Below are 115343 nucleotides of genomic sequence, written 5' to 3'. Positions count from 1 at the left end.
TATCGCCGTACTGGGCAGCAGCGGAGGAAACCTCTATAGCCACGGCGGCAGCGATCCGGCAAAGCTGATTGCAGACGTGGCCAGGCAGCTCGATGCCGCCGGATTCAGTTTCTCCTCCGTCCAGCTGGTCGCTGCAGAAACCTCGATGGACGGAGTCAGAGAAACCTCCTCCGCGCAGCTGTGGACCCTGCTCGGCAACGACCCGCAGATATCTCTTGAGGGAACACTGGCAGAGGTGAACGCCGAAGCCCGCCGGGTTGACGCGGAACTGGCCGAGAGGATTGATACCGGTGAGATCGACGGGCTCATTCTCATGAGCGCTGATCCGGAAGATGTCAACGCCAAAGCGCTGGAAGCGGCGGCACGGACTCAGATCCCAGTGGTCGGCACCGGAGGCACCTCCATCGCCAGTGCCCAGCAGATGGGTGTCAACGTGATTTCCGCCTCCGGGACTACCGGAACCAGCAGTGTCACCCGTGCAGTGGCCTATGCTGCGGGGCTGGCCAAACACTGGAAGGTTAAATACCGGCCAGCGCTGGGTTCAAGCAGCTCTTCGACATCTGAAGGCCCAGCCTGGAAGCGGATCAGTATTCGCGGAATCATGGTCGGGAGCATCCCGGCGTTCATCGCGCTGGCACTGGTGCTCGCGGTCAGCCAGATTCCCGCTCTCGAACAGTTGGGAGATGTGTTCGATCTTCTGATCGCATCGCTGCCTGTGGTGGTCGCAGCTGTGGCAGCGCGCAGGATCTCTGGTCTGGACGAGGTAGGCCTGGTAGCAGGAGCCGTGGCGGGCATACTCTCCGCAGAAGGCGGGATCTTCGGTGGTCTTACCGCTGGGATCCTCTCTGGGCTAATGGCTTCGTGGCTGATCAAATGGACATTGGGACACCGGTTCCCGGCGACAACGGCAAATATTGTCACCGGCGCCTTTGCTGGTCTCATACCCGGCCTGCTCGTCTATTATTTGCTGGCCCCAGTTACCAGCATGATTGGGGACGGACTTCGCGAAGGCATCGAGGCCGCCGTCGAGTTCAACCCGATCCTTGCTGGTGCTCTCGCGGGCCTCGTGATGTGGCCGGCCATTATCGCCGGTGTTTATCACTCGGTGATTCTGCCACTTGTGCTGGTGGAGATGAGCCAGAAAGGACACAGCTTCTTCGGTGCCATCGACATGGTATCCCTGGTGATGGTCAGCCTCGGTATCACTCTTGCGAACCTCATCAAACCGCGGACCAGCGGTGAGCGCGCTCTTGCCGGCACCGGGGCAACAATCAATTTTGGTTTCGGCACTTTCGTAGAAGCTTCATATCCGTTCATGTTCAGCGACAAGAAGGTCTTCGGCGTGGCGCTGATCAGCTCGGCCGTCGGTGGGGCGATGGTGGGATTGCTGGGGCTGGAGGCCACGGCCTACCTGCCCGCTGTTGTGGCGCCCTTCGTCTCCACCAACGCTGTAGGCATGGTGATTGCGATGTCAGCCACAGTGGCGATTGCCTGCACCCTGACTCTCCTAGCGAACCTCATCACCATGCGAAAGGCACCGTCCGAAGCAGCGTAAAGCCTTCGGGCTCAGCCTTCGCCCACGCGCTCAGAAGTCCCAGTCCTCGTCTTCGGTCTCGACGGCTTTGCCGATGACGTAAGAGGAGCCGGAGCCGGAGAAGAAGTCGTGGTTCTCATCGGCGTTGGGGCTCAGCGCGGAGAGGATCGCCGGGTTCACGTCGGTGACGTCTGAGGGGAACATCGCCTCATAGCCCAGGTTCATCAGCGCCTTATTGGCGTTGTAGTGCAGGAACTTCTTGACGTCCTCGGCCAGTCCGACCCCGTCGTAGAGGTCATGGGTGTACTGGACCTCGTTGTCGTAGAGCTCGAAGAGCAGCTCGTAGGTGTAGTCCTTCAGCTCCTGACGGCGCTCCTCCGTCTCCTGCTCCAACGCCCGCTGATACTTGTACCCGATGTAGTAGCCGTGCACCGCCTCATCCCGGATGATCAGCCGGATGATGTCAGCGGTGTTGGTCAGCTTCGCCCGCGAGGACCAGTGCATCGGCAGATAGAAGCCGGAGTAGAAGAGGAAAGACTCCAGGATCGTGGAGGCCACGCGCTTCTTCTGGCCATCCGCACCGTGGTAGTAGTCCATGACGATCTGGGCCTTGCGCTGCAGGTTCTGGTTCTCCCTGGACCAGCGGAAAGCGTCGTCGATCTCCTTGGTGGAACACAAGGTGGAGAAAATCTGCGAATAGGACTTCGCATGCACCGACTCCATGAAGGCGATATTGGTCAGCACCGCCTCCTCATGCTGGGTGAGCGAATGCGGGATCAGCGCCACCGCACCGACAGTGCCCTGAATGGTGTCCAACAGGGTCAGCCCGGTGAAGACCCGCATGGTCAGGGTCTTCTCCTCCTCGGTAAGCGTGGCCCATGACTGGACGTCATTGGAGACCGGCACCTTCTCCGGCAGCCAGAAGTTGTTGACCAGGCGATTCCAGACCTCACCGTCCTTCTCATCGGGCAGGCGGTTCCAGTTGATCGCCTCAACATGGCTGAGCAGCGTGGACTGCGTCTCGGTTGTCACTGATGTCGTCACGTGCGATCCGGTCTTTCTCTGTGTGGGAATCAGGTGTCTGCTGAATCGGGAGGGGTGCTGCTGCACACATGGTGCCGCGTCATCGTACTAGCGCTCTAAAGCATGCAGGAGACGCAGCCCTCGACCTCGGTGCCCTCCAGGGCCAGCTGGCGCAGCCGAATGTAGTAGAGGGTCTTGATGCCCTTCCGCCAGGCGTAGATCTGTGCCTTGTTGATATCACGGGTGGTGGCGGTGTCCTTGAAGAACAGCGTGAGGCTCAGCCCCTGGTCCACGTGCTGGGTGGCCGCAGCGTAAGTGTCGATGATCTTCTCGTAGCCGATCTCGTAAGCATCCTGGTAGTACTCGAGGTTGTCATTGGTCAGGTAGGGCGCCGGGTAGTACACCCTGCCGATCTTGCCCTCTTTGCGGATCTCGATCTTTGAGGCCACCGGGTGGATCGAGCTGGTGGAGTTGTTGATGTAGCTAATCGACCCGGTGGGCGGCACTGCCTGCAGGTTCTGGTTGTAGATGCCGTGGGCCTGCACCGCGGCCTTCAGCGCCCGCCAGTCCTCCTGGGTGGGGATATGCACATGGCTGAACAGCTCACGGACCTTGGCGGTCTCCGGCTCCCACACCTGCTCGGTGTACTTGTCGAAGAACTCACCAGTTGCATAGGTGGAGTTCTCGAAGCCGTCGAAGGTCTCGCCGGTCTCCTTGGCGAGGATGTTGGAGGCGCGCAGGCAGTGGTAGAGCACCGTGTAGAAGTAGATATTGGTGAAGTCCAGGCCCTCTTCGGAGCCGTAGTGCACCCGTTCCCGGGCCAGATAGCCGTGCAGGTTCATCTGGCCCAGCCCAATGGCGTGGCTGCGCTTATTGCCCTCAGCGATCGAGGGCACCGACTCGATGTAGGACATGTCCGAGACCGCGGTCAGAGAGCGGATGGCGGTCTCGATGGTCTGCCCGAAGTCCGGAGAGTCCATGGTCTTGGCAATGTTCAGCGACCCGAGGTTGCAGGAGATGTCCTTGCCGATCTGGGCATAGCCGAGGTCGGCGGAGTATTCGCTGGGCTCGGAGACCTGCAGGATCTCTGAGCAGAGATTGGACATGGTGATCCGCCCGTCGATCGGGTTGGCCCGGTTCACCGTGTCTTCGAACATGATGTAGGGGTATCCGGATTCGAACTGGATCTCCGCCAAGGTCTGGAAGAACTCACGGGCGTTGATCTTCGACTTGCGAATGCGGGCGTCGTCGACCATCTCGTAGTACTTCTCCGTCACCGAAATCTCGGTGAATTGCTTGCCGTAGACCCGTTCGACGTCATACGGGCTGAACAGGTACATGTCCTCGTTCTTCTTGGCCAGCTCGAAGGTGATGTCCGGGATCACCACACCCAGCGAAAGGGTCTTGATGCGAATCTTCTCATCTGCGTTCTCCCGCTTGGTGTCCAGGAACCGGTGGATGTCCGGGTGGTGGGCGTTGAGGTAGACCGCGCCGGCCCCCTGGCGGGCACCGAGCTGGTTGGCGTAGCTGAAGGAGTCCTCCAGCAGCTTCATCACCGGGATCACCCCGGAGGACTGGTTCTCGATCTGCTTGATCGGCGCCCCGTGCTCACGGATATTGGTCAGGGACAGCGCGACGCCGCCGCCGCGCTTGGACAGCTGCAAGGCGGAGTTGATGCCGCGGGCGATGGACTCCATATTGTCCTCGACCCGCAGCAGGAAGCAGGAGACGAGCTCGCCGCGCTGCTTCTTGCCGGCGTTGAGGAAGGTGGGGGTGGCCGGCTGGAAGCGGCCGGAGATGATCTCCTCCATCAACGCCAGTGCATGCTCCTCATTGCCCCGTGCCAGGTACAGGGCCACCATGCAGACCCGGTCCTCGAGCCGCTCCAGATAGCGCTGGCCGTCGAAGGTCTTCAGCGCATAGGAGGTGTAGAACTTGAAGGCCCCCAGGAAGGTGGGGAACCGGAACTTACGCGCATAGGCGGTGTCCCAGAGCCGGTGGATGAACTCGCGGGAGTACTTCTCCAGGGTCTGCTGCTCGTAGTAGTCGTTCTCCACCAGATACTTCAGCTTCTCGTCCAGGTCGTGGAAGAAGACCGTATTGACGTTGACGTTGTCCAGGAAGTACTTCCGGGCAGCCAACTGGTCGGCCTCGAACTGGATCTCACCGCTGGGCCCATAGAGGTTGAGCATGGCGTTGAGGTCCTGGTAGCTGAGCTCGGACCACTCCGGAGGGAGGTCCTTGGCCAGAGCTGGTTCCTTGCCCGCGGGCTCTGCTACGCGGCTGAGAGGCTTGACTGCTGTTTCCAAAACTCTTCCAATCCCTTGTGGACTTTGGACACATCCTCTTGAGTGCCCATCAGCTCGAACCTGTAGAGGTGCGGAACCTTGCATTTGGCGGCGACGATATCGCCGGCGATGCAGTAGCTTTCGTGAAAATTGGTGTTGCCGGCGCCGATCACTCCCCGCAGCAGCCTCCGGTTGGACTCCACATTGAGGAATTTGATGACTTGTTTGGGCACCGATCCCCTGCCGCCGTCAGCACCGTAGGTGGGCAGAACCAGCACGAACGGTTCGGTGGCTTCCAGGGTCTCGCTGCGGGTGTGCAGCGGCAGCCGGGCGGTCTCTCCCTCAGGCAGCCGCAGCTTCTCCACGAACCGGTGGGTGTTGTTCGACACTGAGGAGAAGTAGATCAGTGTGGCCGAGGTGAGCATCGTCTCTGCCTCCTGAGTGCTGAGACTGTCTAGGCCACTGCTGCCTGCGGGGCACTGGCCTGGGAGCTCAGCCCGGAGATCTTATCCGGGCGGAAGCCGGACCAGTGGTCAGACTCGGTGATCACGACCGGGGCCTGCATGTAGCCCAGTGCGCGCACCCGCTCCAGAGCCTCAGCGTCCTGGGAGATGTCAACGGTCTTGTAGGTGACCCCGTTCTTGTCCAGGGCGCGGTAGGTGGCGTTGCACTGGACGCAGGCGGGCTTGGTGTAGACGGTGACGCTCATGGGGAAGGTCCCTTCAGACGTAGTTCAGATGTGGTTCCGCTTCTCGAAAAAAGACTGTGCCGCCTGAGCTTGCTCTAGCTCCCGGCCGCTCTTCAATACTACATCTTGTGTTGGCCGAAGTCACTGGCCACTAGATGATGTACTCACACCAGTGTAGTTATCCACTGCCTGTGCACAAGGGCTGTGGAGGGCGTGTCCTGCACCAAGTCAGGGAAGCACGACGACGGCCGCTCACCTCTCCACAGGAATCCACACCTGAATCCCCAGAAAAATGAATCTGACACCCGGCGTGTCGGAGCACGCTTCGCGTACTCCGAACCCTCAAACGCCTCGGAAAACACCGAGCGAGCTCGGGTCTTCGCTCGGCTCAATCCGGCACCGCCACTATGAACACTTCAGGCGTGAAAGCTGGCGTCAGCCAGCCGAGAGCGTGGCCGGGTCTCCCCGCCCGCGGGACTAAACTGCCCAGTCGAAGGTGCGGGTGACAGCTTTCTTCCATTCGGCCAGCCGCTGGGCGCGGGTGCCGCCGTCCATCCTGGGACTCCAGCGCGTGCCCTCGGTCCAGTTCTCCACCAGCTGCTGTGTGGAGTTCCAGTAGCCGGTGGCCAGGCCCGCGGCATAGGCGGCACCCAGCGCGGTGGTCTCAATGACCTCTGGACGGACCACATCGACTCCGAGGATGTCGGCCTGGAACTGCATCAGCAGGTCGTTGACCACCATGCCGCCGTCCACCTTCAGCTCAGTGAGGTCCTCAGGGGCGGAGGCGTTCATAGCTTCGACGACTTCCGCGGATTGGAAGGCCACTGACTCCAGCGCCGCGCGGCAGAGGTGGTCGGCGTTGACATAGCTGGTCAGCCCGACCACCGCACCGCGGGCCTCCGGACGCCAGTACGGGGCGAACAGCCCGGAGAAGGCCGGCACAATGTAGGCCCCACCGTGATCCTGGACCCGCTGGGCACGGGTTTCGGACTCGGAGGCCTCGCTGATGATCCCCAGATTGTCGCGCAGCCACTGGATCAGCGATCCGGTGACCGCGATCGAGCCCTCCAGCGCGTAGACCGGTTTCTGGTCGCCGAACTGATAGGCCAGGGTGGTCAGCAGTCCCTGATCATTGCGCACCAGCTCATGTCCGGTGTTGATGAGCATGAAGTTGCCGGTGCCGTAGGTGTTCTTCCCCTGCCCGGGTTCAAAGCAGGCCTGGCCCACGGTGGCGGCGTGCTGGTCGCCCAGGATTCCGGCGATCGGCACCCCGGGGATTCCGCTGGCCGCAGCGCATTCGGCGTAGACCTCCGAGGAGCTGACGATCCTAGGCAGCATCTGCTCCGGCACCCCGAGGGCGCCGCAGATCTCCGGGTTCCAGTCCAGGGTGTCGATGTTCATCAGCAGCGTTCGGGAGGCATTGGTGACATCGGTGATGTGCACCCCGCCCTCTGTTCCGCCGGTGAGGTTCCACACCACCCAGGAGTCGATCGTCCCGAACAGCAGGTCCCCAGCCTCTGCGCGTTCGCGCGCACCGTGGACATTGTCCAGGATCCAGCGGATCTTCGGGCCGGAGAAGTAGGTGGCCAGCGGCAGTCCGGTGCGCTCTGCGAAACGATCCGAGCCGGCGGCGTCGTGGGCTGCCAGCTCTTCGCAGATGCTCTGGGTGCGGGTGTCCTGCCAGACGATGGCCCGGTGCACAGGCTCACCGGTGGACCGGTCCCAGACCACGGTGGTCTCCCGCTGGTTGGTGATCCCCAGCGCAGTGACCTGGGTCCGCTCCAGGCCACCGTCCTCCAGGGCTGCGGCAATGACCTCCACGGTGTTCCGCCAGATCTCTTCGGGTTCGTGCTCCACCCATCCGGCCTGCGGAAAATGCTGGGCGTGCTCCTTCTGTGCGGAGGCCAGGATCTGGCCCGCCTGGTTGAACGCCACCGCCCGGGTGGAGGTGGTGCCCTGGTCGATGGAGAGCACGCAGGTCTCTGCGGCGGGCTGGCTCATAGCGGACGTGCCCGGAGGTCCTGACCCGGAACAGGGTAGTTCGCGGCGATGCGTTCGGCCGCTGCGGCGTCGTCGTTCATGGTCTCTGCCTCCAGAACAGCCTCAATATGTGCGGTGTAGGCGGCCCGTTCGGCCTCCATGCGTTCGCCGTCCCAGCCCAACCGTGGTGCGGCGATGCCCAGGATCTCCTCCACCGCGCCGAGCCCCCGGTCGGCGGTCTCATGGATCAGCCGGGTGCGCCGGGCCATGAGGTCATCCAGGTGGAGAGCGCCCTCTGCTGTGACCGCATAGGCGATCTCGGCCCGCAGGTACGACGGCGCCCGCTCCAGGGGTGCGCCCAGGCCGGGGTCCTCGTCGATGAGTTCGACCACCTCACGCAGCAGGGAGCCGTACCGGTTGAGCAGACGGTCTACGCGGTCGTGGTCCCAGTCATAGCGCAGCACCAGGTCTTCGGCCTGGTCCACCCATTCTCCGTAGCCCTGGGCTCCCAGCAGCGGCAGCGCCGCGGTGATGGAGGCCCGGTCCTTGAAGGTGCCTTCGGCGGCGAAGTCCACCACATCTTCGGCCATCACCCGGTAGGTGGTCAGCTTTCCCCCGGCGATGCCGGTCAGCCCGGGCGCCAGCTGCAGCACGGTGTGCTCCCGGGAGACCTTCGCCGAGGCCTGCTCATCGGTCGTCACCGGCTGGACCAGCGGGCGCAGCCCGGCCCAGGTGGCCAGCACATCGTCACGGGTGAGGTCCTCGCCGAGCACGGCATTGGCGTGGGCGAGCACATACTCGATGTCTGCGGCGGTGGCCGCTGGTGAGTCCACGTCCTGGTGCCAGGCGGTATCGGTGGTGCCGATCGCCCAGACATCGCGCAGCGGAATCAGGAACAGCACCGACTTCTCGGTCTGGGTGATGATCCCCACCGTGCCTTCGGCGGAGATCCGGTCCCGGGCAACGGTGATGTGGATGCCTTTGGAGGCCAGGACCCGCAGTCCTGATCCGGGTGTCTGGGACTGCTGGTCCAGCGCCCGTTCCTGGGACTCTCCGGTCCAGACTCCGGCGGCCAGAATGATCTCCTTGGCGCGGACCTCGAACCGGTCCCCGGTGAGATGGTCTCTCAGCCGCACTCCGGTGACCCGGTCGGGTTCGGCGCGGTCATCCCTGAGATAGTCCACCACTTCAGTCCGGGAGGCCACCGCCGCGCCCAGGCTGCGGGCCGAACGGGCCAGGGTCAGCACCAGCCGGGCGTCGTCGACCTGCGCATCGTAGTACTCCAGTGCCCCGTGGTACTTCTCGGTGTCCAGGGAGGGGAAGCGCTCGCTCAGCCTGGCGCGCCCCAGGTGCCGGTGAAAGGGCACCGCCCGTCCCCGTACTCCGCGCAGCAGGGAGGAGCCGGCGGCCAGCGTGTCGTAGAGGGTGACTCCGGAGCCGATGAACGCCCGGTCCACCACATGCTTGTCGAACGGGAAGATGAACGGCAGCGGCCGCACCAGGTGGGGTGCCAGCCGGCGCAGCAGCAGATCGCGTTCGCGCAGCGCCTCGGCCACGAGTTTGAAGTCCAGCATCTGCAGGTAGCGCAGACCGCCGTGGACCAGTTTGGAGGAGCGCGAGGAGGTCCCCTCGCCGAAGTCCCGGGCCTCCACCAACCCGGTGCTGAGTCCCCGGCCTGCAGCGTCGAAGGCGGCGGCGGTACCCACCACGCCCCCGCCGATGACCAGGACGTCCACCGGCTCACCCCCCGGCGCCGAGGTGGCGCGCAGACGGTCCAGTGCGTCGTTGCGGGATGCTGTGCTCAGCGGCTGTGGCTTCACCCCTCCAGCCTACAAGGCGGAGCCGTTGGCCGAACCGTGACCTCCAAGCCTCTTCACAGATACCTTGTTTAGGGTCGAGACTTGAGACTGCACCGTTGTCCCCTGTTGAGGAGTGTCACATGCCCTCTGGCCTGAACCCGACTGAGGAGATCCCGACTGATGAGCTGGTCAAGAAGACCGACGGGGACCTCTACCGGCAGCTGCTGGACCAGCTGAACACCAAAGCCAATGAGAATGGGACCCCGGGGACGGTCGACCGGATGATCGACATTCGCCGGCGGCTCACAGAGTTCCAGCTGCACTACAAGTTCGGCATGGACGAGGTGCTCACCAAGATCAACGTGCTGCGCGAGGAGTTCGAGCACACCCGGGACTACTCCCCCATCGAGCACGTCAACTACCGGCTGAAGTCCCTGGAGCGAATCCTGGACAAGGTCCAGCGCTACGGCACCGAGCCCACCTTGGAGGGGATCCGGCACGCCATCCGGGACATCGCCGGGATCCGGATCACCACCAGCTTCGTCTCAGACGCCTTCTGGGTCGCGGAGATGCTCTGCAGCCAGCCTGATCTGCGGGTGGTGGAGGTCAAGGACTATATCCGCAAGCCCAAACCCAACGGCTACCAGAGCCTGCACGTGATCCTGCAGGTGCCCGTCTACCTGTCCAACCGCACCGAGTTCGTCTACGTGGAGGTCCAGATCAGGACGGTGGCCATGGACTTCTGGGCATCGCTGGAGCATAAGATCTACTACACCTACGACGGTGAGGTGCCCTCCAACATCCTTGACGAGCTGCGCGACGCCGCCGTCCAGGCCGCCGCCCTGGACAAACAGATGGCCGAGATCCGGGAGAAGGTCACCGCCCTGCGCGAGCAGGCCCCGGCATCCGGCCAGGGTGCCACCGGGCCGACCCCGGCCGACCGGCCCGACCCCGCCCACTGGTTCCGCGGCAGCGACAACCCCGGCGACGACGGCACCCCGCCCTGGAACTGGCAGGAGATGGAGCGGCGCACCGAGAATTAGGGGGCGAAGTGGTGGATCGGTCCGTTGCCCTGGCCGACCTGCAGCTGATCAGCTGCGCTGATCGCCTTCTGCATCCACTCCTTGACGCTGACAAGCGCGGCCTCCCAACTGTGCCCGCGAGCCCGCAGGGTGGCGAAGGCTGCCGAGACCGAGCATCCGGTGCCGTGGGTGTTGCGGGTCTGCACCCGTGGTGAGCTCACGCTGTAGGCCTGCGGACGTACGCCCTGGGATGAGGGGAAGACCAGGGTGTCCACGACCTCATCACCACCGAGATGCCCGCCCTTGGCCAGCACGACCACGTGGTGGGCGTCGGCGACCTGCTCGGCCTGGGCAGCCAGCTCCAAGGACGACGACGCCGGGCCCGCACCCGCCAGAATCGCCAGCTCGGGAACGTTGGGAGTGATCAGGTCGGCCCGGTGGAGGAAGCCGATCAGCGAGGCTTCGGCATCGGCATCGAGCAGCCGGTCCCCGCTGGTGGCCACCATGACCGGATCGACCACCAGGGCCGGACGGGCCGGGGCCGCAAACGTCTCATCCCACCAGTCGGCCACCGTCTGGATGATCTCAGCGGTGCCCAGCATGCCGGTCTTGGCCGCGTGGATGGTGACATCGTCGCTGACCGAGTCCAGCTGGGCGCGCAGGAACTCCACCGGCGGTGCGTGGATTTCGCGCACGCCCTGGGTGTTCTGCGCCACCAGCGCGGTCACCACACACATTCCGTATCCGCCATGGGCGGCGAAGGACTTCAGATCGGCCTGGATTCCTGCACCTCCGGTGGGGTCAGTGCCGGCGATGGAGAGGATGTTGGGGATCGGCATGAGCAGGCATTCCCTTCGCGCGCATTAACGTCACAGGTTCAACGGGTGTGATCTCAGCGCGGCCGCGGCGGCCGCACACCCCGTGCTGGGCACTTACCGTACCAGGAAGCGGTGCATCTTCCTCCCGTCGGGACCGGGGCTGTCAGTCGATGACGCGGTGGGCGCCGTCGCGCCGGGGATCATCGGCACCGGTGATGGTTTCGGAGTCATAGTCGATGACCAGCGCCTGGACTGAGCCGAAGCTGGAGTCCGGCCATTCCTCGATCTGCCAGCCGAGCTCCGCCAGCCCGGTGTGCAGCTCCGGGGGCTGGCCCGCCTCCAGGTAGAGCAGGCTGTCCTCAGAGCGGAAGCGGGCCGCGTCCACCGCTTCCTGGAGGTCAGCGCCCTGCAGCACCCACTGGGAGATCACCGTGGCCAGCGCCGGGAGGATCTGCTTGCCTCCGGGAGTGCCGATGGCCATCACCGGGCGGCCCTGGTCATCGAGCACCATACTGGGGTTGGACCAGGTCACACTGCGCCGGCCCGGGCTGGGCTGGTTGGCAGCTGAGTCGATATCTGCGAACCGGTCCAGGGCGTTGTTCATGAAATAGCCGTCCACGGCCTGCCCGGAACCCCAGAAATCGGTGACGGTGTTGGTCATCGACACCGTCAGGCCGGTCTCGTCCACCACCGAGATGTGGGTGGTGTTGGCGTGTGCGGAGTCTTCCGGATCCTCGGCTGAGGCCTGGGGCTCCTGATCCGCCCCAGTGGCCTCCAACTGCGCATTGGCCTCTGGGTCGGTGATCTCCTCAACCGGCACATCGACGAAGTTCGGATCCCCCAGGTCGGTGTCGATGGTCTCCTCTGCCACCTTCCAGGCCCGGGAGAGGGCATCGATGTACTCGGCGGACTCCGGGTCCATATCGGCCACCCCTTCGGCCTCAGCGATCTGCAGCATCTGGATCAGCGCGGCACCGGGCAACGACGGTGAAGCCGAGACGATCTGGTAGTCGCCGAGGTCACCGGTGACCGGCTCGGAGCTGATGACCTCGTAGCCGGCCAGCGACTCGGCATCGACTCCTTCGACCTGCTCAGTCAGTGACTCGGCCAGCTGGCCGGTGTAGTAGTCTTCCCAACCTGCCTCTGAGAGACGTTGCAGCGTCTCCTCCAGCTCCGGTTGGACCAAGGTGTCACCGGCAGCCAGCGGCTGTCCCTGCTGGGTGAAGGCCTCCGCATCGGCCAGCAGCTCTGCTCCAGCGCCGCCGCCGATGCGTTCGGCCAGATAGTCGGAGACCTCGAAGCCCTCCCCGGCCAGCTCCACAGCCGGGGCGGTGACCTGCTCCCACTCCAGGTCGCCGTAGTCCTGGTGGAGCTGGCCCATGCCGGCCACGAACCCTGGGACTCCGGTGCCGCTGTCCGGGATCTCCCCGCTGCTGTTGACCACTTCCCGGTAGTCGTAGAACACCGGATGACCCTCTGGCCCGGCGAGGATCGCCGAGCCCCCGCCGCCGATCCCGGAGGCCACCGGCTCCACCACAGCGATGGCGAAGGAGCCGGCCACCGCGGCGTCGACGGCGTTGCCGCCCTGGTCGAAGGCCGCCTCGGCGGCGTCCACTGCTTCCTCATGGCCTGCGCTGATGCCCTGCTCACCTACGAGCGGACCTGGGTCTTCAGTGGCCTCTGGGGTGGCGGTGGGGGCGTCGTCGCTCTGCTGCTGGCCGGGATCCTGAGCAGTCTCCTGCGGTGGTGGGGGCTCCTGCTCGGCGATCCCACAGGAGCCCGCCGTCAGGCAGACCGCCGCGAGAGGGACGATGACGCGTGCTGGGTTCCGGTGCAGAACAATCACCTCTTCGGTGGGGACGGGAGCCGGAGCAGGGATTCGAGCGGTCCGCGGGCGAATGCGGCCCGCCAGGCGGTGCAGAGCCCGATGAGCCCGATGACGATGGTCAGGCTCAGCAGCAGGCCTCGGTAGGGGCTGTCGGCATCGGGGCCAGCAACCACGGCGATGGCCACCAGATGCGCGCAGTAGGCCGTCAGGGCCAGCTGGCCGGTGGCCGCCAGTGGGCTGAGGGCGCGGCCCAGGCGCGGGGTGATGATGAGCATCAGGCCGAGCACTGCCGCCGAGCTGCCGACCGAGGAGAGCAGCCACAGCGGCATCTGTGAGTGTCCGGAGGCCAGCAGCAGGTGATCTACGCCAATCCGATCTGCCTCCGGTTCGCCCAGGATCAGGATCAGCAGGCGGGAGATCAGGTAGGCCCCACCTGCTGCTGCCACCCCGAAACCGGTCAGCCGCCACTGCACCCGGGGGGCACGAAGATCCAGCCGGCCCCACCAGATGCCGACCAGGAACGGGGCGATCCAGACGATGAGCGGATAGGGGCCGGTCAGCAGGATCGAGGCGGCTGCCTCCAGCGGGCCGGAGCCGAAGGCCGCAGCGCTGGTGGAGAGCCCCGTACTGGTGCGCAGCAGGATGTAGACGGCGGGGCCGGCCAGGGCTGAGACCGCCGCAGTCACCACTACCCATGGGGTGGGCATCCGCACGGCGAACACAGCGAGGAGGAACAGGGCGGCATAGAGGGTCAGGATCACGTTGACTCCGGCGGGCAGCAGCTGCAGTGCCAGGCCAAGCACCAGCAAGACTGCGGCGCGCCAGAGAATCACCGGCCACAGCCGGCGGTTCTTCGCTGCCGTGCTGCGGGCCAGGAAAGTGACCCCGAGGCCGGCTAAGACGATGAAGAGGATGGCCGCACGTCCGTGCGGCACGGAGACCACCAGCTCCTGAGCCCCGTTGGTCTCGACCGCTCCGACATTGACGATGACCATGCCGATGATCGCCAGGGCGCGGGTGATGTCCAGCGCCTGAAGGCGTGCAGTGGGCTCTACGTCAGCGGGACGGACATCGGGTGCGACCATCGGTCCACAACCTATGTCACCGGCCTGCGGACCCGCTGAGCAGCAGCTGAGCGGAGGCGGAAATGAAACTCAGGGAGGATAGGCCACTCCCGTGCCCGTGACCTGCAGACCCACCGTTTCGCCCACTTCCAGCGGTGCGGCGTTCAGCAGCCGGACCCGGACCTCTTCCTCACCGCCGTGGATGCGCACCAGCGCGGTGGTGTCGTGCCCGTAGTAGTCGGCATCCAGCACCAGTCCGAGCACCCCGGTGCCGGCTGCGGTGACCTGGATCTGCTCGGGACGCAGCAGCAGATGGGCGAACCCGTTGTCGGCGCGGTGGCGAAGCGGGACCGTGCCCAGCGTGCATTCGGCTCTGCCGTCGGCGATATGGGCTTCCAGGACCACTGCCTCACCCAGAAACTGGGCAGTGCCCAGATCTGCGGGCACGCTGTAGACCTCCTCAGGAGCGCCTGCCTGGCGCAGCTGGCCCTCCTGCAGCACGGCCACCGCATCGGCGAAGGACAGCGCCTCGTCCTGGTCATGTGTCACCAGCAGGGCGGTGGTTCCGGTGGAGCGCAGCACGCGCTGGACAGCTTTCCGCGTCCGGTCCCGCAGACCGGCATCCAGTGCGGAGAAGGGCTCGTCGAGCAGAATGATCGCTGGGTCGCGCCCCAGCGCGCGGGCCAGGGCCACCCGCTGCCGCTGGCCCCCGGAGAGCTGATCGGGCCGCCGCTGGGCATAGTCCTGGGGCAGGCTGACCAGGTCCAGCAGCTCGGCCACCCGCTGAGCGGTGTTCTTCGACTTCGGCACGCCGAAGGCAATGTTCTTGCCCACCGACATATGCGGGAACAGCGCGCCGTCCTGCGACACCAGGCCGATGGGCCGGCGGTGTGCGGGCTTCGGGGTGAGGTCCGCGTTGTCCAGGCGCACCCGCCCGGAGTCCGGGCGCAGGAAACCGGCGATGATCCGCAGCAGTGTGGACTTGCCTGAGCCGGAGGGGCCCACGATGGCAGTGGTGGTCCCCTCCGGGCAGGTCAGCGACACCTCGTGTAGCACCCGGTGGCTGCCGTAGCTGTGGCCGACGTTCTCGGCCTGCAGTGTTCCGCTGGTGCGCTGGGAAGTCACGGAGCCTCCTTGAGCATTCGGGACATCATGAGCCAGGCGGGGACGGCCGCCAGCAGCACCAGCAGCACCGCGAACGGAGCGGCGGCAGCGAAGGACTCATTGCCGGTGTAGGTCCACAGTCTGGTGGCCAGGGTGTCAAAGCCGGTGGGCCGCAGCATCAGAGTGGCCGGGAGCTCCTTGATGACCGTCAGCATGACCAGCAGGAACCCTGAACCGATCCCCGGTGCCATCAGCGGCAGAGTAATGCGGATGTAGGCCACCACTGAGGATTTGCCCAGTGCCCGGGTGGCCTCTTCCAGTTCCGGCGGTGCGCTCAGGGCGGCGGCGACGGCCGGCCCCAGCGCCAGCGGCAGCATCAGGGTGCAGTAGGCCAGCACCAGCAGCCAGGTGGTCTGGTAGAGACCCGGAAGCACGGAGATGCCCAGCATGACCACTGAGAGGCCGATCACCACACCGGGCAGTGAATGCGCCAGGTAGGCCAGACGCTCCAGTCCCCGGGAGAGGATCGAGGGCCGGCGCGCGATGTAGACCGCCAGCGGCACTGCCAGCAAGGTGGTGGCGGCTGCGGCAAGGGCGGCGACCCACAGTGAGTTGCCGAATGCTGTGGCAACCTCGGCCAGCGACCCCGGAACGGAGACTCCCCGGTAGGACCAATAGGCCAGAGCGGTGCCCGGCACCGCCAGACTGGTCACCACCACAGCCCAGGCCAGCAGCAGCGCAGGCGCTGTCCAACCGCCCAGGCTCAGCCGCAGCGGCGGGGAGGAGGCGCTGTGCCCAAGAGTGGCGTACCTGGTGGAGGTCCGGCGCAGCCTTCCTTCCACCAGCAGCACCAGAGCGGTCATCACCAGCAGCACTGAGGACAGCGCGATGCCGCCGAGCCGGTCAAAGCCCATGGAGAAGCTGGTGAACACCGCCCGGGTGAAGGTGTCCACCCGCAGAATGGAGACTGCGCCGAAATCAGCGATGACATAGATGGCGCACAGCAGGCCTCCGGAGGTGAACGCCGGTGCCGCTTGCCGGACGGTGACCGAGAAGAACGTGCGCACCGGTCCCCGGCCCAGGGACCGGGAGGCTTCCTCCTGGGCGGGGTTGACCCGCAGCAGGGCTGCCACTGCAGGAAGGTACACATAGGGGTAGGTCACCGAGGTGATCACCACGGTGGCCGCGGTGAAGCCTTCGAACGTGGTGCCAGGGCTGATGATGCCGTTCATCGACTGCCAGCCGAAGGCGGCCACATAACTGGGAACGGCCAGCGGAAGAGCTGCCAGGACTGCCAGGGTCCGGCGCAGCGGAATAGTGGTGCGGGTCACCAGCGTCGCCAGCCCCACTCCGATGATCAGGCACAGTGCGGTGACAGCGCCGGTCAGTGCCAACGAGGTGCTGGCCAGGCGGGCGCTGCGTGGGCTGAACACAGCCTGGTAGAAGTCCTCAGCCGGGTAGTCAGTGGTGCGCAGCACCAGGTAGAACAGCGGAAGAAGCGCCAGCCCGGTGGTCAGGCATGCCAGCACAGGCAGCCACCCGGGCACTGCTGTATCCCTGGCGCTGCGGTTCCTGCGCACACCTCGGGGGGCCGCGGCTGCGCCGGCGGCCCCCCGAGGATCGGTGACAGTCTGAGTGATCGGCTAGCCCGCCATCCCTGCCTGGGTGATCATCTCGATGGTCGTCTCCAGGTCATCGAGCTGGTTGAGGTCGATATCGGGCACGTCGAGGTCCTCGAGCGCGGGCAGTCCGCCGGGGGCGTCGAAGCCCTCGACCATCGCGTACTCTGCCGTCTCCTCCACGAAGTACTCCTGACCCTGATCCGAGAGGAAGTACTCCACCAGGTCTAGCGCTGCAGTGTTCTCGGCGTCGAAGACACCGGCACCGGTGACATTCATCAGCGCACCCAGATCGCCCTCACCGAAGAGATGGTTGGCAGCCGGCAGCTCCTCCGGCTCCACACCGCGCTCGGCAGCCTGCGCGTAGAGGTAGTAGTGGTTGACCAGGCCCATCTCCAGGGACCCGTCGAGCACATCGGAGACCATCGGACCGTTGCGCTCGCGGTACTGCGGATCGTTGTCCACCATGTCCTGCAGCCACTGCTCGGCGGCGTCCTCCCCCTCTGCGACGCGGAAGGCGGTGACAAAGGCCTGGAAGGAGGCATTGGTCGGGGCAACGCCCACCCGGCCTTCATACTCCGGCTCCGTGAGCTCTTCGACGGAGTCCGGCAGCTCGGACTCCTCGACCAGCTCGGTGTTGTAGATCAGCGTGCGCAGGCGTCCGGAGAGTCCGACCCATCCGTCACCGTTGTCCCGGTAGATCTCCGGCACCCGGTCCAGGATCCCCTGGTCGAGGTCTGCGAAGAGCCCGCCCTGGGCGATCGCCCCGAGCGCCCCTGCGTCTTGAGCGAGGAAGACGTCAGCGGGGGTGTTCTCCCCCTCTTCGAGGATCTGGGCGGCAAGTTCGGCGGTGTCGCCGTAGCGGACCTCCACCTCAAGGCCGCTCTCCTCCTCGAACTGGTCGATCAACGGTTGGATGAGCTCTTCGTTGCGGCCTGAGTAGAGGACGATGCTCTCAGCACCGGCGTCATCGACCCCGTCGTCACCGCCGTTGGTGGTGCCGTTGTCATCATTGCCGCAGGCGGTGATCAGCAGCGCCGCTGCGGCAGTCGCGGCCAACGCCGCTCGGGAGGTACGGGACATCTCAGAGTTCCTTTCCAAGGGACGGTGTTATGACCCTGGGTGCGCGATTCGGGTCTCGGACGAGACCCAGCTGAACACTATACATCATGCACTTGTGCGCTAATTGTGCAGCATGCTTGAGGCAACCCTCAATGACCGGCTCCAGAGGAGCTATTGGCGGTTCGATTTATGTGGTGCGCACCGCGATATCGCCCTCAGGCAGCTCTTTGGTGGTGTAGATGACAGTGATCCAGTGGTTGGGATCGTCCTGGCCCAGCTCACGTTGGATGCCGGCGCGGATCGCGTCCCACTGCTGCAGCGGCTTCGGCGGCATGGAGGCGGGAACCTGAAAGATGATCTCGATCTGTTTGGCCCGTCCGAGCTGGGCGGCGTAGATCCGGAAGTCGGTGAAGCCCTGGCTCTCCCCGACCCGTGCGGCGACCTCTTCGGCTTCACGCAGCAGCGGCTCCGGGGTGACCAGCGCCAGTTCGGCGACAGCTTTGCGCAGGATGGACAGCGGCACCGGTATCAGCGCCAGGGCCACCACGGCCAGGACCGCCGGGTCCACATAGGGCCTGAGCCACTCCAGGGGTGTGCCGTCGAGGAAGAATCCGATGACGAATGCGATCAGCAGCGCGGAGGTCACACCTGCGGCCATGATCCAGCCTTTGATGTCCATGTCCACCAGTGCTGACCTGATCCGCTTATTGGCACGGTACTCCCAGGCGGTGACCGTGAGGGTCAGCACCAGGATGATGACCGCGTAGATGATGGCCGGGCCGAACTCGATCTCCCGTCCCCCGCTGAGCAGGGCAAGCACCGACTGCACCAGGGCATAGGCCCCCACCGACATCATCAGCAAGGCGTTGACCGCCAGGATAATGGGTTCGAAGTGCCAGAACCCCATGGTGAAACGGCGCTGCAGGCGCCTGGAGATGCCGTTGCTGGTGGAACGGACGATGAGGCTGGAGACCACAATCGATACCACCGACATCACGGCATCGACCAAGGAGAACACACCGTCGAAGATGATCGCGGAGGACCCGGAGACCAGGCCGAAGCTGATCCCGAGGACGGCGAAGATCAGGATGGCCACTAAGGATATCTTCAGCGCCTGCTGTTCAGTACGCATGCCTACCTCCGGTTTCTCGATCGTGGCAGTGGGCCAACAGCCCACTTCCGCCCATGGGATCAGAGCAGGAACTCTGCCACCAGCGGGAGGGTCACCAGGGACACTGCTGTGCTGGCCACCAGGATGGCGGCCGCCAGCCGGCCGTCCCGGTCGTACTCCGAGCTGAAGAGGAACACCGTGGTCGAAGAGGGCGTCGCCGCCAGAATGACGAGTGTACCCGCCCAGACCGGTCCGAGCTGATCGTAGAACGGCAGCACCGCCGCCCAGGTCAGCACCGGAAGCAGCAGCAGCTTCGTGACCGTTCCCAGCACGATGGGGGTCAGCCCCACTCCTCCGCTGCGCACCCCCTCCAGCGCGGGATGGAGGGCGAGCCCTACGCAGAACAGGGCCAACGGCACTGCGGTGGCACCCATCAGCGAGACCGGCTCCACCACCACCTCGGGCAGCGGAACCTCCCAGATGACCACGATCAGGGCCGCGCCGATCGCAGTGAACATGGGGTTCATCAGCACTCCTCGGCGCAGCATGGGCCAGACCTGCTGGCTCCACAGCTGGCCGGCACCCTGCGTACCTCCCCCGGCGGCGCGGATCTGCACGATGGTCCGCACCAGCGGGTAGCCGTTCATGAAGGCGATGTTGTGCACCATGTGCACCAGTCCGGCGGTCAGTCCCGCCTCGGGACCGATCACACCGATCGAGATGGGGATGCCGAAATAGCCCACATTTCCGAATGTCCCGGCCAGTGAGGTGGGGGCGGCCCCTTCCCGCACACTACCGCCGAGCACCCGGCACAGGTAGTAGAGGGCCACCGAGAGCGTCAGTGTCACCACCAGGACGATCACCGGCATCGACCACGGCAGGGACTGCACCGGCGGTGCGGACGTCATCGCGGAGAACAGGAACGCCGGCAGCGCGAAGTAGAACACGAAGCCGTTGAGGTGGCCGGTGCCCTTGCGGAAACGATCAGCGAAGCCGGCGGCGAAGCCCAGCACCACGATGACGAACAGCGGCGCCACCACCACGAGCATTTCAAGCATCGGCGGCCCTCCTCCCGGCTGTCGGCAAACCGGAGAGCGTCAGGGCGTCGTCGTGCTCGGCCACCGGGCCGGCCAGCGGGTCCTGCGCCGGGCTCTCCGGGTGCAGGATGTCTTTGACCACCAGAGCGAGAATCCAGATCAGGGTGCCCATATGGGCGGCGATGCCCAGCCCGTAGAGCATCTCAAAGAGGTAGTGTCCGGCCCCGATGGTGCCCTCGGAGGTGATCTTGGCGCTGATCAGCCACACACTGGCCCAGTGGAAGACCTCCGCGGCCTGCCAGATGAAGAATACACGCACCCTGGGTACCGCCAGCACCACCAGCGGAATGAGCCAGATGACGAACTGCGGGGAGTAGACCTTGCCCAGCAGCACGAAGCATCCCACGATCAGCAGGCACAGCTGCGCGGTGGTGGGCCGCCGGGGTGCGGCCAGGCCCAGCCAGGCGATGCCCAGGCAGCAGAGCAGGAAGATCCCGTTGGAGAGCAGGGAGAAGGTCTCCCCTGACCAGCCGGTGGGCGCCAAGGCCAGCCACATAGAGGAGAACCCAGGTTCCCGGGCGGAGGAGAACTCGTAGAAGGTCAGCCACTGCTGCGGCTGGGTGAGCATGAACGGCAGGTTCACCGCCACCCAACCCGCCACCGCAGAGCCGATCACGGTGATCAGGGGCCGCCACTGGGCAGTGCGCAGGCAGAGCACGATGATCGCGCCGAGAAACAGCAGCGGGTAAAGCTTCATGGCCGTGCCCAGCCCGATCAGCACCCCGGCGCACACCGGCATCCTGCGCCCCCAGGCCAGCAGGGCGGCGGCCCCCAGCAGCACCGCCCACATATCCCAGTTGATGGAGACGGTCAGGATGATGCCCGGGGCCAGGGCCACCAGCAGAGCGTGGCGGCGGCGTTCCGGGCTCAGCGAGAAGGCGGTCACCATGACCAGCCCGATCCAGCAGAGGATCACCGCGATGTGGTTGAGGTCGTAGAAGGCGAGGGTCCGCTCCGGGGTCACGCCTTGTCCCGGGATGAGGGCGGCGATCGCCCCGGCCACCAGACCGATCAGCACCGGATACTCCATGATCTGGTCCTGGGGCACATCGTCGACGAACGGGAAGGCCCCGTCTGCCAGTCCGCGCTCGGCGAAGAGCAGGGAGAAGTCGGAGTAGCACATCGCCAGATGCTGGTCCGGGTCCGCCCACCCGTTGACCCGGCACCACTGCACCGCCAGCACCGAGAGCAGCGCTCCCAGCACGGTGGCCGCCAGCAGCACGCTGATCAGCCTGGCGGAAGGCCTCCGGGGCACCGCTGCCGGTGTCTGGGGACTGCTCATCGGCTCCTCCGGTAGATGTCGGCGGAGGCCCAGGAGGCCTCCGGAGCGGAGAGCTGGCGCAGCCCTTTCCACCCCTCGGCGGCGTTCCACCGGTGGGAGGGTTCGCGCAGCCGGAACAGACTGGTGGTGTTGGGGTCGATGAAGATGATGTAGAGCAGGTAGCCTGCCGCCACGGTCAGCGCGACTCCCTGGACCACGAAGGTGTCCAGCCACTGGGCCACCGAGAGCTGTCCCACCATGGCCAACAGCGTCATCACGGTGATCAGCAGGGTCACCAGCATCAGCACCCTGCCCCGGTAGACGTGGACCACCGCATACAGCGGCAGCAGCCACAGCACATACCAGGGTTGGATCACCGAGGAGGCCAGGACCACCGCAGTGAGCCCATAGGCGGCCCACAGCACCGGATTGCCCAGCCGCGGATGCAGCAGCAGCACGGTGAGCACCGCAGCCGAGAGCAGCCTGGCTGCGGCGTAGACCCATCCAGCCACCTGTTGATGGTCCGCCCCGCCCAGAAGCTCCGAGGCCCAGCCGATGCCCAGTCCCAGCAGCCCTACCGGTGCCCCCTGAAGCACAGCGGCACCGGCGCCCAGGGCGGTGGTGAACCAGCCGATCCCGATACCCAGCAGCCAGCCGCCACCGAAGAGCAGCACCACCGCCAGCGCCCCGGCGAAAACCCATTCGCGGATCCTGTGCAGGTAGCTGCCGGTGTGCTCCAGAGTCAGCAGCACTGCGAAGGGCAGCACGACCATGGCGATGGGCTTGATCGCCACTGCGGTGATCAGCAGCAGCACCGCGAGCAGCCGGCGGCGGCGCAGCGCATACCAGATGCCGGCCAGCATCAGGCCCATCATGAGGGCGTCGTTATGGGCTGCGGGCAGGAACACGATCAGGCTCACCGGGTTGAGCAGGCACAGCCAGAGCGCCCAGGCCGGCTGGGAGCCGAAGGCTCTGGCCAGCATCGGAATGACCAGCAGCATAAGCACCACGCCGAAGACCGCCAACAGCCGGAACAGCAGCACGGAGAACTCCGGCACCCCTCCGGTGAGCTGCCAGATGCCCTGGGCCATCAGCAGGAACAGCGGCCCGTAGGGCGAGGGGGATTCGGCCCAGAGATCATCAGCGCCGACGGTGAACCATCCGGGCAGCTCCGAGACCCCGGCCTCATATGGGTTCTGACCCGCGGCGAGCAAACCACCCTGGGCCAGATAGGAGAACACGTCCCTGGAGAAGATCGGGAAGCAGGCCAGCAGCGGTGCGCCCCAGAGCAGCACGGCCTTGCGCATGGTGGGCAGGGCGGCCGGGGCGTCCCAGGAGGTGATGCGCTGAGAGAGCCTCAGCCAAGACCGCAGCATCAGCAGCGCCCCGACCACCAGCAGCACCGCACAGGTGATGACCCCGGCAGCGGTGGTGCGCAGCGGCAGCAGCGCGTTGTGCAGCGGCATCCACGAGCCGGGCACCATGACCATCCAGCCCACACCCCAGGAGCCGACCATGATCAGCAGCGAGGCCAGCAGTCCCTGGCGGAGGGTGTGGGAGACCTCACCCTCAGAGCCGCCGATCAGCCAGGAGGTGCCGCCGAACCTGCCCAGAGTTTCGCGGGCGGTGTCGGCGGCGCGCGAAACGGGGTTAGTCGGCAGCTGGCTCACCTCTCAACACTACCGAGCGGGCACCGGGATCGAGGAACCAGATCGCCGCAGCGCAGGCCGCCGAGACCGCTGCCGAGAGCACGGTCATCTGCACCTGGATGTCGAGGAACTGGTGGACGAACAGCTGGTCTGCCGCCCCCTGGGCCAGCAGGAAGCCGGTGATCGCGGCAGTCAGCGCCAGCGGCCAGCGGCGGGCTGTGCCGGTGATGGCCCCTGCGGCGGCGAACAGCGGCAGGATCCACAGCAGGTACCAGGGCTGGATCAGCGGAGAGAGCACGACGACGGCGGCGAAGGCCCACATCATTCGTTGGAAGACACGGTGCTCACCACCTCGGAACATCAGGTACAGCACCACCGCGATCGCCGCCAGACGGCCGATGAGACTCACCACGTCGAAGACCGGATCCGGCGAGTGCCCGAAGGCCAGCAGCGCACCGGCGATCGGGGCGGCAAGGATGGTCAGCGGCGCCCAGAAGGTGGCGCCGGTTCCCGCGCCGGCCAGCACGGTGACCCAGTCGAACCCGTAGCCGCCGAGAGCTCCGATGCCCAACAGGGCAGCCCCGGAGAGCCCGGCGGTGAGGAACCAGTAGCCGAACGTCCGCGGCCAACTGGAGCCGGCCCCTGCCCAGAGCAGGGCGATGAAGGGCAGCATCACCAGGGTGATCAGCTTGGTGCCGATGGAGGCCACCATCAGGGCCACAGCTGCTGCTCCCAGCAGCCAGTGGGCGCTGCCGGCTGTCTGACCGGCGCGGATGGCGCACCAGGTGCCGGCCAGGGCGAAGCCGACCATGAGCGCGTCGTTGTGGGCGCTGGAGACGAAGCTGATGATCAGCAGCGGGTTGGCAGTGGTCACCCACTGGGCAGCGGCCGGGTCGGCGCCAAGTACGCGGGCCAGCACCGGCACCATGATCAGGATCAGCATCATGCCCAGCACGCAGACCACCCGGAAGAGCAGGATCGCCAGTTCGGCGGAGTCTCCGGAGATCCGCATGACTGCTGCGGCGATCCAGAGGAACAGCGGCCCGTAGGGGGTGGCGTCCTCGGCCCAGATGATATCGGTGCCGAGCTGAAACCAGTTCTCCAGCGTGGAGACCCCCGTGGTGTAGGGGTTCTCCCCTGCCAGCACCAGCCGGCCCTGATTGAGGTAGGCGAAGACGTCACGGGAGAAGATCGGCACCACCAACAGCTGGGGTGCCGCCCACACCAGTGCCGCACTGGTGGCGGTGCGCAAGGATGCGGGGGCACCGTCGTGCTCCATGACAGTCCGCAGGCGCAGCCAGGCGTGGAAGAGGACCCAGCAGCCGGCACTCAGGGCGATCACGGAGACGACGACGCCGGCAGGCTCGGTTCTGAGCCAGATGGTGGGGGCCCAGCGGGCCACCGGGGAGTCGGCGACCAGCCAGCCCACGCCGAAGGATCCGGTGAGGATCAGCAGTGATCCGACCAGACCATAGCCGATCACTGCGCGCGTCTGTCTGGTCACCGCAAAGAGTCTACTCAGTGTTGGTCCCGGCCCGGGGTGGGTAGAGTGTCTGTCCGTGACTGAATCAAAGACGCAGAACTCCCCGGCGGTCGGAGGCGATTGGTCCGGCCGGATGGTGTGGATCGACTGTGAGATGACCGGGCTGAACCCGGAGCAGGACGTGCTGATCGAAGTGGCCGCTGTGGTCACCGACGCTGATCTCAACGTGCTCGATGACGGGGTGGACGCGGTCATCCGGCCCGATCTGGAGGCTTTGGCCGGGATGGAGAAGGTGGTGCGCGAGATGCACACCGCCTCCGGCCTGCTGGCTGAGCTGGAGGACGGGATCGCCCTGGAGTCCGCGGAGAAGAAGGTCCTGGAGTATGTGAAGGCCTGGGTTCCGGAGGCCGGGGTGGCCCCGCTGGCGGGGAACTCGGTGCATGCGGACAAGGCGTTCCTGCGCCTGGGGATGCCTGCGCTGACCGAGCACCTGCACTACCGCATCATCGATGTCTCGACGCTTAAAGAACTGGCACGGCGCTGGTCCCCTGAGGTGCTGGCCGCAGCACCGAAGAAGACCGGGAACCACCGGGCGATGGGTGACATCCTGGACTCGATCGCGGAGCTGAAGCACTACCGGAAGCAGATGCTGCGCTGATGTGCCCCTGGGGCGCTTCGGGTGTATGATGTATTGGTTGCTTTCTGAGGCCTCATGCGCCGGTCAGCACATGGTGGGCGTAGCTCAGCTGGTAGAGCATCGCGTTGTGGTCGCGAGGGTCGCGGGTTCAAGCCCCGTCGCTCACCCAGGCAACATTGCCCCCGACTTTCAGGGTCGGGGGCAATGTTCTTTGCAAACCCCCTGGTTACCCCCTGTTTCGACATTGGTGCACAATAGTGATCGACCTTCACAGCTCTCCACAAGAAACGGTTCCTGAGTGGTGCGCAATGGTGATCCTCTCCCCTATTCCGAACTTCGCTTGAGTGCCCGCAGCAAAGTCGTGTGCGCAACACCAAGACGACAAGCAACCGCGCGAATGCTCGCACCTTCAGAGATGACAGCACGAGCCACCTTCACCTCGCTCTCACTGAGGGCCGTGACGCGTACCCGGGTGTTGACTCCAGCTTCCCGAAGCCGCTTTCGCAAAGTCTGAGCATGGATACCGTGCTTCCGTGCAATCTCTGCTTGAGTCAAACCATTGGCATAGTCAACCACGAGCGGAAGAAGAACCGATGCTCTGACCTTCTCTATCCCGGGTGACACCGTGCGACGACTTTGCTTCGTCGATTCTCGTCGTGAAGTGGAGCCAGCGACGGAATTCGTTTCACCTATAGATCGTCCTTGACGGTCGCGGCTGCGCGACGACGTCCGCGAGTAGCCAGCGGCGCGGCTTTCCGCCAGCTCGGGGTTTTGATGCATGTGTTCGATCAGCCGTGTCAGAGCAGGTGTTGGACGCGAGAAAATGTCGACCAGCGACCTGCCCGCCTCAGTTTCACTTGCTACAGCGCGCGGGTCAGTTTTTGTGGACTTCATGTCTCCATTCTCGACTGCTGCTACTAAGGCGTGTGGAAAACTCAACGTTCGTCATGAGGTTTCACTTACCATTAGCACCATGCGGGTCGGGATCTATATAGACGGCTATAACCTCTACTACGGTGGTCGAGGATTATGCGGCCGTTCGACGCCTGGGTGGCGTTGGCTCGATCTGCGATCGTTGGCACACACCCTTGTCACCACGCACTCTCACTGGGATAACCCGACGCTCGAAACGATCACCTACTGCACCGCGAGAGTGAGTGGAGCCAGCAACCCCGTCGGTCAGCGCGAACAGGACGTCTACCTACGTGCGCTGCAACGCTCAGACTCCGTCACTCAGATCAGCTACGGCAACTACGTCGCTCGAGTCGCCACGGCTCCGCTCGCGACCGCCGGCCGGAACGGCAAACCTGTCATCAGCAAGCCTCAATGGCCGTTAATGGTGCAGGACGGAGCCGAGCAAGACGTCCCTGACGCCCGATTCATGGCATCGGTCGCTCGCCGCGAAGAGAAAGGCTCTGATGTTAACGTCGCCTCTCATTTGCTCATCGACATACTCACCGGCACGATTGACGCAGCCGTGGTGATCTCCAACGACAGCGACCTAGCCTACCCCGTCACCTTCGCGCGAGATCGCGTGCCAATCGGGCTCGTCAACCCCACGAAGGGCTATCGCGCCGGTAAGCTCGCAGGCGAGCACACCGATGGCGTGGGCGACCACTGGTGGTATCAGATGCAGCCGTCAGATTGGTACGACCACCAGTTCCCGCCGACCATCGCTCCGCGCATCACGAAGCCACCAGAGTGGTAGCCGAGCCTGTCACACTGCTATACTTCTTCCATACCACCCGGCCCCTCTGGGGCCGGGTTTTCTCGTCTCAAACGCTTCTCGGCGACGTTCGGCACACGTGAGTCACCAGCGGCAGAGTGACACACAGCCACGCTGTCCCAAGCCACCATGTCCTCCTACCGCGCGCGGCACCAGGAAACCAAACAGCCTGAACGCCGCCAGCTGCTGCTCCTCCTTGACAGAAGGAAGATAGCGTGCCGAGCCGTATGGGCTCATGTGAGAACTACTCGCCATACCCAGAACCGTAGCTGGCGCCACTGACATTGTTGCCCGATCCGAGACACAGGTGCTCCGGGCACAGCCCGTGCTGCAAACCCACCGTGTCATCAAGACGCGCCGCGCAACGAATGCAGGCCGCTCCCCGGAAGATGATGCTCGGCTGGTCAGGATCGGCCGGAACTGGAGTCGCGCCATAGGCCTTGGAGTGGCGCGCGGCCAAGCGGGGATGTCGGCGGCCGAGCATCCGGTGGATCTCGGGTGCGGTGCGCGCCGGGATTCCTCTGCACGGCTGCGAGCAGATCGCTGCCTTCCTGGTAGGCCTGTTCGGTGAACCGTGACGCCATGAAGTAGTCAGGGTTCACCGCGCTCATCCCATATGCCGCGAGATCGTCGAAGGCGAAGTCGTCGACGTCGGTCGTGATGAGGTAGCGAGCTCCCGCGCGGATCGCGTCAGCCACCACCTGCCGATCCTCAAGGGTGCTGGTCAGCAGCCCTTCTGTGTTCGACGCAGTGGGTGACAGCTCGGTGCCGAGAATCTCCGTACGCACGAGGGAGGTTCTCGATGCCTGACCGCGTGCGTGTCGGTCGGCTTCGGCCTCGACGTGCTTCGACCATGTCCACCGCAGACTGTCTGCCCGCGCTCCGGCGATCAGCAGTGTGCGAGTGACGGGCGAGGCGAGCGCGTTGGCGTCCAGGAAGAGCAGCGCTGCTTCACTCACCGAACAGCTCGGCCTCGATGTCAGCCGCGGATGCCTCGGCCATGCGACGCATAAGCTCACGGCTGTACCGCTCGTACTCGCTCAGCGGGATGCGGTGGTGGGTGCCGACCCTGGTGGCCTGGATGTCGCCCTCGGCGATCCGGCGCAGCACCGTAGACCGCGACATCCCGAGCCGCCGGGCGACCTCCGCCGGGGTCAGCAGCTCCACACGGGTGGAGAAGTCGACGACCTCGCCGCGCTTCTTCGCCGAGTCCAGGAACGCGCGCACGCGCGCCCAGTCGTCGCTCGACAGGTGTGCCGGGTTCACGGTCATGCTCTCCATGCCTCCAGCGTACTCGACCGTGACCACTTACGCACGATCAAGTGTCCACGATGGCTGATCAGGTCCCCTCGCAGTAGCAGCTCGTTCGGGCTCCCAGTTCGCGCTGGCTTCGACCAGAACCCTCCGTACGGCCTTGCGGCTGACCCCCAGGCGTCGAGCGATCGCGCGCATCGAGACCCCGGCCCGGAACAAGCGAACCAGTCTCCGCCTTCTCGTCCACATCCAGCCCCGGGACCCGGCGCGGGGTGTTCCGACGACGCAGATGGGCGAACACCGTCGCCCGATGAATCCCATACTTCTGCGCGAACTCCTGAACGGTCGCGCCCGCGAGGTAGTCCCCGACAAGACTGTCGATCTCGGAGGCCGTCAGAAATGTTTGAGCCGTCTCGATCCTCCGCACCAGCGGCCCCCGAGCATCGCTCACCGACGCCTTCGACCCACGGTGATGGCCCCGATAAACCCCACGATTCCCGCGGTTGACCAGGGTCTTCGTCCTTTGGGGAATGTTGCCAAAGGTGCTACGCAGGGACCCCCATCGAACGAGGTTCGAACTTTCGACCAAGGAACCACCCTTGGACGGGATTCGGGCCTCGTTCTCGTTGCGAGCGTTCTGCGCCCAGGTCAACGCGTCGGCCCGCACCTTTCGGCTGTTCCGCTCGTCGAACGGACGGGCGTACTCGAACCGAACGTCTCCTTCTTACCTGGGTGACGGGACCGCGATGGCGTGCGGCGTCGCCATGGTCGAAAGTGGTGATCTAGACGATCTCCGGACAGGTCGGCACCGGTAATCGTCTCTGTCATACTGGGCCGTGAGTTGTTACTGGCGCCTACGTTGATGCGGGCCTGTCTCGCTGCCGACTTGGCCTCCCGGCTTTCATGAGCCGTGCGGCGGGCCGGCGTTGGAGCCTGATGGGGAGGATGGCATGGAATCTGAGGCCCGTATAGACGCGCCGTGCGGGGTGGTGCTCTCGCAAGTACATGGAGGGGTACTTCGCGCTCGCGGCATCGCCTACGCATCTGCGCGGCGTTTTGCGCCCCCAGAGCCGCTCCCGCGCTGGACAGAGCCGCTCCCCGCCCTGGAGGAGTCTCCGGCGTGCCCCCAACCTGACAGCCCCCTGCTGGAGAAGATGTTTGGTGTCGGCTGGGTTGCGACGCAGCAGGATGAGGACTGTCAGCGCCTGACGGTGACAGCGCCCAACGATATCCATGACGGCCAGCTGCCGGTGATGGTCTGGATCCACGGGGGCTCCTACACCAGCGGTTCAGGGGACGCTCGACTCATGGACCCTGCACCACTGGTGGAAGAGCAGCAGGTGATCGTGGTGACCGTGACGTATCGGCTCGGGATTCTCGGCTACCTCGGGGACGGTGCCACCAGGCCGGCGAATCTCGGCCTGCTCGACCAGATCGCGGCGCTGCACTGGGTTCAGGAGAACATCGGGGCATTCGGGGGCGATCCGGACAACGTGACCATCTTCGGACAGTCGGCCGGAGCCGATGCGGTCGCACATCTGATGACTCTGCCCGAGGCACCTCGACTGTTCCGGCGCGCGATCATCCAGAGCGCCCCGTCACGCTCCCCGCAGCGTGAGAAGATCGCAGAGGCGATGGTGGCCGCAACCACCGGACTGTGCGCTGACGCCCCGCTGTCCGAGGTGTTCGCAGCACAGCGGGAGGCGGAGCAGGCGGCATCCGCATTCGGCCTAGCCGCGTCGATGCCCTTCGGCGTCCAGTACGGCCATGAGCCGCTGCCGTCCTGGGCCGAATGCGAACACGCCTGGGCGCGCAACGCACCCGCGATCGACCTGCTCATCGGCTACACCGCAGACGAGGCACGGTTCTTCCTACCCGCGCTGCCGGGGCTCGACCGGGCGGCACGGCTTCCTCTGATCGGGCGGGCTCTGCGTTGGACCGCCTCCTGGTCCCTGACACAGGTCATCTACACGCGTTCGGCTCGTCGATTCGCCCGAGCCCACGCTGCAGCAGGAGGCCGCGGGTGGTCCTACCGCATCGACTGGCCAGGGAATGCCGGCCCGTATGGCGCGGCCCACACCATCGACCTGCCGCTTCTGTTCGGCAGGGCGGAAGACTGGCACGGCACTGGCCTTCTACAGGGCCTGAGCGCCACGCAGATTCGCGATGCCGCGACTCAGCTTCGACAGCTCTGGGCCGACTTCGCTCGCGATGGACGTTTCCCCGACCGGCGGCTCGCGCACCTGATCACCATCAGAAAGTTGCACTCCCGGGCGACAAAGTGACTCCTGCACCAATCCGAAGCGACCATGCTTCGTGCTGCAGGGGCGCAGCGGAGTCGGCATTGCTCTGAACAGCGGAAGCTATGGCCATAACGCAGTCTGATGCCGCTCAGCGCTCTCTGCCCTCCCGGGTGTATTCAGAGATGATCACACCGGATATGAAGCTTTTGGAGTCGATGAGCTCGAACCTCGTCGGCGCGTACCCAGTGGGCTCGAACAAGGGGATGCCGCTGCCGAACACAAGAGGGTTGCGTTTGATGATGATCCGGTCGATCTCAGCAATGAGCTGACCGGCCATGGAACCCCCACCGCAAAGCCAGATGTCTGCCCCGGGTGCGTGCTTCAATTCTCGGACGAGGGTTGCCGGGCCGGTATCGACGGTTCTAAGGTTTTCGGCCACGGCGTGGCGCCTGCGGGAGAACACGATCTGCTCCAGATGCCGATACGGGCTTTCTACTCCTGCCTCTACCGCATGGGCATAGGTATGCCATCCCATCAGCACGGTGGCGAATCTGTCACAGGGCTGATCAATGCCCAGATGTTCGGCAGCATCAGTAGGCAGGGCATCAGCGAAGCGGGTGGTCACCTCACTAAGGTGATCCCCTTCGAGGAGGAAGGCGTCGAATCTGCCGTCAGGTGCGGCAATGTAGCCGTCCATACTTGCAGCGACATAGTAGACAAGTTCACGCATCGCGCTCCAATCACTTCACCTGTAGTGATTAAAGTGTACGACATGTGTAGTGCTTGGGCTAGGATAAGTTCTGTGGCACGTAATGACGATCGTCGACAGCTGCTGGCCGACGCTGGGCTGAATCTGTTGGCCGGTGAAGGCGCAAGGGGGCTGACCCATAGAGGCGTGGACCGCGTAGCCGGGGTTCCGCTGGGAACCACCTCGAACTACTTCCGGACCCGGGAGGCGCTGATCTCGGCTTTGGTCGTTCGCATCGGCGAGAGGCTGACCCCCAGCACCGAGGACTTGGCAGCCCGCTCTGGAAGACCGGCAGACCGTGAACTGTTCGCCGACTATCTGCGGGACATCGTCCGGCGCCTGATGCAGAACCCAGAGGTGGCCCTTGCCCTGATAGAACTGCGCCTGGAGAGCAGCAGGCGCCCCGAGATCGCCGCGCTGCTTGCCGACTGGCGGCGTAGGGCCTTCGCCGCTGATGTCGATTTCAACACTAATGCCGGCCTGCCCGGCGGCCCCGAAGAGATCGCCCTGTTCCACTACGCCATCGACGGGCTGATCCTCGACCATCTCACTACACCACTGCTGCCCGAGTCCTCCACCGATGAGGCCATCGATGCACTCGTTACCGGCCTTCTACCACCATCGAGAGAGCTTTGTCTCGAGGAGGGGAACGAATGAAGTCCCGGCTCAACGCTGCCGGCAGTGCGGGTCACCCTGTGCCGCGGAGAGCTGCCATCGCCTTCTGGACGGCCGCGATCCTGGGCACCCTTCACGCAGCCTCAAGCATCTACTGGGCCTTCGGGGGTCAATGGCTGTTGGAGACTGTGGGCCAATGGGCGGTCGAGGCGACGCAGAACGGGTCGTTCTGGACTTTTGCCGGCCTGTTCGTGATCGGGGTCCTCAAGCTTGGTGCGGCTTGGATTCCACTGCTGGCCCAGAACGGCCGAATCCCGGGCCGACGCTTCTGGCGGCTCATCAGCTGGGTCGGCGGCCCGGGCCTTATTCTCTATGGCGGGGCCAACTCAGCAGCAGGGATAGGCGTTCTTGCTGGATGGATTGGCTCAGATGTCCCAGACCGTGATGCCCTGTTCGGCCACGCCTTCATCTGGGGCCCGCACTTCGCGCTATGGGGTCTTGCTCTGACCACGGCTTTAGCGATTTCGCGGCCCCACCACAGGCGGTGAAACGAACTCCACGAGGCTGCATTGGTTCAGGTCAGTCACACCACGCATCGCCTCTCACCCCGGTGCCATATGGTCGACATGACAGGCGTCAATCGGTGCCCAAGTGGTCGAGCAGGTCGACTGCGGCATTCATGTAGTCGCTGATCCAACGGTCATGTATGCGCTTGATCGGCAGCGGGGCAAGCGAGAGGTGGCGCTCCCGGCCCACTTTGCGTCCAGTGACCAGTTCCGCCCGCTCAAGCACTCGCAGGTGCTGCAACACCGTGGTGCGGTCCAGCTCGGGCAGCAGCGCACACAGCGATCCGGTCGTGTGCGTGGACCTCTTCAGCTCATCGAGCATCCGACGGCGCACTGGCGAGGCCAACGCCTTGAAGACCCGATCATCAAAGCCCTTGTCGGTGAACTCATTCATGTTGTAAATTTACAACATGAATAGCGGTGCCGCCCTCACCGAGCTCTCCTTCACCGTCTCAGGACGTGTGGCACGCCCCTGCGCGGAGGTATACGAGGCTGTGGCAGACCCTGTTCAGCTCTCGCGGTATTTCACCACCGGTGGGGCCCGAGGGCGGCTGGAGTCTGGCGTCCGCGTCGTGTGGGATTTCGCTGATTTCCCCGGGGCCTTTCCGGTCACGGTGGTCGATGCCGACCCACCTCATCGACTCGTCATCGAGTGGGGCAACGAGGCAACGACCAGTGAGAGTGGAACCACCAGAGTGGTCTTCGAGTTCGAGCCCATAGATGGTGACTCCCGAACGCTGGTCACAATCACCGAGACCTCCTGGCGGCCGACTCCGCATGGCGCTGAAGCCGCATTCAGCAACTGCGAAGGATGGACCGGCATGCTCGCCGCCCTCAAAGTCTGGCTCGAATACGGCATCAATCTGCGCGAAGGGTTCTACCAGTGAGTATCGAACACGGCTGGCCCCTGGTCGTCGACCGGGCCACCTGGAACGACGCCAGAGGCGTTCTGCTGCAGCAGGAGAAAGCTCTGACACGCATGAAGGACGCGATCAGCGCGGCACGCCGGCGACTGCCCATGGTCGAAGTGCGCTCAGACTATGTCTTCGACGGACCCGACGGCTCCGTCACGTTGCTCGACCTCTTCGAGGGGCGCCCTCAGCTGATAGTTCAGCACTTCATGTTCGCACCCGACTGGGAGGAAGGATGTGATGGGTGTTCGATGATGGCCGAGCATATCGGCCCCTTGTCCCACCTGCATGCTCGGCGAACCTCGTTAGTGCTTACCTCCCGTGCACCGGTGGGACGGCTGCATGCCTTTCGCGACCGCATGGGATGGGCTCTGCCCTGGTACTCGACCGTCGGTGACCAGTTCAACGTCGACTTCGGGGCGACCGTCAATGGCGAGGAACGTCAAGCAGTAAGCGTCTTCCTGCGCCGAGGTCACCGCGTCTTTCACACTTGGTCGACCCACGCCCGCGGCGAAGAGCCTTTCATGCTGGTCTTCGACCTCCTCGATCTCACCCCTTTCGGACGGCAGGAAGAGTGGGAGAGCTCGCCTGCCGGAACGCCCCAGGAACCGACGTATTCGTGGATGCGGCTCAGCGACTCCTACGACGACGCCGAATACCCACGCGCATGCCACGAACGCTCCCCACAACCTCCTGGTTAAGGATGTGACTACGCCTGAAGCGGCTTACCTTCCTCCGCGTAGTAGCAGGCCAGGTGTGTCGACAGCGAGCGGTCGTCACCGGCGGCAGACACACTGCGCAGCAGATACTTACTTATAGCCGTCACTGGCACTCACCACCCGCATAGAGACCGTCATGTAGGTCAGGTGCAACGCCGGCGCAGAGCGAACAACGTTAGGCGGCGGCCTGGCGGTGCTTTCGAACAAGCCGGCGGTACCGGATCGGGGTGACGCCGACCGCCTGGCGGAACATGTGAGCGGCATGGCCTCGACTGCGCCAGCCGACCTCGCGAAATCACAGTCTCGATCGGCAGATCGGTCTCCCGCGACAGTCGGGCGAGATGCTCGGCTCGGATGGCGGCCAGGTAGGTGAAGTGAGGCTTGCCGTAGGCCTCCACGAACAGCCGCTGAGCTGCGAGGGCGATAGATGCACTGCATCGACGAGGTGATGAGGATCATGGGGTCTCCTTCGGTGAGTCGATCTCCGGCCGTCCGGCGAGGAGGAAGACGCCGAGAGCGGCGATGGTGAGGATCACCGCGCCGGTCAGGGCGGCGGCCTGGTAGCCTGCGAGGGTCGCGGCGTGCAGGTCCAACGGTGTAGTTCCGGTCAAAGAGGCGGCGGTGGTGGTCGCGGCGATCGTGCCCAATAGGGCCAGGCCGAGGGAGGAGCCGACTTGCTGGGAAGTGCTGGCGACGGCGCCGGCGACCCCGGAGACACGACCGGCGCGGTGGGTGGCGGCGCTGTTGGCCGCGGGTTGTACGCATCCGGTGCCCAAGCCGAGCAGGACGAAGATGGGCAGAACGTGCGTCCAGTAGGACATGTCGGGTCCGAGTTGTGTCAACACGACTAGGCCCGCGGCGAGCAGGGTGAGTCCCGCGGCGAGGAACACCCGCGGGGTGACCCGCCGCAGGGCGGGTCTGACCAGGCGCACCGTGATCAGGATCGCTGCGGTGTAGGGGAGGAAGCCCAGGCCGGTCAGCAACGGGCTCAGCCCGGCGAGCTGTTGCAGATAGACGCTCAGGAACAAGAACGCGGGAAGGATCGCCACGCCCCAGGCGAGCATCGCGGTGAATGCCGCGGACCTAAGACGTTCGGCGAACAGCGACAGCGGCATCAACGGTTGGGCGGCGGTGCACTGGCGGACCACGAACGCGGCCAGGATCACGGCGCCGCTGGCAAGCAGACTGATCGTGAGCGGGGAGCCCCATCCCGACGACTCCGCCGCCGTCAGACCCAGGGTCAGGGCGGTCAGCCCGGCGGCGCTGAGCACGCCGCCGAGCATGTCGATGCGGCCGCGACCGCGCGCATCCGCCGCGAGGGACAGGAGCAGCCCGGATCCGGCCGCCAGGGCGATGGGAGCGTTGATCAGCAGCGCCCACCGCCATCCCCAGGAATCGGTGAGCGCGCCGCCGAGCAGGACCCCGATGCCCGAGCCTGCGCCCATGATGGTGCCGAACACCCCGAACGCCTTGACCCGATCGGCGCCCTCGGGGAACGTCACCGACAACAACGCAAGCGCCGACGGTGTGGCCAGCGCGCCGAAGATTCCCTGGGCGGCGCGGGCGGCGATGAGCATCTCCGCCGAGACGGCCAGACCCCCGGCGATTGAGGCGAGGGTGAACCCGGCCAGCCCGATCAACAACGCACGGCGCCGCCCGATCACGTCCGAGACCCGTCCACCGAGCAGCAGTAGCGAACCGAACGCCAGCACGTAGACGGTGATCACCCACTGACGCTGCACATCCGACAATCCGAGGTCGTGCTGCGCGGAGGGCACAGCGATGTTCATCACCGTGCCGTCGACGACCATCATCAGTTGAGTCACCGAGATCCACCCCAGCGCCCACCATCGCGCGACGCCCGAACGCCGCCCCGCTGCTGTCTCCTGAGCCATCCCTACTCCATATCGTTGGTGTGACCAATGTTGGCGATACCAACGATATCAGATCGTTGGTTACGCCAACAGTTCTGGTAGTCTCAGAGGTGTGGAGGAGATTGAGGGAGCCAGTGCTCTGCAGCCCGCGCGGCTGCGTCAGACCCCGAGTTGGTTGATCACCCAGACGGCCACGCTCACCAACCGCCTCATCTCGGCGGCGCTGACCGAGGCGGGCGCGACCCGCTACCACTACGCGGTGCTCGCCGCCCTCGAAGAGTTCGGACCGACCAGCCAGGCCGAGCTTGGCCGACGGTGTCACATCGATCGAAGCGACATCGTCGCCACCATCAATAACCTCGTCCACGAGCGATACGTCGAACGCCGCCAGGACCCCGCCGACCGGCGGCAGAACCTCATCACCCTCACCGAGGCTGGGCAACAGCGACTACAGCACATCGCCGGCGTCCTCGACGGCGTTCAGCACGACCTCCTCGGACACCTAGCCGAGAGGGAACGCGAAGCACTCACGACAACTCTGCGCACCATCCTCGACCACCCATCGAATCCCGAAAACGGTGAAGCGTCGGCGTGACCCCGTCCTGGACAGGCATAGGCGTGAACGCACACGAAGACGCAGCTGTGTTGGCTGCCCTACGGGGTTCTCTGCGTCAACACCGAGGACCTCTTGTGCTTCGCGGAGTTCTGTCTGCGCAGCCATCCCGGATCGGATCAACGGCGGGGCGACGAACGACAGGTGGGCGTTCTCGTCCTGGCGCAGCTTTGCGGGCCCGGCACCGCACTCTTGGATGATTTCGGTGCGGTTGCGGGGTTCGCCTCCGATAGTGAGCCAGACATGGCATGCGCCCAGGGTGGGGTGTCCGGCGAACGGCATCTCACGATCGAGGGTGAAGATACGGACCCGATAGTCGGCCTGGCTGCTGGAGGGCGGCAGCAAGAGGATTCCCGGTGAAGGGTCGCGCGCCGAACACGGCGACCATATGGATGGTGCCAGTCATTGTGTGGAGCTTTCTGGCGCAGGGTTCGCAGCCAGCCATTCGAGGACGACCTGAGCATGTTGGTCAGGTGGGAACACCGGAAAGAAAACATGCTCGATTACACCGTCGTTGATCAGGAGCGCGAGCCGCTGGTACACGGTGAGGCCCTCAGCGCTGAGCGTCGGCGGCAATGATCGACTCATCCGCGGTGCCAGCGTAGCGGCAGCCGCAGAGATTCTGCACACCAATCTTCCAGCCGAACAGCGCGCTGTAGAACTCGCGGCAGCTTCCTCGTCGGCCGCTTGAAGGTCAATGAGCCCCGGAGCCCCGAGCCCGACCGCGGTCATGGGGGAAGTCCTGCTCTTGTTGGTCGGTGGCTCCCAGGTAGGCGTGGCCGCGGTCGGACAGCTCATAGCCGACCTGCAGGCTGAGAGTCAGGCCGTGCTCTTTGAGTGTGCGGATGCGGCGTTTGAGCGATTCCTTTCCGACCGGCAGGCCCTCGGTAAGCGAGTCCGCAGTGATTCCGGGCTCTCGTTGGAGGCGCGCCAGCGTCGTGCGTGCCCACGGGATGCGAGCGTCGAGCCGGTCCAGGAGCGCGTCGATGCTTGCGACGTCATCAGGGGTGAGGTCCGCATCAGCGGCAAGGGCATCCCGCGCATCCGGTGCCACCCAGGACAGCCCGATGCGGAAGACCGGATCGACCTCAACGCCGCGGAACGTGGCTGTCAGGTCGTCCAGCGAGGCGTAGCCGGCCCGGCGTGCGTCGTCCTCGGTGACCTCCCCGGCCGGGACGGACTCGATCGTCTCGACCCGGACAAGACCTGCGACGGTGCGGAACGTCGCGCCAGGCTTGACTCGCGGCCGTTTCCACCGCCGGTAGGCCACGGTGACCTCGCCGGCGGCGACCGCATGAGCGATGCGGTCGGTGAGAATCATGCGTCCCCTCGGCGAGACCGATCCGACCTGGGAGGCACGGTGCCGGCCGTCATGCATCCTTCCCGAGAACGAGCGCGAGCTGAGCGAGCACGACGTCACGATAGTCAGTCACGTCTGACCCGCGGTGTCCGAGCACGACCGGGTAGAGCAGGCCGTCCATCGTCGCCACGACCACATCGACGATCGCCGCGGAGTTGAACCGGGGCTCGAACGCACCGGCATCGACGCCGCGGCGCAGCGCCTCGACGAAGGGCTCCCGATACTGCTCAGCCAGGGCGGCGGCATGTTCACGCAGTTCGGAGTCGTGGGCGGCAGCAGTCCAGAACTCCATCAGCATCCGCCACGTCCGGGCGCTGGTGAACAATCCTCGATCGATCAGCGCCACCAGCTGCTGCCACGGGTCACCGAACCCGGCGGCAAGCTCATGGAGCGCTGTCACCTCACCGGACGTCGCGCCTGTCAGTGCTTCGATCAGCATGTCCTCACGCGAGCCGAAGTAGCCCTGCAAGGTGCTGACCGCCACCCCCGACGCCGCCGAAACGTCTTGGAACCGGGTCGCGGCGAACCCTCGATCCGCCAGCACATCAACCACCTGACCGAGAACCACTGTGCGCCTGGGACCACCGGCACGCCTGATGCGGCGCGAACCTGACTGAACCATGGCTATACCGTATCAACATACGGTGGGTGCATGGGCATATGGACATCGGTTCCCCTCACCACCGCCAACACATCGGTAGCCTGGTCCCGCACACCGAGACGCAAGAACTCCATCCCTTTGGGCCCAAGCAGCCGGTCTCGAATCCGTGGCGGAAGACATCGACGATCGGCGCCTCATCGCGCCGCTTGGGCACGCTTATTGGCGCTGGACCTTCAGGTGCCCCGAGACCGTCGGCTGCGAGACCCCGAACTCCGCCGCCACGACGTCGGCCACCTGGCGAACGAGGTCCCACTCCGGACTATTAGGCTGGCCACTATGCCTACTGCACGCGAGATCGTCGAGCATAAGCCCACCGACCCGCCGCCGGGAGAATCGCCTTTCCTCCCGGGCAAGGAGCCGCAGCCGGGGGTCGAGGTCGTGCCCTACGACCCGCGCTGGCCGGAGGCCTACCGACTGCTGGAGGGGTGCGTCCGTGTGGCGCTGGGCGACCGCGTGCTCGCGATCGACCACGTGGGGTCCACCGCGGTGCCCGGCCTCGCAGCGAAGCCAGTCATTGACCTCACACTGGTCGTTGCTGACTCCGCTGATGAGAATGCATGGGCCTCAGACCTGGAAGCTGCCGGCTTCGATCTCGTCATCCGTGAACCGTGGTGGTATGAGCACCGGGCACTGGTCCATCGTGACCCACGGGCGAACTTGCACGTCTACGGCCCAGAAGCCGCGGAACCGGTGCGGCATCGGATGTTCCGCGACTGGCTCATCGCCCATCCCGAGGACCTCGCCCAGTATCAGAAAGCAAAACTGGCTGCCGCGGAGGCCGCCCGTGCCGAAGATGAGCATGTCATGCAGTACAACGCCCGCAAAGAGCAGGTGATCCGCCAGATCTACGACCGCGCGTTCCGTGACGCCGGGCTCCTCTGAACACCCACCGCCAACATCAGGCCCAGCGGCGGAACCACGTGCGCAACTAGCAACTATCTGGACAGGGAACGACGCCGATGCGTGAACTCGCAAACGCAAAACACCAGTCACGAACGCGCCACTTTTGCCTAATCACCTCGGTTTCTTGCCTACACTGCGCCTGACTCCCTGTGGCATCGATGAAGCTCGCGGCTGATAAGCTGATTTCTGGCACAATCTGTGCCCTCGCGCAGTCGATGACGAAGTGCTCGTCTGACACATTCGCGGAGAGGACTGGCACCGGCCAGGACATGTCCGCGATGGAGATTGCGCAACCGACCCCTGACCTGGGGGGGTTGTGTTCACCATGCCGTGAATGCGGCGCGAGAAAAGGGTTGCTCCCCATGTCCCCCATGAAGACGGATAAGGCGACGAAGTCATGGACAAGATCGCCGGCATCGTGCGAACGGCCTTTCGCTAATCAGGGGCGTCCGGTCACGGCCTCAATGGCCCGGACTGACTGACCAGGCGATGAGGGAAAGCAGGTGGTGATGCCGAAGAAGCCGGCTCCGAAGGCAGGTTTCACGCTGCTGACAGTCCTGCTGGGCGCAGTCGGCGCCGGCCCGCTGCTGCTCTACGGACTCAGCGCCACCAGCGACAGCATCATCACCGAACTAGGAATCGATGCGGTCCAGTTCGGGCTGCTGGCCACCGTCTGCTTCGCCTGCGCGGCCGTGGGAAACGCCGCGTTGGGACGTCTGGCTGACCGCCGTTCCGACATCTTGCTGATGAGCGCGCTCTTCCTGCTTGCCGCTGTGGCGCTGGTGCTCGCCGGTCTGCCCGGCGGCTATGCCCTGCTGCTGGTGGCCGCCGGACTCTCCGGCATCGCCCAGTCATTCTCCAACGGGGTGACCAACCGAATCCTGTTGGAGCGCGTTCCTGCCGCACAGCGCATCGGCTGGGTAGGCATCAAACAATCCGGGGTGCAGGTGAGTCAGCTGGTGGCCAGCCTGGCCTTTCCCCTGTTGGCCCTCTGGGTCGGATGGCGGGGTGCAGCTCTGGTGGGCTCGCTAATTCCATTCATCCTGCTGCTGCTGGCCTGGCACGCGCTGAGTTCTACTCCACGGCTTGGGCCGGACAACTCCCCGCGCGGAACCACCAGTACCTCCTCACCGCCGCCCCTGCGCCCAGGCCTGACCCGGCACTCCGGAACGGTGTGGGCCCTGGCAGCATTCGGCCTGCTCAACGGCATCGGCGTGCAGGCGACCAATGTCTATCTGCCGCTGTTCGCCGTCCGCGAGCTGGGATTCTCCCTGGTTCTGGGCGGAGCCACCGCCGCGGTCGCAGGTGTGGTCGGGGTGGCTGCGCGGGTGGGGTGGGCCCGGGTGATGGCCCGGGGCGCCTCAGCGCCGACGCTGCTGCTGGTCCTGGCACTGACCGCCCTGGCCGGGGCTGCTGCGTTCCTCGGTGCCGGAATGACCGACTGGGCAGCCCTGCTGTGGCTGGCGGTGATACTCCACGGCGCCTCGGCTCTGGGAGTGGCCGTGGTGCTGATGAGCGCGCTGCTACGTTCGACCCCTGCCTCATCAATGGCCTCTGTCAGCGGGATCGTCACCGCCGGCATGTTCGCGGGCTTCACGCTGGGGCCAGTCGGGATGGGGGCGATCATCAGCTCCTCGGGCGGTTTTCAGCTCGGCTGGATCGCCGTCGGCGTCGTGTATTCGGCCTGCACGGCTCTGGCGCTGGTGCTGATCAAACGCACCGAAGCCTCCTGAGCAGTCAACCCGTGGGCCGCTGGCGGCGGTGAGAGTCCCCTTGGGCAGTGCCCCGGTCCGTCTCCCCTATTCTGGGCTCTATGGAAACCTCACCTTCTCGCCCGTTCTGGCAAGGGCTCTTCATCCCGGCCCTCACCCTGCTGCTGCTGGGCGCATCGGCCGCCCCAACCGCCGCAGTCGAGGCAGAAGATGTGGAGAACTTCCACTTCGACAGCTGGGAGCTCAGCTACGAGCTCGACCTCGACCTCGACCTCGACCTCGACGACGATGTCGCAGTCGCGCACGTCACCGAAGAACTGGTGGCGCGGTTCCCGGAGCATGACCAGAACCGTGGACTGGTGCGGGCTCTTCCGCTGCGCTATCACAGCGCTCCTGCCGCACCCGAGGACATCGCCGTCACCGACGCCTCAGGGGCTGAGGTGCCGTTCGAGACCGAGACTGAGGACGGCATGCAGGTGATCCTCATCGGCGACGACGAGTACGTCCACGGCCAGCAGACCTACCAGCTCAGCTACACCGTGCAGAACGTGATCCACTCCCCCGGCGACGCCGATATCGACGAGTTCTACTGGGATCTGGTGCCCAGCCAGCGTCCTCAGTCGATCGATTCTGCCTCCGTGCAGATTGACCTGAGCCCGGAGTTTGCCGAGGCCTTCAACGGTGATGCCGCCTGCTACGCGGGCGCTGAGGGCTCGTCTGAGCCCTGCGAGATCGACACCGGGGATCCGGACGACGGCGCATTCACCGTCCCCTCGGTGAGCCTCGAGGGCTATGAAGGTCTCACCGTGGCCCTGGGGTTCGAGGCCGGCACAGTCCCGCAGCCGCCTGAAAGGCAGCCGAACTGGATCCTCGACACCCTGCCAGCGGTGCTGGGCCTGGTTTCTGCCGGACTTGGCACAGCAGCGCTGATCACGGTTCTCCGTCTCCGCAGCCGGCACCGTCAAGACACCGGTGACACCCTGCCGCGGTACGGCATTCCAGATGATGTGCCGATGCTCATCGCAGCCCCGGTGACAGCCGCGAGCGGCTCCCCGGTGACAGCGGAGATCCTGCGCTTGGCCGTGCGTGGAGCTCTTCGCATCGAAGACTCCGGAAAGACCAGCGGGGTCTTTAGCCGCACCCCGGAGCCGATGCTGCGCCTGACCGACCCCCACCTGGCCCGCGACCCGCTGGAGGAACGCCTGCTGACCATGCTCTTCCCCTCCCTCCAGCCCGGAGACACCTTCAAGCTGCCGAGCAAGGGCAAAGACAAGCAGTCCTTTTCCACCAGTATGCAGAAGCTGGTCCGAGAGGGGCCCAAGGAAGCAGAAGCCCGCGGACTTCTCACCAAAAAACACAGTTCAGCCGCGGTACTCCTCGCCGCAGCCGGACTGCTCCTGATTGGGCCAGTGGCAATACTGCTGCTGATCGGCACCAGCCGTGACAATGTCACCACCACCGTCATCGCGCTGCTGGGCGGGATGCTCGGCCTGGTCTGCGGACTCATCGCCGTGTTTCCGCAGCGGGTCCACACCCACGAAGGCGCTGGTCTGCGGCAGCAGCTGGAATCGGTCCGGACCACCATCCGGGGCCCTGAACAGGGCCATGGGGAGATGCTCCAGTCCTCCGAACATGCCCTGAGCCAGCACGCAGAGGACGCCGCAACCGTTCAGCTCTACGACAAGGTCCTTCCCTTCGCCGTGATCTACGGCCTGGAGAAGCAGTGGTCCAAAGTGCTGGACGCCACCTACCGCAGCTATGGCATTGACCACCCGGTCTGGTACCCGGGTCTGTTCCGTGATGGCTCCGGCTCCCTGGAGAGCACCCTGTCCGGTTTCACCAGCGCGATGACCACCTCCTCGGGCACCTCCGGGTCCTCAGGCGCCGGCGGGGTGGGCGGCGGCGGAGGCGGCGGGGCCGCTGGAGGGCGCTGACTCCACCACCAGTGCACCTGCTGAGATCAGCGCAGCTGGCTGATGTCGGCGAAGTCGAGGCGTTTGCCGCGAGGGAACTGGGCCTGCGCGTCGTCGGGGTTCGGCGCGTGGCCCACATTGACCACCGCAATGGTCTTCCAGCCGGTCTCCGAGTGGAAGAGCGCGTCAATGCCGGCAGCGTCCAGTCCTGCCATCGGGCCGACTTCCAGGCCATGGGCACGCAGAGCCACCAGGAAATAGCCCAGCTGGATGGAGGCGTTGTCCCGGCCCATGGCGTGCCGGTTCTCCGGCTGGGACTCGAAGGTGTCCTTCACCCCCGGGATCGCGGGGAACAGCTCATCCATGTGCAGGTGCCAGGCTGGGTCGTAGGCGACCACGATGCTCAGCGGTGCGGCCACGGTCTTCTCCTTATTGCCGCCCATCATCTGCTCCACCAGCGCCTGGCGGGACTGGCCCTGCTGGACCAGGGTCAGGCGCAGCGGCTGGGAGTTCATGGAGACCGGGGCCAGCCGGGCGTCGTCGTAGGCGGCCCTGATCAGCTCCGCCTCTACCGGTGTGTCGATGAAAGTGTTGGTGGTGTGCCGGTGGGTGAACAGGGCATCGAGCGCCTCACGGGCGACAACACGTCCTACGGTCTCTACGGTCATGGATTCTCCTCGTATCAGCAGGCGGATGGGGGTCCATTTCTCATGAACCCCCCTACCCCCGGAGTTCTTCCGCACTGTCATCAGGATCACAGCCGACGACGCCCTAGGGCAGTCATGGTGAGCACCCCTCCCTGTGCCAGACTGAGCAGGTGACTCTCCGCGACTTCATCCCCGCTGCCAACCAAGGTGCCGACCCTGGGCTGTATGAGCTGGAGAATCAGGCCCTGGACCCCGAGGGAATTCTCTGGACTGAACTGGAGAAGGCCGCACCGTGGGAGGACAGAACGCTGGTCGATCTGGGCTGCGGCTCCGGCTTCTGGCTGCCGAAGTACCATTCGGCCCACCAGCTGATCGGGGTCGAACCTGATGAGTCCCTGCTCCCGCTGGCCCGCGCCCGCACCTCGCAGGCGGAGGTGCGGCATGGATCCGCAGAACACCTTCCGCTGGAGGCAGAAAGCGTCGATGTGGTGCACGCCCGGTTCGCATACTTCTTTCCCAGCCGGCACCTCGACCCCACCCCGGGGCTGAACGAGGTCGCACGGGTTCTCAGGCCCGGCGGCCGGCTGGTAGTGATTGACAATGATGGTCTCCACGGAGAGTTCGCCCAGCTGCTTGGCGCCAGTGCTCCGGCACAGCGGCAGGGCCACGGCGACTACTCCACCCGGTGGTGGGCACAACGTGGAGCCACCACCACCGAGGTGATGAGCAGCTGGAGATTCACCTCCCGGGATGACCTCGAGGCGGTTCTTCGGCTGGAGTTCGGCGAGGTCGCCGATCCGTGGTTGGCTGCGAACCCCCAGGCTGTGGGGCTGAGCTACGGCTACCTCCTCCACACCTGGACGAGGCCGTAGTGTCTCAGAGGACGTTCCGCACCGCAGGGGCCACCTGCTCGGTCAGCAGCGGAGCCAGATTCTCGGCCGGCTGCAGGGACTCCAGCGGCATCCAGCGCAGCTCGGCGATCTCAGCGGCAGGCTCCAGGGCACCCAAAATCTCCTGTGCGGCGTCGTCGTACTCCACCATGAAGTTCTGGCACACCACCACGGTGTTCTGCTCATTGGCCGCCGCAGCCCTGAAGGTCCCCATATCGACCAGCTGCTCGGGCCGAAGCTGCAGGCCGATCTCCTCGGCGACCTCGCGCACCGCTGTCTGCTGAGCACTCTCCCCCGGTTCGGGCTTGCCCCCGGGCTGCATGAACCGGTCGGTGCCCTGCTTGCGCACGGTCAGCACACGGTGCTCCCGATCGAGGATGATCACTGCGGCCACCCGAATGATGTTCTGTTCGCCCACCTGCACCAGCCTATAGAGTCATAGCCTCTACAGCCCCTGGCCGGCGTCCCAGAGCCGTTCGGAGGTGCCGGCCAGCAGCGCGTCCAGTGAGGTGGCCTGAGCGTCGGTGAGCGAGGCGATGTAGTCGATGATGCCCCGGCCCTTGGCCTGCCGCAGCAGTGCCGGCTCATCGGCGGCCCCGAGCAGTTCCGGTGAATCCTGGTGCAGTCTGAGCATGTCCTCGGTGGCCAGGGTCACCAGATCCAGCAGCCGGCGCGGAGCCCGCCGCACATCGTGGGCGTCGTCGAGCCAGGCAGAGAAGCCCAGCACCAGCCGTTCCAGAAGCTTGGCCTGGCCACGCTGGTAGACGGTCAAGTCCGAGCGGTCCAGGATGAACCGCTCATGCAGGAACTTCAGCACCGCCACCTCATGCCAGGCGGCCTGGTTGAGGTTCACATGCCCGGAGCGCACATGCGGTGCGGCGTGGACCTCCACAGAGTTCTGCAGATGGCCGATCCAGGTAGCGGTGAAGGTCGCCAACGAGCGCTCCGCCTGCCGGGAGCCGTCAAAGGGCACCCGCAGCAGCCCCTCCACCACGTCCTCGGAGACCCGGTCGACTGCTTGGGTGAACGCGTCCTGGTCAGCGATCCAGGCGTCTTTGGCGTAGAGCCGCCGCCAGAGCAACTCCAGTGACCGGCCCGGAGCGCGCTCGGTGCGCACCAGGGTTGCCTGGTCCATCTCGGCGAGCTGACGGCGTTCGGCGTGCCAGGTCCTGAACTCCGCGGAGATGGCGGTCTGGTTAAGCAGGCCGGCCCGGTAGAAGTCATCGAGGTCGTGCAGCGAATAGGCGATGTCATCGGCAACGTCCATCACCGAGCACTCCACGGTCTGCTGCCGCTGCCCGATCCGCGGATAGGCGCCGCGGGCCTGAAGCATATTGTGCAGGTCCACAGCGTAGGCGGAGAACTTCTTCGCCCCGCCGCCCCCAACAGGTGGAGCCAGCCCCCGCTCGGTCTCCGTTCCGGGGCGCTCACCGAGGCCGTCGGCTCTGACCCAGGGATATTTCACGATGGCAGAGCGCACCGCAGCGGTGAGGTTCAGGCCGGCATCGTGACGGTTGTGCTGATCAAGCCGGGCCATGATGCGGAAGGACTGGGCATTGCCCTCGAACCCCTCAGACAGCCCGAAATGCTCCCGGGCCAACCGGTCCAGAGTCTGCTCGCCCAGATGGCCGAAGGGCGGGTGGCCGACGTCGTGGGCGCAGGAGGCGGCCTGCACCACCACAGGATGGCAGCCGCCCAGCGACTCCAGGGTCCGTTTGGTGTGCCCTTCGGCAGCAGAGAGCGCCACCGCGATGGCACGTGCCACCGCGGCGACCTTCAGAGAGTGGGTGAGCCGGTTGTGGACCGCCAGCCCGGCCCCGGTCTGCGAGATCACCTGGGTCACCGCAGACAGCCGGGAGAAGTAGGGGGAGAACCTGATCCGTTCCAGGTCGGCACGGAACTCCGGCCACCTCTCCACCCGCTGGGACTCTGCCAGCAGCTCAGGCACCGCCCGGGCCAGTCGGGGGTCTTGGGCTCTGCTGTCCTGGACTCCGCTGGGGTAAAACGGGGCGCTGGTCATACACCGACTCTAGCGGTAAGCGCGTTCGTACTGAGCCGGGAGGTAACCGGGCCGGTGGCCGAAGTGCTGGGCCGCCCGCAGCGGGAAGTGCGGGTCTCGCAGCGATTCCCGGCCGATGAGCACCACATCCGCCTGGCCAGTAGCCAGAATGTGCTCGGCCTGGACCGGTTCGGTGATCAGGCCCACCGCAGCGGCCGGCATCCCGGTCTGTTTCTTCACCGCCGCGGCGAAGGGCACCTGGTAACCAGGGCTCAACGGGATCCGGACCGGGGCGTTGCCGCCGCTGGAGATATCCACCATGTCAACACCGCGCACTTCGAGCCACTCCACCACCTGCACCGTGTCCTCCACAGTCAGCCCACCCTCTGTCCAGTCGGTGGCGGAGAGCCGCACCAGCAGTGGAACATCCTCCCCTGCCCGGGCACGGACGGCATCAACCACCTCCAGCAGCAGGCGCGCCCGATTCTGGAGGGTCCCGCCGTAGGCATCGCTGCGGGTGTTGCTCAACGGGGAGAGGAACTGGTGGAGCAGATAGCCGTGGGCGGCGTGAATCTCCAGGACGTCGAACCCGGCGGCCACAGCACGTTCGGCCGCATCGGCAAAGGCGCTAATAATGCCGGATACTCCCTCCGCGTCAAGGGCCTCGGGCTCTGCCAGGCCGGGGTAGGCCACCGCCGAGGGCGCCACAGTGGTCCACCCGCCCTGATCAGCAGGAACAGTCCCGGACTGTTCGGTGAAGGGCCGGAATGTGGAGGCCTTACGTCCTGCATGGGCCAACTGGATGCCTGCGGCCGCGCCTTGAGAATGCATGAAGTCCACCACCCGGGCCAGCGCGGCTTCCTGCTCCTGGTTCCACAGGCCTAGATCCTCAGGAGAGATCCTGCCCTGCGGAGTCACACCGGTGGCCTCCACGATGATCGCCCCCGCCCCTCCTGTGGCGAAGGAGCCCAGATGAACCAGATGCCAGTCGGTGGCCACCCCGTCCTGGGCTTCAGCGGAGTACTGGCACATCGCCGGCACCCAGATGCGGTTGCGGATGGTGAGACTGCGCAGGCTGATCGGTTCAAACAGCTGGGGCGGCACTGACATCGCTGGGGTTCCTTTCCGTCACGGACTCTCTCAGTGCCCAATCGCGGAGAGCCCGCACGCATTCCCAGGCTATGGAAGCATGAACAGCATGAATGAACTGTATGTGGGCTCCGAGGTGGGCCAACTCCGGCAGGTGATCGTGCACCGGCCCGGCACCGAGCTGCTGCGACTGACCCCGGAGACCAAAGATGACCTGCTATTCGACGATCTGCTGTGGGTCCGCCGCGCCCAGGAGGAGCATGACCAGTTCTCCGCCGCACTCGAAGCAGCAGGAGCCCAGGTCCTGCACCTGGATGCCCTGCTGCGCCAGACGCTTTCGGTCCAGGAAGCCAAGGACTTCGTACTGGACCATACCTTTGATGAGCGTATCTACGGCCCAGCCGCTGCTCCGCTGCTGCGGACCGTCGCCGCCGGACTGGACGAGGCCGCCCTGGCCGAGCTGGTGATCGGCGGACTGACCAAGCGGGAGCTGCTGGAGCTCACCGATGAGCCACGCTCCATTGTGCTGCACTCCCTGGGACCCGATGACCTGGTGGTGGCCCCGCTGCCGAACCACCTGTTCGCCCGCGATGCTTCCTGCTGGGTCTATGACGGGGTCGCGGTGAACTCCATGCAGAAGCCGGCCCGCATGCGGGAGGCGATCACCTATGAGGCCATCTACCGGTGGCATCCGCAGTTCGCCGCCGCACAGTTCAACCGCTGGGCCGATGGGCTCAATGATCAGCAGGCCACCGTCGAGGGCGGAGATGTCCTGGTGATCGGCAATGGTGCGGTGCTGGTGGGGATGAGCGAACGCACCACTCCGCAGGGCGTGGAGCGGCTGGCCAAACGGCTCTTCGCGGCGGGTTCCGCCGACCGGGTGGTCGCACTGGAGCTGCCCAAGGCTCGGTCCTTCATGCACTTGGACACGGTGATGACCATGGTGGACGAGAGGTCCTTCATCGAGTACGCCGGACTCGGCGAACTGGCCTCCTACACCGTCACTGCCCGGGGCGGTGCGGCAGGCTCCTCCGACCAGGTGGAGCTGAACATCGCCGACCATCAGCCCGGGCAGGCGCACCGAGCGATCGCCGACGCTCTTGGGCTGCACGGCCTGCGGATCCTCACCGCTGAGCAGGATGTCCACTCCGCAGCGCGCGAGCAGTGGGACGATGGCTGCAACGCCCTGGCCGTGGCCCCCGGCGCGGTGGTCACCTATGACCGGACCCCCACCTCCAATGCCTTCTTGCGGGAGTCCGGCATCGAGGTCATCGAAGTCCCCGGCGGAGAATTGGGGCGCGGCCGCGGAGGCCCCCGGTGCATGAGCTGCCCCACCCTGCGCGACCCCGTGGAATGACCTCCGGCTGTCCTCGACGCCAACAATTCACAGTTAAGTCACAGAAACTAAAATAACAAGATGATAACGCCCTTGGATCCTTGATATTTCGCGGTTTTTTCCGCATTCGAGGTCCTATCACTGCGGTTGACGTGATCTTTCTGAGACTCTTTACTGGACTCCGGACATTGAAAGTGATGTGACCGTGACATACCCATCGCGTGATGAGCACACCACATGAAGAACCAACGACGTAGTGAGGAATTGAGGCTCAATATGAAGACCACCTCTACTTGGAAGAAGTTCCTGGGCGGCTCCGCCGCCGCAGCAGCTCTGGCAGGCGGCGCCATTGTGGCCCAGGCCCCAGTGGCCAACGCACAGAGCGACTGGGACCGTCTGGCTCAGTGCGAGTCTGGCGGCAACTGGTCGATCAACACCGGCAACGGCTTCTACGGCGGACTGCAGTTCATGAAGGCCACCTGGGACTCCATGGGCGGCCAGCAGTACGCCGAGTACCCGCACCAGGCATCCAAGTCCGAGCAGATCGCTGTGGCGTCCAAGCTGCAGGCTGCTGCCGGCTGGGGCCAGTGGCCGTCCTGCTCGGCCCAGCTGGGCCTCTCCGGTAGCCCGAGCGGCGGTTCCGGGGGCGGGGAATCCACTCAGCAGTCCCAGCCCCAGCAGCAGGCCCCGCAGCCGACGCAGGAAGCTCCGCAGCAGTCCCCCGCTCCGGCTGGTGAGTTCACCGCCGAGCCGAACACCGACGTGGAGGTCTCCGAGGACATCTACACCATCTCCTCCGGCGATACTCTCGGCTCCATCGCTGATGAGCACGACATCGACTGGAAGGATCTGTGGGGCGCCAACGTTGATGAGATCGAGGATCCGAACCTCATCTTCGTCGGCGATGAGCTCAAGCTGCCGGTCATCGACAGCGATGGCGGCGAGGACGAGGGCTGAGCCTCAGTCCTCAACTGAGAAGGCTTCCAGCCCGCCCTCGGCGAGGTCGAACACCACTGTTCCGTGCAGATCAGTGCGGTAGACCGAGGCGTCCATCTCACCGAGGGCACCCAGGATCTCATCTGCCGGGTGACCATAGGTGTTGTCCTTACCGACACCGATGAGTGCAGCTGATGGCGTGATGTGTTCGAGAATCTCGGTACCGCCATTGGCTGCACCGTGGTGGGAGACCTTGACCACCTGGGACTGAGAAGGTATGGCCTCCTGAGCCACCAGAAGTCTGGCGACATCCTCCTCGAGGTCGCCCAGCGTCAGCAGGCGCAGCGGATTGTTCGCGGATCCGACTGCGCCTGCTGACGTTTCTGACTCCCACAGTTCGAACTGCACCACCAGCGAGTTGTTATTCGGGTTGGCGTGGAAGTCCGCCGCCGACCAGACGGTCCAGTTCACCGGATATCTCCCATGGTGTCCCGCCGTATCCCCGACATGCGCCCGGGTCTCCGGTATCCCTAGCACCACCTCATCGAGCTCCTGGACCGCTTCGAGCACACTCCACCCGGCGGTTCCTGAGTAGAGGATATGTTCCACCTCGGCGGCCTCAGCAACACCCGATACCCCTCCATAGTGGTCCCGGTGTTCGTGGGTGACCATCAGGATCTCCACCTGCTCAAGCCCCAAACGGTCCAGGCACTCCGCGGCCAGAGCCGGATCCTCCCCGGTATCCACCACCACGGCAGCGACCTCCTGGGTGCGGACCACCAGCATGTCGCCCTGCCCCACATCGCAGAGCGCGAACCGCCAGTGCTCCGGCAGGCCCTGCCCGAACAACGGATCCAGGACACCAGTGGCAGGAAGAACCAGGGCGGTCAAGGCCCCGACTGTTGCTGCCAGGACGCTCCTCTCCGCTCTGCCTGCCCTCCGCGTGGAATCGACGACCAGCCGGCACACCATGATCGCCGCCGCGCTGTAGAGTCCGGCCAGGGCCCAGCCGGTGGCGCCCTGCGGCCAGGCAACAAACGCCTGCGGCAGAGCCGCGGTGGCGTGTCCGATCACGGCAATCCCGGCAGCGGGGAAGCCGGCCAGCCACAACAGCGCGGTGGACAGCCAGGGCACGGTGGTGGACAGCACCGCGGCCAGGGTGCCGGGCACCGTCGCCAGGGGGAGCAGCGGGCCTGCAAGAATATTGGCTGGAATGCTGTAGAGGGTCACTCCTTCGGCGATAGGCAGCAGAACCGGGATGACGAACAGTTGGGCTGAGACCGCCAGTGCTAAAGCACCGGCGAAGAATCCCGGCAGCCAGTGGGCGAAGAACGTCTTGAGCCTGGCTCCGATGAGCACAATGCCGACAGTCGCGGCCACCGACAGTTGGAAGGCCGCCTCTACTGAATACCAGGGGTCGTAGACCAGCAGCACGATCACGCAGAGACACAGCAGTGCCGAAGAGGCCCTTCCCCGTCCGGCGAAGACCGCCAGCGCCCCGATGGCGCCCATGACTGAGGCGCGGATGACGCTCGGCGCAGGTTGGACAAGCATCACAAACAGCAGTAGCCCGGCCAGCAGCAGCGGCGGCAAGATCCATCGGGGCAGACGCATCATCCGAGCAGTCCCCAGCAGGGCGCCCATCGCCAAACTGCAGTGCGTGCCGCTGACCACGGTCATGTGAGTCAGCCCGGATATCTGCATTGCCTCGGTCAGCTCCTCGCTCTGCGCCGACCTGTCGCCCAGGACCACTCCTGGAAGCAGAGCGGGGGCATCGCCGACGGCATGGGAAGACTGCTCTGCTGTGGCTGCACGCAGTGCGCTGAAGCCCTCGGTCACCCGGGACCAGCGGTCAGCGGCGAGCCGCTGAGGCGCCTGCGATCCAAAGCTGTGCAGCAGGGCGGTGGTCCGATCGCCGGTGTCGGCAGGCACGGCAGTCACCATGGCGGTGTAGCGATGGCCGGCACGGAGCTCCGCATCGGTGAAGACCATCACCTCTGCCCGCACCTGCTGCTGAGCGCCAAAGCTCTGCACCACCGCCTGAGTCCGATAGCCTGAGTCACCGGCAAAGCCGCGCTGCTCAAACGGCAACGGATCCCTGGTGACTCTGAAGGTGACCTCCACGGGCGCCTCTGACTGCACTGCCTGCGTCCAACCGCTCTCCTGATGGCTGTGCTGGGTATGCGCAGCGGAGAATGCCACCCCTGCGCCCACGCCGGTGCACAGCACCGCATGCAGCATCACTCTGCGCAGGGCGGACCAGCGATCTGCCAGCAGGAGTGCGGCGCTCAGGCACAGGCCCGCACCCCACACCATCCCCAGCCCCCAGGCCAGCGACTGCGCTGGCAGACTGTGCACCACCACCAGCGCCACAACCCACCCGATACATGCCGCGGGAAGCAGCCTCAGGTCCAGGGTCTGGTGCCTCTCCGCCATGATCACCAGGTGACATCGTCAACGATGTTCTCGAGAATCGCCGGGCCGATCCCGCTGACCGCGGCCAGCTCCTCCAGGGAGTTGAACTCTCCGTTGGTCTCGCGGTAAGTCATGATGCGCTCCGCCAGTGCCGGACCGATCCCCGGCAGCTGTTCAAGCTCTGCAGCATCCGCGGTGTTGAGATTGACCACTCCATCCTGCTGGGCTCCGGCGATGCTGCTTGTTTCCGGTCCTCCTTCAGCCACAGGCGGTGCATCCCCCGATTCGAGCTCCTCAGCGGTCGGCACGAAGATCAGCGTGCCGTCCTGCGCCGCAGCAGCGAGGTTCACTCCATCCGGTGCGGCATCCTCGGTGAGTCCACCGGCCGCCTCCACCGCGTCGATCACCCGATCGCCGGGCTCCAGCTGGATCACCCGCGGGTCCCGGACAGCCCCGGCGACGTGGACGATCAGCGCCTCAGTCTCCTCAGCAGCGGATTCCCCTTCCTCACCCTGAGGTGACGCTGCCTCCAAGGGAACCGCATCGGAGACAGGCTCAGCGACAGAACGGTGGGAGATCCAGGAGACGGTGATCCAGCTCAGCAGGGCCACCAGTGCGACAGCCACCGCGCCCAGCCGCAGCCTGATGCGCGCAGGCGCTGAATATTCGGCCTGACGCTGTGTCCGCAGCCGCTCTCTGCGGGTGATCAACTCTTCCTCGTGCTCCAACGGCGGGGACTCCATACGCCTCAGGCTAGGAGACAGCCGAGACCCTTAGCCTGCGGGGATCACGCGCTGTGGAGAGGCCAGCGCGCCGCGCTGAACCGCATCCCGGCTGGGGATAACTCTGGTCTCAGCCGGTGCCGACGGGGCCCTCGGTGATGCTGATGCCCACCGCGCCGAGACCCAGGTGCGCGGCCAGCCCCGGCGGCAGCTCAATGACCGGCACCGGATGGGACGAAAGCACCCGCAGCTGATCAGCGAGCTCGGCACCCTGGTCCGGGTTTCCACAGCACTGCACTCCCAGCCGTGGACTCTCCAGTGATTCGGCCTGCTCAATAGCCGTTTCAACCATCCGAGCCACCGCCCGCGCCATAGTGTGTGCACGCTCCAGCAGCACAATCTCCCCCTCGCGCAACTCCAGCAGGGGGCGCACCCGCATCACAGAGCCCAGAATGGAAACCAGTCGGTTGATGCGGCCACCGCGGCGAAGCTGCTCCAGGCTGGGCACGGCGAAGACAGAGCGAGAACTGGCCGCCGCAGCCTCAGCTGCCTGTACCACTTCCGGCAGGCTGCGGCCGAGCCGAGCCGTCATGGCGGCTTCGATCACGGCGTGGCCCAGACCCAGCCCCGCCTGCCGGGAGTCGACCACCGTCACCGGCAGCGGCGCCCCTTGAGCGGCGAGCCGGGCGGCGTCGACCGTTCCTGAGAGTTTGGCGGAAAGGTGAATGGAGACCACACCGCTGAATCCCTGGTGGTGCAGCCTGCTGTACGTCTCGGCGATGCGCCCCGGCGAGGGGCGTGACGTGCGCACCGGCAGCCCCTGCGCCAGCGCCAGGGGAAGGTCCCGAGCCAGCTCCGGGGAGGGCTCGGGATACATCTGCCCCTGCTGCGGGGCCGAGTCGATCATCACCGGAATCGGCACCACCTCGATGTGTTCGCCGAGAATGCCCAGCTGCAGCTTCCCGGTGGCAGGGCTCACCGGAAGCGCACAGCCGGCATCGCTCACCACTGCGACCCGGCCGCGCGCCCGACGCAACACGGGTTTGCGACCGGTCAGGGCTGAGCGCCTGGCCAGCAGCTCTGCCTCCAGCGCCTGGACCCATTTCTCGGTGTCCATCTCTACCTCTTGGCCGGGTCGTTCAGCCGGTGACGACGTTGACCAGTTTGGGCGCCCGGACGATCACCTTGCGGACCCCGCCGTCGTCGGCGATGTAGCGCTGGATCTTCGGCAGGGCCAACGCCTGGGCCTCAAGGTCGGCCTCGGTGATGTCCACCGGCACCTCGAGCTTATCGCGCAGTTTGCCCTTGACCTGGACCACCGCGGTGATGGTCTCCTGCACCAGCAGGGCCTCCTCGTAGGCCGGCCAGGCGGTGTTCGCCACCGAGGCCTCATGGCCCAGCAGCTGCCACATGTCCTCCGCCGTGTAGGGGGCCACCAAAGAGAGCAGCTGGGCCGTCACCTCGGCGGCCTCGCGCACGGCGGGATCAGCGGGGCCGGCGCCGGAGTCGATCTCCTTGCGGGCGGCGTTGACCAGCTCCATCAGCCGGGCGACCACCACGTTGTACTTCTGAGCACCGAGCAGCGACTCGGCATCGGCGATGCTTCGATGGGTGAGCGAACGCAGTCCTGAGGCACCGGCAGCCGGATCAGTCCCCCGGGCACTGGTGACGTCCTGGGCCAGCCGCCAGGCGCGGGCCAGGAACTTCTGGCTGGCGGCGGGGCTGACATCGGCCCAGTCGACGTCGTCCTCCGGAGGTGAGGCGAAGACCATGGTCAGCCGCACGGCGTCGACCCCGTAGGCCTCGAGCTGCTCGCCGAGGTCCACCCCGTTGCCCAGCGACTTGGACATGGCCTTTCCGCCGTTGAGCACCTGGCCCTGGTTCAGCAGGGCCTTGAACGGCTCGGTGAAGCTGACCAGGTCCATGTCGTACAGCACCTTGGTGATGAACCGGGAGTAGAGCAGGTGCAGGATGGCGTGCTCCACACCGCCGACGTACTGGTCCACCGGCAGCCACTGGTTGGCCTGCTCGGTGGGGAAGATCTCGGATGTGCTCTTGGGGTCGATATACCGGATGTAGTACCAGGAGGAGTCCACAAAGGTGTCCATGGTGTCAGTGTCCCGGGTCGCGGGCTTGCCGCAGACCGGGCAGCCGACGCTGACCCAGTCGGTGTTGGAGGCCAGCGGGGACTGGCCTTTGGGCGCGAGCTGCTCGCCGCGCATATCGGTGGGCAGGGTCACCGGCAGCTGATCCTCGGGCACCGGCACCTCCCCGCAGTCCGGGCAGTGGATGATCGGGATCGGCGCGCCCCAGAACCGCTGGCGGGAGACCAGCCAGTCGCGCAGCCGGTAGTTGACCGTGGCACGCCCGGCACCCTTGGAGTCCAGCCAGTCGATGATCTTCGCCTTGGCCTCCTCCACCTCCATCCCGTCCAGGGAGATCTCGGCATTGGCCGAGTTGATGGCCGGGCCCTCTCCGGTATAGGCCTCCCCCTCGAAATCTGCGGCAGGCTGCACAGTGCGTACAATCGGCAGGTCGAAAGCCGTGGCGAACTCCCAGTCACGCTGATCCTGGCCGGGCACCCCCATCACCGCGCCGGTGCCGTAGTCGGCCAGCACGTAGTCGGTGGCGTAGACCGGCATCCTGGCCCCGGTGGTCGGGTTGGTGGCGTAGACGCCCAGGAAGACGCCGGTCTTCTTCCGGTCGGTGGCCTGGCGTTCGATGTCTGAGACTGACTTGAGCTGCTCGCGGTAGGCCTCCAGCTCACCGCTCTGCTCATCGGTCACCAGCTCGGTGGCCAGCTCTGCATCGGCGGCCACCACGAAGAAGGTGGCCCCGAAGACCGTGTCCGGGCGTGTGGTGAAGACGGTGACGGTGTGCCCGCCGTCGACCGGGAAATCCAGATGAGCACCCTCAGAGCGGCCGATCCAGTTGCGCTGCATGGCCAGCACACGTTCGGGCCAGGTGCCTTCCAGCTGCGCCATATCCTCCAGCAGGCGGTCGGCGTAGTCGGTGATCTTGAAGTACCACTGATTCAGCGCCTTCTTGGTCACTGGGGTACCGCAGCGCTCGCAGGCGCCGGAGACCACCTGCTCATTGGCCAGCACGGTCTGACACGACGGGCACCAGTTGACCGGGGAGTTCCTCCGGTAGGCCAGTCCGCGCTCGTACAGCCTCAGGAACAGCCACTGGGTCCAGCGGTAGTACAGCTCGTCCGAGGTGTGCAGCCGCCGGGTCCAGTCCACGCTGATCCCGTAGCGCTTGAAGCTCTCCGCCTGGGTCTCGATATTGTTGTAGGTCCATTCGGCCGGGTGCGCGTTGTTCTTGATCGCCGCGTTCTCCGCCGGCAGCCCGAAGGAGTCCCAGCCGATCGGGTGCAGCACGTTGTAGCCGCGCAGCCGCCAGTAGCGAGCCGGCACATCGCCGATCGCGAAGGCCTCGGCGTGGCCCATATGCAGGTCGCCGGAGGGGTAGGGGAACATATCGCAGACATACTTCTTGGGCCGGGAGTCGGCGGTGTTGGTCACGAAGGTCCCGTCCTGCTCCCAGAACGGCAGCCATTTGGCCTCGATCGCTCGGAAGTCGTAGGACTGCTTCTCTACAATTTCGCTCACAGGTGCGCACCTTAGAAGTTCATGGAAATTTCGACTCAGAACAGTCTAGTTGCTCTTCAGTGTCGCTACGCTGTGACCCGTGGGAAAAACACCGACGACGACGCCACGGTTCCTGCCGACCCCTTGGGTCGGCTCTCCACGCCGCCACGGTGAGCGGATAACAGTGCCGATCAACGTGGAGCTGGACGGGCAGAGAGTGCACACCGATGCGGCGCTGTGGAAATACAGCTCCGACGACGGCGCAGCGCAGCGGCCCAGGCTACTGCTGATCCATGGGTTCCGGGGTGACCACCACGGAATGCAGCTGATCGCCGATGCGCTGGCGGAGTTCGAGGTGCTGGTACCCGATCTGCCCGGCTACGGCCAGACCGCTCCGATGCGAGACGTGAGGACCGGCGAGCGGGTGGAACACACTGTTGAGGTCTATGCCGGTGTCGTGGAGGCCCTAGCTGAAAAGCAGGGGCTGGGCTCCGGGGACGGGCTGCTGGGCCATTCCTTCGGAACTATTGTGTGTGCCGCTCATGTGGCGCGGCACCGGCGGCCTTGGGCAGGACTGGTGCTCAGCGCTCCGGTCAGCGATGACATCTTCAGCGGTAAACTGCTGCCCGGTGCCGCCGTCGTCGAACTCTACTACCGGCTGTGCCAGCTGCTGCCGGAAGCTGCCGGGGATGCGGTGCTGCGCTCCCGGGCCGTTCTGGAGGTGATGAACCTCACTCTCGGCGTGGGTTGGGATCCGCAGTTGGGCGCATTCGCGAAGGACCAGCACCGGCAGTTCTTCGGCGACTACTCGGACCGAGGGACACTGCTGGAGTCCTACCACGCCTCAAGCCGGCACACCGTGCTGGACTACGCCGAAGACATTCGGGTGCCCACCCTGCTGGCTGCCGGAGCCAAGGACAATCTGAGCACGCCGGAGGGACTGCGGGCACTGCGTGAGGCACTGCCAGGTGGCGCTTTGGAGATCATCCGCCACGCGGGCCACCTGGTGCACTATGAAAGACCCGCCCAGCTGGCACGGGCGGTGCGCCGGTTCCTCCACGACCTATAACCTCATCAATATCATGCCTGCATTGGGATGTCATGGTCCTACAGACCCATGAAAACCGAGTACCACCATGAAATCTCTGCGGAAACAATGGGGCCAAGTGCAGTTCACCGGCTGAGAACTGCAGGCTCAGAACTGCAGCGCGGCGGTGTCGTCAACCGCGATGCGCAGCGCTCTGCCCTGTCCGGCTCTCTGGGCAGATCCGGTGCGACGGGCACGCATCACCTCGGCGATGACCCCACCTGCCTGGGCGAAGCCGAAGAACAGCATCCAGCGCTGGGCGTCCTCAGCCCCAGGCGCCGGCCCCACCCAGCCCAGCCCGTCAGGAAGCTCGACCTCGGTGAGGAACGCCTCAGCCTCCCGCGGATCACCGGTCACCGTGAGCATTCGCACTGCCGGAGGAAGATTGAGCTCCAGTCGGCGGTAGAGCTCACGCCGGGCGTATCCTGCCGGATCCCAGCGCACTAGGGCTCCGGTAAGCTCAGGGTGCTCAGCGGTGACCACCACGGCCCCTGACTCTGAGCGGGGCCTGACCAGTGAGGCAGCCTTGAACCACCGGGCGAGCACTCCGCGGGGCACGTCGAGGCCCTCCCGGGCCAGCTGAGCATCCCCGTCCAGCAGCAGTGCTGCGGCATATCCGTTCTCCGCCACCGGCTCGACTCCCGGGGTGCTGATCACCAGGGCAGATCTGTCCTGAACCTCGACCACCGGGTGATCCCCGGTGGAGGAGATCACCGGCACATGGGGGAAGGCGCGGCCGAGTTCCTGGGCGGTCCGGTCAGCGCCCACCGCTCCGGCTCGGAAGCTGCCGTGTCCGCATACCGCACAGTGATGACCACGCTGATGCAGCCCGCACCACCGGCACCGCAGAGTGTCGGACTGCCCGAAGTGCCCGGGCAGGGCTAAGGGGCCGTGACACTCAGGACACTGCTGCCGGGATCTGCAGCGCTCACACAGCACTGCCGGGATGAACCCTGCCCGTCCCACCTGGACCAGCACCGGGCCACGCTCCAGACCCTGCCGGGCGGTCGTGTAGGCCACACCGGGGAGCCGGGCACGGTGCAGGGCGGGGTCGCGCTCCTGCTGATAGGAGTCGGTGGAGGCCGTCACCAAGGGGGCAGCGGCATTGCGAGCCCTCCGTTCAGCGGCCCGGTCGGTCAGCCAGCCGCGTTCCACCAGACGCTGGACCTCCAAGCTGCGTGAGGTGGAGATGAACTGGACTCCGGCGCCAGTCTGCACTGTGCGCAGCAGCGCCACCTCTCTGATGTGGTGGTAGGGGGCCCGCGGTTCCTGATGGCTGCTGTCGTGGTCGTCCAGCACAATGATCCGCCCCAGCCCGGCCACCGGAGCGAAGATCGCTGAGCGAGTGCCGACAGCCACCTGTGCTTGGCCGAACCGCAGCCGCAGATACGACCGGTACCGAGGCGTAGGGCCCATCTCTGCGGTCAGTTGGGCCACCGCCGCACTCCCCAGCGCCTCCTCCAGCAGCGGCACCACACGGTCTACGTCCCGCTGATCAGGCAGCACGACGACAACCCCTCCCCCAGCAGCCCAGGTCTCCTTGGCAGCTTGGACCACCTGCTGAGGCCAACCCTGTGAGCCGTAGGACTTCAGCGCCAGTACTGCTTCCCGCGGTCCGGGTTCAGCCGGGTGCGGACTCTCCGCGGGAGCAGAAACACCGGCAAACTCTTTCTCCACCCGCGCCGCCCGCTGAGGGACGGCCGCACGCAACACATCGGCGGTCACCCCGGCATAGCGCTGAGCAACCTGCTGGCACAGTTGGAGGATCTCGGGGGCCAGCAGCGGCAGCGCGGTGACGACCTTGCTGATCAGAGCCAGGCGAGGGGCCGGCGTCGTACTGGTCCGCTGCGTCACATAGCCGGACATGTCCCGCCCGGAGAAACGCACTTTGACCCGGGAGCCGGCAACGATCTGCTCGTCCAGGTCGACCGGGACCGCGTAGTCGAAGGGCCGGTCTAGGTGCGGGACCGGGGACTCCAGCAGCACCTGAGCAATCGGCAGGTTTTCTGCCGACCCGGCCGGGAGCCTCGCCGCCGGGGCAGGCACCACACTGTCCAGCAGAGCAGGCTGCTGTGCCTCACGCTCGGCCACCGACGATCACCTCCTTCATGCCAAGCGATCGTATCCCGCGGCCCGGACTTCACCCCAAGCGCCGGAAGCCGCCCTCGGTGTTCAGGACTTGGCCGACCATCCAACGGCCCTCATCTGAGACCAGCCACGCGATGAGGCGCGCCGGATCGTCGGGCTCACCGAAGCGCCGTGTGGGGAAACGCTGTTGCAGATCCTCGAGGGTGTCCTCCGGGATACCCATCCCGGGCGAGAGAAACCCGGTGTTCACCGGCCCCGGGTTGACCGTATTGAGCACAATGCCCTGTTCGGCGAGCTCCTCAGCGACTGTCGCTGTCACTCCGGCCAGTGCGGCCTTCGCTGAAGCGTAGGCCACCTCGCCGAGCATCGGGCCGAGCTGCTGGCCTGATGTCATCCATACGACCCGGCCGCCGGAGCGCCCGTCGTGCTGTGTGGCGAAGTGCTTGGTCAGCATCAGCACCGAGCGGGCATCCACCGCCCAGTGACCGTCCAGCTGCTCCTCCTGAATGTCCGCCAAACGTCCGTCGCCGCCGGAACGGGCATGGATGCAGGCCAGGATGTCCACGTGCCCGGCCTGATGCCGGGCTGCGTCGATCAGCTGCGCCGCCGAACCCGGCCGCTCCAGGTCTGCGCTGATCTGGACGACCTGAGCACCCGGCATGACCTGCTCGGTGAGCTCCTGCAGAAGCTCTTCGGGATCATCGCTGCCCCATGGCTGGTCATGGTCGTGCGGCAGGTGATGCTGTACCACCAGGGAGGCGCCCATCGCCGCCAGCCGGGTCGCCACGGCGTACCCAATCCCTTCTCTCCGGCCAACGCCGGTGATCAGGGCGGTACGTCCGGCCAATTCAGGCATTGAAGAAAGCCCTCAGGGCCTCGACGCGGTTGAGCTGCTCCCAGGGGAACTCGGGCCGGCCGAAGTGCCCGTTCTTGGCGGTTTCGGCATAGATGGGCCGTTTGAGGTCCAGGTCCTCGATGATGCCCAGAGGACGCAGGTCGAAGAGCTCACGGATCGCCTCGGAGATCGCGGCCGGGTCAACATGCTCAGTGCCGAAGGTCTCCACGTAGACTCCCACAGGGTGCGCCCGTCCGATGGCGTAGGCGACCTGGATCTCAGCGCGGTCGGCCAAACCCGCGGCCACCACATTCTTCGCCACCCAGCGCATGGCATAGGCCGCACTGCGGTCCACCTTCGAGGGGTCCTTGCCGGAGAAGGCGCCTCCGCCGTGACGGGCGAACCCGCCGTAGGTGTCCACGATGATCTTCCTGCCGGTCAGCCCCGCATCGCCGACCGGGCCACCGACCACGAAAGGGCCCGAAGGGTTGATGATCTCCTCCACCGCACCGACATCGAGTCCGGTCCCAGCGATCACCGGTGCAATGACCTGCTCAGCAACATCAGCCCGAAGCTGCTGCTGGGAGGTCTCCGCGGTGTGCTGGGTGGAGACCACCACCGTATCCAGAGACACCGGGAGATCACCCTGGTAGCCGATGGTGACCTGGGTCTTGCCGTCCGGGCGCAGGTAGTCCAGCTCACCGTTCTGCCGGACCTCCGTCAGCCGGGCCGAGAGCCGGTGGGCCAAGGCGATGGGGGTCGGCATATAGGTGGATGTCTCATTGGTCGCGTAGCCGAACATGATGCCCTGGTCGCCCGCGCCCTGGGCATCGCGCGGATCGGTGGCACCTGAACGTGCTTCCAGGGAATTGAACACTCCCCCGGCGATATCCGGGGACTGCTGGCCGATCGAAACAGACACTCCGCATCGGGCGCCGTCGAATCCATTGGCTGATGAGTCGTATCCGATGCCCAGCAGGGTGGAGCGCACGATCTGCGGGATCTCCACATAGCCCGAGGTGGTGACCTCACCGGCCACATGCACCAGGCCTGTGGTGGTCAGCGATTCGACCGCTACCCGGGAGTCGGGGTCGGCCCTGAGCAGAGCGTCAAGGATCGAGTCGGAGACCTGATCGCAGATCTTGTCCGGATGCCCGATCGTCACCGATTCAGACGAGAACAGGCGCAGAGGGTTTGTAGTGGTCACCGGCTCATCTTATCGCCGCGTGGAGAGGTCGTCTGCGCCCCCGTCATCTGAGGAAACTCTCGGAAGGTCCTCACTACCGTTGAGAATCCGCACTCAGCAACTGAGCGGCATGATCGACGACGGCACCGGCGGCATCGACCTTGCTGCCCTTGATGTGGACAGGGTCCTCATCCGCTAATTTCTGCTGGGACTGCTCAGAGGCAAGGATCCAGATCTCCGTGGTGTCCTGGCCGAAGACCAGGTTCTCCCCCACCCGGTTGAGCACCAGCAGATCACAGCCTTTGCGGGCCAGTTTCTGCTCAGCCAGCTTCAGGGGGTCAGTGCTGTCATCGCCGGTCTCTGCGGCGAAGCCCACGATCACCGCCGGGCCGGTGCCGGTCCCGGAGCGGCGCCGAACAGTGCCGGCCAGGATGTCCGGATTGCGCTCCAGAGCAATCACCGGGGACTCACCGTCCTCGGTCTTCTTGATCTTCGTCCGGGCGTAGGATGCCGGACGGAAGTCGGCGACAGCCGCAGCCATGATCAGCACATCGGCGTCCTGGCACTCGCGGGTCACCGCCTCCTGCAGCTGGGAAGCTGTCTCCAGGCCTTCCCTTCGCATATCCACCGGCATATCGGGAATCTGTGTGTCGATGATCCCGGTGATGAGCACGACCTCCGCTCCGGCCTCAGCAGCGGCCTGGGCCAGGGCCACACCCTGCTTCCCGGAGGATCGGTTGCCCAGATAGCGCACCGGGTCCAGGGGCTCGCGGGTTCCGCCTGCGGTGACGACAACCTTCCGGCCGGTCAACGGACCATGCGGCACGGAATCCGGGTCCCCCGCCACAGTGCCGGGGCCGGGATGGTACTGGGCGCCAGAGCGCGGGGAGCGGGCATGCCAGGTCGCGGCGGCGTCGTGATCTCCCAGGAGTTGATCGATGCGGGACTTTATCTGCTCCGGCTCGGGCATCCGGCCGGGGCCTGAGTCCTTGCCGGTCAACCGGCCCACAGCCGGCTCCAGCACCTGGATGCCCCGCTGCCGCAGGGTGGCGACATTCTCGACCGTGGCCGGATTCTGCCACATCTCGGTGTGCATCGCCGGCACCAGCAGCTTCTCCGCCTCGGAGGCCAGCACAGTCGAGGTCAGCAGATCATCGGTCATCCCAGCACGCACCCTGGCCAGCAGATCGGCGGTGGCGGGGGCGACGACGATCAGATCGGCTTGTTGGCCCAGGCTGACGTGCCGGACCTCATCCACGCCCTCAAAGACGCCGGTGGTCACCGGCCGTCCGCTGATCGCCTCCCAGGTGGCCCTCCCGACGAACTCCAGCGAGGCCGGGGTCGGGATCACCTCGAGGTGGTGCCCATCCTCCTTGAGCAGCCGCGCCAGGTGCACTGCCTTATAGGCGGCGATGCCGGCGGAGACTCCCAGGACAATGCGCATAGAGGTGCGCCGGATCAGGCGGCGGCGGCCTCAACGGTGGCGGGGCGCTGGACCAGCAGGTCCTCGTTCACCTCGCGCAGAGCGATCGAGAGCGGCTTCTCATTCAGCTTGGTTTCGACCAGCGGGCCGATGTGCTCGAAGAGGCCCTCATGCAGCTGAGCGTAGTAGTTGTTGATCTGGCGGGCGCGCTTGGCCGCGAAGAGCACGAGCGCGTACTTGGAGTCGGCTTTCTTCACCAGTCCGTCGATCGGCGGGTCAATGATGCCTTCGAGCTGCTCAGTCACAAAGTTCCTTATGCGTTGGTGGTCAGTTCTATGCCCATCTGGGCGATGAGTTCTCGTGCGGCCCGGTCGACGTCGTCATTGATGATGGTGACGTCGAATTCTGGTTCAGCCGCGAGTTCTATTCTAGCGGTTTCCAGCCTGCGCTGCTGCTCCTCGGCAGATTCCGTGCCGCGGCCGGTCAGCCGCCGAACCAGGTCCTCGAAAGTCGGCGGGGCCAGGAAGACGAAATGCGCCTCAGGCAGCCGCTGCCGCACCTGGCGGGCACCCTGCAGGTCGATCTCCAGCAGCACGTTCTTCCCCTCGGCCTGGGCCTCATCCACGGTGGAGCGCAGCGTACCGTAGCGGTACCTCTGATGCACCACCGCCCACTCCAGGAATGCTTCTGCCTCCAGGAGCCGGTCAAACTCTTCATCACTGAGGAACAGGTAGTCTTCGCCATCCACCTCTCCGGGGCGCGCCGGCCTGGTGGTGGCGGAGACGGAGAAGTGCACCTGCGGGAAAGTGGTGCGGATATAGCGGCTGAGGGTGGACTTACCGACTGAGGTGGGACCGGCCAGAACGGTCACTTGCGGAGTGGGAGCAGCTGAGGACATCAGCTCAATTCTGCCAGATGGAGCGCCAATCCTCGGCGCTGCTTGACCCCGAGTCCTCCCAGACGTCGGTTGAAAGAGACTCCATGGTCTTCAAGGATCTTGGTGGCGGTGACCCGCCCGATCCCTGGCAGCGCTTCCAGGAGTTCGATGGTCTTCAGCCGAGCCACTGCTTCAGAGGACTCGGCGCGTTCAAGCACCTGTTCGAAGCTCAGCGTGCCGGCTCCGAAACCCCGTTTGACCTCTGCGCGCTCTGCACGAGCCGCCAGGGCCTTCTTTCGGGCAGTATCGCGCTCTTCCTGAGTCAGTTCTCGCAGTGCCACAGCGTTACTCCTCCACATACGTAGTGCCCTGCCGGGCATTCCTCTGAGGCAGAATCTAGCGGCAATTTGCATCAGAGGCAATAGGGAGTGACACTGATGCAGCTCTCTTAGACGGTGTCAGCCCAACTCAGCGCGTGATAGGTTTCTGATCCGGGATGGTTCAGACCGGTGCGCCCCGCAGTCCGCGCCCTGGATAAGCCTCCGGGAACACCTCACCGTCGCGCACCACGAACTCACCGTTGACCAGCAGATGCTCCACTCCCAGGGAGGGGCGGGTGCTGTCGAAGTAAGTGGCCAGGTCCGTAATCCGCTCCGGGTCGATAACTACTAGGTCTGCGTCGGCACCTGGCAACAAACGGCCTTTCTTACGGAACTCCGGGCAGATACCCTCCATCACCTGGGACGGGAGGTAACTGCACCGGCGAAAGGCTTCCAGCCAGCTCCAGTACCCACGCTCCCGGACCATCATCCGCAGGGAGCGGGCATAGGTGCCGGAAGTACGCGGATGAGTCATACCACCCTGTGGCAGGGGCCACTGACGGGAGTCGGTGCTGCCATCTGGCCAGGTGATGTGCATGGCGTCGGATGCCACGACGCTGTCGGGGAAGGCCAGAGACTGTTCCAAAAGCGCACGGTCGGCTGGGCTCTGCTCATCCAAGTACTCTACGATGCATGGGGCTCCAGGGTCGTTCTGGCGCAGCTGGCGCAGATGCGTCTCATCCCGGACTCGCTCACCGGTGGACACCATCACCAGATTTTCCGGCTTGAGCTCCCAGGCCAGCAATCTCTCCGGAGCAAGGAAGGCTGCTCCAATGCCGGTGCTTCCGGCGCCGTAGGGATAGGTCTCTACGGTGATGCCTGCCCCGCCGTCCCGTGCACGGTCGATGGTGGAGAGCACCCTGTCGATATGCCGGCGAGAGGTGGAGTTGACATGGCAATGGTGCACCTGTCCGCCGAAGTCCATCGCGGCTTGGGCAGCCTCCTCAGTGCCATCCACCGGCGTGCCAGCATCAGACTCCCTGATCTCACGGACATGGGTAAAGGTGGGAGCGCCGGCCCGCGCCGCAAGTTCGCTGACCGCTCGGTACTCGGCCGGGTTGCTGCGCGGAGCGTAGCCCTGCAGGATCCCAATACCCAGAGCGCCGTCGGCTAGCTCGGATTCCAACCGGCCCAACCAGCGAGACAATTGACCAGGGTTGGAATCCCCCTGCCAGGTGAGATCGCCAAGCACCGACAGGGCTTGCAGCAGACTGGCCTCGGACTCCACCCCGCAGAGCACCTCGGCCCGCGCCATCCCCCAGGAGGCGGAGAATCCGTAGTTCAGCGGGCGTCCCGCTGAAGCAGCCTCGGCATAGGCCCGGTCCACCGGCAACAGCCCGGCCTCCAGCTCCAGGGCTGTGGTGACCCCGTCCAAGGCTTGCAGCCGCTGCCCGGCGATCGAGTTCACATGACTGTGCAGGTCCACGAAGCCGGGACCTACCACCTTCCCTGAGACATCCACCACCAGAGCATCGTCCGCTGGCTTCCCAGCCCCAAGGCTAGGGCCGACCTGCTGGATTGTGTCCCCGGCAATCAGCACATCAGCGGTCTCCTCACGGCCAGTAGCCGGGTCAATGATCCATCCCCCGGTCAGCAGCACGGCTCTCATACCGACTTCCCCTCCGCCACCTTTGGGGTGGCACGGGCGCCGAAGTGGACGTACTCTGCGCCGCTGTCCAGAGCGTAGAACGTCACAGCCATCCACGTTTCAAAGCCCTCAGGCCTAGTGGCGTAGAGCCCCTGAGATACAGGCACCAGTTCATAGTCCTCCACCTTCCGCTCAGCCATTTCTGCGATGGGTCCCTTAGGAGTGGTACGCAGTACGGCGTGTCCGCCCTCCTTCTGCGCAGGCAGCACCTCCATCCGCACCGAGGCTCGCTCGTAGACACCGAGATAGGGGGTGATGTCGGATTCTCCGTCAGTGGGCGGGGCGAAGGGCGCAGACATCTGGACACCCACCAGCTCTTCGAAGATCTCTCGGTAGAGGTCCATATAGAGGTCCCGAGTCTTACCCCCGTTGGTCAGCAGGGTCACGGCGAGACCGCGCTCAGGCAGCAGCCTTAGGAAGGCTGCCTGCCCTATGGTGTTGCCGTCATGACCAATCAGCCGGTGGCCATTCCAGTCGAAGCGGATCCAGCCCAGGCCCCAAGAGTCTCCCAACGAGTGCGAATCGGGCAGCTCGGCCTGCGGGGAAGCCATCTCCGCCACTGCCTCCGCTGAGAGCAGCCGAGTTCGGTCGGCGGCCACCCCGCCAGTCAAGTGCATGCGGGCAAATTCCAGCACATCGGCAGCCGTGGCGGTGATCAGGCCGGCCGGGCCTACCGAGCGCGGCAGACCCCAGATAGGCGCCACCTGCTGGCCATCCTCCCCGTCTACATGGCCCACTGCCACCGGATGAAGCAGCGCCTCCTCTGGCAAGGTGACGGTGGACTTCAGCCCCAGGGGCTTGAACAGCCGCTGGCGCATAGACTCTTCCCAGCTGCTGCCAGTGAGCACCTCAATGACTCGTCCGGCCAGTGAAAAACCGGCATTGCAGTAAGACCAGGTCTCCCCGATGGGGTGGTTCTGTGTCTGGTCCTTCAACAGTGCCACATACTTCTCAAGGACATCGTCTCCGCGGCCGGTATCGGTGAAGACGTCTCCATCCAGTCCGCTGGTATGGACCAGAAGATGCCGCAAAGTGATCTGCCGAGCCACCTCCATATCGGCCAGCTGCAGCTCCGGAAGCACCTCGATAATCGGGGTATCCAGAGTGATGAGTCCCTCCTCCACCAGTTGCATGGCCACAGTGGCAGTCCACACCTTGGTCACCGAGCCGATCTGGAACACCCCCGCAGGCGTGGCGTCGATCTTTGCCGGTGCATTGAGGTAGCCGTGAGCAACGGAGATCAGCTCCTCCTGATCACCGTTGCCGAACTCATCACCGGCCAGTCGCAGGATGCCCAGCTGGGCGCCGGGCACCTGGTGCTTCTCGGCCAGCGCCTTGAGCCTGTCCTCCCAGTGGGAGGCGTTTATGGGGGTGATATCGGCGGTGTTAGAGCCAACGGTCATGGTGTACTCCTCAGGGTGTCGGGAACTGCGTCCAGCAGTTGTCGGGTGTAACTATGTTGGGGACGGTGGAACACTTGATCGGCGGGTCCGGCCTCAAGAATGCGCCCGGTGCGCATCACCGCCACCTGGGAGGCGACGTAGCGCACCACAGCGAGGTTGTGGGAGATGAACAGCAGGGAGAGCCCCAACTCGGTCTGCAGCTCCCGGACCAGGTTCAGTACCGCGCCCTGTACCGAGACGTCAAGCGCCGAGGTGATCTCATCGGCGACAACGACGGCTGGGCGGGCAGCCAGGACCCGGGCGATGGCGACCCGCTGCAGCTGGCCTCCAGAGAGCTCCGGGGGACGAGCTCCGCGGCGGGTCGGGTCCAGGTGAACCATATCGAGCAGACGACTGATCTCACTGCGTCGTGCGCTGCGTGAGAACCTGCTGGGCAGGCACTCGGCGATGGACTCTCCGATACTCATCCGGGGATCGAGGGAGGAACGCGGGTCCTGGAAGATCATCTGCACCGGCCGAAGCCCACGCCGGGGCAGCGGCTTCCCGCCCAGTTTGATGGTGCCGGAGTCTGCAGACACCAGGCCGGCTGCGGCACGGGCGACGGTGGATTTCCCCGATCCGGACTCACCCACAAGGCCAAGGGTCTGGCTTGCGGGCACGGTGAGGCTGACCTCGTCTGCGGCGGTATGGACGGAGGGGCCGCGGCCGTAACGGACGGTGAGCTTCTCGATGCGCAGCTCTGTCATGATAGTTCGCTCCCTTCGGCGGAAGCCGGCTCCCCGGCGCTGCGGTCCGCCTCGGCGAGTGCGGCGCGCCCGGCGTCCACCACGGGGTGCCAGCAGGCCACCCGGTGCGCTCCCCCGGAGTCCCCGGCAGGGATGAGGGCAGGATCCTGCTCATGGCAGCGTTGGGTGGCCAGCGGGCAACGTGGAGCGAAGGGGCAGCCAGCCGACCGCTGGGATAGGTCCACCGGGCGCCCCGGAATGGTGGCCAGCGGCTCATCGAGATCGGTGTTCATATCCGGCACGGCGGCAATGAGCGCACGGGTGTACGGGTGTTGGGCCTGCTCGGCCAGTCGGTCGGCCGGCAGCTCCTCCACGATCCGCCCGCCGTACATCACGGCGATCCGGTCGCAGACCTGACGCACCACGGCGATGTCGTGGCTGATCAGCATCAGCGCGACGCTGCTGGCCGAGCGCACCTCGTCCAGCAGCTCAAGCACCTGCTTCTGCACGGTAACGTCCAGGGCGGTGGTGGGCTCATCTGCGATAATCAGCTGCGGATCCCCCATCAGCCCCATGGCAATCATGGCGCGCTGTCGCATCCCTCCGGAAAACTCATGCGGGTACATCGCGGCCCGTCTCTCGGGCTCCTCGATGCCGACCGCCCCCAATCGGTCCACGGCGCGGGCCTGGGCCCAACTACGCTCGACTCCGTCGTGGAAGCGCATTCCCTCGACCAACTGAGCTCCGATGCGCATGGTGGGGTTAAAGCTGGTCATCGGATCTTGAAAGACCACAGCCAACGAGCGACCCAGCAGCCGCTGGTACCGGCTGCGATCCCGGGTGCTCTGCGGCCGAAGCATGAGGTCGGCGCCGCAGAACTTCAGTGTCGCGGCACGGACCGCCAGCGGCTCCTCGACCAGCTGTGCTGCGGCCAGGGCGGTCAGTGACTTTCCGGAGCCGGACTCCCCCACAATGCCTACTGCTTCCCCGGGGGCAATACGGAGGCTGATTCCGCGCACTGGTGTGAGGCACCCCAGGTGTCCGGGCAGAGAGACCCGCAGGTCACGCAGGGTCAGGACGGCCTCCGGATACGCGGCGGGACCGGCTGGCTCCGAGGAATCGGCATGACCTGGCCCAGCCAGATGATCAGCTGGCTCGCCGTCGCCCCGCTCCTCAGCCTTCTGCGGGTAGGGACGGCGAGGCCGCATCCCCCAGGCTACGGGAATCCGCGGGGTGGAGAGGCTGCGGGCCAAGGCCTCCCCCATCAGGTTGAAGGCTAGCCCGGCGATGACCACCGCGACTCCGGGCGCCAGTGCGGCAATGGGGTTGAGGTAGATCCGGTCCAGCCCCTCCATCATCATCCGCCCCCAGTCATAGGACGGGGACTGCACACCCAGCCCTAGGAAAGAGAGCCCAGCAAAGGCCAGCAGAGCCGCGCCTGCGGCGATGGTGGCGTTGACGATGAGTGGTTCGGCAATATTGGGCAGTACATGGCGCAGCAGGATCCGAAACCGGCTCTTGCCGGCCAGTCGTGCAGCTGCAATGTAGTCACGCTCAGCCACCGAGGCCACCAGGGTCTGGCACAGCCGTGCGAAGGAGGGAGCACCGGCGATGCCGATGGCCCACATGGCGGAAAGCTCCCCCACCCCAAGGATTAGCGCGAGCACCAGGGCCAGCAACAGTCCGGGAAAGGCGACTGCAATGTTGACCGCGGACACAGCCAGCCGTCCGGCACGGTGGCCCAGCAGCACGGGTGCGGCGCCGAAGAGGATGCCGAGCCCCAGCGCGACCCCGGTGGCGCCCAGGGCCAGCAGAACGGTCAGGCGGGTGGCAACCAGTGTCCGCAGCAGCAGGTCACGGCCCAGCACATCGGTGCCGAGTGGATGCTCCGCCGAGGGGCCGGAGTTGAGATTGGCGGTGTTGCGGGCCTCAGCCGCGTCGTTCCAGAGCAGCGGTGCGACAATGGCCGTCAGCAGCACCAGGACCAGGATAATACTGGCGACCACCCCCATCGGGGTGCGCAGAACGGTCAGCAGCCTCATCACTGGTCTCCGATCGTCGAGCGGGGATCGAGCAGGGCGAGCACCACGTCCACCAGAGTGTTGACCAGCAGTACCCCGGTGCCGTAGACCAGCACGATGGCCTGCACCAGCGGGTAGTCACGACCCAGGATTGCTCCCACCACCGTGCTGCCCAGACCCGGCCAGGCAAAGACGTTCTCCACCAGCACGGTGCTTGCCACCAGGGTGCCCAGCATGAGTCCGCCCAAGGTGAGGGCGGCGGTGACTGCATTTGGCAGAGCGTGGCGCAACACGATCCGCCTGGAGCTGAGTCGCTTGGCCCGGGCTGTGCGCACGAAGTCCTCGTCCAGGGTGGAGAGCAGCTCTACCCGCACGATGCGGGAGAGCACTGCGGCCGGGCCAGCAGCCAAGGCGATGACTGGCAGTACATAAGATTCCGCACCGCCGGTCCAGGCCACCGGCAGCAGCTCGAGCGTCACACCGAAGATCGCTACCAGTGCCACGCCGAGCAGGAAGTCAGGGATAGTTGCTACCACCACTGAGGTGGAAGCGAAGCTCAGCTCCAGGCCGCGACGTCGGCCTTTGCGTGTGGCCACAGCGATCGTTGCCCCCACCGGCAGAGCCAGGCAGATGGCCAGCACAAAACCCAGTAGGCCCAAGGTCAGGGTGTTGGGCAGCCGGGCGGCGAGGACCTCGCTGACTGGCAAACCCATGGTAATGGAGGTGCCAAGGTCCCCGGTGAACAGTCCGCGGAGGAAGCGCAGGTACTGCTCCCACAGTGGGTCGTTGAGACCCAGGTTCTCCCGGGTCTGGTCCACCAGGGCCGGAGCCGCCGTGGGGCCCAGCATGGCGCGAACGGGGTCCCCCGGCACCAGATGGATCATCAGGAAAGCCGCGCTGACCAGCACCCACAGTGAGATGATGAGACGTGTCCCGCGCCGCAGGGCGAAGGCGGTCCACCGGTTCTGCATAGGCCGGATCAGTCCTCGTAGAGCCTGATGCTGGTGGGCTGCAGTAGTCCAACCACCTCAAATTCAGCGCCGTTTGCGTAGACAGTAATCTCGTCATTTGCGAAAGGCACGAGGTTGTGCTGGGAAATGAGTGCTTCCTCGGCCTGGAACCACAGACCGCACCCCTCTCCGCCGGGCAGGTCCATAGCCTCAGCGACAAGGGCGTCATAATCCTCATTGGAGATGGAGGAGAAATTCTGACCGCCCTCCAGCGGAGAAGGGCCGCTGATCATGCCAACAAGCTGATCGGGGGTGTTCACGTTGAGACCGACCCAGACCACATCCCAGGAGCCGCCGCCAAAGATCATTTCACTAATTTCGTCTGTGGGCACTCCGTTGGCCTCCACTTGCACTCCGACTTCCTCCCAGGCAGTGACAGCTAGTTCTGATGCTGCGGCACCGCCGGCGCCCACTGAAGTGTCGTAGATAAATGTCACCTCAAGAGGTTCGCCCCCGCGGCTACGTACTCCGTCAGAGCCGAGCTCCCAGCCTGCAGCCTCCAAGGCTTCGTTGGCAGCTTCGGGATCAGTCTCCGGGAAAAACGTTGTGAAGTCCCCATCGTTGCAGGGAGTTGGCTCCAGGGCAGCCAGCTGAGTAGTGCGGGCACCCTCACCTCCGGTGAACACGGTCATTAGCTCATCAAGGTCCAGAGCCTGAGTGAGCGCCTCACGGACTTCGAGCTCCTGAGTGGCATGCCCTTCGGTTTGGTTGTACCACTGCTGACCGATGACCGAATAGGTTGAACTGGAAAACAGGCTCTCCAAGCGCTGAGCGTCAGGTCCTAGAATACTGGCGGCATTAATTTCACCGGAGAGCAGCAAATTCGCAGCGGTGGTCTCGTTCTCGATCACTCGCAGCTGTACGTCGGCCGGCATTCCGGGTTCGTCGTTGCTGATCCCGCCGGGACCCCAGGCATAGCCCTCGCGCCGCTCATAGGTATAGCGGTCTCCGGGTGCGGCCTCGGCAAGCTCATAAGGACCAGTGCCGAAGACCTCTGAGCTCAACGCCTCACGATCCGCCAGACCGGCATCGCAGACCATCATGACATTTGCGAGGCCCTCCACCACAAAAGGAGCCGAGCCTGCGAGCGTCAAGGTCACGGTGCCGGCCTCGTCATCGGCCTCTACCACAGCCCCGGGAGGCACAAATGTCCCCAGCAACGGGCTGGCATTCTCCGGATTCCCGATGAAGTCGAGGTTCTCCTTGACCATAGAGGCGCTCAGATCTGAGCCGTCGTCGCAGGTGACGTCATCGCGCAAGGTGAAGGTAACAATGTCTCCCTCCAGCTCCCACTCCTCGGCCAGACCCGAGGAAAGTTCACCCTCGGAGTCCACATGCACCAGCGGATCATAAGCGTAGCGGGCAGCGCCCAAGCCAGCACTGGTGGGGTTGAAGTGCGGGTCAAGGGAGCCCACGTCACTGCTCAACCCGTAGATGAAGGTGCCGTCTTCCACATAGTCCTGAGCGCCTTCCGCATCAGATTCTGTGCCATTGCTGCCGCCGTCACCGTTGCCGCAGGAGATAAGTCCCAAGAGGCCGACCATCAGGAGCCCGACAAGAGGGTACTTAGTGTTTAAACGTGTCATTCTGTGTCCTTCGGTGTGAGTGCGAATGAGGGGGTGAGGCAGGTGTGCTATAGCTTTAGGTACTGCGCGGCATAGCACGGCCGGTGTGCAGGAACTGGGCTCTTCCGCTGCCGTCGTCGCCGAGGAAGGCGTAACGAAAATGCGTGCCCATCCGCTTCTCCATGGTGACCAGGCCGGTGCCGCGGTGTGGGACCACGGCGGATCGGGTGGGCGGCTGGCCCAGCTCAACAAATAGCCCCTTGGGGATCTCGTCGATCCAGAGCAACCCGGCCTCATCCTGGGAGACCACCATGTCCAGCACTGAGGCCGAGTAGGTGCCAAGGAAACGAGCTGCGGTCTGCTCATCCACTAGGGCCGGCTCTCCCTCCGGCACCGGCAGCGGCTTCAGCAGCTTCTTCCCGCTGAGCTTCTCGAAGAGAATGTCGAAGAGCTCGCGGTAAATGGCCATGACATCTCCGCCATTAGTCAACAGCGTCACAGCGATACCGAGTTCGGGTATCACGCGTAGGAATGCGTTCTGGCCGATGGTGGAGCCATCATGGGAGACCATGCGCCCGGCGGGGGTCTCATCGATCTCCCAGCCCAACCCCCAGGCATCGCCCAGCAGACCGAGCTCAGGGACCTCTACCTGAATCTGTTGCATAGCCTGTACAGAGTTTTCCGAGAGCACCTGCTTCCCGCCTGCTACATGTCCATCGGCGATATGCAACTGTGCGAAACGCAGAAGATCTGCCGCACTCATCGACAGCTGTGAGCCAGCCGGCGCATTGGACCGGGCCATGCTCCAGATGGGAGCGGGCACCGGTTTGCCATCTGGTCCGGGAATATGCCCCAGGGCTGCACGGTGGAGGAGAGCCTCGTACGGACCTGGTGCTGTGTGGGCAAGGTCTAGCGGCTGGATGAGGTGTTCAGTAAGCGCCTGGTCATAGGGTTTGCCGCGCAGCACCTCCACCAACCGGCCGAGTACCACGTATCCGGCGTTGTTGTAGGAGAACTGAGAGCCGGGTGTGAAGAGCTGCGGGGTCTCGGTGAGCGTGGCGACGTACTTCTCCACGCAGTCCTCGCCGCGGCCGGTATCGGTGAACAGGTCGCCCTCAAAGCCGGCCTGGTGGGAGAGTAGCTGGCGTGCGGTGATGGCTCCAGCGGCCTGCTCGTCAGCGATGGTGAATTCTGGCAGATGCTTGCGGATGGGTTCATCAAGGTCCAGCAGCCCTTCATCCACCAACTGCATAACCAGAGTTGCGGTCCACACCTTGGTAATGGAGCCGATCTGGAACAGGGAGTCGGTGGTGGCCTCCACACCGGTACCTAGGTTGAGCACCCCAGCTGCGGCATCGACGATCTCCCTGTCGATGAGCACTCCGGCCGTGGCCCCGGGTGCGCCGTGCTTATGGATCAGGGCGGGGAGGGTCTCAGCAAGGAGCTCTCGGATCTGCTGGGCATCTACATCAGTTCTAGCCATGCATCAACAGTAAAGAGCTCGACATGGTCGTCACTTCGTCCAGCCGGACAATGTTCCAGGCCCCGGCTCGTGAAATGACACAAGAGCGCCCGGCAAGGTGCGGAAGGCTGTTGTCGAATCCCACAAAAGCTGGTGGCCAGGATAGGGCGCTGCCACAATGCGACACGTTGCGGCCTGCGAAAGGCTTATATGGTGACCCATACACGAACCTCCCCGCCAACTGCGTCCCTCCTGACGGAGGCCTGGCAGCTGGCCACTGATACCGCAACCCTCTCCGGCCTGGTGATCGACGCTGTCCAGGATGGGAAAGGTTGCCGCCGGGCCGGGGCAATACTCAACTCGATCTGGGCCATGCCCGACCGGGAGATCATCGACCCCTCCATGATGGTGGCCCTGGCCCATGCCGGGAATCTGGTGCTCGTGGCCTCCGTTGAGGGAACAGATATAGGAGCAGCCACCGGATTCTGCGGCCCCCCAGGATCCCCCTTCCATTCCCATATTGTGGGGCTGCTGGATGGACAGACCGGCCGCGGCCACGGACTGGTGGTCAAGCTGTACCAACGAGCCTGGTGCCTACAGCAGGGCATAGGCGAGATAACCTGGACCTTCGATCCACTGGTGAGCCGCAACGCCTATTTCAACATCCACCGACTTGGTGCTTCCGCCAGCCGTTACTACCCCGATTTCTACGGAGAGCTCCCCGATGCGGTCAATGCCGGACAGGGCTCAGACCGGATGCTGATGCGTTGGGACCTCACTGCGCCGGTGGGGTTACGCTACGCCGCCGGGGCGGCAGATGGCCATACCGCGCTGGGCAGGAACGAGGACAACACTCCTGGCAGATACACACCTCCGCCTGAGCGCGCGGGCACAGCCCTCATCGAGATTCCGCGTGATATCACGGAGCTGCGCCGCCGCTCTCCCAAGCTGGCCCTGCAGTGGCGGCAGGAGACGCGCACCGCCTTCACCCAGCTGATGGGTGAAGGCTGGAAGATCGCCGATGTAACCCGCGAAGGCCGCTACATTCTGCAACGCGCCCCCTGACCTCAGCCCCTGCATCATCTCTAGAGGAGACCCTGTGAAACTGATCAGTCTGCGCCTGCATATGGTGGAACTGCCCTTGGTGGCGACCTTCACCACATCTTTCAGCACCCAAACCCGCCGGGAATGCTTCCTGGTCGAGGGCCAGTTCAGCAATGATACGGGCCGAACCATCACCGGTTGGGGAGAGAATGTGGCTCTGCCGCAGCCCTTCTATTCTGCGGAATACACCGCAGGGGCTGCAGATGTCATTCGGCGATGGCTCGCCCCGGCACTCTTCGCCGCCGATCATCTCACCGCTGAGACCGTGACCCACCAGCTGCGTCATATTGTGGGACATCCCATGGCTAAAGCTGCACTGGAGATGGCAGTGCTGGACGCCCAACTGCGGCTGCGCGGTCAGTCCTTTGCCGAATATCTCGGTGCAGTGACCAGCACCGTTCCTTCCGGGGTCTCCGTGGGCATCCAGCCCACTGTGGCGGAAACGCTGAAGACAGTGGCCAACTATGTGGAGCAGGGCTATGCACGTATCAAGCTGAAGATCAAACCCGGCTACGATCTGGAGCATGTGGCCGCAGTGCGGAAGGAGTTCGGCAATCAGCTGCCCTTCCAAGTGGATGCCAATGCCGCTTATACGCTCACCAACGCGCCGCAACTGCGACGGCTGGACGAGTACGGGCTGCTGCTCATCGAGCAGCCGCTCAGCGAACATGATCTGCGTCAACACGCCCAGCTAGCCCAACAGATGACCACTCCCATCTGCCTTGACGAGTCGGTGGAATCGGCCCAGGGAGCCGCTGATGCCATTCAGCTCGGTGCCGCCGCAGTGATCAACATCAAACCCGGAAGGGTCGGGGGATATCTTGAGGCCCGCCGCATCCACGATCTGGCCCGGGCTCACGGGGTTGCTGTCTGGTGCGGGGGGATGCTGGAGACCGGAGTGGGCCGGGCGGCGAATGCGGCTCTAGCTGCCCTACCCGGGTTCACCCTGCCGGGGGATATCTCCGGTTCCGATCGCTTCTACGCCGAGGACATCGTGGCGGCGCCGATCCGGATGCATGACGGGTGGGTGGATGTTCCGCAGGGGCCGGGGTTCGGCGTTGAAGTGGACCGGGAGCAGCTCCGCCGGTTCAGCACCGGCACCGTAGAACTCACTCCTTAGCGCCTGAGGCGGTCTCTAGGTGCAACATGCGTAGCTGCATCTGAGCAGCAAAGCGCATATCTGGATCTACGAGATCCAGTTGGCCGACCTCAGCCACGCGGCGCAATCGGTAGCGCAGTGTATTGGGGTGGATGAAAAGTTCCTCAGCGGCCGAAGAAATATCCCCCATACAGTCCAGCCAGGCCCGCAGTGAAGCCACCAGCTCCGTCCCCTTAGCCTCATCGTGCTTGACGAGCCGCGCCACGGGGCCGGTAAGCTGCTCACCTCCATCGGTGAGTCGGTCACGCATCTCCAGCAGCAGCGCCTCAATCTGAATATCTTCGAAGTTCACTACTTGTGGCAGATCCGGTCTTTTCTCCCGCAGTACACGCAGCGCCCGTTCAGCTCCGTAACGTACCTCAGCCAGCTTCGATGTCCCAGCCGAGGGAGTTGCTACTCCGATCAGCAGCGGGGCCCTCTGACTGAGCCGAGTCAGCAGATCCTCGATGAGCACCCTCGTCTGCTGTGCTGCGTCTCCCACAGCCGGGGTGGGAATCAGACCGTAGATGGTCTCTCCGAGCAGAGCTGCGCAAGCACTGGGATGCACCGCTGCAAGATGGACTGAAACTGCATCGGCTATACGCTGCAGCTCTGCCTTATTGCGTCCTACGCTCTGCAGGTCCTGCTGCTCGACGCAGATTGGCACAGCAGCGAAGACACTAAGCGCCGTCTTGCCCAGGCCCAACCGCTCCAAAGCAAAGCCCGCTCCCTCTCCACCCTTGAGTGCGGCACCAAGCAGCTCAACGCGCATCGACTGTTCCATATCAGAACTAGCCCGAATATGCAGCATATGCAAAGCTACAAGCTTGGCTGCCTCGCTCAGTGCGGAGAGCTGTGTGGGGGACATCGGTTCAGCAGCGGCAGCCCAGATAGAGCCCAGCACCTCGTCCCCGGCCCGCACTGCTATTGCCTGACGACTCACCTCACCTACGCCGAGGGAAGCACTGTCGATGGTGACTGGCCCATTGCTGGAGTACAGTTCGCGGAAGACTCCTGCATCAACCAGGATGCGTAGGTATCTCTCCGCCACCTGCCGCTCTAAGATGGTCTCAATGCGGGAATAGTCAGCCTCTTCCTGCCGGGTGGAGAAACCTAGCACACGAGAGTTTCTATCTTCAATAGTGACCGGGGCGTCGATGAGCGCACTGATGGCGTTCGCCAGTGCGAAGAGATCGCCAGGCGGGATACCTCCGATCAGTTCGCCGTCCCTCTGGGCTGAGGTCTGGGTCAGGATGGATGAGAGCATCGCAGCCAGCTGACTCCAGGAGGCCCCTTTAGTCAGACCCAGCAGGGTGATGCCGTTCTTCCGGGCTACGGCGGCAGTAGGGGCATCAATGACAGCAGGCTCACGCAGTACCAACGCTGCGCTCCGGGACTCACCTAAGGTGGTCAATAGGGCACGCACCTCAGGGCCTGCGGCCAGGCTGACCCCCAGCACCATCGTGTCCTGACCGAAAGTCTGTTCATCTAGGGGGTCGTAGACAATGATGCCTCTGAGCTGCCGTTCAAGATCGGGTGCGGAAGTCAGCGGCTGCAAAAAGGTGGAGCCGAGATCCTCCAATACCTTGGAAAGAGTAGGCGGAGTGCTCAGTGGGAAGTCAGCCGAGACAGTCTCCAGCCACCGAGCTGAGGTGGCTGATTTCCCTGCCATGCCTAGTACTTTAGCCTTCTGGGAGCCATTTCACATGGTCTCTCAAGCAGCTTAAACATAAACGTAACGAAACGTCGCGCCACTCGGGCCAAGAAAAGTCAGTTGACAGAAAGCTCAGCTCAGCTCAGCGCGTGATGACTCGATCGCTGAGACCAGATCTGCCTGTTGCGGGCCAGCGGCGAGAATACCTCTGGATGAGCTGACCAGCACCTGCTCCCAGGCGGCTCCGAACCCTGCGCGAAGCTGCTGCGCCGTTGCCCCTTGAGCCCCGTAGCCGGGGGCCAGGATCGGCGGACGGCCCTCAGCGAGGTCGATGCCGTACTCGGCGGCCAGATGAGCGGTGGTTGCCCCGACCACCAGTCCGATGCTGCCCAATGGCTGGTCGGCATAGACAACGTTCGACGACGCAACCTGCTCCACTATCTGCCCAGCCACTGTGCTCTGCCTCTCCTCCGTACGTGGGTGCCCCTGAGCCAGCTGCACCTGCTGACCCTCCGGGTTGGAGGTCAGAGCCAGCACAAAGAGGCCGGCACCGTAGCGGTGAGCAGCCTGCACTGCCGGGCTCAGCGACCCGAAGCCCAGATAGGGGCTCACGGTGAGTGCATCCACGGCGAAGTCCTTCTCCGGGTTCAGCCAGGCTGAGGCATAGGCGGCCATGGTCGAGCCGATGTCGCCGCGCTTGGCATCGGCGATCACCAGCATTCCTGCCTCTTTGGCAGAACGAATGAGTTCGGCCAGCGCCTGCATACCGGAAACGCCGTAGTTCTCGAAGAACGCCACCTGAGGCTTGACCACGCCCACCCGACCCGCGGCGGCCTCGATGATGCGCTGGCCGAACTCTTTGAGGCCGGTGCCGTCCTCGGGCAGCCCCCAGTCTCGGAGGATCTCTGGGTGCGGGTCAATGCCCACGCAGAGGTGCCCGTAAGTGTCCATGACCTGTGCAAGTCTCTCACCAAAACTCATGAGAGGCCTGCCTCATGCAGAATGGCGGCATGCTCCTGCAGGGAGGCCACCGACCAGCTGTGGGTCCGCAGAGCCTCGATGGCCTGCACGGCAGCGCCGAACTCCGCGATGGTGGTGATCACCGGCACTCCGAGGCTGGTAGCCGCGGCCCGGATTTCGTAGCCGTCACTACGGGCGTCACCGCCGGAGGGTGTATTGATGATCAGCGCGATCTCGCCGGACTCCACCAGTGGGATCACCGTGCCTTCGCCCTCGGAGGTTCCGGCAATCTTGCTGACCACCTCGCAGCTGATGCCGTTGCGGCGCAGCACATCGGCGGTGCCACCGGTGGAGACGATCGAGAAGCCGAGGTCAGCAAGCCGTTTCACCGGCATGATGACACCTCGTTTGTCCCGGTTGGCCACCGAGACGAACGCCTTCCCGGAGGTCGGCAGTGGATTGTTAGCACCGAGCTGAGCCTTGGCGAAGGCCGTGTCGAAATGCTTGTCGATCCCCATCACCTCCCCGGTGGAGCGCATCTCCGGGCTCAGCAGCGAATCCACCACACGGCCCTCGGCGGTGCGGAACCGGGCGAACGGGAGCACTGCCTCCTTGACCGCCACGGGCGCGGCCGGGGGCAGCAGTGAGCCGTCTCCGGAGGCTGGCAGGATGCCGCCGCGCAGCTCGGCGATGCTGATACCGGTGCCGATCAGTGCAGCAGCTTTGGCCAGCTGCACCCCGGTGGCCTTGGAGACGAACGGCACGGTACGCGAGGCCCGGGGATTGGCCTCGATCACGTAGAGCACATCGGAGGCGACGGCGAACTGGATGTTGATCAGCCCGCGGACACCCACACCGGAGGCGATCGCGGCGGTGGCCTCGCGTACCCGCTGCAGCACATCCGGGCCCAGGGTGATCGGCGGCAGTACGCAGGCGGAGTCGCCGGAGTGGATTCCGGCTTCCTCGATGTGCTCCATGATCCCGCCGAGGTAGAGGTCCTGGCCGTCGTAGAGGGCATCGACGTCGACTTCGATGGCGTCTTCGAGGAAGCGGTCCACCAGCACCGGGTGCTCGGGGGTGACCTCGGTGGCGTTGGCGATGTAACGCTCCAGGCCGGGCTCGTCGTAAACGATCTCCATACCGCGCCCACCCAGCACGTAGCTTGGCCGCACCAGCACCGGATAGCCGATGGTATCGGCCACCGCCTTGGCCTCCTCGAAGCTGACCGCGGTGCCGTTCTTCGGGGCGATCAGCCCCGCGGAGGTCAACACCTGGTCGAAGGCTCCCCGGTGCTCAGCCAGGTCGATGGCCTCCGGCGAGGTGCCCAGAATCGGCACTCCGGCATCAGCCAGCTGCTGGGCCAGCTTCAGCGGGGTCTGGCCGCCCAGCTGGACGAACACCCCGGCCACTCCCCCGGTGCGCTCCTCGGCGGCGATGACCTCCAGCACGTCCTCCAGGGTCAGCGGCTCGAAGTAGAGGCGGGTGGAGACGTCGTAGTCGGTGGAGACGGTCTCCGGGTTGCAGTTAACCATCACTGTCTCGTAGCCGGCTTCGCGCAGGGCCATCGTGGCGTGCACGCAGGAGTAGTCGAACTCGATGCCCTGACCGATCCGGTTCGGGCCGGAGCCCAGAATGATCACCGAGGGGCTCGGGTGCTCGGAGATCTCGTCTTCGAGGTCGTAGCTGGAGTAATGGTAGGGGGTGAACGCCGGGAACTCAGCGGCGCAGGTGTCCACCGTCTTGTAGACCGGACGGACGCCCAGCGCATGCCGGACTCCGCGCACCACGGCGGGGTCCATGGTCCGCAGCCGGCCGATCTGCTCATCGGAGAACCCGTGCCGCTTGGCCAGCCGCAACGTCTGTTCGTCCAGGGCCTCAGCACCGCGGACCTGCTCAGCGACCTCATTGATCAGCACCAACTGGTCCAGGTACCAGGGGTCGATGCCGGTGATCCGGTAGATCTCCTCCAGCTCAGCTCCGGCAAGCAGCGCGCGCTGCACCTGATAGATCCGTTCGGTGGTGGCGGTGGCCATTCCCTCCAGAAGCGTTGCCGTATCCTCCGTTCGCTCGCTTCCCGAAGAATCCTGCGGATTCTCCGTGTCCCCGGTTCGCTCTCTTGGCAGGCTAAAAGAGAACTCGCTGCCGCGCTGCTCCAGTGACCGCAGAGCCTTCTGCAGGGCCTCGGTAAAGTTCCGGCCGATCGCCATCGCCTCGCCCACCGACTTCATGGTGGTGGTCAGCGTGGGATCGGCCGCCGGGAACTTCTCGAAGGCGAACCGGGGGACCTTGACCACCACATAGTCCAGGGTGGGTTCGAAGCTGGCCGGGGTCTTCTGGGTGATGTCATTGGGGATCTCATCCAGGGTATAGCCCACCGCCAGCTTGGTGGCGATCTTGGCGATGGCGAAGCCGGTGGCCTTCGAGGCCAGCGCCGAGGACCGGGAGACCCGGGGGTTCATCTCGATGACGACGACGCGGCCGGTATCCGGCTCCACGGCGAACTGGATATTGCAGCCGCCGGTGTCCACCCCGACCTCACGGATGACGTTGATCGCGATATTGCGCAGCTTCTGGTACTCACGGTCGGTCAGCGTCATCGCCGGGGCCACGGTGATGGAGTCGCCGGTGTGCACACCGACCGGGTCCAGGTTCTCGATGGAGCAGACCACGACGACGTTGTCATTGGCGTCGCGCATCATCTCCAGCTCGTACTCCTTCCAGCCGAGGATGGACTCCTCCAGGAGCACCTCGGTGGTGGGCGAGTACTGCAGGCCCGCCCCGGCGATCCGGCGCAGGTCGGCCTCGTGATAGGCCATGCCGGAACCGAGCCCGCCCATGGTGAAGCTGGGCCGGACGACCACCGGGTAGCCGAGCCCCTTGACGGCTTCGAGGGCCTCCTCCATGGAGTGCACGATGGCCGATTTGGCCGACTCCGCCCCGGAGCGCTCCACCACGCCCTTGAACTTCTCACGGTCCTCGCCGAGTTCGATGGCGGCGATATTGGCACCGATCAGCTCCACCCCGTATTCAGCCAGAGTGCCGTTCTTATCCAAGGCGATCGCTGCGTTCAGCGCGGTCTGCCCGCCCAGTGTGGGCAGCAGTGCGTCGGGCCGCTCCCTGGCGATGATCTTGGCGACCACCTCCGGGCTGATGGGTTCCACGTAAGTGGCGTCGGCGAACTCGGGGTCGGTCATGATGGTGGCCGGATTGGAGTTGACCAGGATGACCCTGATGCCCTCCTCCTTCAGGACCCTCAGCGCCTGGGTGCCGGAGTAGTCGAACTCGGCGGCCTGGCCGATGACGATCGGCCCGGACCCGATGACCAGCACGGAGTTGAGGTCAGCGCGCTTAGGCATTCTGGTGCTCCTTCATCAGGTCCACGAAACGGTCGAAGAGGTAGGCGGAGTCATGCGGCCCGGCCGCTGCCTCGGGGTGGTACTGGACGCTGAAGGCCGGGATGTCCAGGCAGCGCAGGCCTTCGACCACACCGTCGTTGAGCGAGCTGTGGCTGACCTGTACGCGGCCGTAGCGGGGCTCCGGGGCGGTGACGGTCTCCCCCACCGGGGCGTCCACGGCGAAGCCGTGGTTTTGGCTGGTGATCTCCACCTTTCCAGTGGTGTGGTCCATGACCGGCTGGTTGATGCCGCGGTGTCCGAAAGGCAGCTTATAGGTGCCGAAGCCCAGCGCTCGGCCCAGGATCTGGTTGCCGAAGCAGATCCCGAAAACCGGGGTCTTGGTGTCCAGCACCTGGCGCAGCAGCTGCACCTGATCATCCGAGGTGGCCGGATCGCCCGGGCCGTTGGAGAGAAACACCCCGTCGGGGCCCAGTGCCTGGATCTCGGCGTAGGTGGTCGTGGCCGGCAGCACATGCACGCGCAGTCCACGCTCGGCCATCCGGACCGGGGTCATGGTCTTGATGCCCAGATCGATGGCTGCCACGGTGGCGATCGGTTCAGCACCCCACCCGTGGGCGGCCGGCTCGATCACATAGGGTCCTTCTGCGGTGACCTCCTCGGCGAGCCGAGCACCGAGCATATCGGGCTGAGTCCGCACCGTCTCGAGCAGCTCGGACTGCAGAGGCCGGGCGGCCTCCCCGGAGAAGATCCCAGCCCTCATCGAGCCGCGGTCCCGCAGCCGGCGAGTCACCGCGCGGGTATCGATGTCCTTGATGCCCACAATGCCCTGGGCGGTCAGCTCATCGTCCAGACTGCGCACCGAGCGCCAGTTGGAGGGAATCCGGGCGGCCTCGCGCACCGCATAGCCGGCCACCCAGATCCGCCGGGATTCGGGGTCCTCATCATTGATCCCGGTGTTGCCGATGTGCGGAGCGGTCTGGACCACAATCTGCCGTGCGTAGCTGGGGTCGGTGAGGGTCTCCTGGTAGCCGGTCATCCCGGTGGCGAAGACCGCCTCGCCCAGGGTGGCACCGACCGCACCGTAGGCGGTGCCCCGGTAGACGGTTCCGTCCTCCAGGATCAGCAAAGCTTCGCTCATGTGAGAATCTCTCCTTCGACAGTGCTGATCCCTGCGGCGGGGAAACCCCGCTCGCCTCTCGGCCACCTCGACGCAGCCATCACGCCTAAAGCGGTCATCCTGTGCCCTTTCCGTCAATCACGTCTTTCAGCGCCTGCAGCAACGCACGCCCCTCATCGGCTCGGCGCGGCCGGAACCCGGTGTCCACGGCGGTCTCTCCCAGAGCCCACCCCAGGATGATGACCCCGTCCTTCTCGACGAATTTGCCGACCATCCCCCGGTCGGTATGAGCGTAGGCCAGGGCTGCGGCAGGGATGAAGATATTGCGCGCCCCAGCACGGAAGACCGCCACACCTTGGGCGTGCACCTCGATGCGTCCGGTGGTGCGCAGCCCGAGTTCGTGGACAGCGATGCGTTCCAAGTACTCGCCGCCTTTGACGGTGCCGATCACCATGCCTTCGGCCGCTGCCTGGGGATCGTCCTCCAGCAGCTCCGACGGCACGTCCTCCGGGGCGGCGACGCCGGCCTGGCGGCGCTTGCGATTGCGCCACCCCAGCCAGGCGGCCAGGCAGAACAGCACGACGACGCCCAGCGCGATCCACAGATAGTTCAGATAGGTGCCGGTCATCTCTAGGTTTCTGGTCAGCTGCGGAGTCAGTCCAGTCATCGTTCACTCACTCCCCGCCGCGTCCTGCGTCCGCGTCCGGTCCCTGGTTCGCTCATCTGGCGGTCCTTCCGGTGCGTGAGCTAGTCAGCTCACCCTGGGCCAGCACCTGGTGTCCGCCCAGGAAGGTGTGACGCACCTGGCCGGGAAGCTCCAGCCCCCTGAAGGGTGAGTTGCGGCCCTTGGTGGCGTGGTCCTCCGGCCGCACTGTGGTGGTCACCGAGGGGTCGACCAGGATCAGGTTGGCCGGTTCGCCTGCGGCCAGCGGCCGCCCCTGGTGGTCATGGCCGTAGATGTCGGAGGGGCGCACGGAGGTGATCTCGGCGAAGCGCCGCCAGCTGATCAGCCCGGTCTCGACCATGGCGTGCTGCACCACCGGCAGCGCGGTCTCCAGGCCGGTCATGCCCATGGCGGCCTGCGCCCATTCGCATTCTTTGGCCTGGTCGGGGTGCGGGGCGTGGTCGGTGCCGACACAATCGATGATGCCCTCGGCCAGGGCCTCGCGCAGCGCGAGGGTGTCGGCCTCGGTGCGCAGCGGAGGGTTGACCTTGTAGACCGGGTTGTAGGACTTCACCAGGTCATCAGTGAGCATCAGGTGGTGCGGGGTGACTTCGGCGGTGACCTGGATCCCGCGCTGCTTGGCCCAGCGGATGATCTCCACCGAACCGGCGGTGGAGACGTGGCAGATGTGCAGCCGGGCGCCGGTGTAGTCAGCCAGCAGCACATCGCGGGCGATGATCGCCTCCTCAGCCACCGAGGGCCAGCCGGGCAGCCCGAGGGTGGCGGAGACCTTTCCCTCGTTCATCTGCGCAACGTGCTCGGTGTCCCAGCCGGTGAGGTGGGCGTCCTGGGCGTGCTGGGCGACGAATCCCCCGATGGTCTTCACATACTCCAGAGCCCGGCGCATCAGCTGGGCATTGTTCACACAGTGCCCGTCATCGGAGAACATCCGGACCTGGGCCGAGGAGTCGGCCATCGCCCCGAGTTCGGCCAGCACAGTGCCGCCGAGTCCCCTGGTGATCGCACCCACCGGGTACACCTCGGTCCAGCCGGAGTCCAGACCGAGCCGGTGGACCTGCTCGACCACTCCGGCAGTATCGGCCACCGGTGAGGAGTTGGCCATAGCGTGCACGGCGGTGAATCCGCCTGCGGCCGCGGCCCGGCTGCCGGTCTCCACCGTTTCGGCGTCCTCGCGTCCGGGTTCCCGCAGGTGGACGTGGAGATCCACCATGCCGGGCAGCAGGACCAGCCCGGAGCCGTCGATGATCACCGCATCATCGGTCAGCTGCGGGGCTGCCCTATGCCCGATGTCCGGGCCGATCTCAGCGATCCGCCCCCCCTCGATCAGCACATCCTGGGGGTCTTCGCCGTAGGGCCTGGCACCGGTGATCAGATACGTCGTGGACATCAGTGTTCTCCTGTCAGCAGCAGATGCAGCACGGCCATACGGACTGCGACGCCGTGGGCCACCTGGTCGAGGATCTTGGCCTGCGGAGAGTCTGCGGCAGCCGCCGAAATCTCCACTCCGCGGTTCATCGGGCCCGGATGCAGGATCATCGCCTGGGTGCGGGCCAGCCGCTCATCGGTCAGGCCCCAGCGGCGGGTGTACTCGGCAGCGGTGGGGAAGAAGACGCCCCCCATGCGCTCGGCCTGCACACGCAGCATCATCACCGCATCAGGCGCTGCCTCAAGCGCCTCGTCCAGGCTGTAGTGGACGATGACCGGCCAGGACACGACGCCGTAAGGCAGCAGGGTGGCCGGTGCGGCGAAGTGGACTTCGGCACCGAGGGTGCGCAACAGCCAGACATTGGAGCGGGCCACCCTTGAGTGCACGATGTCGCCGACGATCAGCACCTTCATCCCCGCCAGGTCGGTGCCCCTCGGGCTGCCGGTGGCGGAGTGTCCGCTATACCAGCCCCGGCGGAGGGTGAGAGCGTCCAGCAGCGCCTGGGTGGGATGTTCGTGGGCGCCGTCGCCGGCGTTGACCACTGCGGCCTCAGACCAGTCGGAGGCCGCCAGCTGAGCGGCCGAACCGGAGGCGCTGTGCCGGATGACGATCGCATCGGCGCCCATGGCGTCAAGGGTCTGCACCGTGTCTTTCAGCGATTCACCCTTGGAGACCGAGGATCCTTTCGCGGAGAAGTTCACCACGTCGGCGGAGAGCCGCTTGGCGGCGGCTTCGAAGGAGACCCGCGTCCGGGTGGAGTCCTCGTAGAAGAGGTTCACCACGGTGCGTCCGCGCAGGGTGGGCAGTTTCTTGACCTCTCGGGAGGAGACCGCTGCCATCTCCTCAGCGGTGTCCAGGATGGCCAGGGCGTCGTCGTAGGCGAGCCCTTCGGTGGCCAGCAGGTGTTTCACCGGATGATCACCACCTGCTCCTGCTCAGCGGGCAGCCCGTCGATCTCGGCCAGACGCACAGTGACCCGTTCGTTGCGGGATGTGGGGAGGTTCTTGCCGACATGGTCGGCGCGGATGGGCAGTTCGCGGTGGCCGCGGTCCACCAGAACGGCTAACCGCACCGCCTGCGGCCGTCCGCAGTCAGCCAAGGCGTCCAGAGCGGCTCTGATGGTACGTCCTGAGTAGAGAACGTCGTCGACCAGTACCACGGTGGTGCCGTCGACGCCGGCCGCAGGCAGCTGGGTGGGTTCGGGGGTGCGCGCCCCGGAGGTGCGCAGATCGTCCCGGTACATGGTGATGTCCAGTGCGCCCAGTGCGGTCACCGGGTCGAATCCCGGGTCGATGGCGGTCAGTTTTTCGCCCAGACGCCGTGCCAGCGGGACACCGCGGCGTGGAATCCCCAAAATGACGAGCCCATCAGTGCCGCGATGGGCCTCGACGATCTCATGGGCGATACGAGTCAGAGCGCGGTCGATGTCCGCTGCTGTCATGACCGTTGCGGCCTCAGCCGAGTGTGCCTGTTCGTCGCTCAACTGCTACGCCTCCTTCCTCGCCTCACAGGACGATCCTTAAAGGAGCTGAAATTTCCTGGTGGCGGGTACACGCCCCGCTCACCTCTCGGCGGACCTGCGTCCGCCTTCACGCCTGAAGTCGGCACATCGCCTCACTCGTGCCTCAAGCGTCGCTTTACCCTATCAGCTCAGGGCTGGTTCCGACGGCGGGTACACGCCCCGCTCACCTCTTGGCCTCGGTCATCGGCACCTAAAGGGTGGGCTTGAGCTTCTGCAGCCTGCCGAGCACTCCGTTGACGAACCCCGGGGATTCCTCGGTGGAGAGCCTTCTGGCCAGGGTGACTGCCTCGGAGACAGCCACCGAATCGGGGATGTCCTCATTGTGCAGCAGCTCCCAGGCACCGATGCGAAGGGCCATCAGGTCTACCCGCGGCATACGCTCCACAGTCCAGCCGCGAGCATAGGTCGAGAGCAGTTCGTCGATCTCCTCGCGGTGCTCAGTGACTCCGCTGATGAGTGTGCGGACATACTCGTTGACGATCAACTCCGCCTTCTCCACCCGGGTGGTGAGCACCTGCTGGGGGTCGATGCCGCGCTGTTCGGACTCGAAGAGGATCTCCAGTGCCCGCTGACGGGCCTTGCTACGTTTTGCCAAGGGGATCAGTCGGTGACGCGGCCGAGGTATTCGGAGGTGGAGGTGTTGACCTTGACCTTGGTGCCCTGCTCCACGAAGAGCGGCACCTGGATCTCATGGCCGGTCTCCAGGGTGGCCGGCTTGGTGCCTGCTTTGGACCGGTCGCCCTGCAGGCCCGGGTCGGTCTGAGTAATCTCCAGGGTCACCGAGGGGGGCAGTTCCAGGTAGAGCGGGGTGCCGTCGTGGATGGCGACGGTGACCTCCTGTGACTCCAGCAGAAAGTTGGCGGCGTCGCCGACCACCGGACCGGGGACGATGATCTGGTCGTAGTCGCGCAGATCCATGAAGACGAAGTCCTCACCGTCGGCGTAGAGATACTGGTAGTTGGAACGGTCCACGGTGGCGAACTCCACCTTGGCCCCGGCGTTGAACGTCTTGTCGACCACCTTGCCGGAGGTGATGTTCTTCAGCTTGGTGCGGACGAAGGCTCCGCCCTTGCCGGGCTTGACGTGCTGAAACTCCAAAGTGCTCCACAGCTGACCCTCCAGCTTGAGCACGGAGCCGTTCTTGATGTCGTTCGAGGTTGCCACAGTGTCGTCTTACCTTCTGTCGTTGTGCTGCGGTGATTGCCGTGCAGCGGATACCAGCGCCTCATTCTACAGCCTCCCCGTGGTCCCACTTTTCGTAGGGCTCTCGAACAGTCGTGGCGCTATAGTCCCATGACTTCTCGATATCCCTACGACAAGTGGCGCTCAGGAGATGAGCACGAACCTGGGCGACGCAGAGAGTACCAGCACTCCCGGTAAGAACGCCCAAGTTATCCACAGCTGTGGAAACTCTCTGCGGAGTTCGCGCCGATCCGGAATCCTGGTGTGATGGACAACGCACAGCCTCACGCCCCGCTCCATACTGCCGGCCCGCTTGATGACGGACGGCACACCAGTGACGTCTATTCCACCGGCATCCGACAAGGCAGAATGGTCCGGCTTCGACGTGGTGTGTACCTCCCGGCGGATCTCTGGCTCACGAGCCGACCGTCTGAGCGGTATCTGTTCACCATCGCCGCGGCCGGATTGCAGCATCCGAGCTCTGTCTTCTGCCGCGAAACCTCCTTCGCAATACATGGGCTGCCTCTGCTGGCACTTCCCCAGCAGGTGCATATCCGCGCCAACTCGCGCAGTGCGGCACGACGCACGCGTCAAAGCTCACTGACCGGAACTCTGTCCGCAGCGGAGTTCCTCACCCGTGCGCGCCGAGCCGGGATGATAGATCACGACGCCGAGTACTCGCCAGTGCTGCTGCGAGGTTTCGGCAGTGCGCGGCATCTCCCGCTTTCAGTGCGTGAGAGCGCAGAGACGCACAGCCTGGCTCTGCCTGTTCCAGAAAGCCTCCAGACGGCGCGGCCCTGTGTGGAGGTGAACGTGGAACCGCTGGACTGTGCTGTGGCCGGCACCATTCCGCGTCTTCCTTTCGGGTGTGCAATCGTGGCTCTGGATGCCGCTCTGCGCGGAGCAGCTGAGCGGCCGAGCCTCGACCCACAGCACCTGTACGGCATTGCCGAGCACTCGGTGCGCAGCAAGCGGCGGCTCAGGTACTTCCAGCATCTCCTCAGCTTTGCTTCACCGCTGCCGGAGTCTGCGGGAGAGTCGCTGGCTCGGGTCCGGTTCTACGAGCTGGGATTCTCCCAGCCTCAGCTGCAAGTGACTCTCACCGTCGACGGATCTTCCTACCGCCTCGACTTTGAATGGGAAGGCACCGGCGTCGTCGGCGAGTTCGACGGCTGGATGAAGTACCGGCAGGACAACAGGGGCTTCGACGAGGCCAGACAGCAGGAGAAGATCCGTGAGGATGCCATCCGCAGCACAGGCCGAACTGTCATCCGGTTCTATTGGGAGGATCTGATGGAGCCGGGACGCCGACGACTGGCCAGCCTGCTCACCCGTGCCGGAGTCCCTCGTTTGTCGTAGGGCTTTCGAACTGTCGTGGGGTGATAGCCACGCGACTTCTCGAAAGACCCACGACAGGCTGTGGGACGGGAGCGCGGCGGGACTGCCTTCAGGGAGCGCCCGGGGCCTTGGACCGAGCAGCGCGCTCTCTACAGGGAGATGGTGCCGGTGGCCGGCTCGGCGATCTCCTGGTAGGTGGCGTAGAGGATCGAGGGGTCCGGGATCTCCACAGTGGCCGGAGTGCCGATACTGTTGAGCAGCACAAAGCGGAGGGTCTCACCGCGGTTCTTCTTGTCCCGTCGGATGCCCTCCAGCAGCTGGTTCCAGCGGTCGTCGCGGTAGCTGACCGGCAGCCCCAGGCTGGTGAGGATCTCCCGGTGGCGGTCCGCCTCTGCGTCAGAGAGCCGGCCCAGGCTTCGGGCCAGTTCGGCCGCGAAGACCATCCCCACGGAGACGGCCGCACCATGCCGCCACTGATAACGCTCGGCATGCTCAATCGCATGGCCCAGAGTGTGTCCGTAGTTGAGCGATTCGCGCAGGCCGGCTTCTCTCACGTCCTGCCCCACCACTGATGCCTTGACTCGGATGGAGCGCTCGATCAGCTCCCGCAGCTGCGCAGACTCGGGGTTCTGGGCCTGCTCCGGCGAAGCTTCAAGTATGCGCAGAATCTCCTCATCGGCGATGAACCCGCATTTGACGACCTCAGCCAGGCCGGCCACCAGCTCGTTGCGCGGCAGCGTGGCCAGTGTGTCCAGATCGGCCAGCACACCGGCAGGCTGATAGAAACTGCCCACCAGGTTCTTACCCTCCGCGGTGTTGATGCCGGTCTTCCCCCCGACCGCGGCGTCGACCATTCCCAGCAACGTGGTGGGCATGTGCACAATCCGCACCCCGCGCAGCCATGTCGCCGCCACGAAGCCGGCCAGATCGGTCACCGCACCGCCGCCCACCGCGACGACGGCGTCAGTGCGGGTGAAGTCGTTCTGACCGAGCACCTGCCAGCAGAAGGCCGCGACCTGGATGTGCTTGCCCTCCTCCGCATCGGGAATCTCAGCGGTGACTGCCTGATAGCCCGTCTTCTCGAGGTCCTCGCGAACCACATCACCGGTAGCGCGCAGTGCACGGGGGTGGATGACCAGCACCCGCTCGGCCTGGGCACCGATCAGGTCGGGCAACCGGGCGAGCAGCCCATTGCCGACGACGACGCCGTAACCCAGTTCCTGAGCACCGGTTCCGGGTCCTTCGCCAACAGTGATGACGGTGGGTTCTGCACTCAACGTTGTCTCCTCATAGCCTCAATGATGGTATCGACTCGATCTTCGATGGTCATCTCGGCGGCGCTGACCACAAAGTCTGCGCACTGCCGGTAGAGCGGTTCACGCTCCGCATAGATGCGCCGCCAGCGTTCGATGGGTGGATCCTCAGTTCCTGCGGTGAGCATCGGCCGGGTCACGGCGTCGCCGATCCTGGCCTCAGCCTGAGCAGAAGTCACCTCCAGCATGACCACCAGCTCCTTCTCCAACAGCCTGCGGACGGTCTCGGAGCCGACCGAGCCCCCGCCCAGACTGATCACTGAGGGACGTGGCGAATCGAGCAGCTCGGTGACGATGCGTTCCTCCTCAGCACGGAAAGCCTGCTCCCCGTGGGCGGTGAAGTACTGAGGGATGGGGCCGTGGCGGGCCACAAAGAAGTGGTCCGTATCAACATGGGGCCGGCCCAGTCTGCGGGCAAGCGCTGCCCCCACGGTAGATTTTCCAGACCCCATGGGCCCGATCAGCACGATGTTGGTCATCAGGACTGCATCGCAGCAGGCGCCTGAAGCGGATCGCCGTCGTGACCGGCTGCCTCTGGGTCGGTGCCGAGATCAGGAAGCGCCTCCAGATAGGAGCGCAGGTTGCGAGAGACCTCAGCGAGGCTGTCACCGCCGAACTTCTCCAGCACTGCCTGGGCGATGACCAGCTGCACCATCGCTTCAGCCACCACCCCAGCGGCTGGCACCGCACAGACATCGCTGCGCTGGTGGTGGGCGGTGGTGGACTCACCACTGGCCACGTCCACCGTACGCAGCGCCCGCGGGACAGTAGCGATCGGCTTCATCGCGGCACGGACCCTGAGCGTGTCGCCGATGCTCATGCCTCCTTCGATGCCGCCAGCCCGGTTGGTGAAGCGGAGCACTGTGCCGTCCTCAGCGCGTTCGATCTCGTCATGGGCCTGTGAGCCGCGGCGAGCGGCCGTGCGGAATCCGTCACCGACCTCCACGCCTTTGATCGCCTGGATGCCCATCAGCGCTCCGGCCAGCCGTGCATCCAGCCTGCGGTCCCAGTGCACGTAACTGCCGATGCCCGGCGGGAGGCCATCGACAACGACCTCGACGACTCCTCCCAGGGTCTCCCCCGCCTTATGGGCGGCATCCACCTCAGCGACCATGGCCTGCGACGTTCCGGAGTCGAAGCAGCGCAGCGGATCCTTGTCCAAAGCCTCGACATCGGAGGCTGCCGGAACCGGGGCCTCTTCCGGCGAAGAGACAGGGCCCACCGCCACCGTATGCGACACCGTGGTGATGCCCAGAGCGTTCAGCAGCTGATGGGCAGCAGTGCCCAGCGCCACCCGGGCGGCAGTCTCCCGGGCCGAAGCCCGTTCAAGCACTGGCCGGGCTTCGCTGAAACCGTATTTCTGCATTCCGGTGTAGTCCGCATGTCCGGGGCGTGGCCTGGTCAGCGGCGCGTTGCGTGCCAGGCCCTCCAGCTCTTCAGCCTCCACCGGGTTAGCTGACATCACCTTTTCCCATTTGGGCCATTCGGTGTTGGCGATCTCTATAGCCAACGGTCCGCCGATGGTCAGCCCGTGGCGGACACCGCCGAGCAGCTGCACCTGGTCCTGCTCGAACTTCATCCGGGCCCCCCGGCCGTAGCCGAGACGGCGGCGGGCCAGTGCAGCTTGAACGTGGCCGGTGGTCAGTTCGATCCCGGCAGGTAGTCCCTCGATAATGCCGACAAGGGATTTTCCATGAGATTCTCCGGAGGTGAGCCAGCGCAACATGGAGTTCATCCTATCGTTCGGAGGCCCCGGCCACTGCAGGGAGTCCGACCGCTGCGCGCATTCTCTGCACCATCAGGGAGCGATCCGCCGCATTCTGGACCGCAGCAGGGTTGTGGGTCCTCTCTGTGAACAGCTCCACCTGGCGGACTGCTTGGTGCAGCAGCATCTCCAGCCCGCTGGTCACTGGCCAGCCGCGCCGGGCCCACTCGTGCGCGATCGCTGAGGGCCAAGGGTCATAGGCAACATCCAGCAGCACAGGGCGTGCAGCACTCTTGTCCGGCAGCTGCTTCGCCAGGGGGTCAGCCGCATGCGGGGGCAGTGTGGAGATCACCACCTTCAGCAGGCCGGCGCTGATATCTTCACCGAGGGCTGCCAGGGGACGCAGGGTCAGGGGCAGGCCGAGCCGAGCCGCAAGCGGACGCGCCGCGGCGGCCCGCTCCAGGCTGCGTGCATAGACGAAGACTTCAGCGACGTTCAGCTCGGCGGCCGCAGCCAGTGCTGCGGCTGCGGTTCCTCCGGCCCCGAGTACGGCACATGTGCCTGCGGCAGGTTCGTCCCGGGTCACACCCTGCTCACGCAGCGCTGTGACGATGCCGTCGACGTCGGTGTTCTCGCCGTGCAGCGTGCGGCCACCGGCAGGGTCTTCGGCGATCACCACGGTGTTGAGCACGCCCAGGGTCTGCACCCTGGGTGAGACCGTGGTCATCTGCGGGACCATGACCGCCTTCAGCGGCATCGTCACCGACCAGCCCAGCCACCCTTGCTTGCTTCCCTCACCGGCGAGGAACTGCTCCACAGCGGTCTCGCCCAACTCTATCCGTGAATAGGCGATGTCCAGACCGAGGTGCTCATAGGCGGCACCATGCAGCTGAGGGGACTTGGAGTGACTGATCGGAGAACCGAGCACCGCAGCACGCCCCGGCGCAGCAGTCATCCCTCAAGCTCCTCCTCGGCGGATTCAACATCCCCCTCGCCGCAAGCGCCCTCGTTCTCCTGGCAGAACTGCAGGAACTCCTGTGTGTCTTCCTCGTGGGCTGCCAGTGTCGTGTTGAACCGGGTCTCGCCGGTTGCCGGATTGACAGTGACCCAGTAGTAGGCGTCGGTGTCGGCCGGATCCGCTGCCGCTGCGATAGTGTCCGGGATAGGTGCCGAAATGGGCCCGGGCGGCAGGCCCTCATACACGTAGGTGTTGTACTCATTGTCAGGGTTGAACCGCTCCTCCTCCGGGAAGTGCAGTTCGCCTGAGAGGTCCAGACCGTAGTTGACGGCGGCATCGATCTGCAGCAGGCCGCCGATCTCGTCGTGCTCAGGGTTCTGGATCCGGTTCTCAATGGCACCGGCCATAGTCCGGTAGTCCTCCATGCGTTCCTCACGGGGACGTTCTTCGCTGATGATGTTGTTGGCCTCTGCGGTGATCAGTGAGGCGACTATCATGACCTCCCAGCGGTCCTCTTCAGACACCTCTGCCTCGTCCAACAGCTCGAAAGTGGGGGCGACCACCAAGTCGATGACGTCTTCGGCAGTGGCATCCACCGGCGGCCTGTATTCCCCGGGAGCCAGGAAGCCCTCCAGGTTCTCAGCCTCCTCCGGGAGACCGAACTGCTGAGGGTTCTGGTTCAGCTCCTGGAGTTCTTCCAGCGATACCTGTGTTCCGCTGGCGATGGCGTCAAGGGCGTCCTCAAGGCGTTCGCCGGCGGTGATATTGATGTAGTCGACCTGCGCTCCTCCTTCAAGGAGCACGGCCAGGGCGTCTTCGGCCGGCATCTGTTCACGCATCTGGTAGGTATCAGCGTGATGAGTGGTGTCGCCCTCGTAGTTCTGCAGGGCCTCCTGGAAAGCATCGCTGCTGGCGATGATCCCCTCATCTACCAAGCGATTCTGAACCGAGGCGAGGCCCTCTTCCGGGAAGATCTCGAATTCGACCTCCTCGCCTGCAACAGTCTCATAATCATCAACGCCCCGCTCGCCCAGCAGCGACTGGAGGATCATCACGAAGGCGATCATCAGTGCGGCGAAGCCCAGCAGGGCGAAGGTCAGGGTGATGTTGCGGCGGCGGCGCTTGGCCTTGCGCTTCTTCAACACATCGAGGTCGACTCGCCCCTCCACCGGGGCTACGGTCTGGTATCCGCGCCCGTAGCCGGAGACGCCGACCAAAACTGGGGCGCCGTCGTCGTCATGGTCAAAATGTTCTTCGTCGTATGCCTCGTGCCACCCCAACTCTTCATACTCAGGCTGAGGGTCCTGATGATGCTCGTCCTGATAGATCGGCTCCGAATGACTTGTCTCGGGAGATTCCGCTGAGCGGGGGGCCACCACGTCTTCGAAGGGAGTCGACGGCGAGGAGGGGGTGACTGGGGCCGGCTCTTCTGTCTGCGGCGCAGGCTCGGCGTCGGCAGGTTCAGGCGCCGAAGCCGGGGGCTGCTCAGCCGGCTGGTTCCGCTGGGCCTGCCTTCTGCGCCGTTCGCGACGGGAGACGAATCCTTCCGCACCGCTTGGCTGGGATCTGCGCCGCTGGTCCTTCGGCGTGGTCGTCTCCTGGTCGAAGACATCAGGTGTGGCTGGAGAATCCTCCTGGTGCCCGCCTGAGTCGGTCTCGGCAGTGGACGCATTGCTCAGTCTGCGAACTGCCGACTCACGTTCGCGCTGCGCAGCACGCTCTCTCTCACGAGCTTCGCGAATCTCCCGACGGCGCCGCCGAGACCCCATCTCAGGGGGGTTTTCATCGCTCACGCAGTTCCTCGCAGGGCAAATAGACGGCAGGACAGGTCTCTGGACCCAAAACTAGTGTTCAGACCTCACGATTGTAATGCATCTGTTATCTCAGCTCGATGTGAGCATCTGAAGCCAGCTGCGGCGCGCCGCCAAAGCCTCTTCAGCCTCACTGACGCGCTTGCCGTCACCGGCTGACTCGGCCTCAGCCCGCTGATGCTCCAGCTCAGAGATGGTGTCCTCCAACTGGGAGATCATGTCTGACTGCCGTTCGTTGCGCGCGGATTCGCGTGGACTGCGTGTGGCTCCCTCGGCTTCCCGGAAGGCGTCCTGCACCTCGTTGATGGCTCGCTCGACGCGTTTGATGTCAGCACGCGGCACTTTGCCGGCATTCTCGAACTCGTCGAGCAGCTTGAGATACCGGTCCCGCACTGCCTGCGGCTTGGTGAAGGGCATCAGCTCACGGAGCTTGCCGAGGATATCCTCCTTCTTCTTCAGATTCTCAGCATATTCGGCGTCGATCTTCGCATTGGCCTGATCGCGTGCTGAGAAGAAGACATCCTGGGCGGCCCGGAATCTGGCCCATTGTGCATCCTCTGTCTTGCGCGGCCCCCGGCCCAACGCTTTCCAACGGTCCATCAGGCGGTGGTAGGCCTTGGTGGTCGGGCCAAACTCAGTGGATCCCTGGAGCTTCTCCGCCTCGACGATGAGCTCCTCCTTAGCCTTCTTGATCTCAGCCGCTTCCTTGTCACGACGGACGAAGAAGGCCTTACGACTGCGTTCAAAGGTGCTGCGAGCTTCACGGAACCGCTTCCAGAGCGGGTCTTCCTGGGACTTCGACAGCCTGGGCGGGGTCCGCTGCTGTGACTTCCACTGTTCGAACAGTGCATTCATCTGCTCTTGGGCCGATTTCCAATGCTGCGCTGCCGAATCAGCGGCCGCGAGCTCCTCCGCTGCCCGGACGATCTCTTCACGCTCGGCGATCTTGGCCGCGACCGCCTGTTCATTCTGCTTCTTCTCCTCGGCGCTGACACCGTCGATGCTGGTGGAGATCTCATCCAAGACCCGTGCCAGGCCCTCGGTGTCGCCGACCCATGTCCCCACGGCGAGCTCCTTCTGCAGCGAGCTGTGGCTGGAGCGCAGCGATCCCGAGGAGTCCGCCTGTGTAGCCACCCGCGCGCGGAGCAGCAGAGCTCGGTTGTAGAGGTCGTCGAACTTGCGGACGAAATATTGCAGCGCGGCCTCGGCGTCGCCGGCGGAGAACTGACCCACATAGCCCTCTTCACCACCGGTCTCATCGGGCACCACGTAGACGTGGCCCTCCTCGTCCACACGGACACGGTCGCGGACCTCGTCCAGAGAAGTCTGGTGATAGTTCGGCTTGATAGCAGGACTCATGCATTCCAGATTACCGTGCGACGTCCAACTCTGCGCCATCCCCGTATGATGGTGTGGTTTCACAAGCCGCACCATCACCGAAGGAGCGTTGAGCACCCATGGCACGCAAGGCCTCTCTCTCCGGCTACATCGAGCTGCTTCCAGCCGAGCGCTTGGTGGAGCTGCATGTGCTTGACACTCTGCGCGAGGTGTTCGAGGCTCACGGCTACGGCTCCCTGGAGACCCGTGCGGTGGAGACGGTGAACACGCTGCTTCAGAAGGGTGAGATCGACAAGGAGATCTATGCCATCTCCCGCCTCCAGGAGGAGGCCGGCGGGAAAGACGCCAAGCTGGCCCTGCGCTTTGACAACACGGTGCCGTTCGCACGCTACGTGACCGAGAATTCCGGACACCTCGCTTTCCCCTACCGCCGCTATCAGATCCAGAAGGTGTGGCGCGGTGAGCGGCCCCAGGCGGGCCGGTTCCGCGAGTTCACCCAGGCCGATATCGACATCGTCGGCGAGGGCACCCTGCCGACCCGCAGCGATGTGGAGATCGCGGTAGTGATGGCCCGCGCCCTGGATGCCCTGCAGATCGGCGAGTTCACCCTGCGGGTGAACAATCGCAAACTCTCCGAAGGGTTCTACCGGGCCATCGGCATCGCCGACACCGCCGCGGTGCTGCGCGCAGTGGACAAGCTGGAGAAGATCGGCCCGGCACGGGTGGCGCGGGAGCTGGCGGAGACCGCCGGTGCCACGCAGGAGCAGGCTGATAAGTCCTTGGGCCTGGCCCATATCCGCACAGCGGATGCCTCTTTCGCTGACCAGGTCCGGGCACTGATCGAGTACGACGACGCTGACACCTCTCTTCTGGAGGAAGGCCTCGCCGAACTCACCGAGGTCCTGAACGAGCTCAGGGCCAGAACACCCGGCCGGGCTGAGGCTGACCTCTCGATCGCCCGGGGGCTGGACTACTACACCGGTACCGTGATCGAGACGGTGCTCACCGGGCACGAAGATCTCGGTTCAATCTGCTCCGGCGGACGCTATGAGTCTCTGGCGTCCAAGGGCAAGCAGGTTTTTCCCGGCGTCGGGCTCTCGATCGGGGTGACCCGGCTTCTCTCAGCCCTGCTGGACTCCGGGGAGCTGGCGGCGTCGCGCTCGGTGCCCACCGCTGTGTATGTCACCCTGCGCTCAGATGAGGACTGGACCCGGGCCCAGGATGTTGCCGATCAGCTGAGGGCCCGGGGCATCAGCACCGAGGTCGCACTGGGCGCGGAGAAGTTCGGCAAGCAGATCAAGTACGCCGATAAGCGCGGCATCCCTTTCGTGTGGTTCACTGACTCCGTGGGCCACCACGAGGTCAAGGACATCCGCTCCGGCGAGCAGACCCCCGCGGAACCGGACAGCTGGACTCCGCCGGCTGAAGAACTGGTCCCTCAGATTATTCGCAAGACCGCAGAAAGCTAGGAAGGACACCGTGCTCCGCACCCACACCACCGGCGAGATCAACGCCGAGCTGATTGGCCAGACCGTGACCCTCACCGGATGGGTGGCCCGCCGCCGGGACCATGGGGGCGTCGCCTTCCTCGACCTGCGCGACGCTGCCGGAGTAGCCCAGGTGGTGGTGCGCGATGAGGAAGACTTCGACCCGTTGCGCAACGAGTGGGTGCTGAAGGTCACCGGCTCCGTGGACCGCCGTCCCGAGGGCAATGAGAACCCGAACCTGGCATCGGGCGAGGTGGAGGTCATCGCTGATGCCGTGGAGGTGCTCAGCACCGCCGCCGCTCTTCCTTTCCAGATCGACGAACATGTGGAGGTCGGCGAGGAAGCCCGGCTGAGGCACCGCTACCTGGATCTTCGCCGCGAGGCTCCCCGAAACGCCCTGATACTGCGCTCGGAGGCCAACCGGGTGGCCCGGGAGGTGCTTCACGAGCAGGGCTACACCGAGGTGGAGACCCCCACTCTGACCCGGTCCACCCCTGAGGGTGCCCGCGACTTCCTGGTGCCGGCACGTCTGGCTCCGGGCTCTTGGTACGCCCTGCCGCAGTCCCCCCAGCTGTTCAAGCAGCTGTTGCAGGTCGGCGGCATCGAGAAGTACTACCAACTGGCCCGCTGCTACCGGGATGAGGACTTCCGGGCAGACCGCCAGCCGGAGTTCACCCAGCTGGACATTGAGGCCTCCTTCGTGGAGCAGGAGGATGTCATCACACTGGTGGAGGGACTGGTCCGCCGTCTCTGGCGCCTCATTGATGTCGAGCTTGACACCCCGATCCCGCATATCACTTACCGGGAGGCAATGGAGAAGTACGGCACCGATAAGCCGGATCTGCGCTTCGGACTGGAGCTGACCGAGCTGACTGAGTACTTCAAGGACACTCCGTTCCGGGTGTTCAAGGCCCCTTATGTGGGCGCGGTAGTGATGCCCGGTGGCGCCTCCCAGCCTCGGCGCACTCTGGACGCTTGGCAGGAGTGGGCCAAACAGCGCGGCGCCAAAGGTCTGGCCTACGTATTGGTTCAGGAGGACGGCGAGCTGGGCGGGCCGGTGGCCAAAAACCTCTCCGATGCGGAGAAGGCCGGATTGGCCCGGGCCGTGGGTGCCGCACCTGGCGACTGCATCTTCTTCGCCGCTGACACGCCGGCTGCCGCCCGCGCCCTATTGGGGGCTGCCCGCAACGAGATCGCCGAACGGCTGGGGCTCATCGAACCCGGCTCCTGGTCCTTTGTCTGGGTGGTGGATGCCCCCATGTTCGAGTCCGCAGACGACGCCGAGGCCGCCGGCGACGTTGCCGTCGGCTCAGGGGCCTGGACTGCGGTGCACCATGCCTTCACCTCACCGAAGCCGGAATACGCGGAGACCTTCGACAAAAATCCCGGCGATGCGCTGGCCTACGCCTACGACCTGGTCTGCAACGGCAACGAGATCGGCGGAGGGTCTATCCGTATCCACCGCCAGGACGTCCAGGAACGGGTATTCAAGGTCATGGGCATCTCCGAGGAGGACGCTCAGGAGAAGTTCGGCTTCCTGCTGGATGCCTTCAAGTACGGTGCCCCGCCGCACGGCGGCTTCGCCTTCGGCTGGGACCGGGTCGTGGCCCTGCTGGCCGGAGAAGACTCCATCCGCGAGGTCATTGCCTTTCCCAAGACCGGTGCTGGATACGATCCGCTGACGGCCGCGCCCGCCGAGATCACTGCTCAGCAGCGCAAAGAAGCAGGTGTGGACGCCAAACCGGAGCCCAAGCGGCACGTTGAGGCGGCGGGTGTGTAGTGGCGGGGATCGCCTCACCACCGAAACGATGAACGGCCTCGGCGGGCTCGGGGTTCTCAAAACCTGGTCGACGCCTGCCGGTGCCAGCAGTGACGGGTGTCCCTCTCCGCGCTTCATGGCAACATAGGGGATGTGGACGCTCAACACGTGTAAAGGGAATACATCACTGTGGGACTACGAAGCAACACCACGGCGCTCGCCTCTGCGGCCGCACTTCTGGCACTGCTGGCCTCCGGCTGTTCTTCTGCCGACGCCGACGCAGAATCTGCCCCGGCTGCCGTCGAAGAATCCAGGGATTTCAGCGAATACGCTGATGAGGAAACCGACGAATCGGAATTCCACCCTGACTACGTCGAAATAGGGCCTGACGATACCGAGCTGCTGACTGAGGAGCACTTGGCCGAAGGCGTGGAAATGCCCGACTGTGTCGCTGCTCAGGAAAACATTCACGTGATGCCGGGAGATCAGCTCACCGAGGACGATCTCGCCATTTTCTGCCCGGAGAACGAGGTGCTGATCGAGTGCTCGGATCCTGACGAGCTCGCTGCGAATGAGGGCCATGAGCCTGCCGGGTGGCCCCAGGATCGGGCCGAAGGTGAACCGTTGCCGGACCCGGAATGCCACCCTGACTTCATCGAGGTCTACGCCTGGGACACGTTCAGCGATTTCTATGCTTGCTGGGAAGGCCCCGAAACCAGCTCGATGGTGCGTACTCCTAGCATGTCTGATCAGGATGTCTACGACGCTGAGTGGGAGCGGTCCCAGCTGCGCGCCGAATGGGAAGTGCCCGACGGTTGGGTTCTTCCGGAGGAGTGGGAAGCTCCCGAGGACAGGGATGACTTGATGAGCTGGGACCCAGGCGACAATTTCGAGCTATGCGCTCCGGCATGGGAGCAGAGCAGCTCCGGCTAGCGGCGACCCATCACAGCGGGCACGTTGTGGGTTTGAGGACAGTGGCAGTGTGTGTGATCTGGCTTCGAGATCATGGCCGCTCCCCCCGCTTCTATACGCAGATACTGTGCTGTGATGTCCGGCGTGCTCTCCAACGGCCGCCTGGTGTGTGATAGACCGGTAGACTGGCGTTCGAAAATTTCTACGAATTCTGTGGCGGGAGTGCTGACAATGAGCGATCTTTTCACTGCCGAGGAGCACGACGACGAACCGTCCGCACCTAAGTCCGCACGCCGTCGTCATGCGCCGTTGGCCGTGCGAATGCGGCCACAGACCCTGGACGAGGTGGTCGGCCAGCAGCATCTGCTCAGCGAGGGGTCACCTCTGCGTGTACTGGTCCAAGGCTCCAGCGGTCCGGCTGGCCCGAGCTCAGTGATCCTCTACGGACCTCCAGGGACCGGTAAGACCACAGTCGCCCATGTGATCGCACGTGGCGGTACCCGGAAGTTCGTCGAGCTATCAGCCATCAGAGCAGGTGTGAAGGACGTCCGCCGGGTGATGGACCAAGCTCTTGAGGACCGTGATCTGCGGGGGCTGACCACTGTGCTGTTCCTCGACGAGATCCATCGGTTCAACAAGGCTCAGCAGGACGCACTTCTGCCCGGCGTGGAGAACGGCTGGGTGATTCTGGTGGCCGCCACTACGGAGAACCCCTCCTTCAGCGTGGTAGCGCCCCTTCTCTCCCGCTCATTGCTGCTGACCCTGACCTCGCTGACCCGCGAGGACCTCAGTGGGCTGATCGACCGTGCGCTTGCAGCCGAACACGGCTTAGACGGCAGCTTCAGCTTAGAAGACGCCGCACGGGAGCATATTCTGCGGGTCTCGGGCGGCGATGCCCGCCGGGTCCTGACGACCTTGGAGGCCGCCGCAGCAGTCGCTGCCGGACGAGACTCAGACACCGTCACCACTGCCGATGCCGAACAGGCCGCAGACTTTGCCGTCCAGCGCTACGACAAAGACGGCGATCAGCACTACGACATTATCTCTGCGTTCATCAAGTCGCTACGCGGCTCCGACGTGGATGCGGCTTTGCACTATCTGGCGCGGATGATCGTTGCCGGGGAAGATCCTCGCTTCATCGCTCGCCGGCTGATCATTGCCGCCGGTGAAGAGGTCGCCATGGCGGACCCCACAGCCCTGCAGTCTGCGGTAGCCGCCGCCGAGGCCGTGCAGCTGATCGGGATGCCGGAGGCGCGGATCCTCTTGGCGCAGGCGACGGTGCACATTGCCACCGCGCCGAAGTCGAACGCCTCCTATAAGGCCCTGGACGCGGCCATCGCAGATGTGCGGTCCGGCAAGGGCGGGCCGGTGCCGCCCCATCTGCGGGACGCTCATTATTCAGGGGCGCAGAGGCTGGGTCATGGAAAAGACTATGCCTATGCCCACGATCAGCCCCATCATGTGGCGGCTCAGCAGTACCCGCCCGATGACCTGATGGGAGTGGACTACTACTCCCCCACCCAGAACGGCAATGAACGCGCAGTCGCCGAGAGACTCCAGCGCCTACGCGGCATCATCCGCGAGCATTCGTAGTCCGTGCCGACACAGTTTCCGCGCATACGCCGCCCAGACCCTCCTGGTCCCTGCCCGAAACATACGGTGACCCCTGACGACGACGCTGTGGGCTATTTCTTGCCTAAACTATCGTCATCAGGGGCCACCGAACGCAGCAGGGACTGCTCAGTGCCTGCCTGAGCCGAGTTCACCGCCGGAGCTGGCTGCTTCGAGGCTCTTCGGGGCACCGTCCTCATGATCGCCGCTGTGCTCCAACGCCTCAAGGTACTCCTCACGGGAGACCGGTTCCACCCGGTCCTCGAACCAGATCTTGTTGAGCCAAGTGCGGAACTTCTCAGTCCGGCTGACCTTACCCTTGGCATTGGTCCGCGGTTCGCTCGGCTCCGGGGCCTCGTAGGAGACCAAGGTCCACAGCTCGTACTCTGAAGGCAGCTTATGCCGCTCATGGAACCCGCCATCAGGGCTGACCTCGATCACACCTGCTTCGTGGCCGTGCAGAGCGACCTCACGGTCTTTGCGCTGCAGCGCCAGGCAGATCCGCTTGGTGAGGATGTAGGCGATCACCGGACCGACGAAGAACAGTACTCGTGACCAGTAGGTGATGTCATTGAGACTGAGCTGGAAATGCGTGGCGATCAGATCGTTGGAGCCCATACCCCACATGATGAAGTAATTGGTCATCACCGCCGCGCCGACCGCGGTACGGGTCGGTGCGTTGCGCGGACGGTCAAGCAGGTGGTGTTCCTTCTTGTCACCGGTGATCCATGCCTCCAGCCACGGCCAGATGAACAACCCGAGGAACAGCACAGCCACCGGAATCATGGGGGCCAGCACAGGGAACGCCACCGAGTTGCCGCCCCACGGGGTGGGGATGTTGAACTCCAGCGGTATCGGCCCCAGGTACCCGGGCATCAGACGCAGCACGCCCTCGAACGGACCGATGTACCAGTCCGGCTGCGCTCCGGCCTGCACCGGTGACGGATCATAGGGCCCGTAATTCCACAGCGCGTTGATTTGGAACGTACCGGAGATCAGGCAGAGGATCCCCAACACAATGAAGAAAAAGCCGCCAGCCTTGGCCGCGTAGACGGGGCCGATGGGGTAGCCGACCACATTGCGCTCAGTGCGGCCTGGGCCAGGGTATTGCGTGTGCTTATGCACTACCACCATGAACAGGTGCACTGCGATGAGAATGAGGATCATCGCCGGGATGATGAAGATATGCAGGGAGTACAGGCGCGGAATGACTTCATTGCCGGGGAACTCCCCGCCGAAGAGGAAGAAACTGATGTAGGTGCCGACCACGGGAAGGGCCTTGATCATTCCGTCGATGATGCGTAGGCCATTTCCGGAGAGCACCTCGTCAGGCAGCGAATAGCCGGTGAAGCCTGCACCCATGCCCAGCAGCAGCAGTGAAGCACCGACAACCCAGTTGAGCTCACGGGGCTTGCGGAACGCTCCGGTGAAGAACACCCGAAGCATGTGCACGGCCATCGCCAGGACAAAGAGCAGGGCACCCCAGTGGTGGAGCTGCCGCATAAAAAGCCCCCCGCGCACATCGAAGCTCAACTCAAGCGCCGTGGCGTAGGCCATGGACATCTCAAGACCCTGCAGCGGCGCGTAGGAGCCGGAGTAGCGAGTAGTGGACATGGAGGGGTCGAACCAGAATGTGAGGAACGCTCCGGAGACAACCACGATGATAAAGCTGTACAGGGCGACTTCACCAAACATGAAGGTCCAGTGGTCCGGGAAGATCTTTTTGCCGAACTCACGGACCATGCCGGTACCACCGACGCGCTGGTCGACGTAGTTGGCGATCTTGCCCGACCGAGTCTTGGCCTGATATTGCTCAGCCTCGAGGTACTGAGCCTCGGCGTACTTCTCTTGAGAGGCGCTCATGCGGGAAAGTCACCTTCCGGGTCGGTCTGGCCGCGTTCCCAGTAGGTCGGGCCGATAGGTTCAGTGAAATCGCTGCGGGCGATGAGGAAGCCTTCATTGTCCACAGTGATCGGCAGCTGGGGCAGCGGGCGCCCCGCTGGGCCGAACACCACTTTGAAGTTCTCCGCGGCGTCGAAGGTGGACTGGTGGCAGGGGCACAGCAGGTGGTGGGTGTGCCGCTCATAGAGAGCAACCGGGCAGCCGACATGGGTGCACACCTTGGAGCAGGCAATGATTCCTTCGTGGGTCCAGTCTTCGCGCCCGGGGATCTGCTCATTGAAGTCATCGGGGTTCATCCGCATCAGCAGGACCACGGACTTGGCCTTCTCAGACAGCCTTTCGCCGTGACCGGAGATCTCGCGGAGGTTTTCGGGGATCACATGCATCGCCGAACCAATGGTGATATCCGCCGCGCGGATCGGGGTCCCGGTGGGGTCACGAACCAGGCGTACGCCCTCCGCCCATAACGAGTGGCGCAACCGCTCCACGCCGAAGTCCTCGCTGGTGTCAAGATCCCGGAAGAGCACCACAGCAGGCAAAGGCGCCAGCAGGGCCGCGGCGATCAGCGTATTGCGCAACAGGGGACGACGCTTGATCTGAGTCTCATCGATCACATCGGTGACGATCTGCTCCGCCTCAGCCCGGTCGGCCTCCTTGCGCAGTGGCTTGCGGTCCTCAACGATCTCATGGTCAGGCATCAGAGTCCTGGCCCAGTGCACCACGCCAAGGCCGATGCCCAGCATAGCCAAAGCGGATCCTACCCCGAGGAGGGTGTTCTGCACCCGCAGTGCAGTCATTCCCTCGAAGTAGTCGTCGAACTGATCCATCCGCGCTACAGCGAAATAGCCGACGAAGAAGATCACCGTTCCGATGATGGAGAGGAGAAACAGTGTCGCAACCTGGCGCTCACTGCGTTTGGCGGCTTTTTCGTCCACATCTGCCAGCCGGGGGCGGTGCGGCGGCAGACCCGGATTGTCGATGGCGTAGCCATTCGACTCCCCTTCGCCGGCTGTGACGACGGCGCCTGATTCGCCGTTACCGTGCTCGGCCATATGGTTTTCGTCCTTTGCTCTGTCTCAAGTGCGGTATGGGTGCTTGTGCTTGGTATGCCTGCTAGGAAGACCGTGAGGTCAGCCAGACCATCGACCCGATCAGCAGGGCCAGTCCGAGGGTCCAGATCAGCAGTCCTTCGGAGACCGGGCCCAGGGCGCCCAGCGAGAATCCTCCTGGTGATCCCTGCTGGTCGTAGGTCTGCAGGAACGCGATGATGTCCCGCTTATCCTCCGGCGGGATATTGGCATCGCTGAATACTGGCATGTTCTGCGGACCGGTGCTCATCGCGGTGTAGACATGGACCGGCTCGACTCCGAGGACGCTGGGCGCATACTTGCCCTCGGTCAGGGCCCCACCGGCACCCGCGGCGTTGTGACACATAGCGCAGTTGATACGGAAGAGCTCACCGCCCCGGGCCGGGTCGCCTTGGTCGACATCCAGCCACTCATCATCCGGGACAGCCGGGCCCGCGCCCAAGGAGGCGACATAGGCAGCCATTTGGGTGGTCTGTTCTTCATTGAACTGCGGCGGCTTCTGCGGGGCCTGCGGGCCCTGCATCTGCATAGGCATGCGGCCCGTACCAACCTGGAACTCGACCGAGGCCGCTCCGGCACCGATCAGAGACGGCCCGGCATCGGTTCCTTCGGCGTTCGGGCCGTGGCAGGTGGCGCAGTTGGCGGTGAACAGCCGTTCGCCCTCCTCGACCTGCTCAGCGCTGTAGCCCTCGGGCGTGTTCGATGCCTGTGCCTGGTTCACCGTGGTCGCAGCGGCGTAGAGGCCGCCAGTAACCAGCAGCCCCAGGAGGAGCAGCGCCACGAACGCGAATGGGTGGCGGCGCTTCTGCGAAAGTGCCTTCACTTCAGCCGGTTCCTTTTCTCTTCGGTGCGGTGTGGGTGTCTTGGGTGTCTCATGGGCCGATCAGATCAGCAGCGGGAGGATGTAGACCACACCGAACAGTGCGATCCACACGACGTCGACAAAGTGCCAGTAGTACGAGATCACAACGGCGGCATGGGCTTCCTTCGAGGTGAACTTCACGCTGTAGTAAGCGCGTGCAATCACGTAAAGGAAGGCGAACAGACCGCCGAGCACGTGCAGGCCGTGGAAGCCAGTGGTGATGTAGAAGGCCGACCCGAAGGCGTTGGCCTGAATGGTCACTCCGTGGGTCACCAGGACGGCGAACTCATAGGTCTGTCCGGCGATGAAGATGGAGCCCAGCAGGAAGGACAGGATGTACCACTCGACCATTCCCCATGACTTCACCTGCCAGGGGCCGCCGGTGCGGCGCGGCTGGTGCCGCTCCGCGGCGAAGACGCCGAACTGTGCGGTGAATGAGCTGGAGACCAAGATCACCGTAATGACAGTGGCCAGGAAGATGTCCAGCTCCGCACTGTAACTGGCCCACATTTCGGGCTGGGTGGAGCGCAGGGTGAAAAACATGGCGAAGAGGCCGGCGAAGAACATGAGCTCGCTGGTCAGCCAGACCATGGTCCCTACAGAAACCATGTTTGGTCGATTCGGCAGCGTGCGCGCCGGCGCGGCTGGGGCTTGGGTTGCAGACGTCACAGACACATTATGTCCTGAAATCGAACGGGATTGCATGCCGGTGAGGGGGTGTGGCGTGCGGCGAAGACGCTGTGATTCCGCTGTTGCCGCGTGTTTCCTGGGATCGGCGGAACAAGCGAGTGACGAAAGTTGCACAAATATTTCTACACGGCGTCGAAAAACTCGCTCCACGGGGTGCCGCCGGGTGACATATTGTGGTTCTCATGAATGCTGAAGAGCTGACCTGGCCTGCGCTGCTCGAGACCCTTTTGGAGGGCAAGGACCTCACCGCCGAAACCGCGGCCTGGGCCATGGATCAGCTCATGGGCGGTGACTTGACCGAATCGCAGACCGCGGGTTTCCTGGTGGCCCTGCGTGCCAAGGGCGAGACGGGCGCGGAGCTTCTGGGCCTCTCGGAGTCCATGATGAACAAGGCTGTCCAGATTTCGATACCGGGAGAGACTCTGGACATCGTGGGCACCGGAGGGGACCGACTGGGTACTGTGAACATCTCCACTATGAGCTCCTTGGTGGCCTCAGGGGCCGGTGCCACGGTGGTCAAGCACGGCAACCGGGGTGCCTCCTCCACTGCAGGGGCTGCCGATGTGATCGAGGCGCTGGGCGTGGATCTCACTCTGCCTGCCGAGCGGATCGCCTCTGCGGCCGGGGAGGTAGGTATCACCTTCCTCTTCGCTCAGCAGTTTCACCCGGCGATGAAGCATGTCATGAGTGCCCGGAAGTCCTTGGGCGTGCGCACAGTTTTCAACTTCCTGGGGCCTATCTCTAACCCCGCACGGCCTGCTGCGCAGGCACTGGGATGCTCCAGCGCCGATCTCGCACCGCAGATCGCCCAATCACTGGCAGTGCGGGGAACACGCGCGCTGGTCTTCCGCGGACATGATGGCCGCGACAAGATCACCACCTCAGCGGCCACCGATATCTGGGAGGTCCGTGAAGGAGCGGTCACACACACCGAACTGCGCCCCGAGGACGTAGGAGTCCCGACGGCGGATGTGGATGAGCTGCGTGGCGGCAGTGCTGAGCACAATGCCAGCATCGTCCACCAGGTGCTCAGCGGCCAGACCGGTCCTGTCCGGGACGCTGTGCTGATCAACGCTGCGGCCGGGCTGACTGCCCTGGAGGAATCAGCCGAGGCCGATCTGGTCACCAGACTACGATCGAATATGCAGCGGGCAGCGGAGTCCATCGACTCCGGGAGGGCCGCCCGAGTATTGGAGGGCTGGATCAGCTTCAGCCGGTCCTAGGGCCCTTAGGCGGCCCGATAGGCCCATCGGTGGCCATTGTCAGAGCCAAGATCAACGTCGTATGGAGACCCCGAACGAAAAATCAGACGGAAGGGACCTCCGCTGAGCCCTGCTCGTCGTCATGACCGAAGGGATCCGGATCCTTCCCGGGCATCCATGAATTTCCTGCCTGACTCCAGCCCTCCCGCTTGACCACTTTCTTCCACTGCTTGGCATAGCGGTCGGTGAGGCGATTGACGTAGAGGTACCCGTCCAGATGGTCGTACTCATGCTGCAGAATGCGTGCGAACCAGCCGGTGGCCTCGAACTGCACAGGGTGTCCTGCCGCGTCCAACCCGGTGATTTCTACATGGCCGCTGCGTTTGAGCGGGAAGCTGTACCCCGGCGCCGAGAGACAGCCCTCAGCCTCGTGATCCGGGTCCGGCATCTCCTGGGACACCTTGCCGATCAGCCGCAGCCGCGGGTTGATGATCACACCGCGGTGGGGAACGTCGCCCGTCTCAGCGTACTTCCAGTTGAAGATCCGCAGACCAACCCCGATTTGGGGCGCGGCCAGTCCGACTCCGTTGGAGGCGTCGAGCGTCTCATTCATATCCTTGATGAGAGCCTGGATCTCAGCATCGATCGTCTGGACCTCGGAGGCACGTCGGTGGAGCACGGGCTCGCCGTGAATGACGATGGGGCGGACAGTCATTCTAGTGGGCGTAGGTCTTGCGATTGCCCTCCATCACCCAGCCGGTGACGAAGAACAGCGTGGGCAGCAGCCCCACGAAGAGTACCCACCAGTCGATGGCAACGCCGAAGAACAAGAACGCCAGGCTGAACCCCAGTCCCAGCGGCCACCAGCTCCACGGGTAGAAATCCCCGTAGTTGCCGGCCATATCGGAGATCTCCCCCTCTGGATTGTCCCCGTCCAAGGTTTCGTGGTGCTTATCGGTGGAGCGGAGGTACCACCAGAGCATGAAGCCCAGCCCGGCTGTCAGCAGCAGCAGCGGGAAGCCCGCCAGCTCGTCGAAACCGGTCACGAATCCGTAAATGAAGGCGACCACCAACGCGAACAGGCCGATGCCGCCGAAGAGGACGATATTGGTGCGCATCAGATACCTGCCTTGTCTTTCTGGTCAGCTGGGCCGAACACTTTGCCTGCCGGAGTCTGCAGGCTATGCCGCTCCGACAGCTCCGGGTGATGCAGATCCAGTGCCGGGCGCTCCGAGCGGATGCGCGGCAGCGAGTGGAAGTTGTGCCGCGGAGGGGGGCAGCTGGTAGCCCATTCCAGGGAACCTCCGAAGCCCCACGGATCGTCCACGAGCACCTTCTTGCCCCTGCGGTGGGTGATCCACACATTCCAGAAGAACGGGATGAGCGAGGCGCCCAGCAGCATGGAGAACACGGTGGAGAACTGGTTCATCGCCGTGAACCCGTCTTCAACCATGTAGTCGGCATAGCGCCTCGGCATACCCATCACGCCCAGCCAGTGCTGGATCATGAATGTGCCGTGGAAGCCGATGAACAGCATCCAGAAGCTGATCTTGCCCAGACGCTCGTTGAGCATCTTGCCGGTCCACTTGGGCCACCAGAAGTGGAAGCCGGCGAACATGGCGAAGACCACCGTGCCGAAGATGACGTAGTGGAAGTGCGCCACCACGAAGTAGGTGTCGGAGAGATGGAAATCAAGGGGCGGGGAGGCCAGGATAATGCCGGTCAGTCCGCCGAAGAGGAAGGTGACCAGGAAGCCGAGGCTCCACAGCATGGGGGTTTCGAACGTGATGGAGCCACGCCACATGGTGCCTATCCAGTTGAAGAACTTCACACCTGTGGGTACGGCGATGAGCATGGTCATCAGGGCGAAGAACGGCAGCATCACCGCGCCGGTGACGTACATGTGATGGGCCCAGACCGTGACCGACAGGGCAGCGATAGCGATGGTCGCGTAGACCAGGCCTTTGTACCCGAAGATCGGCTTGCGGCTGAAGACCGGGAGGATCTCAGAGATGATGCCGAAGAACGGCAGGGCGATGATGTACACCTCTGGGTGGCCGAAGAACCAGAAGAGGTGCTGCCACAGGATGGCCCCACCGGACTCCGGGTCGAATATGTGGCCGCCGAAGCGCCGGTCCAGGCCCAATCCGAACAGCGCCGCAGCCAACGGCGGGAAGGCCATCAGCACCAGGATGGAGGTGATCAGGGTGTTCCAGGTGAAGATCGGCATCCTCCACATGGTCATGCCTGGTGCGCGCATGCAGATGATGGTGGTGATGAAGTTGACACCCCCGGCGATGGTGCCGAAGCCGGTCAGTGCTAGGCCGAAGACCCATAGGTCACCGCCCACTCCCGGGGAATAGGTGGCATCAGACAGCGGCGCGTAGGCGAACCAGCCGAAGGAGGCCGCCCCCTGCGGGGTCAGGAACCCGGCCATTGCCACCAGTGAGCCGAACAGGAAGAGCCAGAAGGCCAGTGCGTTCAAGCGCGGGAACGCCACATCCGGCGCGCCGATCTGCAGGGGCATGATGACATTGGCGAATCCGGCGAACAGCGGGGTGGCGAACATCAGCAGCATCACCGTGCCGTGCATGGTGAACAGCTGGTTGTATTGCTCCTTGGTCTGCAGGAACTGCATGCCCGGCTCGAACAGCTCCGCCCGGATGATCAGTGCCATGACCCCGCCGAGGCAGAAGAACAGGAATGAGGTGATCAGGTACATGTACCCGATGGTCTTGTGGTCGGTGGTGGTCAGCCAGCTGACCACGATCCTGCCCTTGGAGACCGGTACCGACCGGGACACCTGGCGGGAATCGTCCGAAGAGTATTCCATCGTCGTCATCATCAGCCGTTCCCTCCGGTCAGCTCTGCGGAGTCATGGAGATTCGGGTTGCGGTTGTACTCATCACCCAGATGTCCCTCATCAAGGCCCTCAAGATACTCGATGAACTCATCATCCTCTACGACAGCCACGTTGAACAGCATTTCGGAGTGGTACTCGCCGCAGAGCTCAGCGCATTTGCCATCGAAGACGCCGGTCTCCTGCGGGGTCAGGTAGATATAAGTGGTGCGGCCGGGCACCATATCGCGCTTCTGCAGGAAGGCCGGGACCCAGAAGGAGTGGATGACGTCGCGAGACTTCAGCTCGAAGGTGATCTCGTGGTCCACCGGGAGGTAGATGGTGGGCAGAGTATCCCGCACACCTTCCTCTCCGGTGAGGTGAGCCTGAACGCCGGTGTCATGGACCTCGTACTCGGTGCCGTCGTCAGCGGTGTAGGTGTAGTTCCAGTCCCAGGCCCACTGCTTGCCGTAGACCTCGATGGTCAGATCAGGGTTGTCGTGGGGTTCATCGACTGAGCGCTGCACCTGATCGGTGTAGAAGAAGAACACAGCAACCATCACCAGTGGGATCATGGTGTACATGATCTCCAGCGGGATGTTGTAGGCCAGCTGCCGGGGGTAGCCCGTCTCGCCCTTCCTGCGGCGGTAGGCGACGATGCACCAGAGCATCAGCCCCCAGGTCACCACTCCCACAACCAGGGCAGCGATCCAGGAGTTGACCCACAGATCCGTCAGTTCAGCGGTGTTGGACGTGGTGTCACGGTCTCCGGGCAACCAGCCCCGTCGTGCGGGGTGATCCTCTGCACAGGCGGTGAGCACCAACAGTGCTACACCGGCCAGGGCCAGCGACTTAGCCGTGCGGCTGAAGCTGCCGGTTCGTTTCTGCGAAGAACTCACAGACGGCCCTTCCTCTTTCACTTGTGAGCGAGTGGCTCGCGCACTATCACTTGGGTCTTGACCAACGCAGTGCACGCGGTGATCAGCGACGTCTTTACGCTGAGCATAAGACTACTACGACTCGTAGAGAAAGTGCGTGAGCAAGACACTCCTGTCACCGGGCCACAGACGCAGAAACCCGCGCCCCTCAGCGGGACGCGGGCGCGAATATGACTTCTACATTACGTAGAGAAGGTTGTGACAAGGCGGCTGAGCAGGCCTCAGCGGCGGTGACGCGGCCAAGAGAAGAGCGGCTCCCCCGCCGTCGGTCGCCCGATTGAGGTCAGTGAAGACCGCAAACTTGCTCCGGGTCCTGCGAAGCCATTGAGGGCTGCCCGCCGAAAGCGCGCCACCCACTCAGTGGAAGGAGTCGCCGCAGGCGCAGGAACCGCCGGCGTTCGGATTGTCGATGGTGAATCCCTGTTTGGAGATGGAGTCCTCGAAGTCGATCTTGGCACCCTCCAAATAAGGGACGCTCATCTTGTCGACCACGACCTCTACGCCGTTGAATTCGCGGAGCGCGTCACCGTCGAGCACTCGCTCATCGAAGTAGAGCTGATAAATCAGTCCGCTGCAGCCGCCCGGCTGCACGGCGACCCGCAGTCGCAGATCAGTGCGGCCTTCCTGTTCCAGCAATGAGGTGACCTTCTGGCTGGCAGGTTCAGAGAGCTCTACGCTGTGCGTTGTGAAGCCCTCCACCTCCGAGCCGCGGATCTCGGTGGCTTCAGTAGTCGCCTCAGTGGCAGTGCTCATGATCTCCCCTTGATGTCTAGGTCGGCGGGCAGTTCCTACGTCCTGAAGAGTATCAACGACGCCCGGGCCTCCATCATTCCCGTGTGGACTGGGTCACCAGTACACTGGTTCGGTGCTTGGTTTTAGGAAGAAGAATCAGAATGAGGCGGCAGAGGCCGCCGCTGCCCGGGAAGCCTCCGAGGCGGAGGCCGCCGCTGTCCTGCAAAAGAGGCTCCCGGAGAAGAAGGGCGTGCCCACGCCTCGGCGGAAGGATCAGGAGGCTGCACGCCGCCGGCCCTTGGTCCACAATGACCGCAAGGCTGCCCGCGCCGCTCAGCGAAAGGCTCTTCAGGAGCAGCGAGCGAAGGTTCGCCAGGCCATGGAGACCGGCGAGGAGAAGTATCTTCCGGTCCGGGACCGCGGACCGCAGAAACGCTGGGTCCGCGACTACATCGATGCCCGCACCGGCATCGGAGAGTGGATGCTCATCCTGGTGCTGCTGTTCCTGTTCATCTCCTTCCTGATGACTGAGGAGACTCGCGCTCTGATCTCCTATCTGCTGTTCATCCTGATGTTTGCCGTCTTGACCGAGCTGTTCTGGGTCGCCCGCCAGGCCCGGAAGGGCTTGGAAGCCAAGTTCGGCCTGGGGAACGTGGAGAAGGGCGTGCGGTTCTACGCCTCCATGCGTGCCCTGCAGATGCGCAGACTGCGGCTGCCCAAGCCGCTGGTCAGCCGCGGGGAGTACCCGGGTTAGTCGTCCCGGCGGCGGGGAAACCCCGCTCGTGTCTCGGCCGCGTTGCCGAGGCCTTCACGTCTGAAGTCGGCTCTGTCGCTTCGCTCGAGCCTCAAGTCCTTTGTTGATGCGGCGGACCCAGAAGGGGCCCTGATAGATGAAACCGGTGTAGGCCTGGACCAGTGAGGCGCCCAGCTGCAGCCGCTGCGCCACATCCTCAGCACTCACCACACCGCCCACGGAGATGACGACGACGCCCTCAGGAAGCCGTGCACGAAGCCGCACCAGAACCTCCTTGGAGCGTTCGGCCAGCACCGGCCCGCTGAGCCCTCCCCCGCCTGCGGCCCCCACCTCGGCCGCGGGTGTCTCAAGCGCATCCCGGGAAATCGTCGTGTTGGTGGCGATCACCCCATCCAGGCGCAGTTCGGTCACCAGGTCAGCCACCGCGTCGATGTCCTCATCGGCGAGGTCGGGGGCGATTTTGACCAGCAGCGGCACATGCCTGCCGGCTGCGGCGTCGGCCTCGTCCTTGACCGCGCGCAGCAGCGGCCGCAGGGAGCCGATCTCTTGAAGCTGACGGAGCCCGGGGGTGTTCGGCGATGAGACGTTGACCACCAGGTAGTCAGCCACCGGCGCCAGAACGGCAGTGCTGGTCAGGTAGTCGTCCACCGCGCCCTCCAGCGGGACGACCTTGGTCTTGCCGATGTTGACTCCGATCACCGGGGCGTGGCGCCCGGCCGCGCGGAGCTTGTCGATCCTGCGGCGAGTACGCTCAAGCCGCTGACGCACTTCGGCCGCACCCCGGTTGTTGAATCCCATCCGGTTGATCAGTGCCGCATCCGCCGCCAGCCGGAAGAGTCTGGGCTTCTGGTTGCCGGGCTGGGCCCGGGCGGTCACTGTGCCGATCTCAATGTGTCCGAAGCCCAGGCTGGCCAGCGGAAGAATCGCAGCAGCGTCTTTGTCGAAGCCCGCTGCCAGTCCGAACGGTGAAGGAAAGTTCAGGCCCAGTGCCTGAGTGCTGTGCCCCGCCTCTGGCCGGGTGAGCTTCTCCAGAAGCAGGCCGCCTCCGCAGCAGTAAGCGGCCCGCAGGCCAGCGACCGCCAGGTGGTGCGCCCTCTCTGGATCCAGGCGGGAGAAGATTGCGCGGAAGGCGAGCTGGTAGATGGGTGCAGGCATAGGGTCGATCCTATCTAGACTGGGGCCATGACGGCATCAGCAGAATTCACTGCTCAGCTGCTGGAGGACTCAGCACCTGATGTGTGGGCGGACGACCACTTGGCGGGCTGCTCGCGGAGGCACCTGCCCCTGGAGGACGACTTCGAGGGCCCGGTCTCCGCCACCCTGGTGCGCTATGACCGTCAGCCCGAAACAGCCGGAGCAGCCCCGGTGCTGCAGATCCACGGCTGGTCAGACTACTTCTACAACCTGCCGATGGCTCAGCAGTGGGTCGCCCGCGGCCATCGGTTCTACGCATTGGATCTGCGCAAGTACGGCCGGAGCCTTCGCGAGCACCAGACACCGGGGCATATCGAGGATCTGGCACATTACGACGCCGAGATCAATGCCGCCTGCGCGGTGATCGCAGCAGAGAATCCGAACTCCCCTGCACCGGTGATCAACGCGCATTCCACCGGAGGGCTGGTCGCCGCCCTGTGGGCCGAACGTCACCCGGGGCGCACTTCTGCGCTGGTGCTGAACTCGCCATGGCTTGAACTTCCCGGTGATCTCCCCGCTCGTACCGCGGCCGAGGGGATCGTCA

The 115343-nt window shown here is 64.8% G+C and carries 102 protein-coding genes and 1 tRNA gene (2 of these 103 cut by a window edge); 28 read left to right on the top strand and 75 right to left on the bottom strand.

Annotation, left to right across the window (positions count from 1 at the left end):
• Nucleotides 1–1555, top strand: the 3' portion of a protein-coding gene (locus DVO78_RS10630; protein ID WP_120004873.1) for a PTS transporter subunit EIIC. It extends 44 nt beyond the left edge of the window; 1555 of the gene's 1599 nt are visible here — the last part of the coding sequence; its start codon lies beyond the left edge, outside the window; the stop codon is at nt 1553–1555.
• A gap of 30 nt (nt 1556–1585) precedes the next feature.
• Here the strand turns inward: DVO78_RS10630 and nrdF are convergent, their stop codons facing one another.
• From nrdF to DVO78_RS10600, 6 genes are all read right to left on the bottom strand, one after another.
• Nucleotides 1586–2542, bottom strand: coding sequence for a class 1b ribonucleoside-diphosphate reductase subunit beta (gene nrdF / locus DVO78_RS10625; RefSeq protein ID WP_202912164.1), 957 nt, complete (start codon nt 2540–2542; stop codon nt 1586–1588).
• Between the two features lie 131 nt (nt 2543–2673).
• The gene (nrdE, locus tag DVO78_RS10620) at nt 2674–4806 is read right to left on the bottom strand and encodes a class 1b ribonucleoside-diphosphate reductase subunit alpha (RefSeq protein WP_238385259.1); all 2133 of its coding nucleotides are present in this window, start codon (nt 4804–4806) and stop codon (nt 2674–2676) included.
• 26 nt (nt 4807–4832) lie between these two features.
• The gene (gene nrdI / locus DVO78_RS10615) at nt 4833–5270 is read right to left on the bottom strand and encodes a class Ib ribonucleoside-diphosphate reductase assembly flavoprotein NrdI (RefSeq protein WP_120004871.1); all 438 of its coding nucleotides are present in this window, start codon (nt 5268–5270) and stop codon (nt 4833–4835) included.
• Nucleotides 5271–5299: 29 nt separating this feature from the next.
• A complete protein-coding gene (nrdH, locus tag DVO78_RS10610) occupies nt 5300–5554 on the bottom strand; it encodes a glutaredoxin-like protein NrdH (RefSeq protein ID WP_120004870.1) in 255 nt (84 codons plus the stop codon).
• Between the two features lie 456 nt (nt 5555–6010).
• Complete coding sequence (gene glpK, locus DVO78_RS10605) at nt 6011–7534, bottom strand: glycerol kinase GlpK (RefSeq protein ID WP_120004869.1); 1524 nt, start codon at nt 7532–7534, stop codon at nt 6011–6013.
• Entirely contained in the window at nt 7531–9333 is a 1803-nt protein-coding gene (locus DVO78_RS10600) for a glycerol-3-phosphate dehydrogenase/oxidase (RefSeq protein ID WP_120004868.1), read from the bottom strand. Before DVO78_RS10600 ends, glpK begins: the two co-directional genes overlap by 4 nt.
• A gap of 119 nt (nt 9334–9452) precedes the next feature.
• On the opposite strand from DVO78_RS10600, the gene DVO78_RS10595 reads away from it, so the two are divergent.
• The gene (locus tag DVO78_RS10595) at nt 9453–10355 is read left to right on the top strand and encodes a GTP pyrophosphokinase (protein ID WP_120004867.1); all 903 of its coding nucleotides are present in this window, start codon (nt 9453–9455) and stop codon (nt 10353–10355) included.
• Here DVO78_RS10595 and thiD read toward each other — a convergent pair.
• From thiD to mptB (DVO78_RS10540), 11 genes are all read right to left on the bottom strand, one after another.
• Nucleotides 10352–11173, bottom strand: coding sequence for a bifunctional hydroxymethylpyrimidine kinase/phosphomethylpyrimidine kinase (thiD, locus tag DVO78_RS10590; protein ID WP_120004866.1), 822 nt, complete (start codon nt 11171–11173; stop codon nt 10352–10354). The genes DVO78_RS10595 and thiD overlap by 4 nt on opposite strands.
• Nucleotides 11174–11315: 142 nt before the next feature.
• Nucleotides 11316–12998 carry a gamma-glutamyltransferase family protein gene (locus DVO78_RS10585; RefSeq protein WP_157983991.1) on the bottom strand — a complete coding sequence of 561 codons (1683 nt, stop codon included), beginning with the start codon at nt 12996–12998 and terminating at the stop codon, nt 11316–11318.
• On the bottom strand, nt 12995–14065 hold the full coding sequence (locus DVO78_RS10580) for a DUF418 domain-containing protein (protein WP_120004864.1): 1071 nt from the start codon (nt 14063–14065) through the stop codon (nt 12995–12997). The genes DVO78_RS10585 and DVO78_RS10580 overlap by 4 nt, the downstream gene beginning before the upstream one ends.
• A 69-nt stretch (nt 14066–14134) precedes the next feature.
• On the bottom strand, nt 14135–15169 hold the full coding sequence (locus DVO78_RS10575) for an ABC transporter ATP-binding protein (RefSeq protein ID WP_120004863.1): 1035 nt from the start codon (nt 15167–15169) through the stop codon (nt 14135–14137).
• Nucleotides 15166–16695: an ABC transporter permease gene (locus DVO78_RS10570; RefSeq protein WP_202912158.1), complete on the bottom strand. Its 1530-nt coding sequence runs from the start codon at nt 16693–16695 to the stop codon at nt 15166–15168. The genes DVO78_RS10575 and DVO78_RS10570 overlap by 4 nt, the downstream gene beginning before the upstream one ends.
• A gap of 96 nt (nt 16696–16791) precedes the next feature.
• Nucleotides 16792–17850 (bottom strand): iron ABC transporter substrate-binding protein, encoded by a 1059-nt coding sequence (locus DVO78_RS10565; RefSeq protein WP_238385251.1) that lies wholly within the window; start codon nt 17848–17850, stop codon nt 16792–16794.
• A 166-nt stretch (nt 17851–18016) separates the two neighbouring features.
• Nucleotides 18017–18961, bottom strand: a complete 945-nt coding sequence (locus tag DVO78_RS10560; RefSeq protein WP_120004861.1) for a cation diffusion facilitator family transporter — start codon at nt 18959–18961, stop codon at nt 18017–18019.
• A 59-nt stretch (nt 18962–19020) separates the two neighbouring features.
• Complete coding sequence (locus DVO78_RS10555) at nt 19021–19998, bottom strand: AEC family transporter (RefSeq protein ID WP_120004860.1); 978 nt, start codon at nt 19996–19998, stop codon at nt 19021–19023.
• Nucleotides 19991–21319 carry a glycosyltransferase family 87 protein gene (locus tag DVO78_RS10550; protein ID WP_120004859.1) on the bottom strand — a complete coding sequence of 443 codons (1329 nt, stop codon included), beginning with the start codon at nt 21317–21319 and terminating at the stop codon, nt 19991–19993. The genes DVO78_RS10555 and DVO78_RS10550 overlap by 8 nt, the downstream gene beginning before the upstream one ends.
• On the bottom strand, nt 21316–22968 hold the full coding sequence (gene mptB / locus DVO78_RS10545) for a polyprenol phosphomannose-dependent alpha 1,6 mannosyltransferase MptB (RefSeq protein WP_120004858.1): 1653 nt from the start codon (nt 22966–22968) through the stop codon (nt 21316–21318). The genes DVO78_RS10550 and mptB (DVO78_RS10545) overlap by 4 nt, the downstream gene beginning before the upstream one ends.
• The gene (mptB, locus tag DVO78_RS10540) at nt 22949–24451 is read right to left on the bottom strand and encodes a polyprenol phosphomannose-dependent alpha 1,6 mannosyltransferase MptB (RefSeq protein WP_120004857.1); all 1503 of its coding nucleotides are present in this window, start codon (nt 24449–24451) and stop codon (nt 22949–22951) included. The genes mptB (DVO78_RS10545) and mptB (DVO78_RS10540) overlap by 20 nt, the downstream gene beginning before the upstream one ends.
• Nucleotides 24452–24563: 112 nt before the next feature.
• Between mptB (DVO78_RS10540) and orn the strand changes: the two genes are divergently transcribed.
• Nucleotides 24564–25088, top strand: coding sequence for an oligoribonuclease (orn, locus tag DVO78_RS10535; RefSeq protein WP_120004937.1), 525 nt, complete (start codon nt 24564–24566; stop codon nt 25086–25088).
• A gap of 73 nt (nt 25089–25161) precedes the next feature.
• Nucleotides 25162–25234 (top strand) — tRNA-His (locus DVO78_RS10530).
• Nucleotides 25235–25391: 157 nt separating this feature from the next.
• On the opposite strand, the gene DVO78_RS10525 is transcribed toward DVO78_RS10530, so the two are convergent.
• Complete coding sequence (locus DVO78_RS10525; RefSeq protein ID WP_120004856.1) at nt 25392–25961, bottom strand: helix-turn-helix domain-containing protein; 570 nt, start codon at nt 25959–25961, stop codon at nt 25392–25394.
• 79 nt (nt 25962–26040) lie between these two features.
• Between DVO78_RS10525 and DVO78_RS10520 the strand changes: the two genes are divergently transcribed.
• Nucleotides 26041–26775, top strand: coding sequence for an NYN domain-containing protein (locus tag DVO78_RS10520; protein ID WP_120004855.1), 735 nt, complete (start codon nt 26041–26043; stop codon nt 26773–26775).
• A 422-nt stretch (nt 26776–27197) separates the two neighbouring features.
• Here the strand turns inward: DVO78_RS10520 and DVO78_RS10515 are convergent, their stop codons facing one another.
• The 3 genes from DVO78_RS10515 to DVO78_RS18015 are packed head-to-tail and all read right to left on the bottom strand — an operon-like array spanning nt 27198 to nt 28296.
• Nucleotides 27198–27752, bottom strand: a complete 555-nt coding sequence (locus DVO78_RS10515; protein ID WP_120004854.1) for a hypothetical protein — start codon at nt 27750–27752, stop codon at nt 27198–27200.
• Nucleotides 27745–28074 carry a helix-turn-helix domain-containing protein gene (locus DVO78_RS10510; protein WP_157983990.1) on the bottom strand — a complete coding sequence of 110 codons (330 nt, stop codon included), beginning with the start codon at nt 28072–28074 and terminating at the stop codon, nt 27745–27747. The genes DVO78_RS10515 and DVO78_RS10510 overlap by 8 nt, the downstream gene beginning before the upstream one ends.
• 27 nt (nt 28075–28101) lie before the next feature.
• The gene (locus DVO78_RS18015; RefSeq protein WP_420799090.1) at nt 28102–28296 is read right to left on the bottom strand and encodes a helix-turn-helix domain-containing protein; all 195 of its coding nucleotides are present in this window, start codon (nt 28294–28296) and stop codon (nt 28102–28104) included.
• A 701-nt stretch (nt 28297–28997) separates the two neighbouring features.
• Here DVO78_RS18015 and DVO78_RS10500 point away from each other — a divergent pair.
• Nucleotides 28998–30332, top strand: coding sequence for a carboxylesterase family protein (locus DVO78_RS10500; RefSeq protein ID WP_120004852.1), 1335 nt, complete (start codon nt 28998–29000; stop codon nt 30330–30332).
• Nucleotides 30333–30438: 106 nt separating this feature from the next.
• On the opposite strand, the gene DVO78_RS10495 is transcribed toward DVO78_RS10500, so the two are convergent.
• Nucleotides 30439–31020 (bottom strand): dihydrofolate reductase family protein, encoded by a 582-nt coding sequence (locus DVO78_RS10495; protein ID WP_120004851.1) that lies wholly within the window; start codon nt 31018–31020, stop codon nt 30439–30441.
• A gap of 72 nt (nt 31021–31092) precedes the next feature.
• Here DVO78_RS10495 and DVO78_RS10490 point away from each other — a divergent pair, with 72 nt between their 5' ends.
• Complete coding sequence (locus tag DVO78_RS10490; RefSeq protein WP_120004850.1) at nt 31093–31695, top strand: TetR/AcrR family transcriptional regulator; 603 nt, start codon at nt 31093–31095, stop codon at nt 31693–31695.
• The gene (locus tag DVO78_RS10485) at nt 31692–32201 is read left to right on the top strand and encodes a DUF3995 domain-containing protein (protein ID WP_120004849.1); all 510 of its coding nucleotides are present in this window, start codon (nt 31692–31694) and stop codon (nt 32199–32201) included. Before DVO78_RS10490 ends, DVO78_RS10485 begins: the two co-directional genes overlap by 4 nt.
• Nucleotides 32202–32289: 88 nt before the next feature.
• Here the strand turns inward: DVO78_RS10485 and DVO78_RS10480 are convergent, their stop codons facing one another.
• On the bottom strand, nt 32290–32613 hold the full coding sequence (locus DVO78_RS10480; RefSeq protein WP_120004848.1) for an ArsR/SmtB family transcription factor: 324 nt from the start codon (nt 32611–32613) through the stop codon (nt 32290–32292).
• A gap of 16 nt (nt 32614–32629) precedes the next feature.
• Here DVO78_RS10480 and DVO78_RS10475 point away from each other — a divergent pair, with 16 nt between their 5' ends.
• Together DVO78_RS10475 and DVO78_RS10470 are read left to right on the top strand one after the other, a co-directional pair.
• Nucleotides 32630–33106 carry an SRPBCC domain-containing protein gene (locus DVO78_RS10475; protein ID WP_120004847.1) on the top strand — a complete coding sequence of 159 codons (477 nt, stop codon included), beginning with the start codon at nt 32630–32632 and terminating at the stop codon, nt 33104–33106.
• The gene (locus DVO78_RS10470) at nt 33103–33831 is read left to right on the top strand and encodes a DUF899 domain-containing protein (protein WP_202912157.1); all 729 of its coding nucleotides are present in this window, start codon (nt 33103–33105) and stop codon (nt 33829–33831) included. The genes DVO78_RS10475 and DVO78_RS10470 overlap by 4 nt, the downstream gene beginning before the upstream one ends.
• Nucleotides 33832–34304: 473 nt before the next feature.
• On the opposite strand, the gene DVO78_RS10460 is transcribed toward DVO78_RS10470, so the two are convergent.
• Complete coding sequence (locus DVO78_RS10460; protein WP_120004845.1) at nt 34305–35744, bottom strand: MFS transporter; 1440 nt, start codon at nt 35742–35744, stop codon at nt 34305–34307.
• Between the two features lie 91 nt (nt 35745–35835).
• Here DVO78_RS10460 and DVO78_RS10455 point away from each other — a divergent pair, with 91 nt between their 5' ends.
• Nucleotides 35836–36318, top strand: coding sequence for a MarR family winged helix-turn-helix transcriptional regulator (locus DVO78_RS10455; RefSeq protein WP_202912156.1), 483 nt, complete (start codon nt 35836–35838; stop codon nt 36316–36318).
• Here DVO78_RS10455 and DVO78_RS18395 read toward each other — a convergent pair.
• The 3 genes from DVO78_RS18395 to DVO78_RS10435 form a co-directional block, all read right to left on the bottom strand.
• Nucleotides 36226–36681 (bottom strand): PhzF family phenazine biosynthesis protein, encoded by a 456-nt coding sequence (locus DVO78_RS18395; RefSeq protein ID WP_202912155.1) that lies wholly within the window; start codon nt 36679–36681, stop codon nt 36226–36228. The two genes, DVO78_RS10455 and DVO78_RS18395, sit on opposite strands and share 93 nt — an antisense overlap.
• A gap of 349 nt (nt 36682–37030) precedes the next feature.
• Complete coding sequence (locus DVO78_RS10440) at nt 37031–37657, bottom strand: ASCH domain-containing protein (RefSeq protein ID WP_157983989.1); 627 nt, start codon at nt 37655–37657, stop codon at nt 37031–37033.
• 49 nt (nt 37658–37706) lie between these two features.
• A complete protein-coding gene (locus DVO78_RS10435) occupies nt 37707–38318 on the bottom strand; it encodes a TetR/AcrR family transcriptional regulator (RefSeq protein WP_120004843.1) in 612 nt (203 codons plus the stop codon).
• Nucleotides 38319–38633: 315 nt separating this feature from the next.
• On the opposite strand from DVO78_RS10435, the gene DVO78_RS10430 reads away from it, so the two are divergent.
• The 3 genes from DVO78_RS10430 (at nt 38634) to DVO78_RS10420 (ending at nt 42906) form a co-directional block, all read left to right on the top strand.
• Nucleotides 38634–39239: a GrpB family protein gene (locus DVO78_RS10430; RefSeq protein WP_120004842.1), complete on the top strand. Its 606-nt coding sequence runs from the start codon at nt 38634–38636 to the stop codon at nt 39237–39239.
• Between the two features lie 530 nt (nt 39240–39769).
• Nucleotides 39770–40993, top strand: a complete 1224-nt coding sequence (locus DVO78_RS10425; protein ID WP_202912154.1) for an MFS transporter — start codon at nt 39770–39772, stop codon at nt 40991–40993.
• Between the two features lie 80 nt (nt 40994–41073).
• The gene (locus DVO78_RS10420) at nt 41074–42906 is read left to right on the top strand and encodes a DUF2207 domain-containing protein (RefSeq protein WP_120004840.1); all 1833 of its coding nucleotides are present in this window, start codon (nt 41074–41076) and stop codon (nt 42904–42906) included.
• A 26-nt stretch (nt 42907–42932) separates the two neighbouring features.
• On the opposite strand, the gene DVO78_RS10415 is transcribed toward DVO78_RS10420, so the two are convergent.
• Nucleotides 42933–43553 carry a malonic semialdehyde reductase gene (locus DVO78_RS10415; RefSeq protein WP_120004839.1) on the bottom strand — a complete coding sequence of 207 codons (621 nt, stop codon included), beginning with the start codon at nt 43551–43553 and terminating at the stop codon, nt 42933–42935.
• 149 nt (nt 43554–43702) lie between these two features.
• Between DVO78_RS10415 and DVO78_RS10410 the strand changes: the two genes are divergently transcribed.
• Nucleotides 43703–44404, top strand: coding sequence for a class I SAM-dependent methyltransferase (locus DVO78_RS10410; RefSeq protein ID WP_238385250.1), 702 nt, complete (start codon nt 43703–43705; stop codon nt 44402–44404).
• A gap of 4 nt (nt 44405–44408) precedes the next feature.
• On the opposite strand, the gene DVO78_RS10405 is transcribed toward DVO78_RS10410, so the two are convergent.
• The 3 genes from DVO78_RS10405 to DVO78_RS10395 are packed head-to-tail and all read right to left on the bottom strand — an operon-like array spanning nt 44409 to nt 47531.
• Nucleotides 44409–44840 carry an NUDIX hydrolase gene (locus DVO78_RS10405; protein ID WP_120004935.1) on the bottom strand — a complete coding sequence of 144 codons (432 nt, stop codon included), beginning with the start codon at nt 44838–44840 and terminating at the stop codon, nt 44409–44411.
• A 27-nt stretch (nt 44841–44867) separates the two neighbouring features.
• A complete protein-coding gene (gene dgt / locus DVO78_RS10400) occupies nt 44868–46442 on the bottom strand; it encodes a dGTP triphosphohydrolase (protein WP_120004837.1) in 1575 nt (524 codons plus the stop codon).
• A gap of 9 nt (nt 46443–46451) precedes the next feature.
• Nucleotides 46452–47531 (bottom strand): NADH:flavin oxidoreductase/NADH oxidase, encoded by a 1080-nt coding sequence (locus tag DVO78_RS10395; protein ID WP_202912153.1) that lies wholly within the window; start codon nt 47529–47531, stop codon nt 46452–46454.
• An 88-nt stretch (nt 47532–47619) separates the two neighbouring features.
• On the opposite strand from DVO78_RS10395, the gene DVO78_RS10390 reads away from it, so the two are divergent.
• A complete protein-coding gene (locus DVO78_RS10390) occupies nt 47620–48867 on the top strand; it encodes an arginine deiminase (RefSeq protein ID WP_120004933.1) in 1248 nt (415 codons plus the stop codon).
• Nucleotides 48868–49122: 255 nt separating this feature from the next.
• Complete coding sequence (locus DVO78_RS18175) at nt 49123–49803, top strand: LysM peptidoglycan-binding domain-containing protein (protein WP_120004836.1); 681 nt, start codon at nt 49123–49125, stop codon at nt 49801–49803.
• A gap of 3 nt (nt 49804–49806) precedes the next feature.
• Here the strand turns inward: DVO78_RS18175 and DVO78_RS10380 are convergent, their stop codons facing one another.
• The 4 genes from DVO78_RS10380 to leuS all read right to left on the bottom strand — a co-directional run bounded on the left by DVO78_RS10380 (nt 49807) and on the right by leuS (nt 56533).
• A complete protein-coding gene (locus DVO78_RS10380; protein ID WP_157983988.1) occupies nt 49807–52218 on the bottom strand; it encodes a ComEC/Rec2 family competence protein in 2412 nt (803 codons plus the stop codon).
• A 2-nt stretch (nt 52219–52220) separates the two neighbouring features.
• Nucleotides 52221–52940, bottom strand: a complete 720-nt coding sequence (locus DVO78_RS10375; RefSeq protein WP_120004834.1) for a ComEA family DNA-binding protein — start codon at nt 52938–52940, stop codon at nt 52221–52223.
• A gap of 109 nt (nt 52941–53049) precedes the next feature.
• Complete coding sequence (locus DVO78_RS10370; protein ID WP_120004833.1) at nt 53050–54036, bottom strand: DegV family protein; 987 nt, start codon at nt 54034–54036, stop codon at nt 53050–53052.
• A 22-nt stretch (nt 54037–54058) separates the two neighbouring features.
• Complete coding sequence (gene leuS, locus DVO78_RS10365; RefSeq protein ID WP_238385249.1) at nt 54059–56533, bottom strand: leucine--tRNA ligase; 2475 nt, start codon at nt 56531–56533, stop codon at nt 54059–54061.
• A gap of 79 nt (nt 56534–56612) precedes the next feature.
• Here leuS and DVO78_RS10360 point away from each other — a divergent pair, with 79 nt between their 5' ends.
• The gene (locus DVO78_RS10360; RefSeq protein WP_120004832.1) at nt 56613–57581 is read left to right on the top strand and encodes an alpha/beta fold hydrolase; all 969 of its coding nucleotides are present in this window, start codon (nt 56613–56615) and stop codon (nt 57579–57581) included.
• 126 nt (nt 57582–57707) lie between these two features.
• Here DVO78_RS10360 and DVO78_RS10355 read toward each other — a convergent pair whose 3' ends face one another.
• From DVO78_RS10355 to DVO78_RS10290, 14 genes are all read right to left on the bottom strand, one after another.
• Entirely contained in the window at nt 57708–59690 is a 1983-nt protein-coding gene (locus tag DVO78_RS10355; protein WP_120004831.1) for a primosomal protein N' family DNA-binding protein, read from the bottom strand.
• A gap of 49 nt (nt 59691–59739) precedes the next feature.
• Nucleotides 59740–60543: an SDR family oxidoreductase gene (locus tag DVO78_RS10350; RefSeq protein WP_120004830.1), complete on the bottom strand. Its 804-nt coding sequence runs from the start codon at nt 60541–60543 to the stop codon at nt 59740–59742.
• Nucleotides 60536–61729 carry a methionine adenosyltransferase gene (gene metK, locus DVO78_RS10345; RefSeq protein WP_120004829.1) on the bottom strand — a complete coding sequence of 398 codons (1194 nt, stop codon included), beginning with the start codon at nt 61727–61729 and terminating at the stop codon, nt 60536–60538. The genes DVO78_RS10350 and metK overlap by 8 nt, the downstream gene beginning before the upstream one ends.
• 73 nt (nt 61730–61802) lie before the next feature.
• On the bottom strand, nt 61803–63152 hold the full coding sequence (locus DVO78_RS10340) for a bifunctional phosphopantothenoylcysteine decarboxylase/phosphopantothenate synthase (protein ID WP_120004828.1): 1350 nt from the start codon (nt 63150–63152) through the stop codon (nt 61803–61805).
• 14 nt (nt 63153–63166) lie between these two features.
• Nucleotides 63167–63436 (bottom strand): DNA-directed RNA polymerase subunit omega, encoded by a 270-nt coding sequence (rpoZ, locus tag DVO78_RS10335; protein ID WP_120004827.1) that lies wholly within the window; start codon nt 63434–63436, stop codon nt 63167–63169.
• Between the two features lie 8 nt (nt 63437–63444).
• Nucleotides 63445–64029, bottom strand: a complete 585-nt coding sequence (gene gmk, locus DVO78_RS10330) for a guanylate kinase (RefSeq protein ID WP_120004826.1) — start codon at nt 64027–64029, stop codon at nt 63445–63447.
• Nucleotides 64029–64349 carry an integration host factor, actinobacterial type gene (gene mihF, locus DVO78_RS10325; RefSeq protein WP_120004825.1) on the bottom strand — a complete coding sequence of 107 codons (321 nt, stop codon included), beginning with the start codon at nt 64347–64349 and terminating at the stop codon, nt 64029–64031. The genes gmk and mihF overlap by 1 nt, the downstream gene beginning before the upstream one ends.
• Nucleotides 64350–64509: 160 nt before the next feature.
• Complete coding sequence (locus tag DVO78_RS10320) at nt 64510–65997, bottom strand: amidohydrolase family protein (RefSeq protein ID WP_120004824.1); 1488 nt, start codon at nt 65995–65997, stop codon at nt 64510–64512.
• Nucleotides 65994–67439: a serine hydrolase domain-containing protein gene (locus DVO78_RS10315; protein WP_120004823.1), complete on the bottom strand. Its 1446-nt coding sequence runs from the start codon at nt 67437–67439 to the stop codon at nt 65994–65996. Before DVO78_RS10315 ends, DVO78_RS10320 begins: the two co-directional genes overlap by 4 nt.
• The gene (locus tag DVO78_RS10310) at nt 67436–68185 is read right to left on the bottom strand and encodes an ABC transporter ATP-binding protein (RefSeq protein ID WP_120004822.1); all 750 of its coding nucleotides are present in this window, start codon (nt 68183–68185) and stop codon (nt 67436–67438) included. Before DVO78_RS10310 ends, DVO78_RS10315 begins: the two co-directional genes overlap by 4 nt.
• Nucleotides 68182–70206, bottom strand: coding sequence for a dipeptide/oligopeptide/nickel ABC transporter permease/ATP-binding protein (locus DVO78_RS10305; protein WP_120004821.1), 2025 nt, complete (start codon nt 70204–70206; stop codon nt 68182–68184). The genes DVO78_RS10310 and DVO78_RS10305 overlap by 4 nt, the downstream gene beginning before the upstream one ends.
• On the bottom strand, nt 70206–71156 hold the full coding sequence (locus tag DVO78_RS10300; RefSeq protein ID WP_120004820.1) for an ABC transporter permease: 951 nt from the start codon (nt 71154–71156) through the stop codon (nt 70206–70208). Before DVO78_RS10300 ends, DVO78_RS10305 begins: the two co-directional genes overlap by 1 nt.
• Before the next feature lie 8 nt (nt 71157–71164).
• Nucleotides 71165–72781 carry an ABC transporter substrate-binding protein gene (locus DVO78_RS10295; protein WP_120004819.1) on the bottom strand — a complete coding sequence of 539 codons (1617 nt, stop codon included), beginning with the start codon at nt 72779–72781 and terminating at the stop codon, nt 71165–71167.
• Nucleotides 72782–72836: 55 nt separating this feature from the next.
• Nucleotides 72837–74243 (bottom strand): serine hydrolase domain-containing protein, encoded by a 1407-nt coding sequence (locus tag DVO78_RS10290; protein WP_120004818.1) that lies wholly within the window; start codon nt 74241–74243, stop codon nt 72837–72839.
• 189 nt (nt 74244–74432) lie between these two features.
• Here DVO78_RS10290 and DVO78_RS10285 point away from each other — a divergent pair, with 189 nt between their 5' ends.
• Complete coding sequence (locus tag DVO78_RS10285) at nt 74433–75287, top strand: hypothetical protein (protein ID WP_120004817.1); 855 nt, start codon at nt 74433–74435, stop codon at nt 75285–75287.
• 34 nt (nt 75288–75321) lie between these two features.
• On the top strand, nt 75322–76446 hold the full coding sequence (menC, locus tag DVO78_RS10280) for an o-succinylbenzoate synthase (protein ID WP_120004816.1): 1125 nt from the start codon (nt 75322–75324) through the stop codon (nt 76444–76446).
• On the opposite strand, the gene DVO78_RS10275 is transcribed toward menC, so the two are convergent.
• The 10 genes from DVO78_RS10275 to efp all read right to left on the bottom strand — a co-directional run bounded on the left by DVO78_RS10275 (nt 76436) and on the right by efp (nt 88348).
• Nucleotides 76436–78136 carry a PucR family transcriptional regulator gene (locus tag DVO78_RS10275; protein ID WP_120004815.1) on the bottom strand — a complete coding sequence of 567 codons (1701 nt, stop codon included), beginning with the start codon at nt 78134–78136 and terminating at the stop codon, nt 76436–76438. The two genes, menC and DVO78_RS10275, sit on opposite strands and share 11 nt — an antisense overlap.
• 114 nt (nt 78137–78250) lie before the next feature.
• Nucleotides 78251–79099, bottom strand: coding sequence for an orotidine-5'-phosphate decarboxylase (gene pyrF / locus DVO78_RS10270; protein WP_120004814.1), 849 nt, complete (start codon nt 79097–79099; stop codon nt 78251–78253).
• Nucleotides 79096–82434, bottom strand: coding sequence for a carbamoyl-phosphate synthase large subunit (gene carB / locus DVO78_RS10265; protein ID WP_120004813.1), 3339 nt, complete (start codon nt 82432–82434; stop codon nt 79096–79098). The genes pyrF and carB overlap by 4 nt, the downstream gene beginning before the upstream one ends.
• Nucleotides 82427–83572, bottom strand: coding sequence for a glutamine-hydrolyzing carbamoyl-phosphate synthase small subunit (gene carA, locus DVO78_RS10260; protein ID WP_120004812.1), 1146 nt, complete (start codon nt 83570–83572; stop codon nt 82427–82429). The genes carB and carA overlap by 8 nt, the downstream gene beginning before the upstream one ends.
• A gap of 94 nt (nt 83573–83666) precedes the next feature.
• Nucleotides 83667–84218, bottom strand: a complete 552-nt coding sequence (locus DVO78_RS10255) for a PH-like domain-containing protein (protein WP_120004811.1) — start codon at nt 84216–84218, stop codon at nt 83667–83669.
• Nucleotides 84219–84270: 52 nt separating this feature from the next.
• Nucleotides 84271–85623, bottom strand: coding sequence for a dihydroorotase (locus DVO78_RS10250; protein ID WP_202912152.1), 1353 nt, complete (start codon nt 85621–85623; stop codon nt 84271–84273).
• Nucleotides 85623–86573, bottom strand: a complete 951-nt coding sequence (locus tag DVO78_RS10245; protein ID WP_120004809.1) for an aspartate carbamoyltransferase catalytic subunit — start codon at nt 86571–86573, stop codon at nt 85623–85625. Before DVO78_RS10245 ends, DVO78_RS10250 begins: the two co-directional genes overlap by 1 nt.
• Nucleotides 86570–87145, bottom strand: a complete 576-nt coding sequence (gene pyrR / locus DVO78_RS10240) for a bifunctional pyr operon transcriptional regulator/uracil phosphoribosyltransferase PyrR (RefSeq protein ID WP_274380755.1) — start codon at nt 87143–87145, stop codon at nt 86570–86572. The genes DVO78_RS10245 and pyrR overlap by 4 nt, the downstream gene beginning before the upstream one ends.
• A 229-nt stretch (nt 87146–87374) precedes the next feature.
• On the bottom strand, nt 87375–87779 hold the full coding sequence (gene nusB, locus DVO78_RS10235) for a transcription antitermination factor NusB (protein ID WP_120004808.1): 405 nt from the start codon (nt 87777–87779) through the stop codon (nt 87375–87377).
• A gap of 5 nt (nt 87780–87784) precedes the next feature.
• Nucleotides 87785–88348: an elongation factor P gene (gene efp / locus DVO78_RS10230; protein WP_120004807.1), complete on the bottom strand. Its 564-nt coding sequence runs from the start codon at nt 88346–88348 to the stop codon at nt 87785–87787.
• Nucleotides 88349–88633: 285 nt separating this feature from the next.
• Between efp and DVO78_RS10225 the strand changes: the two genes are divergently transcribed.
• Nucleotides 88634–89725, top strand: a complete 1092-nt coding sequence (locus DVO78_RS10225) for a hypothetical protein (protein ID WP_120004806.1) — start codon at nt 88634–88636, stop codon at nt 89723–89725.
• Nucleotides 89726–89853: 128 nt separating this feature from the next.
• Here the strand turns inward: DVO78_RS10225 and aroB are convergent, their stop codons facing one another.
• The 6 genes from aroB to DVO78_RS10195 form a co-directional block, all read right to left on the bottom strand.
• On the bottom strand, nt 89854–90981 hold the full coding sequence (gene aroB / locus DVO78_RS10220) for a 3-dehydroquinate synthase (RefSeq protein ID WP_120004805.1): 1128 nt from the start codon (nt 90979–90981) through the stop codon (nt 89854–89856).
• Nucleotides 90978–91496 carry a shikimate kinase gene (locus DVO78_RS10215; RefSeq protein ID WP_120004804.1) on the bottom strand — a complete coding sequence of 173 codons (519 nt, stop codon included), beginning with the start codon at nt 91494–91496 and terminating at the stop codon, nt 90978–90980. Before DVO78_RS10215 ends, aroB begins: the two co-directional genes overlap by 4 nt.
• The gene (aroC, locus tag DVO78_RS10210; protein WP_120004803.1) at nt 91496–92743 is read right to left on the bottom strand and encodes a chorismate synthase; all 1248 of its coding nucleotides are present in this window, start codon (nt 92741–92743) and stop codon (nt 91496–91498) included. The genes DVO78_RS10215 and aroC overlap by 1 nt, the downstream gene beginning before the upstream one ends.
• Nucleotides 92744–92753: 10 nt before the next feature.
• Entirely contained in the window at nt 92754–93677 is a 924-nt protein-coding gene (locus DVO78_RS10205) for a shikimate dehydrogenase (RefSeq protein ID WP_120004802.1), read from the bottom strand.
• Nucleotides 93674–95473: an endolytic transglycosylase MltG gene (locus tag DVO78_RS10200; protein WP_157983987.1), complete on the bottom strand. Its 1800-nt coding sequence runs from the start codon at nt 95471–95473 to the stop codon at nt 93674–93676. The genes DVO78_RS10205 and DVO78_RS10200 overlap by 4 nt, the downstream gene beginning before the upstream one ends.
• 90 nt (nt 95474–95563) lie before the next feature.
• A complete protein-coding gene (locus DVO78_RS10195) occupies nt 95564–96850 on the bottom strand; it encodes a DUF349 domain-containing protein (protein ID WP_162301587.1) in 1287 nt (428 codons plus the stop codon).
• A 98-nt stretch (nt 96851–96948) separates the two neighbouring features.
• On the opposite strand from DVO78_RS10195, the gene hisS reads away from it, so the two are divergent.
• From hisS to DVO78_RS10175, 4 genes are all read left to right on the top strand, one after another.
• Nucleotides 96949–98298, top strand: a complete 1350-nt coding sequence (gene hisS / locus DVO78_RS10190) for a histidine--tRNA ligase (protein WP_120004799.1) — start codon at nt 96949–96951, stop codon at nt 98296–98298.
• A gap of 10 nt (nt 98299–98308) precedes the next feature.
• Entirely contained in the window at nt 98309–100096 is a 1788-nt protein-coding gene (gene aspS / locus DVO78_RS10185; protein WP_120004798.1) for an aspartate--tRNA ligase, read from the top strand.
• A 168-nt stretch (nt 100097–100264) separates the two neighbouring features.
• Nucleotides 100265–101008 (top strand): hypothetical protein, encoded by a 744-nt coding sequence (locus DVO78_RS10180; protein ID WP_120004797.1) that lies wholly within the window; start codon nt 100265–100267, stop codon nt 101006–101008.
• A gap of 210 nt (nt 101009–101218) precedes the next feature.
• Nucleotides 101219–102580, top strand: coding sequence for a replication-associated recombination protein A (locus tag DVO78_RS10175; RefSeq protein ID WP_120004796.1), 1362 nt, complete (start codon nt 101219–101221; stop codon nt 102578–102580).
• A 147-nt stretch (nt 102581–102727) separates the two neighbouring features.
• Here the strand turns inward: DVO78_RS10175 and qcrB are convergent, their stop codons facing one another.
• The 4 genes from qcrB to ctaE form a co-directional block, all read right to left on the bottom strand.
• Nucleotides 102728–104461 carry a cytochrome bc1 complex cytochrome b subunit gene (qcrB, locus tag DVO78_RS10170; protein WP_120004795.1) on the bottom strand — a complete coding sequence of 578 codons (1734 nt, stop codon included), beginning with the start codon at nt 104459–104461 and terminating at the stop codon, nt 102728–102730.
• On the bottom strand, nt 104458–105552 hold the full coding sequence (gene qcrA / locus DVO78_RS10165; RefSeq protein WP_120004794.1) for a cytochrome bc1 complex Rieske iron-sulfur subunit: 1095 nt from the start codon (nt 105550–105552) through the stop codon (nt 104458–104460). Before qcrA ends, qcrB begins: the two co-directional genes overlap by 4 nt.
• A 61-nt stretch (nt 105553–105613) precedes the next feature.
• Nucleotides 105614–106411: a cytochrome bc1 complex diheme cytochrome c subunit gene (qcrC, locus tag DVO78_RS10160; protein WP_120004793.1), complete on the bottom strand. Its 798-nt coding sequence runs from the start codon at nt 106409–106411 to the stop codon at nt 105614–105616.
• Between the two features lie 60 nt (nt 106412–106471).
• On the bottom strand, nt 106472–107119 hold the full coding sequence (gene ctaE, locus DVO78_RS10155) for an aa3-type cytochrome oxidase subunit III (protein ID WP_476638904.1): 648 nt from the start codon (nt 107117–107119) through the stop codon (nt 106472–106474).
• 203 nt (nt 107120–107322) lie between these two features.
• Here ctaE and trpD point away from each other — a divergent pair, with 203 nt between their 5' ends.
• On the top strand, nt 107323–108363 hold the full coding sequence (gene trpD, locus DVO78_RS10150; RefSeq protein WP_120004791.1) for an anthranilate phosphoribosyltransferase: 1041 nt from the start codon (nt 107323–107325) through the stop codon (nt 108361–108363).
• An 82-nt stretch (nt 108364–108445) separates the two neighbouring features.
• Here the strand turns inward: trpD and def are convergent, their stop codons facing one another.
• The 5 genes from def to DVO78_RS10125 all read right to left on the bottom strand — a co-directional run bounded on the left by def (nt 108446) and on the right by DVO78_RS10125 (nt 112872).
• A complete protein-coding gene (gene def / locus DVO78_RS10145) occupies nt 108446–109057 on the bottom strand; it encodes a peptide deformylase (RefSeq protein ID WP_120004790.1) in 612 nt (203 codons plus the stop codon).
• A gap of 1 nt (nt 109058) precedes the next feature.
• Nucleotides 109059–109460 (bottom strand): aa3-type cytochrome oxidase subunit IV, encoded by a 402-nt coding sequence (gene ctaF, locus DVO78_RS10140; RefSeq protein ID WP_120004789.1) that lies wholly within the window; start codon nt 109458–109460, stop codon nt 109059–109061.
• A complete protein-coding gene (gene ctaD / locus DVO78_RS10135) occupies nt 109460–111184 on the bottom strand; it encodes an aa3-type cytochrome oxidase subunit I (protein WP_120004930.1) in 1725 nt (574 codons plus the stop codon). The genes ctaF and ctaD overlap by 1 nt, the downstream gene beginning before the upstream one ends.
• A gap of 2 nt (nt 111185–111186) precedes the next feature.
• Nucleotides 111187–112080 carry an aa3-type cytochrome oxidase subunit II gene (ctaC, locus tag DVO78_RS10130; protein ID WP_238385248.1) on the bottom strand — a complete coding sequence of 298 codons (894 nt, stop codon included), beginning with the start codon at nt 112078–112080 and terminating at the stop codon, nt 111187–111189.
• Between the two features lie 396 nt (nt 112081–112476).
• The gene (locus DVO78_RS10125; RefSeq protein WP_120004788.1) at nt 112477–112872 is read right to left on the bottom strand and encodes a HesB/IscA family protein; all 396 of its coding nucleotides are present in this window, start codon (nt 112870–112872) and stop codon (nt 112477–112479) included.
• Nucleotides 112873–112984: 112 nt separating this feature from the next.
• Between DVO78_RS10125 and DVO78_RS10120 the strand changes: the two genes are divergently transcribed.
• The gene (locus tag DVO78_RS10120; RefSeq protein ID WP_120004786.1) at nt 112985–113605 is read left to right on the top strand and encodes a DUF3043 domain-containing protein; all 621 of its coding nucleotides are present in this window, start codon (nt 112985–112987) and stop codon (nt 113603–113605) included.
• Nucleotides 113606–113659: 54 nt separating this feature from the next.
• On the opposite strand, the gene DVO78_RS10115 is transcribed toward DVO78_RS10120, so the two are convergent.
• Entirely contained in the window at nt 113660–114760 is a 1101-nt protein-coding gene (locus tag DVO78_RS10115; RefSeq protein ID WP_120004784.1) for a quinone-dependent dihydroorotate dehydrogenase, read from the bottom strand.
• 27 nt (nt 114761–114787) lie between these two features.
• Here DVO78_RS10115 and DVO78_RS10110 point away from each other — a divergent pair, with 27 nt between their 5' ends.
• On the top strand, nt 114788–115343 hold the 5' portion of the coding sequence (locus DVO78_RS10110; RefSeq protein WP_120004782.1) for an alpha/beta hydrolase. 494 nt of this gene lie beyond the right edge of the window; 556 of the gene's 1050 nt are visible here — the first part of the coding sequence; its start codon is at nt 114788–114790; the stop codon falls past the right edge of the window.

Origin of the sequence: Nesterenkonia muleiensis, from assembly GCF_003600155.1 — a bacterium.
Lineage (GTDB): Bacteria > Actinomycetota > Actinomycetes > Actinomycetales > Micrococcaceae > Nesterenkonia > Nesterenkonia muleiensis.
The sequence above is the reverse complement of the archived record's forward strand: the minus strand, read 5'-3'. Positions and strand labels throughout refer to the sequence as shown.

What these genes read in the sequence shown, in the direction of transcription:
- nrdI (WP_120004871.1), bottom strand. Translation starts at nt 5,270, where the DNA reads ATGCTCACCTCGGCCACACTGATCTACTTCTCCTCAGTGTCGAACAAC.
- nrdH (WP_120004870.1), bottom strand. Translation starts at nt 5,554, where the DNA reads ATGAGCGTCACCGTCTACACCAAGCCCGCCTGCGTCCAGTGCAACGCC.
- glpK (WP_120004869.1), bottom strand. Translation starts at nt 7,534, where the DNA reads ATGAGCCAGCCCGCCGCAGAGACCTGCGTGCTCTCCATCGACCAGGGC.
- DVO78_RS10595 (WP_120004867.1), top strand. Translation starts at nt 9,453, where the DNA reads ATGCCCTCTGGCCTGAACCCGACTGAGGAGATCCCGACTGATGAGCTG.
- thiD (WP_120004866.1), bottom strand. Translation starts at nt 11,173, where the DNA reads ATGCCGATCCCCAACATCCTCTCCATCGCCGGCACTGACCCCACCGGA.
- DVO78_RS10580 (WP_120004864.1), bottom strand. Translation starts at nt 14,065, where the DNA reads ATGGTCGCACCCGATGTCCGTCCCGCTGACGTAGAGCCCACTGCACGC.
- DVO78_RS10565 (WP_238385251.1), bottom strand. Translation starts at nt 17,850, where the DNA reads ATGTCCCGTACCTCCCGAGCGGCGTTGGCCGCGACTGCCGCAGCGGCG.
- DVO78_RS10560 (WP_120004861.1), bottom strand. Translation starts at nt 18,961, where the DNA reads ATGCGTACTGAACAGCAGGCGCTGAAGATATCCTTAGTGGCCATCCTG.
- DVO78_RS10555 (WP_120004860.1), bottom strand. Translation starts at nt 19,998, where the DNA reads ATGCTTGAAATGCTCGTGGTGGTGGCGCCGCTGTTCGTCATCGTGGTG.
- DVO78_RS10550 (WP_120004859.1), bottom strand. Translation starts at nt 21,319, where the DNA reads ATGAGCAGTCCCCAGACACCGGCAGCGGTGCCCCGGAGGCCTTCCGCC.
- orn (WP_120004937.1), top strand. Translation starts at nt 24,564, where the DNA reads ATGGTGTGGATCGACTGTGAGATGACCGGGCTGAACCCGGAGCAGGAC.
- DVO78_RS10525 (WP_120004856.1), bottom strand. Translation starts at nt 25,961, where the DNA reads ATGAAGTCCACAAAAACTGACCCGCGCGCTGTAGCAAGTGAAACTGAG.
- DVO78_RS10520 (WP_120004855.1), top strand. Translation starts at nt 26,041, where the DNA reads ATGCGGGTCGGGATCTATATAGACGGCTATAACCTCTACTACGGTGGT.
- DVO78_RS10510 (WP_157983990.1), bottom strand. Translation starts at nt 28,074, where the DNA reads ATGGAGAGCATGACCGTGAACCCGGCACACCTGTCGAGCGACGACTGG.
- DVO78_RS18015 (WP_420799090.1), bottom strand. Translation starts at nt 28,296, where the DNA reads ATGTGGACGAGAAGGCGGAGACTGGTTCGCTTGTTCCGGGCCGGGGTC.
- DVO78_RS10500 (WP_120004852.1), top strand. Translation starts at nt 28,998, where the DNA reads ATGGAATCTGAGGCCCGTATAGACGCGCCGTGCGGGGTGGTGCTCTCG.
- DVO78_RS10495 (WP_120004851.1), bottom strand. Translation starts at nt 31,020, where the DNA reads ATGCGTGAACTTGTCTACTATGTCGCTGCAAGTATGGACGGCTACATT.
- DVO78_RS10485 (WP_120004849.1), top strand. Translation starts at nt 31,692, where the DNA reads ATGAAGTCCCGGCTCAACGCTGCCGGCAGTGCGGGTCACCCTGTGCCG.
- DVO78_RS10480 (WP_120004848.1), bottom strand. Translation starts at nt 32,613, where the DNA reads ATGAATGAGTTCACCGACAAGGGCTTTGATGATCGGGTCTTCAAGGCG.
- DVO78_RS10475 (WP_120004847.1), top strand. Translation starts at nt 32,630, where the DNA reads ATGAATAGCGGTGCCGCCCTCACCGAGCTCTCCTTCACCGTCTCAGGA.
- DVO78_RS10460 (WP_120004845.1), bottom strand. Translation starts at nt 35,744, where the DNA reads ATGGCTCAGGAGACAGCAGCGGGGCGGCGTTCGGGCGTCGCGCGATGG.
- DVO78_RS10440 (WP_157983989.1), bottom strand. Translation starts at nt 37,657, where the DNA reads ATGATTCTCACCGACCGCATCGCTCATGCGGTCGCCGCCGGCGAGGTC.
- DVO78_RS10435 (WP_120004843.1), bottom strand. Translation starts at nt 38,318, where the DNA reads ATGGTTCAGTCAGGTTCGCGCCGCATCAGGCGTGCCGGTGGTCCCAGG.
- DVO78_RS10430 (WP_120004842.1), top strand. Translation starts at nt 38,634, where the DNA reads ATGCCTACTGCACGCGAGATCGTCGAGCATAAGCCCACCGACCCGCCG.
- DVO78_RS10425 (WP_202912154.1), top strand. Translation starts at nt 39,770, where the DNA reads ATGCCGAAGAAGCCGGCTCCGAAGGCAGGTTTCACGCTGCTGACAGTC.
- DVO78_RS10420 (WP_120004840.1), top strand. Translation starts at nt 41,074, where the DNA reads ATGGAAACCTCACCTTCTCGCCCGTTCTGGCAAGGGCTCTTCATCCCG.
- DVO78_RS10415 (WP_120004839.1), bottom strand. Translation starts at nt 43,553, where the DNA reads ATGACCGTAGAGACCGTAGGACGTGTTGTCGCCCGTGAGGCGCTCGAT.
- dgt (WP_120004837.1), bottom strand. Translation starts at nt 46,442, where the DNA reads ATGACCAGCGCCCCGTTTTACCCCAGCGGAGTCCAGGACAGCAGAGCC.
- DVO78_RS10395 (WP_202912153.1), bottom strand. Translation starts at nt 47,531, where the DNA reads ATGTCAGTGCCGCCCCAGCTGTTTGAACCGATCAGCCTGCGCAGTCTC.
- DVO78_RS10390 (WP_120004933.1), top strand. Translation starts at nt 47,620, where the DNA reads ATGAATGAACTGTATGTGGGCTCCGAGGTGGGCCAACTCCGGCAGGTG.
- DVO78_RS18175 (WP_120004836.1), top strand. Translation starts at nt 49,123, where the DNA reads ATGAAGACCACCTCTACTTGGAAGAAGTTCCTGGGCGGCTCCGCCGCC.
- DVO78_RS10380 (WP_157983988.1), bottom strand. Translation starts at nt 52,218, where the DNA reads ATGGCGGAGAGGCACCAGACCCTGGACCTGAGGCTGCTTCCCGCGGCA.
- DVO78_RS10375 (WP_120004834.1), bottom strand. Translation starts at nt 52,940, where the DNA reads ATGGAGTCCCCGCCGTTGGAGCACGAGGAAGAGTTGATCACCCGCAGA.
- DVO78_RS10370 (WP_120004833.1), bottom strand. Translation starts at nt 54,036, where the DNA reads ATGGACACCGAGAAATGGGTCCAGGCGCTGGAGGCAGAGCTGCTGGCC.
- DVO78_RS10350 (WP_120004830.1), bottom strand. Translation starts at nt 60,543, where the DNA reads ATGCCTGAATTGGCCGGACGTACCGCCCTGATCACCGGCGTTGGCCGG.
- DVO78_RS10340 (WP_120004828.1), bottom strand. Translation starts at nt 63,152, where the DNA reads ATGCGCATTGTCCTGGGAGTCTCCGCCGGCATCGCCGCCTATAAGGCA.
- gmk (WP_120004826.1), bottom strand. Translation starts at nt 64,029, where the DNA reads ATGTCCTCAGCTGCTCCCACTCCGCAAGTGACCGTTCTGGCCGGTCCC.
- DVO78_RS10320 (WP_120004824.1), bottom strand. Translation starts at nt 65,997, where the DNA reads ATGAGAGCCGTGCTGCTGACCGGGGGATGGATCATTGACCCGGCTACT.
- DVO78_RS10315 (WP_120004823.1), bottom strand. Translation starts at nt 67,439, where the DNA reads ATGACCGTTGGCTCTAACACCGCCGATATCACCCCCATAAACGCCTCC.
- DVO78_RS10310 (WP_120004822.1), bottom strand. Translation starts at nt 68,185, where the DNA reads ATGACAGAGCTGCGCATCGAGAAGCTCACCGTCCGTTACGGCCGCGGC.
- DVO78_RS10305 (WP_120004821.1), bottom strand. Translation starts at nt 70,206, where the DNA reads ATGAGGCTGCTGACCGTTCTGCGCACCCCGATGGGGGTGGTCGCCAGT.
- DVO78_RS10300 (WP_120004820.1), bottom strand. Translation starts at nt 71,156, where the DNA reads ATGCAGAACCGGTGGACCGCCTTCGCCCTGCGGCGCGGGACACGTCTC.
- DVO78_RS10295 (WP_120004819.1), bottom strand. Translation starts at nt 72,781, where the DNA reads ATGACACGTTTAAACACTAAGTACCCTCTTGTCGGGCTCCTGATGGTC.
- DVO78_RS10290 (WP_120004818.1), bottom strand. Translation starts at nt 74,243, where the DNA reads ATGGCTAGAACTGATGTAGATGCCCAGCAGATCCGAGAGCTCCTTGCT.
- DVO78_RS10285 (WP_120004817.1), top strand. Translation starts at nt 74,433, where the DNA reads ATGGTGACCCATACACGAACCTCCCCGCCAACTGCGTCCCTCCTGACG.
- DVO78_RS10275 (WP_120004815.1), bottom strand. Translation starts at nt 78,136, where the DNA reads ATGGCAGGGAAATCAGCCACCTCAGCTCGGTGGCTGGAGACTGTCTCG.
- pyrF (WP_120004814.1), bottom strand. Translation starts at nt 79,099, where the DNA reads ATGAGTTTTGGTGAGAGACTTGCACAGGTCATGGACACTTACGGGCAC.
- carB (WP_120004813.1), bottom strand. Translation starts at nt 82,434, where the DNA reads ATGCCTAAGCGCGCTGACCTCAACTCCGTGCTGGTCATCGGGTCCGGG.
- carA (WP_120004812.1), bottom strand. Translation starts at nt 83,572, where the DNA reads ATGAGCGAAGCTTTGCTGATCCTGGAGGACGGAACCGTCTACCGGGGC.
- DVO78_RS10255 (WP_120004811.1), bottom strand. Translation starts at nt 84,218, where the DNA reads ATGACTGGACTGACTCCGCAGCTGACCAGAAACCTAGAGATGACCGGC.
- DVO78_RS10250 (WP_202912152.1), bottom strand. Translation starts at nt 85,623, where the DNA reads ATGTCCACGACGTATCTGATCACCGGTGCCAGGCCCTACGGCGAAGAC.
- DVO78_RS10225 (WP_120004806.1), top strand. Translation starts at nt 88,634, where the DNA reads ATGGACAACGCACAGCCTCACGCCCCGCTCCATACTGCCGGCCCGCTT.
- DVO78_RS10215 (WP_120004804.1), bottom strand. Translation starts at nt 91,496, where the DNA reads ATGACCAACATCGTGCTGATCGGGCCCATGGGGTCTGGAAAATCTACC.
- aroC (WP_120004803.1), bottom strand. Translation starts at nt 92,743, where the DNA reads ATGTTGCGCTGGCTCACCTCCGGAGAATCTCATGGAAAATCCCTTGTC.
- DVO78_RS10205 (WP_120004802.1), bottom strand. Translation starts at nt 93,677, where the DNA reads ATGACTGCTGCGCCGGGGCGTGCTGCGGTGCTCGGTTCTCCGATCAGT.
- DVO78_RS10195 (WP_162301587.1), bottom strand. Translation starts at nt 96,850, where the DNA reads ATGAGTCCTGCTATCAAGCCGAACTATCACCAGACTTCTCTGGACGAG.
- hisS (WP_120004799.1), top strand. Translation starts at nt 96,949, where the DNA reads ATGGCACGCAAGGCCTCTCTCTCCGGCTACATCGAGCTGCTTCCAGCC.
- DVO78_RS10175 (WP_120004796.1), top strand. Translation starts at nt 101,219, where the DNA reads ATGAGCGATCTTTTCACTGCCGAGGAGCACGACGACGAACCGTCCGCA.
- qcrB (WP_120004795.1), bottom strand. Translation starts at nt 104,461, where the DNA reads ATGAGCGCCTCTCAAGAGAAGTACGCCGAGGCTCAGTACCTCGAGGCT.
- qcrA (WP_120004794.1), bottom strand. Translation starts at nt 105,552, where the DNA reads ATGGCCGAGCACGGTAACGGCGAATCAGGCGCCGTCGTCACAGCCGGC.
- trpD (WP_120004791.1), top strand. Translation starts at nt 107,323, where the DNA reads ATGAATGCTGAAGAGCTGACCTGGCCTGCGCTGCTCGAGACCCTTTTG.
- def (WP_120004790.1), bottom strand. Translation starts at nt 109,057, where the DNA reads ATGACTGTCCGCCCCATCGTCATTCACGGCGAGCCCGTGCTCCACCGA.
- ctaF (WP_120004789.1), bottom strand. Translation starts at nt 109,460, where the DNA reads ATGCGCACCAATATCGTCCTCTTCGGCGGCATCGGCCTGTTCGCGTTG.
- ctaD (WP_120004930.1), bottom strand. Translation starts at nt 111,184, where the DNA reads ATGACGACGATGGAATACTCTTCGGACGATTCCCGCCAGGTGTCCCGG.
- DVO78_RS10125 (WP_120004788.1), bottom strand. Translation starts at nt 112,872, where the DNA reads ATGAGCACTGCCACTGAGGCGACTACTGAAGCCACCGAGATCCGCGGC.
- DVO78_RS10115 (WP_120004784.1), bottom strand. Translation starts at nt 114,760, where the DNA reads ATGCCTGCACCCATCTACCAGCTCGCCTTCCGCGCAATCTTCTCCCGC.